The 115,343-nt window shown below is 53.2% G+C and carries 102 protein-coding genes, 1 tRNA gene, 1 other RNA gene, 2 pseudogenes and 1 other annotated feature (1 of these 107 cut by a window edge); of the genes and pseudogenes, 69 read left to right on the top strand and 37 right to left on the bottom strand.

What is annotated here, in order from left to right; all coding sequences use genetic code 11:
* The 5 genes in view from nikA to nikE are tightly spaced (each overlapping or abutting the next) and all read left to right on the top strand, a layout consistent with a single transcriptional unit that may run on beyond the window.
* On the top strand, window positions 1–302 hold the 3' end of the coding sequence (gene nikA / locus EDC54_RS09475; protein WP_132455534.1) for a nickel ABC transporter substrate-binding protein. 1,276 nt of this gene lie to the left of the window's left edge; the window shows 302 of its 1,578 coding nt (coding positions 1,277–1,578); its start codon lies off the left edge, out of view; it ends in the stop codon at window positions 300–302.
* On the top strand, window positions 302–1,246 hold the full coding sequence (nikB, locus tag EDC54_RS09470; RefSeq protein WP_132455532.1) for a nickel ABC transporter permease subunit NikB: 945 nt from the start codon (window positions 302–304) through the stop codon (window positions 1,244–1,246). The genes nikA and nikB overlap by 1 nt, the downstream gene beginning before the upstream one ends.
* The gene (gene nikC / locus EDC54_RS09465) at window positions 1,243–2,076 is read left to right on the top strand and encodes a nickel ABC transporter permease subunit NikC (RefSeq protein WP_132455530.1); all 834 of its coding nucleotides are present in this window, start codon (window positions 1,243–1,245) and stop codon (window positions 2,074–2,076) included. The genes nikB and nikC overlap by 4 nt, the downstream gene beginning before the upstream one ends.
* Complete coding sequence (nikD, locus tag EDC54_RS09460; protein ID WP_132455528.1) at window positions 2,076–2,840, top strand: nickel import ATP-binding protein NikD; 765 nt, start codon at window positions 2,076–2,078, stop codon at window positions 2,838–2,840. Before nikC ends, nikD begins: the two co-directional genes overlap by 1 nt.
* The gene (gene nikE, locus EDC54_RS09455) at window positions 2,837–3,637 is read left to right on the top strand and encodes a nickel import ATP-binding protein NikE (protein WP_132455526.1); all 801 of its coding nucleotides are present in this window, start codon (window positions 2,837–2,839) and stop codon (window positions 3,635–3,637) included. The genes nikD and nikE overlap by 4 nt, the downstream gene beginning before the upstream one ends.
* On the opposite strand, the gene hypF is transcribed toward nikE, so the two are convergent.
* The 3 genes from hypF to hydN are packed head-to-tail and all read right to left on the bottom strand — an operon-like array spanning window position 3,628 to window position 8,673.
* The gene (gene hypF, locus EDC54_RS09450; protein WP_132455524.1) at window positions 3,628–5,862 is read right to left on the bottom strand and encodes a carbamoyltransferase HypF; all 2,235 of its coding nucleotides are present in this window, start codon (window positions 5,860–5,862) and stop codon (window positions 3,628–3,630) included. The genes nikE and hypF overlap by 10 nt on opposite strands.
* Before the next feature lie 58 nt (window positions 5,863–5,920).
* Window positions 5,921–8,071: a formate dehydrogenase subunit alpha gene (gene fdhF / locus EDC54_RS09445; RefSeq protein ID WP_132455522.1), complete on the bottom strand. Its 2,151-nt coding sequence runs from the start codon at window positions 8,069–8,071 to the stop codon at window positions 5,921–5,923.
* Window positions 8,072–8,127: 56 nt separating this feature from the next.
* On the bottom strand, window positions 8,128–8,673 hold the full coding sequence (hydN, locus tag EDC54_RS09440; protein ID WP_132455520.1) for an electron transport protein HydN: 546 nt from the start codon (window positions 8,671–8,673) through the stop codon (window positions 8,128–8,130).
* 477 nt (window positions 8,674–9,150) lie between these two features.
* Here hydN and EDC54_RS09435 point away from each other — a divergent pair, with 477 nt between their 5' ends.
* The 11 genes from EDC54_RS09435 to hycI are packed head-to-tail and all read left to right on the top strand — an operon-like array spanning window position 9,151 to window position 20,456.
* Window positions 9,151–9,768: a 4Fe-4S dicluster domain-containing protein gene (locus tag EDC54_RS09435; protein ID WP_132455518.1), complete on the top strand. Its 618-nt coding sequence runs from the start codon at window positions 9,151–9,153 to the stop codon at window positions 9,766–9,768.
* A 2-nt stretch (window positions 9,769–9,770) separates the two neighbouring features.
* The gene (gene hyfB / locus EDC54_RS09430; RefSeq protein ID WP_132455516.1) at window positions 9,771–11,786 is read left to right on the top strand and encodes a hydrogenase 4 subunit B; all 2,016 of its coding nucleotides are present in this window, start codon (window positions 9,771–9,773) and stop codon (window positions 11,784–11,786) included.
* 11 nt (window positions 11,787–11,797) lie between these two features.
* Complete coding sequence (locus EDC54_RS09425) at window positions 11,798–12,748, top strand: respiratory chain complex I subunit 1 family protein (protein ID WP_132455514.1); 951 nt, start codon at window positions 11,798–11,800, stop codon at window positions 12,746–12,748.
* 35 nt (window positions 12,749–12,783) lie between these two features.
* On the top strand, window positions 12,784–14,223 hold the full coding sequence (locus tag EDC54_RS09420) for a hydrogenase 4 subunit D (protein WP_165904294.1): 1,440 nt from the start codon (window positions 12,784–12,786) through the stop codon (window positions 14,221–14,223).
* A 12-nt stretch (window positions 14,224–14,235) separates the two neighbouring features.
* Entirely contained in the window at window positions 14,236–14,886 is a 651-nt protein-coding gene (gene hyfE / locus EDC54_RS09415) for a hydrogenase 4 membrane subunit (protein WP_132455510.1), read from the top strand.
* Between the two features lie 4 nt (window positions 14,887–14,890).
* A complete protein-coding gene (locus EDC54_RS09410; protein ID WP_132455508.1) occupies window positions 14,891–16,501 on the top strand; it encodes a hydrogenase 4 subunit F in 1,611 nt (536 codons plus the stop codon).
* Window positions 16,488–18,221: a hydrogenase large subunit gene (locus EDC54_RS09405; protein ID WP_132455506.1), complete on the top strand. Its 1,734-nt coding sequence runs from the start codon at window positions 16,488–16,490 to the stop codon at window positions 18,219–18,221. The genes EDC54_RS09410 and EDC54_RS09405 overlap by 14 nt, the downstream gene beginning before the upstream one ends.
* Window positions 18,222–18,231: 10 nt before the next feature.
* Window positions 18,232–18,795, top strand: coding sequence for a hydrogenase 4 subunit H (gene hyfH / locus EDC54_RS09400; RefSeq protein WP_132455504.1), 564 nt, complete (start codon window positions 18,232–18,234; stop codon window positions 18,793–18,795).
* Complete coding sequence (locus EDC54_RS09395) at window positions 18,776–19,555, top strand: NADH-quinone oxidoreductase subunit B family protein (protein ID WP_132455502.1); 780 nt, start codon at window positions 18,776–18,778, stop codon at window positions 19,553–19,555. The genes hyfH and EDC54_RS09395 overlap by 20 nt, the downstream gene beginning before the upstream one ends.
* Window positions 19,548–19,964, top strand: a complete 417-nt coding sequence (locus EDC54_RS18050) for a formate hydrogenlyase maturation HycH family protein (protein ID WP_132455500.1) — start codon at window positions 19,548–19,550, stop codon at window positions 19,962–19,964. Before EDC54_RS09395 ends, EDC54_RS18050 begins: the two co-directional genes overlap by 8 nt.
* A gap of 3 nt (window positions 19,965–19,967) precedes the next feature.
* The gene (gene hycI, locus EDC54_RS18045) at window positions 19,968–20,456 is read left to right on the top strand and encodes a hydrogenase maturation peptidase HycI (RefSeq protein WP_132455498.1); all 489 of its coding nucleotides are present in this window, start codon (window positions 19,968–19,970) and stop codon (window positions 20,454–20,456) included.
* Between the two features lie 47 nt (window positions 20,457–20,503).
* Here hycI and EDC54_RS09380 read toward each other — a convergent pair whose 3' ends face one another.
* Window positions 20,504–22,474 carry a sigma 54-interacting transcriptional regulator gene (locus tag EDC54_RS09380; protein ID WP_132455496.1) on the bottom strand — a complete coding sequence of 657 codons (1,971 nt, stop codon included), beginning with the start codon at window positions 22,472–22,474 and terminating at the stop codon, window positions 20,504–20,506.
* 515 nt (window positions 22,475–22,989) lie between these two features.
* Here EDC54_RS09380 and hypA point away from each other — a divergent pair.
* The 7 genes from hypA to EDC54_RS09345 all read left to right on the top strand — a co-directional run bounded on the left by hypA (window position 22,990) and on the right by EDC54_RS09345 (window position 28,319).
* Entirely contained in the window at window positions 22,990–23,343 is a 354-nt protein-coding gene (gene hypA, locus EDC54_RS09375; protein ID WP_132455494.1) for a hydrogenase maturation nickel metallochaperone HypA, read from the top strand.
* 1 nt (window position 23,344) lies between these two features.
* Window positions 23,345–24,220 carry a hydrogenase nickel incorporation protein HypB gene (gene hypB, locus EDC54_RS09370; protein WP_132455492.1) on the top strand — a complete coding sequence of 292 codons (876 nt, stop codon included), beginning with the start codon at window positions 23,345–23,347 and terminating at the stop codon, window positions 24,218–24,220.
* Window positions 24,211–24,489 carry a HypC/HybG/HupF family hydrogenase formation chaperone gene (locus tag EDC54_RS09365; protein WP_132455490.1) on the top strand — a complete coding sequence of 93 codons (279 nt, stop codon included), beginning with the start codon at window positions 24,211–24,213 and terminating at the stop codon, window positions 24,487–24,489. The genes hypB and EDC54_RS09365 overlap by 10 nt, the downstream gene beginning before the upstream one ends.
* The gene (gene hypD / locus EDC54_RS09360; protein WP_132455488.1) at window positions 24,489–25,613 is read left to right on the top strand and encodes a hydrogenase formation protein HypD; all 1,125 of its coding nucleotides are present in this window, start codon (window positions 24,489–24,491) and stop codon (window positions 25,611–25,613) included. The genes EDC54_RS09365 and hypD overlap by 1 nt, the downstream gene beginning before the upstream one ends.
* Window positions 25,610–26,620 (top strand): hydrogenase expression/formation protein HypE, encoded by a 1,011-nt coding sequence (gene hypE, locus EDC54_RS09355; protein ID WP_132455486.1) that lies wholly within the window; start codon window positions 25,610–25,612, stop codon window positions 26,618–26,620. Before hypD ends, hypE begins: the two co-directional genes overlap by 4 nt.
* A 113-nt stretch (window positions 26,621–26,733) precedes the next feature.
* The gene (locus EDC54_RS09350) at window positions 26,734–27,021 is read left to right on the top strand and encodes a VF530 family protein (protein ID WP_132455484.1); all 288 of its coding nucleotides are present in this window, start codon (window positions 26,734–26,736) and stop codon (window positions 27,019–27,021) included.
* Window positions 27,022–27,026: 5 nt separating this feature from the next.
* The gene (locus EDC54_RS09345) at window positions 27,027–28,319 is read left to right on the top strand and encodes a glycoside hydrolase family 10 protein (RefSeq protein ID WP_132455482.1); all 1,293 of its coding nucleotides are present in this window, start codon (window positions 27,027–27,029) and stop codon (window positions 28,317–28,319) included.
* Window positions 28,320–28,406: 87 nt separating this feature from the next.
* Here EDC54_RS09345 and EDC54_RS09340 read toward each other — a convergent pair whose 3' ends face one another.
* Both EDC54_RS09340 and EDC54_RS09335 read right to left on the bottom strand, forming a co-directional pair.
* Entirely contained in the window at window positions 28,407–29,423 is a 1,017-nt protein-coding gene (locus EDC54_RS09340; RefSeq protein ID WP_132455480.1) for a Rossmann-fold NAD(P)-binding domain-containing protein, read from the bottom strand.
* A 21-nt stretch (window positions 29,424–29,444) separates the two neighbouring features.
* Window positions 29,445–30,020, bottom strand: a complete 576-nt coding sequence (locus EDC54_RS09335; RefSeq protein ID WP_165904291.1) for a TetR/AcrR family transcriptional regulator — start codon at window positions 30,018–30,020, stop codon at window positions 29,445–29,447.
* 347 nt (window positions 30,021–30,367) lie between these two features.
* On the opposite strand from EDC54_RS09335, the gene EDC54_RS09330 reads away from it, so the two are divergent.
* The 3 genes from EDC54_RS09330 to yddG all read left to right on the top strand — a co-directional run bounded on the left by EDC54_RS09330 (window position 30,368) and on the right by yddG (window position 34,360).
* The gene (locus tag EDC54_RS09330; protein WP_132455476.1) at window positions 30,368–31,753 is read left to right on the top strand and encodes a diaminobutyrate--2-oxoglutarate transaminase; all 1,386 of its coding nucleotides are present in this window, start codon (window positions 30,368–30,370) and stop codon (window positions 31,751–31,753) included.
* A 17-nt stretch (window positions 31,754–31,770) separates the two neighbouring features.
* Window positions 31,771–33,243, top strand: coding sequence for a pyridoxal phosphate-dependent decarboxylase family protein (locus EDC54_RS09325; protein ID WP_132455474.1), 1,473 nt, complete (start codon window positions 31,771–31,773; stop codon window positions 33,241–33,243).
* Window positions 33,244–33,448: 205 nt separating this feature from the next.
* Window positions 33,449–34,360, top strand: coding sequence for an aromatic amino acid DMT transporter YddG (gene yddG / locus EDC54_RS09320; RefSeq protein WP_132455472.1), 912 nt, complete (start codon window positions 33,449–33,451; stop codon window positions 34,358–34,360).
* A gap of 21 nt (window positions 34,361–34,381) precedes the next feature.
* On the opposite strand, the gene pptA is transcribed toward yddG, so the two are convergent.
* A complete protein-coding gene (pptA, locus tag EDC54_RS09315) occupies window positions 34,382–34,612 on the bottom strand; it encodes a tautomerase PptA (RefSeq protein WP_132455470.1) in 231 nt (76 codons plus the stop codon).
* Window positions 34,613–34,817: 205 nt separating this feature from the next.
* Between pptA and ydfG the strand changes: the two genes are divergently transcribed.
* From ydfG to EDC54_RS09295, 4 genes are all read left to right on the top strand, one after another.
* Window positions 34,818–35,567 (top strand): bifunctional NADP-dependent 3-hydroxy acid dehydrogenase/3-hydroxypropionate dehydrogenase YdfG, encoded by a 750-nt coding sequence (gene ydfG / locus EDC54_RS09310; RefSeq protein ID WP_132455468.1) that lies wholly within the window; start codon window positions 34,818–34,820, stop codon window positions 35,565–35,567.
* A 176-nt stretch (window positions 35,568–35,743) separates the two neighbouring features.
* Window positions 35,744–36,091 (top strand): DUF1283 family protein, encoded by a 348-nt coding sequence (locus EDC54_RS09305; protein ID WP_132455466.1) that lies wholly within the window; start codon window positions 35,744–35,746, stop codon window positions 36,089–36,091.
* A 150-nt stretch (window positions 36,092–36,241) separates the two neighbouring features.
* Window positions 36,242–36,859 (top strand): hypothetical protein, encoded by a 618-nt coding sequence (locus EDC54_RS09300; RefSeq protein WP_132455464.1) that lies wholly within the window; start codon window positions 36,242–36,244, stop codon window positions 36,857–36,859.
* A gap of 96 nt (window positions 36,860–36,955) precedes the next feature.
* On the top strand, window positions 36,956–37,252 hold the full coding sequence (locus tag EDC54_RS09295) for a DUF1161 domain-containing protein (protein WP_132455462.1): 297 nt from the start codon (window positions 36,956–36,958) through the stop codon (window positions 37,250–37,252).
* A 54-nt stretch (window positions 37,253–37,306) separates the two neighbouring features.
* On the opposite strand, the gene EDC54_RS09290 is transcribed toward EDC54_RS09295, so the two are convergent.
* The 4 genes from EDC54_RS09290 to EDC54_RS09275 all read right to left on the bottom strand — a co-directional run bounded on the left by EDC54_RS09290 (window position 37,307) and on the right by EDC54_RS09275 (window position 42,359).
* Window positions 37,307–38,797, bottom strand: coding sequence for an MDR family MFS transporter (locus tag EDC54_RS09290; RefSeq protein WP_132455460.1), 1,491 nt, complete (start codon window positions 38,795–38,797; stop codon window positions 37,307–37,309).
* 389 nt (window positions 38,798–39,186) lie between these two features.
* On the bottom strand, window positions 39,187–39,849 hold the full coding sequence (bioD, locus tag EDC54_RS09285; protein ID WP_132455458.1) for a dethiobiotin synthase: 663 nt from the start codon (window positions 39,847–39,849) through the stop codon (window positions 39,187–39,189).
* A gap of 128 nt (window positions 39,850–39,977) precedes the next feature.
* Window positions 39,978–41,195: a sugar metabolism global transcriptional regulator Mlc gene (gene mlc, locus EDC54_RS09280; RefSeq protein ID WP_132455456.1), complete on the bottom strand. Its 1,218-nt coding sequence runs from the start codon at window positions 41,193–41,195 to the stop codon at window positions 39,978–39,980.
* Window positions 41,196–41,462: 267 nt separating this feature from the next.
* Complete coding sequence (locus EDC54_RS09275) at window positions 41,463–42,359, bottom strand: LysR substrate-binding domain-containing protein (protein WP_132455454.1); 897 nt, start codon at window positions 42,357–42,359, stop codon at window positions 41,463–41,465.
* Window positions 42,360–42,541: 182 nt separating this feature from the next.
* On the opposite strand from EDC54_RS09275, the gene EDC54_RS09270 reads away from it, so the two are divergent.
* Together EDC54_RS09270 and tus are read left to right on the top strand one after the other, a co-directional pair.
* The gene (locus tag EDC54_RS09270; RefSeq protein WP_380895478.1) at window positions 42,542–43,741 is read left to right on the top strand and encodes an MFS transporter; all 1,200 of its coding nucleotides are present in this window, start codon (window positions 42,542–42,544) and stop codon (window positions 43,739–43,741) included.
* A 169-nt stretch (window positions 43,742–43,910) separates the two neighbouring features.
* Window positions 43,911–44,840: a DNA replication terminus site-binding protein gene (tus, locus tag EDC54_RS09265; RefSeq protein ID WP_132455450.1), complete on the top strand. Its 930-nt coding sequence runs from the start codon at window positions 43,911–43,913 to the stop codon at window positions 44,838–44,840.
* A 46-nt stretch (window positions 44,841–44,886) separates the two neighbouring features.
* On the opposite strand, the gene fumC is transcribed toward tus, so the two are convergent.
* Window positions 44,887–46,284 carry a class II fumarate hydratase gene (fumC, locus tag EDC54_RS09260; protein ID WP_132455448.1) on the bottom strand — a complete coding sequence of 466 codons (1,398 nt, stop codon included), beginning with the start codon at window positions 46,282–46,284 and terminating at the stop codon, window positions 44,887–44,889.
* 200 nt (window positions 46,285–46,484) lie between these two features.
* On the opposite strand from fumC, the gene manA reads away from it, so the two are divergent.
* From manA to add, 4 genes are all read left to right on the top strand, one after another.
* On the top strand, window positions 46,485–47,657 hold the full coding sequence (gene manA, locus EDC54_RS09255) for a mannose-6-phosphate isomerase (protein ID WP_132455446.1): 1,173 nt from the start codon (window positions 46,485–46,487) through the stop codon (window positions 47,655–47,657).
* 69 nt (window positions 47,658–47,726) lie between these two features.
* Entirely contained in the window at window positions 47,727–49,274 is a 1,548-nt protein-coding gene (locus EDC54_RS09250; protein WP_132455444.1) for a YdgA family protein, read from the top strand.
* Between the two features lie 138 nt (window positions 49,275–49,412).
* Window positions 49,413–50,372, top strand: coding sequence for an arsenic resistance protein (locus EDC54_RS09245; RefSeq protein ID WP_132455442.1), 960 nt, complete (start codon window positions 49,413–49,415; stop codon window positions 50,370–50,372).
* Between the two features lie 139 nt (window positions 50,373–50,511).
* On the top strand, window positions 50,512–51,528 hold the full coding sequence (gene add / locus EDC54_RS09240; protein WP_132455440.1) for an adenosine deaminase: 1,017 nt from the start codon (window positions 50,512–50,514) through the stop codon (window positions 51,526–51,528).
* A 66-nt stretch (window positions 51,529–51,594) separates the two neighbouring features.
* Here the strand turns inward: add and EDC54_RS09235 are convergent, their stop codons facing one another.
* From EDC54_RS09235 to EDC54_RS09210, 6 genes are all read right to left on the bottom strand, one after another.
* A complete protein-coding gene (locus EDC54_RS09235; RefSeq protein ID WP_132455438.1) occupies window positions 51,595–52,590 on the bottom strand; it encodes a bile acid:sodium symporter family protein in 996 nt (331 codons plus the stop codon).
* Between the two features lie 116 nt (window positions 52,591–52,706).
* The gene (locus EDC54_RS09230; protein WP_132455436.1) at window positions 52,707–53,753 is read right to left on the bottom strand and encodes an oxidoreductase; all 1,047 of its coding nucleotides are present in this window, start codon (window positions 53,751–53,753) and stop codon (window positions 52,707–52,709) included.
* An 89-nt stretch (window positions 53,754–53,842) separates the two neighbouring features.
* Window positions 53,843–54,775: an arabinose operon transcriptional regulator AraC gene (gene araC, locus EDC54_RS09225; RefSeq protein ID WP_132455434.1), complete on the bottom strand. Its 933-nt coding sequence runs from the start codon at window positions 54,773–54,775 to the stop codon at window positions 53,843–53,845.
* 63 nt (window positions 54,776–54,838) lie between these two features.
* Window positions 54,839–55,825: an L-arabinose ABC transporter permease AraH gene (gene araH, locus EDC54_RS09220; RefSeq protein ID WP_132455432.1), complete on the bottom strand. Its 987-nt coding sequence runs from the start codon at window positions 55,823–55,825 to the stop codon at window positions 54,839–54,841.
* A gap of 18 nt (window positions 55,826–55,843) precedes the next feature.
* Window positions 55,844–57,367, bottom strand: coding sequence for an L-arabinose ABC transporter ATP-binding protein AraG (gene araG / locus EDC54_RS09215; protein ID WP_132455430.1), 1,524 nt, complete (start codon window positions 57,365–57,367; stop codon window positions 55,844–55,846).
* A 93-nt stretch (window positions 57,368–57,460) separates the two neighbouring features.
* Complete coding sequence (locus tag EDC54_RS09210; RefSeq protein ID WP_132455428.1) at window positions 57,461–58,444, bottom strand: arabinose ABC transporter substrate-binding protein; 984 nt, start codon at window positions 58,442–58,444, stop codon at window positions 57,461–57,463.
* 372 nt (window positions 58,445–58,816) lie between these two features.
* Between EDC54_RS09210 and EDC54_RS09205 the strand changes: the two genes are divergently transcribed.
* From EDC54_RS09205 to dtpA, 10 genes are all read left to right on the top strand, one after another.
* Window positions 58,817–60,502 carry a ribulokinase gene (locus EDC54_RS09205; RefSeq protein WP_132455426.1) on the top strand — a complete coding sequence of 562 codons (1,686 nt, stop codon included), beginning with the start codon at window positions 58,817–58,819 and terminating at the stop codon, window positions 60,500–60,502.
* A 36-nt stretch (window positions 60,503–60,538) separates the two neighbouring features.
* Complete coding sequence (araA, locus tag EDC54_RS09200; protein ID WP_132455424.1) at window positions 60,539–62,044, top strand: L-arabinose isomerase; 1,506 nt, start codon at window positions 60,539–60,541, stop codon at window positions 62,042–62,044.
* A 340-nt stretch (window positions 62,045–62,384) separates the two neighbouring features.
* The gene (rsxA, locus tag EDC54_RS09195; protein ID WP_132455422.1) at window positions 62,385–62,966 is read left to right on the top strand and encodes an electron transport complex subunit RsxA; all 582 of its coding nucleotides are present in this window, start codon (window positions 62,385–62,387) and stop codon (window positions 62,964–62,966) included.
* Entirely contained in the window at window positions 62,966–63,544 is a 579-nt protein-coding gene (gene rsxB / locus EDC54_RS09190) for an electron transport complex subunit RsxB (RefSeq protein ID WP_132455420.1), read from the top strand. Before rsxA ends, rsxB begins: the two co-directional genes overlap by 1 nt.
* Window positions 63,537–65,945 (top strand): electron transport complex subunit RsxC, encoded by a 2,409-nt coding sequence (rsxC, locus tag EDC54_RS09185; protein WP_132455418.1) that lies wholly within the window; start codon window positions 63,537–63,539, stop codon window positions 65,943–65,945. Before rsxB ends, rsxC begins: the two co-directional genes overlap by 8 nt.
* Window positions 65,946–67,001 (top strand): electron transport complex subunit RsxD, encoded by a 1,056-nt coding sequence (gene rsxD, locus EDC54_RS09180; protein ID WP_132455416.1) that lies wholly within the window; start codon window positions 65,946–65,948, stop codon window positions 66,999–67,001. It abuts the gene before it with no gap.
* Window positions 67,002–67,011: 10 nt separating this feature from the next.
* The gene (gene rsxG, locus EDC54_RS09175; RefSeq protein WP_132455414.1) at window positions 67,012–67,641 is read left to right on the top strand and encodes an electron transport complex subunit RsxG; all 630 of its coding nucleotides are present in this window, start codon (window positions 67,012–67,014) and stop codon (window positions 67,639–67,641) included.
* Window positions 67,638–68,345, top strand: coding sequence for an electron transport complex subunit E (locus EDC54_RS09170; protein WP_132455412.1), 708 nt, complete (start codon window positions 67,638–67,640; stop codon window positions 68,343–68,345). The genes rsxG and EDC54_RS09170 overlap by 4 nt, the downstream gene beginning before the upstream one ends.
* Window positions 68,342–68,977, top strand: coding sequence for an endonuclease III (nth, locus tag EDC54_RS09165; protein WP_132455410.1), 636 nt, complete (start codon window positions 68,342–68,344; stop codon window positions 68,975–68,977). Before EDC54_RS09170 ends, nth begins: the two co-directional genes overlap by 4 nt.
* 725 nt (window positions 68,978–69,702) lie before the next feature.
* Window positions 69,703–71,220 carry a dipeptide/tripeptide permease DtpA gene (gene dtpA, locus EDC54_RS09160; RefSeq protein WP_132455408.1) on the top strand — a complete coding sequence of 506 codons (1,518 nt, stop codon included), beginning with the start codon at window positions 69,703–69,705 and terminating at the stop codon, window positions 71,218–71,220.
* Between the two features lie 109 nt (window positions 71,221–71,329).
* Here the strand turns inward: dtpA and cysB are convergent, their stop codons facing one another.
* Together cysB and topA are read right to left on the bottom strand one after the other, a co-directional pair.
* Window positions 71,330–72,304 (bottom strand): HTH-type transcriptional regulator CysB, encoded by a 975-nt coding sequence (cysB, locus tag EDC54_RS09155; protein ID WP_132455406.1) that lies wholly within the window; start codon window positions 72,302–72,304, stop codon window positions 71,330–71,332.
* A gap of 354 nt (window positions 72,305–72,658) precedes the next feature.
* Entirely contained in the window at window positions 72,659–75,262 is a 2,604-nt protein-coding gene (topA, locus tag EDC54_RS09150) for a type I DNA topoisomerase (protein ID WP_132455404.1), read from the bottom strand.
* Window positions 75,263–75,586: 324 nt separating this feature from the next.
* Here topA and EDC54_RS09145 point away from each other — a divergent pair, with 324 nt between their 5' ends.
* Window positions 75,587–75,856, top strand: coding sequence for a YciN family protein (locus EDC54_RS09145; protein WP_132455402.1), 270 nt, complete (start codon window positions 75,587–75,589; stop codon window positions 75,854–75,856).
* A 90-nt stretch (window positions 75,857–75,946) separates the two neighbouring features.
* Here EDC54_RS09145 and sohB read toward each other — a convergent pair whose 3' ends face one another.
* Window positions 75,947–76,993, bottom strand: a complete 1,047-nt coding sequence (gene sohB, locus EDC54_RS09140; RefSeq protein ID WP_132455400.1) for a protease SohB — start codon at window positions 76,991–76,993, stop codon at window positions 75,947–75,949.
* Between the two features lie 327 nt (window positions 76,994–77,320).
* Here sohB and EDC54_RS09135 point away from each other — a divergent pair, with 327 nt between their 5' ends.
* Together EDC54_RS09135 and cobO are read left to right on the top strand one after the other, a co-directional pair.
* Complete coding sequence (locus tag EDC54_RS09135) at window positions 77,321–78,082, top strand: YciK family oxidoreductase (protein ID WP_132455398.1); 762 nt, start codon at window positions 77,321–77,323, stop codon at window positions 78,080–78,082.
* Window positions 78,083–78,098: 16 nt separating this feature from the next.
* The gene (gene cobO, locus EDC54_RS09130) at window positions 78,099–78,689 is read left to right on the top strand and encodes a cob(I)yrinic acid a,c-diamide adenosyltransferase (RefSeq protein WP_132455396.1); all 591 of its coding nucleotides are present in this window, start codon (window positions 78,099–78,101) and stop codon (window positions 78,687–78,689) included.
* A 45-nt stretch (window positions 78,690–78,734) separates the two neighbouring features.
* Here the strand turns inward: cobO and rluB are convergent, their stop codons facing one another.
* The 3 genes from rluB to rnm form a co-directional block, all read right to left on the bottom strand.
* Entirely contained in the window at window positions 78,735–79,619 is an 885-nt protein-coding gene (gene rluB, locus EDC54_RS09125; protein ID WP_132455394.1) for a 23S rRNA pseudouridine(2605) synthase RluB, read from the bottom strand.
* 193 nt (window positions 79,620–79,812) lie between these two features.
* Window positions 79,813–80,433, bottom strand: a complete 621-nt coding sequence (locus EDC54_RS09120) for an L-threonylcarbamoyladenylate synthase (RefSeq protein ID WP_132455393.1) — start codon at window positions 80,431–80,433, stop codon at window positions 79,813–79,815.
* Window positions 80,434–80,538: 105 nt separating this feature from the next.
* The gene (gene rnm, locus EDC54_RS09115; RefSeq protein ID WP_196238450.1) at window positions 80,539–81,426 is read right to left on the bottom strand and encodes an RNase RNM; all 888 of its coding nucleotides are present in this window, start codon (window positions 81,424–81,426) and stop codon (window positions 80,539–80,541) included.
* 225 nt (window positions 81,427–81,651) lie between these two features.
* Window positions 81,652–81,753, top strand: a sequence feature (Trp leader region).
* A 30-nt stretch (window positions 81,754–81,783) separates the two neighbouring features.
* Here rnm and EDC54_RS09110 point away from each other — a divergent pair.
* The 6 genes and pseudogenes from EDC54_RS09110 (at window position 81,784) to trpA (ending at window position 88,376) form a co-directional block, all read left to right on the top strand.
* Window positions 81,784–83,346: an anthranilate synthase component 1 gene (locus tag EDC54_RS09110; protein ID WP_132455389.1), complete on the top strand. Its 1,563-nt coding sequence runs from the start codon at window positions 81,784–81,786 to the stop codon at window positions 83,344–83,346.
* Window positions 83,346–83,923, top strand: a pseudogene (locus EDC54_RS18245) (glutamine amidotransferase-related protein); the annotation flags it as partial. The gene EDC54_RS09110 and the pseudogene EDC54_RS18245, both read left to right, overlap by 1 nt.
* Before the next feature lie 65 nt (window positions 83,924–83,988).
* Window positions 83,989–84,990 (top strand): annotated as a pseudogene (gene trpD / locus EDC54_RS18240) (anthranilate phosphoribosyltransferase); the annotation flags it as partial.
* Between the two features lie 7 nt (window positions 84,991–84,997).
* The gene (gene trpCF / locus EDC54_RS09095; RefSeq protein ID WP_132455383.1) at window positions 84,998–86,362 is read left to right on the top strand and encodes a bifunctional indole-3-glycerol-phosphate synthase TrpC/phosphoribosylanthranilate isomerase TrpF; all 1,365 of its coding nucleotides are present in this window, start codon (window positions 84,998–85,000) and stop codon (window positions 86,360–86,362) included.
* 17 nt (window positions 86,363–86,379) lie between these two features.
* Window positions 86,380–87,570, top strand: coding sequence for a tryptophan synthase subunit beta (gene trpB, locus EDC54_RS09090; RefSeq protein WP_132455381.1), 1,191 nt, complete (start codon window positions 86,380–86,382; stop codon window positions 87,568–87,570).
* Window positions 87,570–88,376, top strand: coding sequence for a tryptophan synthase subunit alpha (trpA, locus tag EDC54_RS09085; protein WP_132455379.1), 807 nt, complete (start codon window positions 87,570–87,572; stop codon window positions 88,374–88,376). The genes trpB and trpA overlap by 1 nt, the downstream gene beginning before the upstream one ends.
* Window positions 88,377–88,491: 115 nt before the next feature.
* On the opposite strand, the gene ompW is transcribed toward trpA, so the two are convergent.
* Window positions 88,492–89,127, bottom strand: a complete 636-nt coding sequence (gene ompW, locus EDC54_RS09080) for an outer membrane protein OmpW (protein WP_132455377.1) — start codon at window positions 89,125–89,127, stop codon at window positions 88,492–88,494.
* A 283-nt stretch (window positions 89,128–89,410) separates the two neighbouring features.
* Between ompW and EDC54_RS09075 the strand changes: the two genes are divergently transcribed.
* The 4 genes from EDC54_RS09075 to yciA all read left to right on the top strand — a co-directional run bounded on the left by EDC54_RS09075 (window position 89,411) and on the right by yciA (window position 91,917).
* Complete coding sequence (locus EDC54_RS09075; RefSeq protein ID WP_132455622.1) at window positions 89,411–89,815, top strand: YkgJ family cysteine cluster protein; 405 nt, start codon at window positions 89,411–89,413, stop codon at window positions 89,813–89,815.
* Between the two features lie 58 nt (window positions 89,816–89,873).
* Window positions 89,874–90,626 carry a YciC family protein gene (locus EDC54_RS09070; RefSeq protein ID WP_132455375.1) on the top strand — a complete coding sequence of 251 codons (753 nt, stop codon included), beginning with the start codon at window positions 89,874–89,876 and terminating at the stop codon, window positions 90,624–90,626.
* Window positions 90,627–90,822: 196 nt separating this feature from the next.
* Window positions 90,823–91,386: a septation protein A gene (locus EDC54_RS09065; protein WP_132455373.1), complete on the top strand. Its 564-nt coding sequence runs from the start codon at window positions 90,823–90,825 to the stop codon at window positions 91,384–91,386.
* Window positions 91,387–91,494: 108 nt separating this feature from the next.
* Window positions 91,495–91,917 carry an acyl-CoA thioester hydrolase YciA gene (gene yciA / locus EDC54_RS09060; RefSeq protein WP_132455371.1) on the top strand — a complete coding sequence of 141 codons (423 nt, stop codon included), beginning with the start codon at window positions 91,495–91,497 and terminating at the stop codon, window positions 91,915–91,917.
* Window positions 91,918–92,018: 101 nt separating this feature from the next.
* On the opposite strand, the gene tonB is transcribed toward yciA, so the two are convergent.
* Complete coding sequence (gene tonB / locus EDC54_RS09055) at window positions 92,019–92,756, bottom strand: TonB system transport protein TonB (RefSeq protein WP_132455369.1); 738 nt, start codon at window positions 92,754–92,756, stop codon at window positions 92,019–92,021.
* Window positions 92,757–93,008: 252 nt separating this feature from the next.
* Between tonB and EDC54_RS09050 the strand changes: the two genes are divergently transcribed.
* Window positions 93,009–93,305, top strand: a complete 297-nt coding sequence (locus EDC54_RS09050; RefSeq protein ID WP_132455367.1) for a YciI family protein — start codon at window positions 93,009–93,011, stop codon at window positions 93,303–93,305.
* Between the two features lie 129 nt (window positions 93,306–93,434).
* Window positions 93,435–95,111, top strand: a complete 1,677-nt coding sequence (locus tag EDC54_RS09045) for a Tar ligand binding domain-containing protein (RefSeq protein WP_132455365.1) — start codon at window positions 93,435–93,437, stop codon at window positions 95,109–95,111.
* A 60-nt stretch (window positions 95,112–95,171) separates the two neighbouring features.
* On the opposite strand, the gene EDC54_RS09040 is transcribed toward EDC54_RS09045, so the two are convergent.
* Window positions 95,172–95,348, bottom strand: a complete 177-nt coding sequence (locus tag EDC54_RS09040; protein ID WP_132455363.1) for a YciY family protein — start codon at window positions 95,346–95,348, stop codon at window positions 95,172–95,174.
* A 194-nt stretch (window positions 95,349–95,542) separates the two neighbouring features.
* On the opposite strand from EDC54_RS09040, the gene cls reads away from it, so the two are divergent.
* Together cls and EDC54_RS09030 are read left to right on the top strand one after the other, a co-directional pair.
* A complete protein-coding gene (gene cls, locus EDC54_RS09035; RefSeq protein WP_132455361.1) occupies window positions 95,543–97,003 on the top strand; it encodes a cardiolipin synthase in 1,461 nt (486 codons plus the stop codon).
* A 55-nt stretch (window positions 97,004–97,058) separates the two neighbouring features.
* Window positions 97,059–97,382: an HI1450 family dsDNA-mimic protein gene (locus EDC54_RS09030; protein WP_132455359.1), complete on the top strand. Its 324-nt coding sequence runs from the start codon at window positions 97,059–97,061 to the stop codon at window positions 97,380–97,382.
* A 69-nt stretch (window positions 97,383–97,451) separates the two neighbouring features.
* Here EDC54_RS09030 and oppF read toward each other — a convergent pair whose 3' ends face one another.
* From oppF to oppA (EDC54_RS09000), 6 genes are all read right to left on the bottom strand, one after another.
* Window positions 97,452–98,486: a murein tripeptide/oligopeptide ABC transporter ATP binding protein OppF gene (gene oppF, locus EDC54_RS09025; RefSeq protein ID WP_132455357.1), complete on the bottom strand. Its 1,035-nt coding sequence runs from the start codon at window positions 98,484–98,486 to the stop codon at window positions 97,452–97,454.
* Window positions 98,483–99,478 carry an ABC transporter ATP-binding protein gene (gene oppD / locus EDC54_RS09020; protein ID WP_132455355.1) on the bottom strand — a complete coding sequence of 332 codons (996 nt, stop codon included), beginning with the start codon at window positions 99,476–99,478 and terminating at the stop codon, window positions 98,483–98,485. The genes oppF and oppD overlap by 4 nt, the downstream gene beginning before the upstream one ends.
* An 11-nt stretch (window positions 99,479–99,489) precedes the next feature.
* The gene (oppC, locus tag EDC54_RS09015; protein ID WP_132455353.1) at window positions 99,490–100,398 is read right to left on the bottom strand and encodes an oligopeptide ABC transporter permease OppC; all 909 of its coding nucleotides are present in this window, start codon (window positions 100,396–100,398) and stop codon (window positions 99,490–99,492) included.
* A gap of 11 nt (window positions 100,399–100,409) precedes the next feature.
* Window positions 100,410–101,330 carry an oligopeptide ABC transporter permease OppB gene (oppB, locus tag EDC54_RS09010; protein ID WP_132455351.1) on the bottom strand — a complete coding sequence of 307 codons (921 nt, stop codon included), beginning with the start codon at window positions 101,328–101,330 and terminating at the stop codon, window positions 100,410–100,412.
* Window positions 101,331–101,382: 52 nt separating this feature from the next.
* Complete coding sequence (oppA, locus tag EDC54_RS09005) at window positions 101,383–103,020, bottom strand: oligopeptide ABC transporter substrate-binding protein OppA (RefSeq protein ID WP_132455349.1); 1,638 nt, start codon at window positions 103,018–103,020, stop codon at window positions 101,383–101,385.
* Window positions 103,021–103,214: 194 nt separating this feature from the next.
* Window positions 103,215–104,852, bottom strand: a complete 1,638-nt coding sequence (oppA, locus tag EDC54_RS09000) for an oligopeptide ABC transporter substrate-binding protein OppA (RefSeq protein ID WP_132455347.1) — start codon at window positions 104,850–104,852, stop codon at window positions 103,215–103,217.
* A gap of 969 nt (window positions 104,853–105,821) precedes the next feature.
* On the opposite strand from oppA (EDC54_RS09000), the gene adhE reads away from it, so the two are divergent.
* Window positions 105,822–108,491 (top strand): bifunctional acetaldehyde-CoA/alcohol dehydrogenase, encoded by a 2,670-nt coding sequence (adhE, locus tag EDC54_RS08995; protein ID WP_132455345.1) that lies wholly within the window; start codon window positions 105,822–105,824, stop codon window positions 108,489–108,491.
* Window positions 108,492–108,623: 132 nt separating this feature from the next.
* Here adhE and EDC54_RS08990 read toward each other — a convergent pair whose 3' ends face one another.
* Entirely contained in the window at window positions 108,624–109,220 is a 597-nt protein-coding gene (locus tag EDC54_RS08990) for a thymidine kinase (protein WP_132455343.1), read from the bottom strand.
* Window positions 109,221–109,612: 392 nt separating this feature from the next.
* Between EDC54_RS08990 and hns the strand changes: the two genes are divergently transcribed.
* On the top strand, window positions 109,613–110,020 hold the full coding sequence (gene hns, locus EDC54_RS08985) for a histone-like nucleoid-structuring protein H-NS (protein WP_132455341.1): 408 nt from the start codon (window positions 109,613–109,615) through the stop codon (window positions 110,018–110,020).
* 139 nt (window positions 110,021–110,159) lie between these two features.
* Here hns and galU read toward each other — a convergent pair whose 3' ends face one another.
* The 3 genes from galU to rssA form a co-directional block, all read right to left on the bottom strand.
* On the bottom strand, window positions 110,160–111,071 hold the full coding sequence (gene galU, locus EDC54_RS08980) for a UTP--glucose-1-phosphate uridylyltransferase GalU (protein WP_132455339.1): 912 nt from the start codon (window positions 111,069–111,071) through the stop codon (window positions 110,160–110,162).
* Between the two features lie 203 nt (window positions 111,072–111,274).
* Window positions 111,275–112,291 (bottom strand): two-component system response regulator RssB, encoded by a 1,017-nt coding sequence (rssB, locus tag EDC54_RS08975; RefSeq protein WP_132455337.1) that lies wholly within the window; start codon window positions 112,289–112,291, stop codon window positions 111,275–111,277.
* Window positions 112,292–112,361: 70 nt separating this feature from the next.
* Window positions 112,362–113,270: a patatin-like phospholipase RssA gene (rssA, locus tag EDC54_RS08970; protein WP_132455335.1), complete on the bottom strand. Its 909-nt coding sequence runs from the start codon at window positions 113,268–113,270 to the stop codon at window positions 112,362–112,364.
* A gap of 130 nt (window positions 113,271–113,400) precedes the next feature.
* Here rssA and EDC54_RS08965 point away from each other — a divergent pair, with 130 nt between their 5' ends.
* From EDC54_RS08965 to EDC54_RS08950, 4 genes are all read left to right on the top strand, one after another.
* Window positions 113,401–113,868, top strand: a complete 468-nt coding sequence (locus EDC54_RS08965) for a YchJ family protein (RefSeq protein WP_132455333.1) — start codon at window positions 113,401–113,403, stop codon at window positions 113,866–113,868.
* A gap of 84 nt (window positions 113,869–113,952) precedes the next feature.
* Window positions 113,953–114,801, top strand: coding sequence for a formyltetrahydrofolate deformylase (gene purU / locus EDC54_RS08960; protein ID WP_132455331.1), 849 nt, complete (start codon window positions 113,953–113,955; stop codon window positions 114,799–114,801).
* A gap of 154 nt (window positions 114,802–114,955) precedes the next feature.
* Window positions 114,956–115,040: transfer RNA gene (locus EDC54_RS08955), tRNA-Tyr, on the top strand.
* Between the two features lie 42 nt (window positions 115,041–115,082).
* A non-coding RNA gene (locus tag EDC54_RS08950) (RtT sRNA) lies at window positions 115,083–115,212 on the top strand.
* Window positions 115,213–115,343 lie beyond the last annotated feature (131 nt).

Genomic DNA, 115,343 nt, shown 5'->3' with positions numbered 1-115,343 from the left:
ATCCACATGCTTTTATGAGCGCCATGCGCGTCCCCTCACATGCTGATTTTCAGGCGCAACAAGGATTAGCAGACAAACCTCTGATTGATAAAGCGATTAGTGACGTTCTGGAAACCACCGATGAAGTACAGCGTCAGGCATTGTACCGCGATATTCTGACGCGCCTGCACAATGATGCGGTCTACCTGCCTATCAGTTATATCTCAACGATGGTGGTCGCCAAACCTGCATTGGGTGTGATCCCATATGCACCCATTGCTTCGGACATTCCGTTTGAACAGATTAAGCCGGTGAAACCCTGATGTTGCGTTATGTACTGCGGCGTCTTTTACTGCTGGTTCCGATGATTTTTGCTGCTTCGCTGATTGTCTTCCTGATGTTGCATTTGGGCACAGGCGATCCGGCGCTTGACTACCTGCGCTTATCTAATCTGCCTCCCACGCCGGAGATGGTTGCTTCTACCCGCGAGATGCTGGGGCTGGATCGGCCCCTTATCGTGCAGTATGCCACCTGGTTGTGGAAGGCATTGCATCTCAATTTTGGTTTTTCATTTGCGACCCAACGTCCGGTCCTGGATGACGTGCTGAATTTTCTGCCTGCCACGATGCAACTGGCTGGAGCCGCGCTGGTATTAATCTTGCTAACCTCCGTGCCACTGGGCATCTGGGCTGCTCGACATCGTAATCGCTTGCCCGATTTCGCCGTGCGTTTTATTGCTTTCCTTGGCGTGTCGATGCCCAATTTCTGGCTTGCTTTTCTGCTGGTGATGTTCTTTTCTGTTTATCTGCGATGGTTACCCGCGCTGGGCTATGGCGGCTGGCCTCACCTCATTCTCCCTGCGGTGTCGATCGCCTTTATGTCGTTGTCGATCAACGCCCGCCTATTGCGTGCCAGCATGTTGGAGGTCGCCGGACAGCGTCATGTGACCTGGGCGCGATTGCGCGGACTCGACGCAAAGCAAACTGAGCGACGTCATATCCTGCGTAACGCTTCCTTACCGGTTGTCACGGCCATTGGCATGCATATTGGCGAACTTATCGGTGGCGCGATGATTATCGAAAATATTTTCGCCTGGCCGGGCATCGGACGCTATGCCGTTTCGGCGATCTTTAATCGTGATTATCCAGTGATTCAATGCGTGACGATGATGATGGTGATCGTTTTTGTGGTTTGCAACCTGATGGTTGACCTGTTAAACGCCGCGCTGGATCCCCGCATCCGCCGCCACGAAGGAACGCCGTTGTGAACTTTTTCCGATCTTCCCATTGGTCTGTCCGGCTGGCGCTGATTATCATCATTTTGCTGGTCATCATTGCGCTTACCAGTCAGTGGTGGCTTCCTTATGATCCACAGGCGATTGATTTACCTTCACGTTTGCTCCCGCCCGATGGCTCACACTGGCTGGGTACCGACCATCTTGGCCGCGATATCTTTTCGCGTCTGCTCGCGGCTACTCGCGTGTCGCTCGGTTCCGTCATGATCTGTTTGCTACTGGTTTTGACGTTGGGACTGGTCATTGGGGGTAGCGCAGGTTTGGTCGGTGGGCGTGTCGATCAGGCCGCCATGCGTCTCGCCGAGATCTTTATGACCTTCCCGACCTCCATTCTCTCGTTCTTTATGGTTGGGGTCTTGGGGACGGGGCTGACGAACGTCATTATTGCGATCACGTTGTCACATTGGGCGTGGTATGCCCGGATGGTACGCAGTCTGGTGATATCGCTGCGCCAGCGTGAATTTTTGTTGGCCGCCAGACTTTCCGGCGCAGGTCATATGAGTATCTTGATTGACCATCTCGCTGGCGCGGTGCTCCCTTCACTATTGGTGCTGGCCACGCTGGATATTGGGCACATGATGCTTCACCTTGCAGGAATGTCGTTCCTCGGTCTCGGCGTGACCGCGCCGACCGCTGAATGGGGCGTCATGATTAATGATGCGCGCCAGTATATCTGGACTCAGCCGCTGCAAATGTTTTGGCCCGGACTGGCCCTGTTTATCACCGTGATGGCCTTCAATATGGTGGGTGACGCGCTCCGCGATCACCTTGATCCTCATCTGAACATGGAGAGCGCACACTGATGCCACAGCGGATTGACCTGCAAAACGTTGCCTTACAGGCTGAGCGTCCACTGGTGCGCGGCGTCTCGCTGTCTCTCGAACGTGGTCGCGTGCTGGCGCTGGTTGGCGGGAGTGGGAGCGGTAAATCGTTAACCTGTGCGGCAGCGCTTGGCATCTTGCCGGTAGGCGTTCGACAAACGGCAGGGACGCTCCTTGTGGATGGCAAAACGATTTCGTCCTGTACCCTGCGCGGTCGCATCATCGCCACCATCATGCAGAATCCACGCAGCGCCTTTAACCCGTTGCGCGACATGGCGGATCATGCGCGAGAAACGTGCAAGGCATTAGGTAAACCCGCAGATGACGCCACTCTCATTGATGCGTTACACGCGGTGGGGATGGCGAAGGCTGAGCGTGTACTGACGCTTTATCCATTTGAGATGAGCGGCGGCATGCTGCAACGGATGATGATTGCCATGGTGGTTCTGTGCGATGCGCCCTTCATTATTGCCGATGAACCGACGACCGATCTTGATGTTGTCGCCCAGGCGCGTCTTCTCGAACTGCTGGACAGTATGATGCAACATCGGGCACCCGGCATGCTGCTGGTGACGCACGATATGGGTGTCGTCGCGCGACTGGCGGATGACGTAGCGGTGATGAACAACGGACAGATTGTGGAACAAGGCGATGTCGAATCGTTGTTCAATGCTCCGCAACACGTGGTAACCCGTAATCTGGTGGCGGCGCATCTCGCCTTGTATGGTAGGGAGTTAGCGTCTTGACCTTACTCACCGTCTCTGCTGTTTCACAGCATTATGTTCACACCCGCTTTGGCGATAAACCTCAATATCAACGGGTACTGGAAGGGATATCGTTCGAGCTGCGCGGCGGTGAGACGGTTGGTTTACTGGGGCGCAGCGGCTGTGGGAAAAGTACGCTGGCCCGTCTGCTTGTGGGTTTGGCCGCGCCCGCGCAGGGAAGCGTCTGCTGGCGCGGTGAGTCACTTTGTCAACTTAATCGTGCGCAGCGTAAAGCGTTTTATCGGGAGATTCAGATGGTCTTTCAGGATCCCATTAGCGCGGTGAATCCACGAAAAACCGTCGGCGAAATTTTACGTGAACCTATGCGACATCTGTTATCGCTGACGATGTCTCAACAGATCGCACGGGCCAGAGCAATGCTTGCGGCAGTGGAACTGGATGACGCCTGCTTTGATAAACGCCCTCCCCAGTTGAGCGGCGGACAACTCCAGCGCGTGTGTCTGGCCCGCGCGTTGGCGGTCGAACCCAAATTGCTGATTCTTGATGAAGCCGTGTCCAATCTCGATCTGGTGTTGCAGGCCAACATGATCCAACTCCTGCAAAAATTGCAACAGCAGTTTGACACGGCCTGTCTGTTTATCACTCACGATTTACGTCTGGTTAAACGCTTCTGTCATCGTGTCATGGTGATGGATGAAGGGAAAATTGTGGAGACACAAACCGTGAGTGAGGGATTAACATTTTCCTCTGACGCGGGACGTCTGTTGCAACATGCCGTACTTCCCGCATTTCCTGTACGCCGCCGCGGTCAATTGTAACCGCCCTGTATTTGAGCCGCCGCGATCACCGCCTGACCGAACGAGATCGCACCGTCTCCCGCCGGGAGATGCGTTGGCAATAACAGCGTCATATCGGACAGATAATACGCCAGACGTTGACGAAGGATCTGATTGTGTAATACCCCGCCGGCACAGGCGATGACGTTGATCCCCTGCTGTCCGGCATGGTAACGAGCCAGGGTTGCCAATCCGGCCGCGAGCGCGTCATGAAATGCCCAGGCACGTTCGCTATCAGGCGCACGCCAGTTTAACCATCCTTGCCAAAAGGCCGGCATATCGAACTGACCGTTATGACACGGCAGCCTTACCGGATGATCAACGGCGTCGCAATTCCTGGCCAGCGCTTCAAACCGACAAGCCGCTTCGCCTTCATAACTTTGTGTTTGCGTTATGCAGCCTAACGCGGCAGCGGCGGCATCGAACAAACGTCCCGTCGAGGATGCCAGAGGAGCATTGATTCCCCGAACGATAGCGCGCGCCAGCGGTTGCCACGGTTGACAGCGTATCGCGGCAGTTTCTGGCAACGCTTCCCAATCAGAAACAAACGCCATGCAGTGAGCCAGCAGATTACGCCAGGGTTGCCGGGCGGCCAAATCCCCACCCGGCAGTGCGACCGCAGGCAACCCGCTTAATTTTTCACAGTGGCGATAATCCACCCGCAGGCATTCGCTCCCCCAGAGCTGCCCCGCCTTGCCCATACCAATGCCATCCAGCGCCAGACCAATCACCGCGTCGCCGTCAAGTGGCCATTGGTGTTCCGCCAGGCAGGCGGCGATATGCGCATGATGGTGTAAAACCGTGTGTTGCGGTAACGCCATCCGCCGCCCCAATTGCGTCGAGTGATACTCAGGATGCGCATCCACTACCACCTGCTGCGGCTGAAAATCATACATCTGGCGCATGAGATCAAGAGCATGACGCCATTGTTCTTCGACACCTTCATCGCTTAAATCCCCCAGATGCTGGCTCAGCACCGCACTGTCGCCACGGACAAGGCAGAAGGTATTCTTCAGATCCGCACCCAGACAGAGCATCGCGGGAACCTGATGGAAACCGGGCGGCAGCGGCAGCGCGTCAGGCACAAACCCACGCGCCCGACGCAACATTTCGCCACTCGCTCGCACCAGCGAATCATCCATACGCTGTAAAATTTCGCGATTGTGCATTAACCAACCGTCGGCGATATCGGCCAGTTCAGTAAGCGCCTGTTGATTCGTCAATGCAGGAGGACGCCCACTCAGATTGCCTGATGTCATCACCAGCGGGATGCCCACGTCCTGCATCAGTAAATGCTGCAACGGATTTGCGGGTAACATCACGCCTGCGTCATGCAAACCCGGCGCAATACCTTCACTCAAGCCCTCGATAGAGGATTTATCCACGAGCACAATCGGTGCGGCGGGGCTCGTCAACAGTCGTTGTACCGATATCGGCAGCGCGTCGGCATGTGGAAGCATCACCGCGAAGGGTTTACCCGGCCGATGCTTACGCGTGCGCAGTCGTTTCACGGCAATCTCATTTTGTGCATCGCATGCCAGATGAAAGCCCCCTATTCCTTTAATGGCAACAATGCCTCCGGCCTTGAGCATCTCAACTGCCGCTTGCAGCGCGCGCGCTTTTTCAGCCTGTTGTTCTCCAGATTGCCAGCTTAACCACGGGCCACATGCCGGACAGGCAATGGGTTGAGCATGAAAGCGTCTATCATAGGGATCACGGTACTCGCTATCGCATTGAGGACAGAGAGGAAAGGATGCCATCACGGTATTGGGACGATCATAGGGCATGGCGCGAATGATCGTAAAACGCGGTCCGCAATGGGTACAATTAATAAAAGGATAACGGTAGCGACGCTGTGTCGGGTCATTCATTTCCGCCAAACAGGCTGGACACGTGGCCGCGTCAGGGACAATTTGCGTGTTCATCGTCCCACTGTCGCTATGGCGAATGGTGAAATCGGTTGGCAACACGCCCCAGCGCATAGGCTGCCTTTCCAGGGCATCAATACGCGCCAAAGGAGGACATTGCGCATACAACGCGTCAATAAAAGCCTGTGGTGCAGTCACCAGCCGCACGATCACGCCCGCGCCATCGTTACAGATGTCCCCCGTCAGAGACATCCGTTGTGCCAGTTGCCAGACATAGGGCCGAAAACCGACCCCTTGCACTTTGCCGCGGATCCGCAGAATAACGCCGTGATGATGCATAGGCTCCCCAATAAAAACGCAGAACATCCCTTGTTCCGCGTTTCAGGATACCCGTGTCCTAATGGACAACGGCAGTACGCAGGCGCGTTTTCATTTCGTTGTAGGCGGTAGAGGCAAAATTTTCAGCCCAGCGCTGGTCATCGATCGCATCTATCCTCACCGCACAATATTTAGTTTCGGGCGTTTTGGAAATAGGATCCAGATTATCCTGCGTCAGTTCGTTACAGGCACCAACCCACCACTGATAGGTCATATACACCGCGCCTTCATTAATCCGTTCACTGATATCGGCACGACTGATTACTTTGCCGCGTCGAGAACTGATCCACACCAGTTGACCATCAGAAATGCCCAACCGTTTGGCATCTGCGGGGTGCATTTGTACCCTGCCCGGTTCATCCGCCAGCGTTTGCAGCGCCGCGCAGTTCCCTGTCATCGAACGGCAGGAATAGTGCCCCACTTCACGCACGGTACAGAGAACCAGAGGATAATCATCGTCCGGAATTTCTGCTGGCGCACGCCACGGCGCGGCAAACAGTTTCCCTTTACCGCTGGGGGTATCGAAATGGTTGCCTTCATAGAGATAGGGCGTACCCGGATGATCCAGCGTTGGGCATGGCCACTGAATGTGCCCCATTTCGCCCATCTTTTCATAGGTTACACCATAGAACAGGGGGCACAGACTACGCATTTCGTCCCAGATTTGCTGATTGTTGTCGTAATGCATTGGATAGCCCATCTCGGTGGCAACCAGAGAAAGGATCTCCCAGTCACGTTTCACATTACCGGTCGCATCGATGGCTTTCTCAAAACGCTGGAATCCCCGATCCGCGCAGGTAAATACCCCGCCATGCTCACCCCAGGATGTTGCTGGCAGCAGCACATCGGCAATTTCGGCGGTTTTGGTCATAAAGATGTCCTGCACTACCACAAAATCTAACGCTTCAATGCCTTTACGCACGAGACTGAGGTCGGCTTCCGTCTGCAACGGATCTTCCCCCATGATGTAGTAAGCTTTGACTTTGCCTTCCAGCGCAAGGTGCGGCACTTCGGTAATACGGGTACCAACTTTGTCGTCCATTATCGCCGGATCGATCCCCCAGGCCGCCGCGAATTTAGCGCGTGCGTCGGCATCGGTCACACTCTGATAGCCGGGGAATTGGTTGGGTAATACCCCCATATCACAAGCGCCCTGTACGTTATTCTGGCCGCGCACCGGCCCAACGCCGACAGCTTCACGCCCCAGATTCCCGGTCAAAAGCGCCAGACCCGCCAGTCCACGGACAACGTCAACGGCTTGACCAAATTGTGTCACGCCCATTCCCCACATAATGGTGGCTGACGGCGCGGCGGCAAAAATCCGCATCGCCTGACGCACTTGTTGCGCAGGAACACCCGTAATATGTTCAACGGCTTCCGGCGCATAGTCCTTGACGATTTCGCGATACGCGTCAAGCCCTTCGGTATACCGTTCAACATAGTTCGCGTCGTAGAGTTTTTCGTCCAGAAGCACATAGCCAAAGGCATTGACCAGCGCCATATTGCTGCCGTTATTCAATTGCAAATACCAATCAGCAATGCGCGCGGTCTCAATACGCCGTGGGTCACAAACGATAATTTTGGCGCCGTTTTGACGGGCTTTAAGAACGCGACGCGCGACAATCGGATGAGATTCGGCGCTGTTATAGCCGAACACCAACAGACATTTCGAGTTTTCGATGTCGTTAATCGAATTACTCATTGCACCGTTGCCCAGTACCTCTTGTAACCCGGCGACGGATGGCCCGTGGCAAACGCGCGCGCAGCAGTCCACATTGTTGGTATTCAGTACCGCACGGGCAAACTTCTGCATCACGTAGTTAGTTTCATTCCCCGTCCCTCGTGAGGAGCCTGTCGTCATGATCGACCGCGGTCCATGCGCGGCTTTGATTTCGCTCAAGCGTTTAGCGGTGTAACGAATCGCCTCCTCCCAACTGACCGGCGTGAATTTGCCGCCTTTTTCATAACGGATCATCGGTTGCGTCAAACGAGGTGTCAGCAGTTGTGTATCGTTCAGGAAATCCCAACCGTAATAGCCTTTGAGACACAGTTCATTCTGGTTAGTGATTCCGTCCGCTGCTTCAGCACGAATGATTTTGTTGCCTTCAACAACCAGTTTAAGTTTGCAGCCCGCACCACAATACGGGCAAACGCTGGTGATCTTTTTCATCTATAGCAGACCTGTTAAAAGTGAAATCAGAAGAACCTAACCAAGGTTAGATCGGTTTAGAAATTAAGTGCTTCGACGGAGTCCAGCGCCGCGCGGCGGCGTTTTTCCGCACTCATTTTTTCCAGTGTTTCTCTGTCAATACAGACAATCGCTTTCGTTGGACAAACTTCTACGCAGGCGGGGCCCGCGTCACGTTGGTAGCAGAGATCACATTTATTCGCCTCGACCTTTCTGGAGTGCATCATCTCGCCGCCAAAGCCATTGGCTTTCACTGGACGCTCGACCACTTCCATTACGCCATAAGGACAGGCGACAACGCAGGTTTTACAGCCAATACAGCGCTCCTGTAGTACATGGATAAAATCTTTTTCATGTTCGATCGCGCCATTCGGACAGACATTGGCACACGGGGCGTCCTCACACTGGCGACACATCACGGCTGTAGAAACGTGCAGACTTTTGATCACATGAATCCGCGGCAAGAAATTTTCTGGATTCAGGGATGAGCAGTCCTGAGACTCCTGGTGCGATACGACGCAGGCTACTTCACACGTACGACAGCCTATACATTTGCTCGAATTAACAATGACGAAGCGGTTCATCCTATTCTCCGACGTGAATTATTTTAGTCGCGATAATAGACATACATAAAGTGTGCCATTATTTAATGGTATTGATTTATCTGTTTTTTTTGCTGGCTGTCACGGTGAGTTGCACGATATTGACATTTATGACGACGCCATGATGACGAGATAACGCTCCTCAGACGTCAGCGCACAAGGACGAGGTCTAGTGCGCCATCATGGTGACATGGCAACGACGATAACCCATTGATTTTCTGTTTTGGTCATCGCACTCGCCCCCACTTTCCCCCTCGCCTTTTCCCATCCCCGCCACCGTCTGTTTTTTAGGCCAGCAAAAGTGACGATATGGCAATGACAGCCATCGTCACATGATGTTTTTGGACAGAACAAAATCACTAACATACTGAAAATAAATAATAAAAAAATCTGGCCTGAATAATGCTTACTCCCGCAATGATGACTGACTTTCCTGTAGGCTGAACCTGAGGACTGAACATGAACCGCTTTGTTATTGCGGACCCCGAGCTTTGTATCGGATGCAATACCTGCGTCGCGGGTTGTACCGCCGTACATAAGAAGCAGGGATTGCAAGTGCAACCACGACTAACGGTGATGAAAGTCGGGAATAAAACCGCCCCGATGATGTGCCGCCAGTGTGAAGACGCGCCCTGTGCGCGCGTGTGTCCCGTGAATGCGATCGCACACGGAAAGGACGCTATCGAGCTCAATGAAAGTCTGTGTATAGGCTGTAAATTGTGTGGGCTGGTGTGCCCCTTTGGTTCAATTACACCGTCTGGTAGTAAACCGATTAACACCCCCCCCTTACTGCAACACCCTATTCCAGAAGAACAGCTACGCGATGTGCCAGGAAGCGATCCCGGTACACATCCTTATCTCGCGTGGAATGCGGGACTGCGTACCGTCGCCGTGAAATGCGATCTCTGCGCGTTTCAGTCAGAAGGGCCGGAATGCGTTCGGGTTTGTCCAACCAGTGCCATCCAACTGGTGGATAACGACTTGCTGAGTCAATACAACCGGGAAAAGCGTCTGGAAACGCTGTTGTCCTCCTCACAGGTGCCGGATTTCGTTGTCTATCAGGAAGGAGAAGAATAGCGATGGATTCACTTCAATGGCTTTACGGGTCAATAACGCTCTACCTCGCTGGCGCATTGTTATCGATTCTGATGGCCCGTCAGGAACGCCTGTCAATCAATATTGCAGCGATAACCGCGATAGCGGGCGGTGTGCTCGGATTATGTAGTGCGGTCCCGGTGTTACTCAATGGACAGATTCAGATCTACACCGACACGGGATGGTTTCCTTTCGCGGCGTTCAGCGTGCGTCTCGATCGGCTCGCCGCCTTTATGGTGATGGTTATCTCACTGTTAGTCACGATCTGCTCAATCTACTCCATCGCCTATGTCCGTGAGTATGAAGGCCGTGGCGCAGGCAGCATGGGATTCTTCATGAATCTGTTTATTGCCTCAATGGTCGGCCTTGTGGTGATGGATAATGCGTTCTACTTCATGATTCTCTTTGAAGCGATGTCATTGGCCTCATGGTTTCTGGTGATCTCGGAACAAGATGAGGAATCGGTAAGCGCCGGGCTGCTTTATTTCTTTATTGCCCACGCGGGTTCGGTGCTCATCATGATCGCCTTTTTCCTGATGTGGCGCGAAAGTGGCAGTCTGGACTTTGCCTCGTTCCGTCAACTCAGGCTTTCTCCCGCCATGGCGTCCGTGGTTTTTTTGCTGGCGTTCTTCGGCTTTGGCGCCAAAGCCGGGATGCTGCCGCTACATAGCTGGTTGCCACGCGCTCACCCTGCCGCCCCCTCACACGCCTCTGCCCTGATGTCTGGCGTGATGGTCAAAATCGGTATCTTTGGGATTATCAAAGTCGGTATTGACCTGTTAGGCGCGCCGCACTTGTGGTGGGGGATCGTTGTACTGGGGTTCGGTGCCGTTTCATCGGTACTCGGCGTCCTCTACGCGCTGGCTGAACACGATATCAAACGGCTATTGGCCTGGCACACCGTTGAAAACGTCGGCATCATTCTGATGGGCGTGGGTGTCGGTATGGTTGGGATCGCGACTCAGCATCCGGTATTGGCGACGCTGGGTTTGCTTGGCGCGTTGTATCACTTACTCAATCATGCGGTATTTAAAGGGTTGCTGTTCCTGGGGGCCGGGGCGGTGATTTATCGTCTGCATACCCGCGATATGGAAAAGATGGGCGGTCTGGGCAAATTAATGCCGTTAACCGCTTTCGCTTTCCTGATTGGCTGTATGTCGATTTCCGCCCTACCACCGCTCAATGGTTTTATCAGTGAGTGGTACACCTATCAGTCTTTATTCACCATGAGTCATGAAGGTAACGTCTTGATGCGCCTGAGTGGGCCAATCGCCATCGTCATGCTGGCGATCACGGGCGCACTGGCGGCGATGTGTTTTGTCAAAGTCTATGGCGTCAGCTTTTGCGGCGGTCCACGCAGCGAAAAAGCCGGACAGGCGCGAGAAGTGCCCTGGCCGATGACCCTCGCGATGTTGCTGTTGGCACTCTGTTGTCTGGCGTTGGGCCTCGGCGCTGGCGCGATCGCACCGATGCTATCTCAGGTGGCGATGTCGCTGACAGATACACACGGGGTTACCGTGGCTCAGGGCGACTTGCTAATACCCGCTCAGGCCTCGCAAGCCATGCTATCGCCCGCCCTGATCTTCATCCTGCTTGTCGCTCTGCCGATCGTACCGCTACTGATCTGGTTGGGCATGAAAGGCAATCAGCCAGCGTTCCGTCGTCGGGGTACGCCCTGGGCCTGCGGTTATGACTGGGAACCCCTGATGGCCGTTTCCGCCGGCGGCTTTACTCAGCCGCTACGCGCGATGTTTTGTTCACTCTATCAGATGCGTAAACAACTCGATCCTACCCCGCGACTGACGCGGGCCTTGCAGAGCATGATCCACGGTGCCTCTATTGTCGAGCCATTCTGGGATGAAAAAATCATTTATCCGTTGGTGCGCGCCGTCCGACGCCTCGGCGCGCAAGTGCAGCGATTGCAGGGGGGGGATTTTCGTCTCTATTGCCTGTATGTCGTGGCCGCGCTAATTGCGCTGCTATTGGCTATCGCAGTGTGAGGAGAAAGAGCATGACTATACAAGAAACGCCGTCGCTAATGATGGGACTCTTCGCCCTGGTTCAGGCAATAATCCTGTTATGTCTGACGCCTCTGTTTACCGGTATTTCACGTCAGATCCGCGCCCGAATGCATTCACGGCGTGGGCCGGGGATCTGGCAAGACTATCGCGACCTTTTCAAATTACTGAAACGACAGGAAGTCGCTCCCGCGCAATCCGGCACAATTTTTCGCGCTATGCCGTGGGTACTGTTAGGCAGCATGTTGCTGGTCGCAATGGCCCTGCCTGTTTTCACCCAGACCTCGCCGTTTGGCGGCGCTGGCGACATGATCACCCTGCTTTATCTGTTCGCGCTGTTCCGTTTCTTTTTTGCATTATCGGGGCTGGACAGCGGCAGCACCTTCGCCGGCATTGGCGCCAGCCGCGAATTGACGCTGGGGGTTCTGGTGGAACCGACCTTAATCCTTAGCCTGTTGGTGGTTGCCCTCATCGCAGGATCCACCAACATCGGTACGATGAGTGCCGCGCTGACCGCCGGTTGGACATCGCCAACCGCCACGATGCTGGCGCTGTTGGCCTGCGGTTTTGCCTGCTTTATTGAAATGGGCAAGATCCCCTTCGACGTCGCGGAAGCGGAACAAGAGTTACAAGAAGGTCCATTAACCGAATACTCAGGCTCGGGACTCGCCTTGGTGAAATGGGGCATTGGCCTGAAACAGGTCGTCGTCGCTGAACTGTTCCTCGCGGTGTTTATCCCCTTTGGCAAGGCCACGGCGTTGACCGTCGGCACGCTGGCTCTCGCGGCCGTTCTCATGCTGCTCAAATTGCTGGTCGTGTTTGTTTTGGCATCCTTGTTTGAAAATACCCTGGCGCGTGGCCGTTTTCTGCTGGCCTACCAGGTTACCTGGGTGGGCTTCGGCGTTGCCGCGCTGTCCTTTGTGCTGTATTTGACCGGCCTGTAAGGAGTCTGGAAAACATTATGGAAAGTTCATCCTTAATGACCCATACGGCACTCGCGACATTGTTGCTGCCGTTTATTGGTGCGTTATTGACCGCTTGTTCGCCAAAGTCAATCGCGAAATGGGTCTGTGTCCTGTTCGCCCTGCTGGCGACGTTGGGCACTGTCGCCCTTGGTTGGGAATTCATCGACAACAGCAAAGCCGATATGGTCATTCCTCTGCTGAGCTATGGCGATACGGCATTGTTCGGTTTCATTCTTGACCGTATTAGTACGCTGATTGTCTTCGCCGTGGTGTTCCTCGGCCTGCTGGTGAGTGTCTACTCCGTGGGTTATCTGAATAGGGGGAACCGTGAACATCCGCACGATGGCGAGAATCGTTACTATGCCTTCCTGCTGATTTTTATCGGTGCCATGGTGGGGCTGGTATTATCTTCCACCCTGCTTGGTCAACTGGTGTTTTTTGAAATCACGGGCGGTTGTTCCTGGGCGCTGATTGGCTACTACCAGACGGCGAAATCCCAACGTTCGGCCATGAAAGCCTTGCTGATCACTCATGTGGCTTCGCTGGGTCTCTTTATTGCGGCGGCGACGCTATTTATTAATACCGGCACCTTTGACCTGAGCGCGCTCTCGCAATTGGACGGCCTTCCCGCCCTGCTGACATTCGGTGGGATCCTGTTTGCTGCCTGGGGCAAGTCCGCTCAGTTGCCGCTACAAGCCTGGCTGCCCGATGCGATGGAAGCGCCGACCCCTGTCAGCGCATACCTGCACGCCGCGTCAATGGTAAAAGTGGGTGTCTACATTTTTGCCCGTTCGATTATCGAATCAGGCCATATACCGCACATCATCGGTTGGGTGGGTATCGTCATGGCGACCCTGACCATCATCTACGGTTTCCTGATGTACCTGCCGCAGAAAGACATGAAGCGTTTGCTCGCCTGGTCCACCATTACCCAACTGGGTTACATCTTTCTGGCGCTGTCAATTGCCGTCTTCGGTTCTCAGAACGCGCTCAACGCCGGTATTGCCTATATCTTCAACCATGCTTTTGCCAAGAGCCTGTTCTTTCTGGTGGCGGGTTCCCTCAGTTACTGTTGCGGCACTCGCATGTTGCCACAGCTGCGCGGGGTACTCAGTAAAATGCCGATCGTCGGGGTGGGTTTTTGTATCGCCACGCTGGCGATTGCCGGTGTGCCGCCACTCAATGGTTTCTTCAGTAAATTTCCGCTCTTCGCCGCAGGATTTGCCCTGTCTCGTGAGTTCTGGGTGATGACGCCAATCATGGTGCTGGTGTTGGTTGAGTCCGTTGCCAGCTTCGCCTGGCTGCTCTACTGGTTTGGTCGGGTCATTCCCGGTCAACCCAGCGAAGACGTATTGCAGGCCTCACCGCTGCCGACCTCGATGCGTCTGGTGCTGTTGATACTGATTGTGATGTCGTTCGCCTCCAGTGTCATCGCCGTTGCCTGGCTTGGATAAGGAAGATTGATTATGACCGGTTCGCTTATTGTTAATAACCTGGCGGGGCTGATGATATTCACCTCGCTGATGGTGATCGGCGTGAAACGACCCAGCGCGTCCTGCTGGCTGTACGCTTTGCAATCGTTACTTCTGGTGCTGATTTTTGTCACGCTGGCTTTTACCCTTAACGCGCATGAACTCAGTATGTGGGCGCTTAGCGCCTTCATCACCAAAGTGGTATTAGTGCCCATCATCATGGGGTACGCCTTCCGTACCATGCGCGATCCTGAACACGACGGCAGTGTCGTGAGCTTACCCGTTCTGATGCTGATTACGGCCATCATTGTGGTGCTGTGTTGGTTCGTGGTCGAACCGGTGAAGGTGCCGCTGCTGGTAGAACTAAAACCCGCACTGGCCGTATCGCTGGGTCATTTCCTTGTCGGGCTGCTGTGCATCGTGACGCAACGCAACATTCTTAAACAGGTGTTTGGCTACTGCCTGATGGAAAACGGCTCGCACCTGACGCTGGCCCTGCTGGCGCATAAAGCCCCGGAACTGGTTGAAATCGGCATCGCCACCGACGCGATCTTTGCTGTCATCATCATGACGGTACTCGCCCGTAAAATCTGGCGCACGCTCAATACGTTAAGCGTCGACCAGTTGACAGCGCTGAAGGGGTAATGGAATGAGCAATACATCTGCGCTTTTATATTTGCTGCTGACGCCACTGTGTATTGCGGTGCTGAGTTTCGCCTGCCGTCTGACGGGGGCCGCCGCGCGCAAGCTGACCACGATAGTGCATGCCGTGGGAATTGCCGCACTGTTAGCAGAGTGCGTTGGGGTCGTCATGCTGATTTATCAGCAAGGTGACATTCTCGCCGCCAACAAATGGCTACACCTTGACAGCCTGAGCGCGCTGTTTCTGGCGATCCTTGGTATCGTGAGCTTTATCACCGGTCTCTATTCCATGGGCTACATGCGCCATGAGGTCGATGACGGCGAAGTGAGCGTTGCCGGATTATGTCACTATTATGGTTTCTTCCATCTGTTTATCTTCACCATGTTGCTGGTCATTACCAGCAACAACCTGATTATGATGTGGGCGGCGATTGAAGCCACCACGCTTAGCTCCGCCTTTCTGGTGGGAACTTACAACCAACGTTCATCGCTGGAAGCCGCGTGGAAATACATCATTATCTGCTCCGTCGGCGTGGCCTTTGGCCTGTTCGGGACAATCCTGGTCTACGCCAATGCCTCCAATATTCTACCGAATCCAGACGACGCCATTTTCTGGACCGACGTGCTGAAATACGCGCCGCAATTGGATGCCACACTCATGTCGTTGGCTTTCGTTTTTGTGTTGATTGGCTTTGGCACCAAAACCGGTCTGTTCCCGATGCATGCCTGGCTGCCCGATGCGCATAGCGAGGCGCCAAGCCCGGTCAGCGCCCTGCTGTCGGCGGTTCTCCTAAACTGCGCGTTGCTGATCATCCTTCGCTATCACATCATCATTAGCCATACGATTGGTCATGCTTTCACGGGGACCTTGTTACTGATTTTCGGCCTGCTTTCCGTGGGCATCGCGGCCTGCTTTATTCTGGTGCAAAACGATATCAAACGTCTGCTCGCCTACTCTTCCGTGGAAAATATGGGGCTGATTGCCGTCGCGCTGGGTATCGGCGGCCCTCTGGGGATCCTGGCGGCGCTGCTGCACACGCTTAATCACAGTCTGGGTAAGACCCTGCTGTTCTGCGGCTCCGGCAACGTGCTGCTGAAATATGGCACCCGTGATATCACGGTAGCCAGAGGCATGCTGAAAGTGGTGCCGTTTTCCGCCGTGCTGCTGGCCGGCGGTGCGCTGGGTCTGGGGGGGATGCCGCCATTCAACGTGTTCCTCAGCGAATTTATGATCGTCATTGCGGGTCTGGCGGCCGACCATCTCTGGCTGACGATTATCTTGTTGATGCTGTTGACCCTTGTCCTTGGTGGTTTAGTGCGCGCGATCGCGGCCATATTGTTTGGTAACCCGCCGGAGCAGGTCAGTAAAGGCGAGTTAGGCCTACTCACCACGTTACCGATGGCGATCCTCCTGATCATGATGCTGATGATGGGGACCCATATTCCACAACCCATTGTGCGCCTTTTAGAAAATGCCGCCACCGTGGTGCTACAAGGCGATGTCTCAGCCGTGCCGCCTCATTATCACTGGCCGTGGGCCGCCCGTTACGTGAATTCCCAGACGCCCCGTCACCATGCCGTTACTACCCCGTCAGGAGAGAAAAGTGAGCTACGATAACCACATCACTGCCATTAGCGGCGAGAAACGCGGCGCAGACTACCTCGCTCAGGTGCGTCAGCAATTCCCAGCAGCCGTATTAGATGAAGAATGGCAAACCCGTGACCAGTTGACGATCACGGTGAAAACGGAATCACTGCCCGATGTCGTCGAATATCTGTACTATCAACTCGGCGGTTGGTTACCCGTACTCTTCGGGAATGATGAACGCACATTAACCGGCGATTATGCGGTCTATTATGCGCTGTCGATGGAACAAGGTGAAAAATGTTGGGTGATTGTCAAAGCTCACGTGGATCCCATCACCCGTGAGTTCCCGTCGGTAACACCACGCGTGCCCGCGGCGGTATGGGGCGAACGTGAAATCCGGGATATGTATGGATTAATTCCGGTGGGGCTCCCGGATGAACGCCGGCTGGTACTCCCGGACGACTGGCCGGACGATCTCTATCCGTTGCGCAAAGATACCATGGATTACCGCCAGCGCCCGACGCCGTCCGCAGAAGCGGAAACCTATCAGTTTATCAACGAAGGCGGTAGCGAAGCGCGCATTGTGCCGATCGGTCCCATGCATATCACCTCTGATGAACCGGGTCACTTCCGCCTGTTTGTGGACGGCGAACACATTGTCGATGCGGATTATCGTCTGTTCTACGTCCACCGCGGCATGGAAAAACTGGCGGAAACCCGTATGGGATATAACGAAGTGACTTTCCTGTCCGATCGGGTCTGTGGCATTTGCGGTTTTGCTCACAGTGTGGCCTATGCCACCTCCGTTGAAAACGCACTGGGCATTTATGTGCCGCCGCGGGCTCACGCCATTCGCAGCGTGCTGCTGGAAGTTGAGCGTCTGCATAGCCACTTGTTGAATATTGGACTCTCCAGCCATTTCGTTGGTTTCGATACCGGTTTTATGCAGTTCTTCCGCGTCCGGGAGAAATCGATGACGCTGGCTGAACTGTTGACCGCTTCACGCAAGACGTACGGTCTCAATCTTATTGGCGGTATCCGGCGCGATATTCTGAAAGAACAGCGGGTCAAAGGCATCAATGTGATCCGCGAAATGCGCGCTGAGGTCACTCAACTGGTGGAAATGTTGCTGCACACGCCGAACATTGAGCAACGAACTCAAGGCGTCGGCCTGTTGGATCGTCATGTCGCCCGTGACTTCAGCCCGGTTGGTCCTTTGATTCGCGGCAGCGGTTTTTCCCGCGATATGCGCTTTGATCATGACTTCGCCAACTATGGCCAATTACCCAAGACGCTGTTTACCATGGAGGGATGCGATGTGTTCTCCCGCGTTATGGTTCGGGTCAAGGAGGTGCTTGATTCGATGGCGATGATCGAGTTCGGTCTCGATAATCTGCCGGAAGGCCCGCTCCTCACGGAAGGTTTCACATATGTACCCTATAAGTTTGCGCTTGGCTGGACAGAAGCACCTCGCGGCGAGGATGTTCACTGGAGCATGCTGGGCGATAACCAAAAACTGTTTCGCTGGCGCTGTCGCGCCGCAACCTACGCGAACTGGCCTGTGCTGCGCTATATGCTGCGTGGAAATACCGTCTCTGATGCTCCGCTGATTATCGGGAGTCTGGATCCCTGCTACTCCTGTACTGACCGCGTGACGCTTGTGGACGTCAACAAATGCAAGTCGACCACCGTTCCGTATAAAGAGATCGAGCGTTACGGCATTGAGCGCAAAAACTCACCGCTGAAATGAGGGATGAATCATGCTGAAATTATTTAAAACCATCCAGCGGGCGGGCGATGTCACGGTTAAATATCCCTTCAAGCCTATGGAGGTTTCTCCGGGATTCAGAGGCAGGCCGGAATATCATGCGCAGCAATGTATTGCCTGCGGCGCTTGTACTGTCGCCTGCCCGGCCAATGCGCTGACCATGGAAACCGATGTTGCCGCAGGCTCCCGCAGCTGGCAGTTGTTTCTGGGGCGCTGCATTTTTTGCGGCCGCTGCGAAGAGGTTTGCCCCACTCGCGCGATTCATCTGTCGGAAGATTTTGAAATGGCGGTTACGCAAAAGGCGGATCTGTTCAATCGGGCCACGTTCACTCTGCTGTCCTGCCGATTATGTCACCAGCCGTTTACCACAGATAAATCCGTGGAATACGCCATGGCGCTGCTGACGCAGTCCGGGATGGACCCCGCGAGTGTCGAAGAAATGCGGCCACAGTTTGAAACCTGCCCGGCATGTAAACGACGCCAAAGTCTTGATAATCATGGCAGCACCAATCTGAACTATCACGTTGGAGAAAAAAATGCGCTTGCCGGAAATTAAAGTGAATCATCACGTCAGTCAGCCCATCACCCTTGATGAGCAGGCCATCGCATTGAAAGGCAAACTGCTGAAAGACATTCAGCGCTCCGCCTATGTTTACCGCGTGGACTGTGGCGGCTGCAACGGCTGTGAAATTGAAATTTTCGCGGCTATCACACCCTTGTTTGATGCCGAGCGTTTTGGCATCAAGGTAGTGGCATCGCCGCGTCATGCCGATATTTTGCTCTTTACAGGCGCCGTTACCCGCGCGATGCGACTCCCTGCTCTCCGCGCTTATGAGTCCGCGCCGGATCCGAAAATTTGTATTTCCTACGGTGCCTGTGGCTGCGGCGGCGGCATTTTCCACGATCTGTACTGCGTTTGGGGCGGAAGCGAAAGCATTGTCCCCATCGACGTCTGGATCCCCGGTTGTCCACCGACACCCGCCGCCACGCTTCATGGTTTTGCCGTCGCACTGGGTCTGCTGGAGCAAAAACTGAAGGGAAAAACGCACGTGCAGCAACCCGGCGAGAAAGCCGACGTATTACTGCCCGCCATCCCGCTGGCTCTCAGAGTGCAAGTTGAGCGCGAAGCGCGCCGTTTAGCCGGCTATCGTCAGGGGCGCGAAATCAGCGACCAGTTCCTGAAACTACTGGCCGATTCCACGCACAATGACGCCGCGCAAAAATTGGATAATTGGCTTAACCAACAAAACGACCCGCGTCAGCGTGAGATTGTGCAGCGTCTGATGCATTTACTCCAAGAGGAACGACATGTCTGAACATGCGCATGGCAAGGTCGTATTCTGGTCGTTACGACAGAAATTTCTCGACAAAGAAGACGTCCCGGAACAATCCCGTCAGGTCGTGTACTACTCTCTGGCAATTGGTCACCACGTCGGCATCATTGATTGCCTGAACACGGAATTAACCTGCGATCTGGCCCATTATTCGCAGTGGATTGAAAGGCTGGAGGATCAGGAAGCGCAGCGTAAAATGCGCGGTCTGCTGACCTTTGGAGAAATTAATATCGATGCCAGCCATGTGAATTTGCTGGCCCCTGCATTGGCGCCGTTAGCCGAAGAAGATCGGCCGGAACCCTTTCGCACCTGGAGCCGCGTCTTAATGCGTTTATTAGCGGAAATTCAGCACGAACCGGCTATTTACTTAATTGTTAAAAAAGGGGAATAGCCCATGACAACGCCCGTACCCGATGTGGTATTGACCGTCGGCAACGCCATGATGGGCGATGACGGCGCAGGCCCCTTGCTGGCAGAAATGATGACCGCCACCCCCGTTGCCGGTTGGATCGCGATTGATGGCGGCGCCATGCCGGAAAATGTCGCGCATCAGGTTAGCGCGCACCAACCGCGTCGGGTGTTAATTGTCGATGCGGCAGACATGGGGCTGGATCCCGGTGAAATTCGCCTTATCGATCCGCGAGACATTGCCGACATGTTCATTATGAGCACACACAATATGCCACTCAACTTCCTGATTGAGCGACTGAGCGAAGAGATCGATGAGGTTCTTTTTCTCGGTATCCAGCCAGATATCGTCGGATTCTGTTACCCGATGACCGATAAAGTTAAGCACGCGGTGGAATGCGTCTATCAGCGACTCGACGGTTGGCGCGGCGACGGCGGTTTCGCATTGCTGGGCGCGGCGGAAGAAGCAGAATAGAAAGCTGTGGGCCGGAGCGCTTCCGGCCTTTGAGTGTCACGCTCACACTACAGATCGTGTACTGAGATCCCCAACCGCTGCATGCGCGAAAGCAATGTGGTGCGTTTCAGGCCCAGGCGTATCGCCGCACCGCGCGGTCCGGCCACAATACCATTGGTTTCACGTAATACCTCAACGATCCGTTTCCGTTCTTCCTCATCGGTTTCCGGCGGGGGCGTCAATGTGACGGGCTTCTCTTTCACTTCCGGCAACGGTGCCGCATGCTGCAATTCATGCAATTGAATATTCAAGGTTCTGCCACGGGTCAGGATCACCGCCCTTTCGATAACATTTTCCAGTTCACGTACATTACCCGGCCACGGATAACGGCTGAGTTGGCGTAACGCATCCGCTGGAATACTGTCGATATGGCGTTTCATACGTCTGGCAATTTTCTGAGTGAAAAATTTCGCCAATAGCGGAATATCTTCTGGTCGTTCACGGAGCGGAGGAATGGAGATGGGGAAAACATTCAGGCGGTAATACAGGTCGCTCCGAAACTCCCGATCCAATGACATCTGTTTCAGATCGCGGTTAGTCGCAGCGATGAGCCGGACATTCACGGGAATCACTTTATTACTGCCTATCCGTTCAATTTCCCGCTCCTGCAATACCCGCAATAGTTTAGGTTGAAGCTCCAGCGGCATATCGCCAATTTCATCGAGAAAGAGGGTTCCACCATCGGCTACCTCAAAACGACCGATATGGACGGTTGTCGCGCCGGTGAAAGCCCCTTTTTCATGACCAAAAAGATCGCTTTCCAACAGTCCCGATGGCACCGCGGCGCAGTTCATTTTGATCATGGCTTCTTTATTGCGCAGGCTCATCTTATGGATCGCTCGGGCGATAAGTTCCTTACCCGTGCCGGTTTCGCCAAGAATGAGCACCGTACTATCACTCGACGCCACCATCTCGACTTGTTCCAGTACCGAACGCATCACCTTGCTTTGGTAAATAATATCGCTTTCGCTATCGGTATTCTGGATCCGGGCATTAAGCCAGATATTCTCACTTTGTAAGGTATCTTTTAACTGGGAAATCTGGCCGTAGGCCGCGGCATTATCCACGGCGATACCAATTCGGGCGGCGATCTGCCCTAACAGCTCAACATTGCCATCATGAAAAAAATCCGCTTGCGGATGCGCCAACACCAATACGCCCAACGGCTGATGGGTAAAGGAAAGCGGCAACAGGCAGATTTTCGTTATGTGATTCGCGCGTAACGCATCAAAAAAAGCATCGCTTGCTTCACAGCATGGCGCATCATTGAGATCGATCATTTGCACCTGACGGCTGTGCAAGATTTTTTCAACTAATGAACCGCTACGGTGAGACTGACGCTGTTCGCGTTCTACCGGATGACCGGGATCGTAATAACTTGAATAAATGGAGAAATTGCCATTCTTTTCTGCATCATTCAATATCATGGCAATATAATTGATGCCAAAAAAGTGGTTAATTTCATGCGACACTTCCGCGACCAACGCATCCATTTCCAAATGAGATAAAACAGAATTGGTGATATCGACAAGAATGCGAAAATGATCGCGCTGATCGCGTAATTGATGGCATTCGGTAAGCAACGAAATATGAAGAAGTACGCCGCCTGCCAGACAGGAAACCTGCCGAAGAAATAACAACTCGTCGCGGGTAAAATTATTACCTTGTTTGCGAATAAAACCCAATTCCCCAGGAAACTGACACAAATCGTTGAGCGGCATCACACAATAACCGCCCGCGCCAGTCTGGAGGCGTCCCTGGGTATCATCAGAGATGAAAACCTGCTGACTGAGTTTACCGGCGTCTGGCAACGTGAGTTCCACACTGTGAAATACCACCCAGCGCGGGGATAGTGAGGCTAATACAGCAAGAACATCCGTCTCATTCTGCTGATGTAATAACTCATCTGCAATATCCGCCAGGGCTTTCTGCCGGTTATCGTGGCTATCGGTATGACAGGGAGCGCTAAGTGAGATCATCGGGAACCTGGTCGTCACATTCAGAAAGACACATTTATTGTAAGGGTAATGCGAAGTAATAGAATCGTAATCAGACGATATATTGATCTGACACCTGATTTTCTTTTTTGAAATTGATTCTCATTTATGGTGTTACTTGCCGTTTTCCCCTATTACAAGACTTTCGGCTCTAATGATTATTTTATTGTCACTGAGGAGAAATATTAGCGGTCGTTCACGAATAAGAGGGATTCAGGGGATGGAGAATGAAAGATCGCAAATTACCCATTTAACGGTCTGAAAATATGTCGACAAATTTGTCTCGTCATTATTGTCGAAAAATAAAATGCTGTCTCAGCAACCCTGCTCTTTTTCACAAAAAAAGCAGATAAGCCGAACCGATAAAATCGTCGTATAACCCCGCCCATATAAAAAAAATACACGCTATAACACGCCAGTATCGCTGTGGGTAAGAAACAAAAATGCCGTTGGCACGCTACTTGCTGGATACCTATCACTAACGCGTTGGAGGCGCTATGCACGAGCTCACTCTTTGTCAGCGTGCAGTTGAAATCATTTCACAGCAGGCCTTGCAACATGGGGCTAAAAAAGTCACCGCCGTCTGGCTTTCCGTCGGCGTGTTTTCTTGCGTAGAAGCCAGCGCTCTGGACTTCTGCTTCGAACTGGTCTGCCGCGGCACACTGGCTGAAGGATGCCAGCTTCACCTCCAGCAACAAGAGGCGGAGTGCTGGTGTAATGATTGCCAGCAGGCTGTCACACTGGTGACGATTCAGGTCCGTCGCTGCCCGCACTGTAACAGCGACAACCTGCGAATTGTGGCGGATGACGGCCTCCAGATCCAACGTCTGGAAATTGAACAGGAGATTTAATATGTGCACGACCTGTGGTTGTGGCGAGGGCAACCGTCATATCGAAGGAGACGAACATCATCCCCATTCCGTGTTCCGCCACGCGCCTTTCGCCCCTGCCGTCCGGCCGGCGAGTGTCATCACTGGCTTGCACCTTCCGGCATTTGAGCCGCGGGAAACTCAACACGGCGATCTTCATTATGGTCACGGCGAGGCCGGCACGCATGCGCCGGGGATGACCCAACGGCGCATGCTGGAAATAGAGATCGACGTTCTGGCCAAAAACAATCACATCGCCGCGGACAACCGTCATGTTTTTACCGCTAAAAATCAGTTGGTTCTGAATCTGCTTTCCAGCCCCGGTTCGGGAAAAACCACGCTGCTGACGGAAACACTCAAGCGCCTGCGTAACCGCTGCGAATGCGCCGTGATTGAAGGCGATCAGCAAACCGCCAATGATGCCTCGCGCATTCGTGAAACCGGCACGCCGGCCATTCAGGTCAATACCGGGAAAGGCTGTCATTTGGATGCGCAGATGATCCATGACGCGATACAGCGTCTCCCGCTGGCAAATCGCGGGATACTGTTTATTGAAAATGTCGGCAATCTGGTGTGTCCTGCAAGTTTTGACCTCGGCGAACGCCATAAAGTTGTCGTGCTGTCTGTCACCGAAGGTGAGGATAAACCGCTCAAATACCCGCATATGTTTGCCGCAGCGTCGTTACTGCTGCTCAACAAAGTCGATTTACTGCCGTATCTGGATTTCGATGTGGAAAAATGCATGGCCTATGCGCGCGAGGTCAACCCTGAGATTGAAATTTTGCAGATTTCCGCCACGAAAGGCGACGGCATGAATCAGTGGCTCGCCTGGCTGGAGAATCAACAACCATGTGCATAGGCGTTCCCGGGCAAATCATACACATCATCGATAGCCGTTACGCCAAAGTTGATGTCTGCGGCATACAGCGCGATGTCAATATGACGCTGGTCGGCACCCACGACGAAAACGGACATCCGCGTATCGGCCAATGGGTCCTGATCCACGTTGGCTTTGCGATGAGCGTCATTGATGAACATGACGCTCGAGATACCCTCGACGCCTTACAAAATATGTATGCCGTGGAACCGGATGTCGGCGCACTGTTGTATGGTGAGGAGCGTCAGTAATGCGTTTTGTCGATGAATATCGCGATCCGGCGAAAGTGATGGCGTTGATTGAGCGTCTCCACGATCGCGCGTCGCAACTGACGGACTATAATGCGCAACGTCCCTTACGCATTATGGAAGTGTGTGGCGGTCATACCCATGCGATCTTTAAGTTTGGTCTCGACCAATTACTGCCGGAAAACATTGAATTTATCCACGGGCCCGGTTGTCCCGTCTGTGTCTTACCCATGGGACGCATTGATACCTGCCTGGACATTGCCCGTCACCCGGAGGTGATATTCTGTACCTTTGGTGATGCGATTCGCGTGCCGGGGAAAACCGGCTCGCTGATGGATGCGAGCGCACGCGGCGCCGATGTTCGTGTCGTCTATTCCCCCATGGACGCGTTACAACTGGCGCGCGCTAATCCCCAACGACAGGTCGTGTTTTTCGGGCTGGGTTTTGAAACCACGATGCCTGCCACCGCGGTTACGCTACAACAGGCTAAAGCCGATAAGGTGGATAATTTTTACTTTTTTTGCCAACACATTACGTTAATTCCAACCTTACGCCGCCTGCTGGAACAACCGGATAATGACATTGATGCGTTTCTGGCTCCGGGTCACGTCAGTATGGTGATTGGCATTGAGCGTTATCAGTTTATTGCGACCCACTATCAGCGTCCGTTGGTCGTGGCGGGCTTCGAACCCGTCGATTTGCTGCAAGGCGTACTGATGCTGGTCGAGCAAAAACTCGACGGGCAGCCCAAAGTGGAAAATCAATACCGCCGCATCGTCTCTGATACCGGAAACACGCGGGCGCAAGAGGCAATGGCTCAGGTCTTTATGCTGGAAGGGAATGCCGAATGGCGTGGTCTGGGGATGATTGAACAATCCGGCGTCAAATTAACCCCGGAATATCAGTGTTTTGATGCGGAACAGCATTTTCATCCACATTCGCAACAAGCCTGTGACGACCCTCGCGCCCGTTGCGGCGATGTCCTGACCGGACGCTGCAAGCCCCATCAGTGTCCACTTTTTGGAACAACCTGTAACCCGCAAAATGCCTTTGGCGCCCTGATGGTGTCTTCGGAAGGGGCATGCGCGGCCTGGTATCAATACCGCAGTCAGGAGTGTGAAGCATGAAAACCATTACCCTCGCCCACGGTAGCGGTGGTCAGGCCATGCAGCAACTAATCGCCAACCTGTTTATGGACGCCTTCACTAACCCGTGGCTTGCGGAACAAGAAGATGCCGCGCGTCTGCCCTTATCGGCACTGACGGCCAACGGCGATCGATTGGCCTTCTCGACGGACAGTTATGTCATCGACCCGCTTTTTTTCCCCGGAGGCGACATCGGTAAGCTTGCAATCTGCGGGACAGCCAATGATATCGCGGTCAGTGGTGCGCAACCGCGCTGGCTTTCCTGCGGCTTTATACTCGAAGAGGGGTTGCCGCTGGATACACTGGAACGTATTGTGCGCCAGATGGCACAGACCGCGCAGGACGCCGGCATCGCGATCGTGACGGGTGATACCAAAGTCGTGCCGCGCGGCGCGGCGGATAAAATTTTTATTAATACGGCCGGTATCGGCGCCATTTCACCCTCGCTCCACTGGGGAACCAACCAAATCGAAAAAGACGACGTCATTATTGTCAGCGGGACATTGGGGGATCACGGTGCGACTATCCTCAATTTGCGCGAACAACTCGGTCTGGAAGGTGAATTAACCAGCGATTGTGCGGTACTGGCTCCGATGATCCAGACGCTGTGGTCAATTCCGGGAATCAAAGCGCTGCGCGATGCGACCCGCGGCGGCGTCAACGCCGTATTGCATGAGTTTGCCGCAATGAGCGGTTACGGGATGGAGATCAGCGAAGCAACATTACCCATTAATGCGGCGGTGCGCGGCGTCTGCGAACTTCTTGGGCTGGATCCACTCAACTTCGCCAATGAAGGCAAACTGGTGATTATCGCCAGTCGTCAGGCCGCGCCAACGGTGCTCGAAACGCTGCATCAACATCCACTGGGACATAACGCCGCCGCGATCGGTGACGTCACCGTACAGCATGGCGTTCGCACTATTGGCCTTTACGGCGTGAAACGCTCACTCAATTTGCCGCATGCGGAACCCTTGCCACGAATCTGTTGAGCCCTATCGAAAAATCTTGGATTAACGGCATAAGATTGCTGGCCGCCCCGCTTTCTTGTAATCTTCCTCGTTACTGTTTATTACGAACAAACGCTGAGACTACCGGACGTTATATGACGGTTCCTACTGCTAAAGATCCTTTGCATGGCGTAACGCTTGAGATGCAAGTTAATGCGCTGGTTGCCCGTTTTGGGTGGGTTCAACTGAGTAAGTTGATCGCTATCAATTGTTTTAAAAACGATCCGAGCGTCAAATCCAGTTTAAAATTTCTGCGTCGCACCCCTTGGGCTCGTGACAAAGTTGAAGCGCTGTATCTTGACTCTCTGCATGGCGCCGCTCACCTCCCCCCCAATGATGATGCCGTTGACCCTTGGGCAAATAGCCGTAGAAATAAGCGCTGATCAACGTGAAAAAGCCCGTCGTATTTATTGCCGCTGCCTTCTTACTTGCCAGTTGCGCGTCTAAACCGCCGAGCTCACTTGTTACCCCACTTCCTTCTGTTAACTCGTCGCATCCAGAAAAAACGCCTCCGCGTCAGCGCCCAATGCGGGGAGTCTGGTTGGCGACCGTCTCTCGTCTCGACTGGCCGCCGATAGCATCAGTCGCTGCGACCGATCCGGCGATGCGTATTACTCAGCAGCAGAGCGCACTGAAGAATAAACTGGATAACTTGGAAAATCTTGGAATCAACACCGTATTTTTTCAGGTTAAACCTGATGGCACAGCGCTCTGGCCCTCTCAACTCTTGCCCTGGTCAGATATGCTGACGGGTAAGATTGGCGAGGATCCCGGCTATGACCCGTTAGCATTCCTATTGGATGAGGCACACAAACGCGGCATCAAAGTCCATGCCTGGTTTAATCCTTATCGCGTTTCCGTTAACACCAAGCCTGCAACCGTCGCAGAGCTGAATCGCACTCTGTCCCGGCATCCGGCCAGCGTATTTGTATTGCATCGAGACTGGATCCGCACCGCCGCCGACCGCTTTGTTCTCGACCCGGGGATCCCCGCGGTTCGGGATTGGATCACCAGTATCGTGGCCGAAGTGGTTACGCGCTACCCGATTGACGGTGTGCAGTTCGATGATTATTTCTATGCCGAGTCTGCCGCTTCCCCTCTGAATGATAATGATACCTTTAAACAATATGGTCAGGGATTTAGCTCAAAAGCCGACTGGCGGCGACACAATACCCAACAGCTGATTCAGCAGGTTTCACAAACCATCAAGCAGTTGAATCCCAACGTTGAATTCGGTGTCAGTCCCGCTGGCGTGTGGCGTAACCGTTCCAGCGATCCGGCAGGTTCGGAGACCCGTGGCGCGGCCACCTACGATGAGGCCTACGCTGATACCCGTCTCTGGGTTCAACAGGGATTGCTGGATTACATCGCCCCACAGCTATACTGGCCTTTTGCCCGTACCGCAGCGCGTTATGATGTCTTGGCGAAATGGTGGGCGGATGTCGTGAAGCCCACAAATACGCGTCTTTATATTGGCATTGCGCTGTACAAAGTGGGTGAACCGGCAAAGAATGAGCCTGACTGGACGATCAACGGTGGTGTGACGGAGTTAAAAAAGCAGCTCGATTTGAACGAATCTCTCCCACAAATAAACGGCACCATCCTGTTCAGAGAGAACTACCTTAATCAGCCACAAACTCAGGAAGCCGTTCGCTACCTCAAAAGCCGTTGGGGGCGCTAAAACCGTCTGGTTGTAAGGGCCAGTGAAATGAGAATGTCGGGACTGAAACGAGAACAGCCATCCGGCAAAGGATGGCTGAAGAAAACGTTAGTCTGCTTTTACCGGAAGATCAGACACATCGGTTAACGGCCTTACCGTTCCCCCCGACTGCGTCAGGCGTTCCATCATTAGCTCAGCCGGGATCACCTGCGAGGACAGATACAGCCCCGGCGCGTTCACCTTCTGCAGAAGTGACTCAATACCCACCGCGACGCCCAACGCAGTCAGAAAGGACTGTCCCTCCGGGTGGGTGAGCTGGAAATTCAGGGTGCCCGATTTTCCGTTATGCAGCGTGCCATCCATTTCATATACGATTTCAACCGAAGGTTTATTCGCTTGGCGACTGCCGGGTGTCTGCCCGACGGTTAAATCAACCCTGACCGAATCAGCTTGCGTCACGTGAGCCAGTTCTGCGGCATCAAATCCCGGAAAACTTGTCGCCGTAAATGTGGCGCCATCCTCTAGCGTGTATAAATATCCCGCCTCTCCACCACGAGGAACCTTCCACTGAGTACGATCTAATACCAGCCCCGCCTCTTTTTGCGCGAAGTCATCAAAATCCGCCATACTGGCCGGCCCGCCAAGGTCATTTTCATCCATCAACACGCCGACACGTATCTGCTCAACCTGACGAAAATACCCGGCGCACTGGATCCCCGCAGAAATCAGAACGCCTGCGAAGCTCGTATCCTGAATGAGTACCCGGCAATCGGATAGGTTGTTCAGATACAGCGTCAGTTTAGGCGCGATGTGGTTTAGCTGGGTCGCAATACTGGTATAAGGGATGCCATGCTTAACGGCATACTGCGCGGGCTTTGTTGATAAGTCATTGGTTAGCAGCGCAATGCCACTGAACTTTTGTTCAGGATCGATGCCCAGATCGCTTCGCTGCGTATCTACCGCTATGCCTGTCGTATTATGAAATCGCGTTGCAGCTTCACGGGCTTTTTTTTCATTTCGCCCCGCAATAACAATCGGCAGTTCTGGCTGAAACTGGTTCAGCAGCGTAACAAGATGGGAACCAACAGTCCCGTAACCACCAATAATGAGAAAAGGATTCGGCATGAGTTACTCCGGGTTGATTGATTAAACGTTAAGTTGTCTTGGGTTGTTTACTGACGCGTCAGAGGCAAGCTGACGCAGCGCGGAAATGTTGACGTCCAGATTATCGGGAACTATCTGCATGCTCATCCCCAGACATAATCCGTCAGCAGCAAATCGCACGATAGATAAATTTGGCTTATCCTCAAGCTCCCCGCGCTTCGCAAGCATGCCAAGATACCATTCCCGCCATAGGCTACAGATGTTTTCATCCGCCATGGCAGACTTCCACAACGTCATTAGGCCGCGATTCTTCATGGTTGAGATCCCCAGCTCAAGATATGCCCGGGTGAACGCCCCGGTATCAGAAGGATCCTCGGCCATCAGTTTTTCGATTTCATCTGAAAAATCGACGATCATCTGTTCAAAGACACAGTTAAGCAGCGCCTCTTTATTCTGAAAATGATGAAAAAAAGCGCCTTTGGTCACCCCCGCCATATCACAGATGGCCAGCACGCTGATGGCAGAAAGACCGCGCGTTTCCGCCAGCGCTTTTGCACACGTAATCAGAGAAGCCCTGACAAGCTCGGGTTGTTTTTTACGATGATGATTAGTTGTCATGCCCTTAAACATACCACTCGGTATGTTTAAGGGCAACAACGGAAATGATGTTCCCCCCTTAAGTGCCATTCATGTGACCGCAGCCCTCTTTGCATCGCGTTAAGCGTGCTGGCGCAGGATTTTTTCGCTCATTTAATAAACAGGTAAAACAATCGTGGTAACATCCCCCGATAAAATAAATTAACCTATTGATTTTTATCTATAAAAATAAATATTTAGAAATGAAATAAATCATTGAGTCGGTGACTGAAAAACCCTATATTGGCCGCGCTTTTCTTATAGTGGTTATGTGTTTAATTTATTTATTCAACGGTGGTGTACCCATCCCCCACGGTTGTAGGAGAGATATGATGACGGATAAAGTCCGTATTGACAGCTTAGGTGCAAATTCATTTACCGGAAACAACGAGACCTATTTGGCAAGACAGTCCGAATTTGAATCAAACGTGAGGAGTTATCCCCGTAAATTGCCTTTGGCAATTGCGAAAGCGGAAGGTGTCTGGATCACGGATGTTGATAATAAACAATATCTTGATTGCCTGGCTGGTGCGGGTACGTTGGCGCTTGGACATAACCACCCTGACGTATTGCAAAGCATCCAAAGTGTCATTACCAGCGGCTTGCCGTTACATACGCTCGATCTCACTACGCCGTTGAAAGATCGGTTCTCTGAGTATCTGCTGTCGTTATTACCCGGACAGGGTAAAGCGTACTGCCTTCAGTTTACGGGCCCTTCCGGCGCCGATGCGGTGGAAGCTGCGCTGAAGCTGGCTAAAAAATACACCGGACGTTCCGGCGTGATCAGTTTCTCCGGGGGCTACCACGGTATGACTCACGGCGCGCTGTCGGTAACAGGCAATCTGTCCCCCAAAGAAGCCGTTGACGGGATGATGCCAGAAGTTCAGTTCATGCCCTATCCCCACCAGTACCGCTGCCCATTGGGTATTGGCGGCGAGGCTGGCGTAAAAGCATTAACTTACTACTTCGAAAACCTGATTAACGATGTCGAAAGCGGCGTGCGTAAACCGGCGGCAGTCATTCTGGAAGCGGTTCAGGGTGAAGGCGGCGTGAACCCCGCACCGGTAGAGTGGTTACAGCGTATCCGTCAGGTCACGCAGGAACACGGCATCTTGCTGATTGTCGATGAAGTTCAGGCCGGTTTCGCGCGTACCGGTAAGTTCTTTGCCTTTGAACACGCGGGCATTGAACCCGACATCATCGTGATGTCAAAAGCCGTCGGCGGCGGTTTGCCATTAGCTGTCCTGGGTATCAAAAAGCAGTTTGATGCTTGGGCGCCCGGCCACCATACCGGCACGTTCCGCGGTAACCAACTGGCAATGGCAACCGGTCTGACAACCCTGAAACACCTCATCGAGAATAAGATAGCAGAGAAAGTCGCTGAGCAAGGTGAATGGTTGAAAGGCAGGCTGGCCGCGTTGCAACAGCGCTATCCGGTGATAGGTCATGTTCGCGGTCTGGGGCTCATGATCGGGATTGAGATCGTCAAACCTGATGAAGCACAGGATCATTTGGGATGTTATCCGGCCGATGGCGAACTGTCTGCGCTGTTGCAGAAAAAATGCTTTGAAGCGGGCCTGATTCTGGAGCGCGGCGGTCGTAATGGCTGCGTACTGCGTCTGCTCCCTTCTCTGCTCATCAGCAACGCTGAATTGGAGATCTTCCTCGATAAATTTGAAAACGCCCTGTTATCTGCTGGCGTGAAGCCGGTTTGAGTGGAGTGAATGCCGTGATGTCTAAGTTAAATCCGATTCTGGCATCCTCTGCGCAGAGTATCGAAGCCTATCAGGAAGCCATGACGCAGAGCACTCAGGCCGTTATTGCATGGTTACAACAACCTGAGATGTATCAAGGCAAAAGCGTCGCCGAGCTGCGTGAGCGTATTTCGCTGGATTTTAATGCTGAGGGATTGGGGAATCAGGCCGCCATTGCGCGGGCGATTGAGTACTTCTTGCAAGACAGCCTGTCCGTGCATCACCCCCAGTGTGTCGCGCACCTGCACTGCCCGAGTCTGGTGGTCAGTCAGGCGGCGGAAGTGTTAATTAATGCCACGAATCAGAGTATGGATTCCTGGGATCAAAGCCCATCGGCCACGCTCATTGAGATGAAACTGATTGAATGGCTACGTACTCAGGTTGGCTATCCGTCAGGCGATGCCGGGGTGTTTACCAGCGGCGGCACACAGAGCAATCTGATGGGGCTGATGCTGGCACGCGATGCTTTCTTTGCCCGTCAGGGGCATTCGGTCCAGTTGCACGGACTGACTGGCAACCTGAAGAAAATTAAAGTCTTCTGTTCTGAAAACGCCCATTTTTCGGTGCAAAAGAACATGGCTTTACTCGGGTTGGGTTATCAATCCGTCACGCAGGTGAAAACCGATCGCTACGCGCGGATGGATTTGAACGATTTAGCCGATAAAGTCGCGCAGGCCAAGGCTAACGGTGAACAGATCCTGGCGATTGTGGCCACCGCGGGCACCACCGACGCCGGCGCGATTGATCCGCTGCGCGCCATCGCGACACTGGCCGCAGAACATCAGATCTGGGTGCATGTCGATGCCGCCTGGGGCGGCGCGCTGCTGCTGTCTGAGAAGTATCGTGACTATCTGGACGGGATTGAGTTGGTGGATTCCATTACGCTGGACTTCCATAAACAGTTCTTCCAAACCATCAGTTGCGGCGCCTTCCTGCTGAAAGACGCCCGCCATTACGAGCTGATGCGTTATCAGGCGGCTTACCTGAACTCCGAATTCGACGAAGCACAGGGCGTGCCTAATCTGGTGTCAAAATCGTTGCAGACAACGCGTCGTTTTGATGCCTTGAAACTGTGGATGGGGCTGGAAGCGTTGGGCCAGCGGCAGTACGCCGCGATCATCGATCATGGCGTGACGCTGGCGCAGCAGGTGGCGCAGTTTATTACTGAGCAACCTGAGCTGGAGTTGGTCATGGAGCCACAGCTGGCAAGCGTCTTGTTTCGCGCCCGCCCGCCGCAGTTGGCAACAGCAGATGATGCCGCCATCGCCCTGCTCAACCAACGGGTTGGCGATGCGCTGCTGGAATCAGGTCGTGCTAACGTTGGTGTGACCGAATTTAATGGTGTGACCTGTCTGAAACTGACGTTATTAAACCCAACGGTCAGTCTGGATGATGTCAAAACCCTGCTGGCGCTGGTTGAAAATACCGCTCAGGAAGTGCTGACAGCGTAAGCCTCCCGCACTTACCGTAAATAGCCGACAACCGTCACCGGTTGTCGGCTATATTCCTCCCTGCCCGCATCGCGGCACCGCAATTGTAATGGTTGAACCTGCCGCTCGTCTGCTTCATCATATCGAGTTTTCTGACCGTATGATCCCGCTCACCTTCGCGCCGTCGTACAGTTGAATAGACAGAAATTCTAGGGTATTTGAAGAAATGACATCACAAAAAGCGACGTTAATCGGGTTAACGGCGATTATGCTTTGGAGTGCCATGCTTGGACTTATTCGAAGCGTGAGCGAAGGGTTTGGGCCGGTTGGCGGCGCGGCAATGATCTATACGCTGGGCTCCCTGATGCTATTAATAACGGTAGGTTTTCCTAAACTTAAAACGTTTCCCCCCTCTTATCTCATCATCGGCAGCATCCTGTTCGTCAGCTATGAACTGTGTCTCTCGTTATCGCTTGGCTATGCCAATAGTGGTACGCAGGCCATCGAAATCGGTATGGTTAACTATCTATGGCCGAGCCTGACCATCCTTCTGTCTGTGCTGATTAATCGACAAAGAGCCCGTCTTACGCTCCTACCCGGCGTACTGCTCGCCATTCTGGGCGTGAGCGGCATCGTGGGGGGTGAAGATGGCCTATCTCTGCACAGTATCGTGAATAATCTCTATACCAATCCCTTAAGCTATGGGCTCGCCTTTAGCGGCGCGATTATCTGGGCGGTTTACTGCGTCGTGACAACGAAAATCGCGAATGGCGCGAATGGCGTGACGCTCTTCTTTATGCTGACGGCGCTCACGCTATGGGTTAAATATCTGTTGGCGCCTCAGCCCGCGTTTGTCATCCAGACGTCCGCGGTCATTCATTTATTTCTTGCCGCGGGCGCGCTGGGATTTGGATATGCTGCGTGGAATATCGGCATTCTTCATGGCAACGTCACCCTTCTGGCGACGGCGTCTTATTTTATTCCTGTCATTTCTGCGGCTCTGGCGGCCTTTATCCTTGATTCGACGTTAACCGTTTCTTTCTGGCAGGGCGCGGCGATGGTGAGCCTCGGATCGCTGCTCTGTTGGTGGTCGACCCGCCCCGCGAAAGAAGAAAAAGTACCGGAGCAGGCAAATTAACTGTGCAGAATGGGGCGTGGATTAATAGGTATAGCCCGGTTTTTTTACCAGCGTCGCCAACTGCGGCTTGATAAGCGGATCGTAGACCTCTTCTTTCCAGCGCTCGGGCTGAATTTCATTCATCGCCACAGAAAGTGAGTCATCGGAAGAGCCAAAATGTGTTTTCAGCACCGCGGTCAGCTCATCTGCAATTGTTTTTTTCTCGTCTTCAGACAGGTTTCGCGGGAAGTATTTGACATCAATATGCGGCATGGGGTCGTCCTTTCAGTTGAGAAGCCTACGCAGGTTAAGATAGCGATAGCGCAGGAGAACGGCAATAGCATCGTGTCCCGGTGGAAATGGCTGGCTGCTGGTGTAATGCTTGACCCACAATGAATTGCGCGGCTAAATGCTGTTATGCCTTTTATGAGTTGCTATCAGGCACACGCATAATCTGAAAACGGTCAGGGAGAAAAGCATGATTATTTTTGTTACCGGTGCAACGGCGGGTTTTGGCGAATCAATTACCCATAAGTTTATTGGCGCGGGCCATAAGGTCATTGCCACTGGCCGCCGTCAGGCGCGTCTGGATGCGCTAAAAGCCGAACTGGGCGATGCGCTGTATCCGTTAAAACTGGACGTGCGCGATCGTCAGGGGATTGAGCAGGCCGTCGCCTCGCTGCCTGCGGAATGGCGCACCATTGATGTGCTGGTGAACAATGCCGGGCTGGCGCTGGGACTGGAACCTGCATATAAGGCTTCGGCAGACGATTGGGAAAATATGATTGAGACCAACAACAAAGGGTTGGTCTTCATGACGCGCGCCCTGCTGCCTGCGATGGTGGAGCGCAACATCGGGCATATCATCAATATTGGCTCCACCGCAGGGAACTGGCCGTATGCCGGCGGCAACGTCTATGGCGCCACCAAAGCGTTTGTACAGCAGTTTAGTCTGGGATTGCGCGCAGATCTGTTTGGTACGCATATCCGCGTAACCAATATCGAACCGGGACTGGTTGGTGGAACCGAATTTTCGTCGGTACGCTTTAAAGGCAATGACGATAAAGTCAGCAAAACTTATGACAACACGACGCCGCTGACGGCGGAGGATGTGTCCGAAGCGGTATTTTGGGTCGCTACCCTGCCGGCACACGTCAATATCAATACGCTGGAGATGATGCCGGTCAGCCAGTCTTTTGCCGGCTTAAACGTACACCGCGAAGGTTGATCGCGGCCATAGCGGTGACGTCGGGGCGTGAACGCTGTTTTCCGCGCCCTTTCCTCAGCGATGGCTATCCTTAGTCCTGTGCAGCACCGTTATAGTGCCGTTGAAGCGAAGGCGGTATACTTTTCGCCATAGGTAACCCTTCGTTTGTTCAATCATTCATTCTGTCAAGGTGACACATGAACCACTACACTTTTTCTTCTGTGATTCGAGCATTAATCCCGCTTTCTCTGGTTATCGTTTCTGCGGCCTGGCAGCCTGCACAGGCTGATACCCGTCATGTCATCGTTGAATCGGGAGACAGCGCGCTGTCAAAAGAAGCGGCGCGCCAGAGTAAAGAACAGTGGGACTCAACCCATTCGCTGCGAAACAAAGTCAATAGCCGCGTTGAGAAAGAATTCGACAAAGCCGAAAAAGCGATTGACGGGCGTGAAAAGTGCAACGCCAGCTACAACGTCAATGCTTACTGGGAAAACACAACTGAACGCTGTCTCGACCGTCGTACCGGCCGCCCGGTGAACCCCTGATGCATCGCCCACGTCTTACGGCGTGGGTTTCTTCTTTTCTCATCCTGTTGCAGCGAAGTCGCCATATTCCAGCCGTCGTTTAACGGCCAGCCTCGCCCGCGACGATACCGAAATAACACAGACCTTACCCAGAATACGGAGTGAATCAGAATGAATAAGGATTTTGCGCAGGGATTTTTGCGTTATTTTCACTTGAAAGGGTGCGGCGTACTCATCATGTGCTTATTCGTCAGTGCGTGTGCCAGAACCTATCCGGCCACGGACGCGATCACACACGTCGTCAATGACAACGGCGTAATTATTGCGCAGTCCGACACTTATCTCTATCAGTTCCCTGAAGCTAGCGCCCAAAAGGAGTATCAGGACTATTACGCGTTTTATCATGACTATAAAGACGCGATCATCGGCGTGAAAGTGAACTTTTCAATGCGACAAGGTCAGGTTTATGCCAGCTATAAAAATCTAATCAATACGCGTTCATTGACGAAAGAACAGGAAACCGACTTACGCGAGCGATTCTCGGCAGCGATCCCAACCGCAAATGGGCAAGGCGAGGTGACATTTTCCGCACAAGGTCATTTCAGCAAGAAAGATGGTTCATTAGTCAGTCCGACAGAGAAAGGCCGATTAGCACAGCCGATCCCCGTGATTATCAACAACAGCGATAACGACGGCAAAGAGGTGCTGCTGGCGCCGCTCATGGTTCCGGCTATTATTCTCGCGCCATTGTTCATGATGTATGGCTGCGCCACAGGCCCCTGCGTTTAATTAATTGGCACTCAGGTTGTTAATGCTGCTTTTTAGCGTTATCGCCACCCTTTGATATACTCAAAGAGAAATATCTTCAGAAAAAGGATGGACAACATGAAAAAAACCGTCATTTTGGGTGCCGCGTTATTCCTGGTTGCTCCGCTGGCTGCACAGGCGTCTTGCGAAAGCGTGAAGGCGGATATCACCCAGAAAATTCTTGCCAACGGCGTGCCAGAATCCGGTTTTACACTGGATATCGTACCAAACGATCAGGTCGATCAGGCTGCGGGTCAGGTGGTGGGGCACTGTGAAAATGATTCGCACAAGATTGTTTATACCCGACATGCTGACGGCGAGATAAATACCGAAAGTGCGCCAATACCAGACGGAAACGCACAGACAACGCCGTAACGGTCTTGTCCGTGACTCCCGCTCTACGGACTTGGTCAGCAACCTCAAAGGCGCTCAGGCGCCTTTACTTTTTTGATTGTCAGACGGGCGTTGTCTTGCCGGGATCATTCTGGCGGAAAACAGCGTAATGACGGCGATAAGTGCGGAAACCATAAATACGCCATGAAGGGATGAAGCAACCTGAGATGCCAGCGTATCGAGCTGATTGGCGCCCAGTAACGTTCGTTTAGTTGGATCCATCAGTGTCTGGAGCGGATCGTTGACGTCAGACGCATGCCAGGACAGGCCGATGTTGAGCGCGGCACCAAGAATCGCCGTTCCCAGCGCGGACCCCAGCATACGCGTAAACATCGCGGAAGCCGTGGCGATACCGCGTATGGAATAGTCTACCGAATTTTGTATTGAGACCAGAAACGTCGTACTGCTCAGCCCCATCCCTGCCCCGATCAAAAATGCAGCCAACCTCGCCCACAGCAGGTTGCTGTCTGGCTGAATGGTTAAAAGCGTCAGGCTACCGATAATCAGCAGGATACCGCCGCACATCGCCGTAAAGCGGTAAGATGTCCAGTGCATTAATCGCCCGCTCAGCGTACTGGCCAGCGGCCAGCCAATCGACATCATTGCCAGTATGCTGCCGGCTTCCAGCGGGGTTTTCCCCATGACGCCCTGAATAAAGGTCGGCAAAAAGGCACTCACGCCCATCATGGACGCCCCGACGACCAACCCACCCAAATTGCCTGCGATAATGACCCGGTTACGCCATAGCGCGAGCGGAAACAGCGGCGCCGAGGTCTGTTTCTCCTGCCTGACCAGCAGGATTCCCCCGGCGAGGGATACGGCAAGCATCGGAATAACCCAGTAGCCGAAAACGTCCGCCTGTAGCAACGCCATCAGCAGACTGGCGATGCAGATCATCAGATAAAATGCGCCCAGCCAGTCTAACTGAGGTTGACGATCCGTTTTGATGGCCGGCAGGTAGCGAGCCAGCAGGAATATCGCGAACAAGCCGATTGGCACATTCACCCAGAAAACCAGCGCCCAGTTGAAGTGCTGCACGATAAATGCGCCCAGAAGCGGACCGATAATGGCGGAAACGCCCCACACGCTGGACAGATAACCCTGTATCTTCGGGCGCTCGACGGGGCTGTACACATCGGCGACAATGGTAAACGCAATCGGTGTGATCGCCCCGGCGCCCAGCCCTTGCAAGGTACGAAAGACAATCAGCCATCCCATGTGCGTTGAAAAACCACACAGAATTGACCCCAGCAAAAACACCATCATGCCGGTAAAGAAAACGCTTTTACGCCCATAAAGATCGGCAAGCCGACCATAAATGGGAATGCTCATTGACTGCGTCAGCAAATAGCCCGCAAACACCCAGCCTAGCAGGGAAAAGCCCCCTAAATCCGCAATGATCGTCGGCAATGCGGTCGCAACAATCGTCACCTCAATCGCCGCCGTAAACATGGCTAACATACAGGCAATCAAAATCCAATGGCGATGTGGGACGGGATTCTGCATCTGGTTATTCTTTGTTTTCATTATATTTTCAGGGATAGAGGTTTGGCGCTAAGGGGAACGAAAATTCACGTTCGGTAATAACCCATTGATTTTTTTACTTGTCCAGTTTGAAGCAAATAACGGCTAATGTATAGAGTCTGCCCCCTCACCTGCGATCCGAGTTGCGTGAAGGAAAATGCGGATAATAAAGGCACCAGCTCGCCAGCATCACGCCCAATTCAGTAAAAAGGTTTACATGCGTCCGAAGGGAATCGAAATAGTATGTCGCAAAAATGTATTACCGAAAGCGATAGACACATTCTTATGAAAGACTCGGCCTGCGTTCAGTCCGATACTGAAATAGTGGCTCAGCGCGTCAATTGATGAAATATTCCCGCAGAATGCGGGAACAAAAAGAAAATCAGAGGCAACTAACTGAGGGCAGAGAGATCGATATAAGATGAGAGATCCCGTTGCTCCGCACGCGGTAAATAAGGCAGTTCGCCTAACTGCGGCGCGGGGATCTTTTTACGCAGAACGTTGATGACGTCGGCATAGTTCGCTAGTCCCGGATTAATACGATTCGCCACCCAGCCGGCCAGCGGTAGTCCGTCGTTAATAATAGCCTGAGCCGTCAGCAGCGCATGGCTGATGCAACCTAATTTAATGCCGACAACCAGTACAACAGGCAATTGCTCCTGCACCACCCATTCGGAATAAGGACGCAGATCGTTCATGACGGTACGCCATCCACCGGTCCCTTCAACGACGACCACATCGGCGATTTCGCCCATGTGGCCCAATCCCTGAGTCATCGCACAGTAATCGATCGTCTCCTCGCTGGTACTGATTTCATCTTCCCGTAACGCGATAGGATTCACCATGTTATAAGGCTGCTCCAGCGTGGAAGCCGCCTGTAGCAGCAATGCGTCTTTGTTACGCAAGCCCTCTTTCGTTTCTTTACAGCCTTTTGCTATCGGTTTGTAACCGGCAACCGATTTGCCTGTCAGCGCCAGTTTTTGCAAAAGCGCTTTGGATACCACGGTCTTACCAACGGCGGTATCGGTACCAGTGACAAAAATACGTTTCAACATGGAATAACTCCAAACCACCCGAATATAACCAGCGCAGCCCAAATATTTTCAACCGTGAAAGTTTAGGCTATGCATCATTCTGGCAGTTTGCGTTAGCGCAATGTTTTGTTACGCAGCGACGCGGGAGATTATCCCTGCAACAGTTTAACCAACAGCGATCCATTGTAGAGCGCATCTTTTACCAGCGCGGCGCCAGGCATGGTGCCCTGATTGTAGAAGTGCGTCGCTTCAACCTGAATATTGTGGCTGTAGGCGGGGAACGACTGTTGGTGGATACAGCCTGAAATGGCCGGGTACAAAATGCTGGATGCCTTGTTCAGCGGGGAACCAACAAGAATTTTATCGGGATTAAAGAGATTCACCATGATAGCCACAATACGACCCACATTATGGCCGACGCCGGTAATGATATCTTTCGCTAACTGATCGCCTTGTAATGCCGCCTCACACAGGCTCTCTACCGTCAGCGGCAAGCCATGCAGCAGTGAACTCATGGACGCCTGCATCCGTTGTTGAGCCAGTTCCAGCATATTTTCCGTGCTGGCGACGGTTTCCAGACAACCGTGATTACCGCAGTAACAGCGTTTGCCATAAGGGTCGACCTGCGTATGCCCGATCTCAACCAGATTGCGACTGCCCGCATGGAGAATGCGTCCACCGGTAATCACACCTGCGCCAACATGGTGATCGATGACGACCTGAATCACGTTTTTGCAATCGCGCGCCGCGCCGTATAGCGCCTCGGCCATCGTCCAGGCACAGATATCGTGCTGTAAATACACCGGCAGACCGGTACGCCGCTCAAGCGCTGGGCCTATCGCCATTTCTTCAACATCATAAAAAGGCATCCGGTGGATAATACCGGTACTGGCATCAATCATGCCCGGTGCGGTAATGGCGATGGCCGTTAACCGTTCCAGCCGTTTCTGGTGACGAATAAAAAACTGATCGATTTCATTCAGAATACGGTCAAGCAGCGGCTGAGGGGCATCGGCAGGAAGCGGGACATCTTCTTCCACAACCTGTTTGCTGCTGAGATCGCGCAGTGCCAACGACATGCTGTTGTGGCTGATGCGTGCGGAAAGATAGTGCCAGGCTTGCGTATCCAGTGTCAGGCCAATCGCAGGCCGCCCGCGGCTGCCGACGTCCTGATACTCCGTTTCCTGTACCAGATGCGCTTCCAGCAATTCCCGGACAATCTTGGTAATACTGGCTGGTGCCAACTGAGCGCGTTTAGACAGTTCGATACGGGATATCGGTCCGTACTTATCGATCAGTCGGTATACGGCACCGGCATTCATTTGTTTGATTTGATCGATATGTCCCGGTTGACCGTCGGCAATCACAAACCTGGCTCCTACACGTTATGTGCCTGTCATACTTCAAGATGCCTGTACGCTGTTCAAAACGTATACGCGTTGTCCTGCAACTTGAACCAGAAAGGGTGTACTGAACTGCGGCTGAAGAATTAACATCTCATGTCGCATGACGACGTCTCATGCCACAGTATTTTTCACGCTGCAAAATAAAAAAACTGCGGGTATGGTGGAGCTTTTCATTAAAGTCGTCAAATATTTGATTCGTTATGTGATTCGACGCACATATTGAAAATTTTATCGCCCCAGCATCATCGATATCATCGTTTGCGCCGCTGCGTTCTGCACATGGTGCCCCGCCGTCACCAACCAAACTTCCGTTGTCGCGTCCTCTTCTTCCAGCAGGAGATATTTCACGCCGTCGACCCGAATACGCAGAAATGAAGCCGGTAGAATGGAAACGCCCAACCCTGCCGACACCAGCCCGACGATTGTCATCGCCTCCCCCACTTCCTGCGTTATATAAGGGCTGATACCGTAGCGTTTAAGTAACGTGAGCGTGTCGTCGTACAGCGCTGTTCCAACCGCGCGAGAGAAGAAAACGAACGGTTCATTCGCCAACTGAGTGATACTGATGGCATTCCCCCCCGCCTGCTGCGCCAGCGGATGGGATTCCTGAACCACGGCAATCAGCGGTTCTCGCAGTAGCAACTGATGATCCAGCGCCTCAGGCAGCGGATTATTGCGCATGATTCCGATATCAAGTTTAGCATTCAGCAACGGTTCAATTTGCTGTTTAGTATTAAGCTCTATCATCTGAATATGCACTTCCGGGTACGCCTGACGAAAATGCAGCAGGCTGCTGGATATCTTTTTAATAAAGGGTGCGGATGACGTGAAGCCGATCGTGAGCTCACCGATTTCTCCCCGCTGAATGCGGGAAGCCCGCTCCGCAGCCTGTTCAACCTGACTGATAATCGCCCAGGCTTCTTTCAGGAACATCGCGCCCGCGGGGGTAAGCTGAACATTGCGGTTGTTGCGCGCCAGAAGTTTTGCCCCTATCTGTTCCTCCAGAATTTGAATCTGTTGGCTAAGCGGAGGCTGTGAAATGCGCAGCCTTTCCGCGGCGCGACCAAAATGCAGTTCCTCGGCCACGGCAATAAAATAGCGGAGATGACGTAGTTCGATATTCATATTTTAGACATATCAATCATGATTATTAATATATTATACAAAACAATACCACTCTTCTATCATCGCCTTATTGTTGATTCACCTCTGATTTAGTTTTTTGGTAAGGACGTCTTTTGAGCCATCTGTCCGGTTCCACAACGAGCGACAGGCCTGTTTCTCCGGTTGTCGATGCAAACGGGAATATCCCCATCGTTTCAGGTAAAACGCCCTATATTAAACGCGGTACGCCGCAGTTTATGCGCGTCACGCTGGCGCTGTTTTCTGCCGGATTAGCCACCTTTGCCCTACTGTATTGCGTGCAGCCGTTGCTGCCCGTGCTCTCAGCGCATTTCGATATTTCTCCTGCCACCAGCAGCCTGTCGCTTTCCGTCTCGACCGGGATGCTGGCTATAGGGCTATTGTTTACCGGCCCGCTTTCCGACACCATCGGCCGTAAAAATGTCATGGTCGTGTCGCTGATGTCAGCGGCGATCTGTACCGTGATTTGCGCTTTCATGACCAGTTGGAGCGGCGTGCTGATTGTTCGGGCGCTGGTCGGCCTATCGTTAAGCGGCGTGGCGGCCGTTGCCATGAGTTACCTGAGTGAAGAAATGCATCCGAGCGTGCTGGCATTTTCAATGGGGCTCTATATCAGCGGCAACTCGATTGGCGGCATGAGTGGTCGTCTGGTCAGCGGCGTTTTAACGGATTATTTTCCGTGGCGGGTCGCCATCGGCACCATCGGTGTGCTGGCGCTCGCGGCGGCGATAACCTTCTGGCGCATTCTTCCCCCATCCCGCCATTTTCGCCGGGGATCGCTGCGCCCCAAAACACTGTGGCTCAATAGTCAACTGCACTGGCGCGATGCAGGGTTGCCACTGCTGTTTTTGCAGGGTTTTTTACTGATGGGCGCATTCGTCACCCTGTTTAACTATATTGGATATCGCCTGCTGGCACCGCCGTATCTGCTCAGTCAGGCGATCGTTGGTTTGCTGTCCGTGGTGTATCTGACCGGGAGTTACAGTTCACCAACCGCCGGTGTGCTGACGTCACGCTACGGACGCGGCCCCGTGCTGAGTTGCGCTATTATTCTGATGCTTACGGGGCTGGGGATCACCGCGCTTACCCCGCTATTCATCATTTTTATCGGCATGATGCTGTTTACCGCCGGTTTCTTCGCCGCCCACTCCGTCGCCAGCAGTTGGATTGGTCAACGGGCGCGCCGGGCAAAAGGTCAGGCCTCATCAATGTATCTGTTTTCTTACTATCTGGGCTCCAGTCTGGCCGGAACGCTGGGCGGTTTTTTCTGGCACGCCTACGGCTGGTTTGGCATAACCCTGTTTCTCGGCGCGCTCTTACTTATCGCGCTGTGGGTAAGCCTGATATTAAAACGGCGCCTTTAAACCCTTTTCTTACGGGAGTTTACTCAACCCGGGTAGACTCCTCGTATTACCGCACTTCCGCCTTCGATACCGCCCTTTATCCTGTAGAAAAGAATCATGATTGCCTTTGCTGATATGAGTATTTATGGTAATCATACTTAAATATGTTGTAACTAAAATGAGGTTAACGATGAGCCGATATACGTTAGTAGAGCGAATGAATCGCTGTTTCTACACGCTGGAGACCAAGCTGGCCTTGATGCAGCAACAATTTTCGGCCTATCCATTACTCGCTGCCCGCGTCTATTCCCTTCCCCCGGTGGAAAAAGGAACGGAACACGACCCTATCGACAAAATAACGGTTCACCAACACGTTGGTCAGGAAGCCTGTGATAAAGGATTGGCGCACTTTCAGCGGCTGTTCATTCATCACTACCCAGAAACGCTAAGCAGCAAAAGTGCGATTCGTTTACCGGGCGCCCTGTGTTTTACCGTAGACGCCATACAACACCAGCAGGCACACGCGCTGATTGCAGAGATTAATGCGCTGAAAAACACGCTGGAACAGATCATTACCGTGGAGTCAGGGTTAGCGCCGGAACAGCGCTTTGAATTCGTTCACACACATCTGAAAGGGTTAATCACGCTCAGCGCTTACCGTTCGTTAACGCTACTGACTAACCCGGCATCGGTCCGTTTTGGCTGGGCGAATAAGCACATCATCAAAAACATGACGCGAGCGCAACTTCTGGAACAACTGACGAAAAGCCTGAAAGCGGCCAGGCACAGCGCGCCTTACACAAAAGCGCAGTGGATCGCGCACGTGGAGCAAGAGATAGAAACCGTATTGCGCATACCGGAAAACGCCGCGTTGAAAATCAAGCGGCCGGTAAAAGTGCAGCCTATCGCACGCGTTTGGTACCCCGACCAGCAAAAACAGGTTCAACATCCCTGCCCGTCTCCCTTACTCGTTCTTTGCCTGCAAGGTTCCGGCATACCGGTTGTTGGCGAACTCCCTTCTTATGACGCCAGTAATATTAAGCACAAACACAAGCCAAAGGCCGCGGAACTGCGTCTGCTCATTCCCCGCCTGCACCTGTATACCGACGCGCCGGAGTGAAAAAAACCTGCCGATCGGCAGGTTTTATGTGACAACGCATATGCCGCTATTTTTTCAGGCTACCCACCATCTCTTCCGGTCTGACCCATTCATCAAACTGCGCTTCGGTCAGGTAGTTCAGTTTGATCGCCGATTCTTTCAACGTTAAGCCTTCTTTATGCGCCTTTTTAGCGATGTCCGCCGCTTTGTCATAGCCGATATGCGTATTCAGCGCGGTGACCAGCATTAGCGATTCGTTCAATAGCTGATTGATACGCGCGTGATTCGGTTCGATGCCTACGGCACAGTGCGCATTGAAGCTGTTCATGCCATCAGCCAACAGGCGAATCGATTGCAGGACGTTGTGAATCACCATCGGCCGATACACATTCAGCTCAAAATTACCGGATGCCCCGCCCATGTTGACAGCAACGTCATTGCCCATGACCTGACAGCACAGCATCGTCAGCGCCTCACACTGCGTCGGGTTGACCTTGCCAGGCATGATGGAACTGCCCGGTTCGTTTTCCGGAATACGCAATTCACCAATCCCACAGCGCGGTCCGGACGCCAGCCAGCGAACATCGTTGGCAATCTTCATTAATGACGCCGCTAGCCCCTTCAGCGCCCCATGACCATGAACCAACGCATCACAGGTTGCCAGCGCCTCGAATTTGTTCGGCGAGGTCACAAAGGGTTGCCCGGTCAGCGTTGCCAGTTCCGCCGCTACGCGTACCGCATATTCAGGATGCGTGTTCAGCCCGGTTCCCACGGCCGTACCGCCCAATGCCAGCTCACAAATGTGCGGCACGCTATTCTCGATATGTTGCAGATTATGCTGCAACATCGCGGCCCAGCCGGAGATTTCCTGCCCCAGCGTCAGCGGCGTCGCATCCTGCAAATGCGTGCGGCCGATTTTGACAATGTCTTTGAATTGTTCGGCTTTTGCCGCCAGCGTAGCGTGCAGCGCTTTTAGCGCCGGAAGCAGGTGTTCATTGATCGCAACAACAGCCGCCACGTGCATCGCTGTAGGAAACACATCATTAGAACTCTGACTTTTATTGACATCATCATTGGGATGAACCAGACGGTGGTTGCCTCGCTCTCCGCCCAGCAGCTCACTGGCGCGGTTGGCTAAGACTTCATTCATGTTCATATTACTTTGCGTACCCGATCCCGTCTGCCAAATCGCTAACGGGAATTCCCCGGCATGTTTGCCGGCCAGCACTTCGTCCGCCGCCTGAATGATCGCATTGCCGCGATCGGCAGGCAGAAGTTTGAGCGCGATATTGACGCTGGCCGCCGCGCGCTTGGTCTGCGCCAGCGCGTATATCAGCGCCTGCGGCATTCTCTCTTCAGAAATGCGGAAATGCTCCAGCGAACGCTGCGTCTGCGCCCCCCATAAACGTTCAGCAGGAACATCGATTGATCCCATTGAATCTTTTTCACTACGCGTCGTGCTCATGACTTTCCTCCTTAAAACACACCGTCGAATGTACAAAACCTCGAATAACACCGTAGAACCCGCCTGAAACACTGTCTGGCATCGTGCTACATAAAACATTACCATGAAGAGAAGAAGATGCAGTGTATGCATAATCACTCAGGCAATTAACAACTGACATCACAAAAATTAACAATTTAATATAACCGCAGGGAGTCGACATGCAAAAAATGCTCAATTGCGTCCAGCACTATGCCTGGGGCAGCAAGCATGCGTTAACTGAGCTATATCGCATTGATAACCCTAATAATTTACCCATGGCTGAGCTTTGGATGGGCGCCCATGATCAAAATAGCTCCGCGATTATTGATGAGCATGGTCACTCCCGCAGCCTGCGTGAGGTGATTGCGGAAGACCCCCTCGCCCATCTCGGCGCAACCATTGCGCAGCGTTTCGGCGAACTGCCCTTCCTGTTTAAAGTTTTATGTGCCGAACAGCCGCTCTCTATTCAGGTACACCCCAGCAAATCCGCCGCAGAACAGGGATTTGCCAAAGAAAATGCCGCAGGAATAGCGCTGGATGCCGCTGAAAGAAACTACAAAGACGCCAATCACAAGCCGGAACTGGTCTACGCGTTAACCCCCTTCCAGGCGATGAACGGATTTAGAGAATTATCCGAAATTGAGCGGCTTCTGACGCCGCTTGCCAGTGCGCATCCGTCGATTACCGCTTTTTTGCAGCAGCCGGATGCAAAGAACCTCGCCATGCTGTTCACCAACCTTCTGAGCATGAGCGGAGAACAAAAATCACGCGCGATCGGCGTACTGAAGGCCGCGTTAAACAACCAGAATGACGAGCCCTGGGCGACGGTCCGCACCCTTACGCAGTATTATCCTGATGACTGCGGGTTATTCGCGCCCCTGCTGCTGAACCTGATTACGCTTCAGCCGGGCGAGGCGATGTTCCTGTTTGCGCAAACGCCCCATGCCTACCTGAAAGGCGTTGCGCTGGAAGTCATGGCCAATTCTGATAATGTACTGCGGGCCGGGTTAACGCCGAAACACATTGATATTCCCGAACTGTTGGCAAACGTTGCGTTTGAAGCGAAACCCGCAAACCAATTACTCACCGTACCGCAGCGGCAAGACCGGGAACTCCGTTTCCCGATCCCTGTTGATGATTTTGCTTTTTCGCTGCATGAACTGAGCCGCGAGCCTCAAACGCTCAGTCAACACAGTGCGGCGATTGTCTTTTGTGTTGACGGCCATGCCGTCCTGCAAAAAAATGAGCAACAAATTTCGCTGCGTTCCGGAGAGTCCTGCTTTATTTCCGCCTGTGAATCACCGGTAACGGTTGAAGGTCAGGGACGTCTCGCTCGGGTGTTTAACCGATAATGTGGTTCATACTTTTTTGTCAGCATTCAGGCTGAAAACGCGCATTTTTTTACTAAAGGATGAATAAAAATGAAGAAGTCGTTAGTCGCCGCAGGCGTCATTATTGCTCTGGGCGCCGTCTGGACCGGCGCATCCTGGTACACCGGTAAACAGTTGGCAGAACAGATTGATGGTTTTACCGACACGCTGAATGAGCAACTGAAGAAAAATTACCCGGATTCCGGGCTGAAAGTCGTCTATCGCGATTATCAGGGTGGGATCTTCAGCAGCAAGCTCGCTTACGTTTTACAGACGGATGGTACGGCAAAAGGCGTGCAGTTCCTCGCGACCGGCGAAGAAATTGTGTTCAACGAAACGGTTTCTCACGGCCCTTTCCCACTGGCGCAGCTTAAGAAGTTCAACCTGTTACCCGCCATGGCGTCTGTCCATACCGAACCGGCCAAGACGCCAGCGGTGAAAGCCTGGTTTGAACTGACCAAAGATAAACCGTTTTTTACGGCGGATACCCGCGTCACCTACAGCGGCGATACGCAGTCTGACATTAAGCTAGAACCGATCGACTACCAAACGCCGGAGCAAAAATTCACGTTCAGCGGCGCCGACGTCTTGCTCGATGTCGGACGCGACCTGCGCAGCAGCAAGCTCGATACCACCATTGCCAGCCTGAAGATGGAAAGGCAAAACCAATGGGGAATGAACGAACATCTCGACGTGGCGGATCTCACTCTCAAGGCAACGAATCAGAAGGGAAAATTCGATCTTGATTTAGGCGATAGCTCCCTGTCGCTGAAAGCGCTCACCTTTTCCGTCGAGCACAGCGATCCGCTGACGCTGAATAACTTCTCATTACACAGCCATGCCACGGAAGATGACAAAAATCTGGCCGGAAAACTGGCCGTATCGCTGGAATCGTTAACCTTCGATAATCGTAATCTGGGTTCCGGCAATATGAATATGTCCATATCACAGCTTGATGGCATCGGCGCCAAACAGTTCCTCACCGCCTATCAGGAAAAATCTCAGCAGTTACTGCAAAATGCCGCCACTCTGGATCCTGATGTTTATCAACATGAAATCACCATGACGTTTCTGAACGCGCTGCCGCAGTTATTAAAAGGCAACCCAAGCGTCGAAATTTCTCCGCTCAGTTGGAAAAACAGTAAAGGTGAAGCAACGTTCACACTGGCGCTGGATCTCACCGATCCCCTGAAAAATGCGGATAAAGCGGCTGGCCCGGCCTCCTCGGATGAAGAAAAAATTATTCGTCAGTCACTCAAGAAGCTGGATGCCAAACTTAACGTACCGATGGAGATGCTGGCGGAGCTCATCTTTCAGGGCGGCCCCAAAACCTCGAACGAGGAAAAAAGAAAGCAGTTGGCGGCGAGCGCGCAACAGCAGGTGAACATGATCGCACAAAGCGGAGAAGCATTTCAGCTCAGCGTTACCAAGGATAATGCGATTACCAGTTCATTACACTATGCCGATGGGCAGGTTGACTTCAACGGCAACAAGATGCCGCTGAGCGATCTCATCGGCCCGTATTTCGCCATACCAGACGAAGGCGATGCCGCCCAGCCCGGTGAACAGGAAAATCCCGTCACGCCACCGGCACAGTAATCTGCCGTGCGGTGAAATCACGACCTGAATACGCGGTGGCCGTCCGGCCACCGTTTTTGTGCCATGTGTCACCCGAGTCCCGCAGCAAGTGCGCAGGCGGCTCGACGTATCGGCTACGTCACGTTTTGAGATAACGCTATGACCACATTGAAACCCGTCATGGAGGCGCATCAGGCCGCGATTTACTTTTTTACCGTGCTGATGGCGGTCGCAACGACAATGCTGGTTTCGAATACAGAGCGGCTGGATGTCGTGATTAACCCGGCTCTGGCGCTCATGCTGTTTGTGACATTCCTACAGGTTCCGCTGACCGAGTTCGGAAAAAGCTTTACACAGGTCAGGTTTCTCGGCGCGCTGCTGGTTGCCAACTTCATCATGATCCCCTTGCTGATCGCGCTCTTACTGCCCTTTTTCCCGGCGGAACCCAACCTGAAACTGGGCATATTGCTGGTGCTGCTGGCGCCGTGCATCGACTACGTTGTGACATTCGCCCATTTGGGGCGCGCCAATGCGGCGCGTTTGCTGGCGGCGACGCCATTATTGCTCATGGTGCAAATGGTGATGTTACCGTTTTATCTGGCATTGTTTATCGGCGACGCCGCCGCCGGACTCATCGTTTATGCGCCGTTTATCGATGCATTTATCTGGCTGATTATCGTGCCCTTAGGACTGGCCGCCCTGCTGCAAGGGCTGGCGGCGCGATGGCGTCCCATGGCGACCATTGCAAACGCATTCGGCTATCTCCCGGTTCCGGCGACCGCGCTGGTGCTCTTCATCGTCGTGGCGGCGGTCGTTCCGCCATTGCGCGCCACCTGGAACACGGTGTTACTCGCAGTGCCGTTTTATCTGTGTTTCGCACTGGCAGCGCCGGTGCTTGGCTGGCTCGCCGGTCGCGCATTTCGATTGGATTCCGGTAGCGGCCGCGCCGTAGCTTTTAGCGCCGGCACGCGTAACTCGCTGGTCATCCTGCCGCTGGCATTGGCAATGCCCGGCGCATTGCCGCTGCTTCCCGCCGTGATCGTCTGCCAAACCCTCGTGGAATTATTAAGCGAATTAATCTATATCCGGGTGATACCGAAACTGCATTCGACACGTTAACAGGCACGAAAAACGATAATGGTTTGTTTTTCCAGCTAATCCATTAAAGATACTGAATTTCATCGGTAACCATTGGCTATTTACCTCCGTTTCTTTTTATACTTTAACGTATGAAAAACACTAATCAGACAACAACACGATGATCGATTCACTCATCCCTTTGACGGACATTCACCGTCATCTTGACGGCAATATTCGCTCTCAAAGCATTCTGGATTTGGGGCGACAGTTCAATGTCGCACTCCCCGCCAACGATATTGAAACGCTGCTTCCCTACGTTCAAATCACGGAGAACGAGCCGGATTTGATCCGCTTTTTACAAAAGCTAGACTGGGGCGTGGCCGTTCTCGGCTCACTGGACGCCTGTCGTCGCGTGGCGTATGAAAACGTTGAGGATGCAATGAAGGCCGGGTTGGATTACGCCGAGCTGCGTTTCTCACCTTACTACATGGCGATGAACCACAAACTTCCGGTTGCTGGCGTCGTCGAAGCCGTGATCGACGGCATTCGCGCAGGCTGCCATGATTTCGATATCGACATCCGTCTGATTGGCATTATGAGCCGGACATTCGGTACCGATGCGTGCCAGCAGGAGCTGGATGCCCTGCTGTCTCAACGCGATCACATTGTGGCGCTGGATTTGGCCGGGGATGAGCTGGGATATCCCGGCGCGCTGTTTACGTCCCATTTCCGACAAGCCCGTGATGCGGGCTGGCACATCACGGTGCATGCCGGGGAAGCGGCGGGGCCGGAAAGTATCTGGCAGGCGATCAATCACCTCGGCGCAGAGCGTATCGGACACGGCGTCACGGCGATCATCGATCCGCGGCTGATGACGCACATGGCGGAACAAGGTATCGGCATTGAATCCTGTCTGACCTCCAATATTCAAACCAGCACGGTCGAATCTCTGGACAAACATCCGCTGATCCATTTCCTGCGTTATGGCATTCCCGCTACGATTAATACGGACGATTCCGCGGTTCAGGGCATTGAGATCCGTCACGAATATGAGGTTGCCGCCCCTCTCGCCGGTCTGACGGCGCAGGAAACCCGTAAAGCACAGGAAAACGGCCTGAATATCGCTTTTATCAGCGAGCAGGAAAAACAGCAACTGCGTGACAAGGTGTTACGCAAACGCGCCGCGGCCAATTAGTGTCGGCAAAGGTTGCCTGAACAGATGACCACGCCCTCGCCTGCGCAGGCCGAGGGCGTGGTTGTTTTACGCGCCGGGTGACGGCTCTTGCTCTTTACTCAGGCGTTTGGCATAGCGCTGCGCCAGCATTGCGCAGACCATCAGTTGGATTTGATGGAAAATCATCAGCGGCAATACCATGCCACCGACGACGGCAGCCGGGAAAAGGACATTCGCCATCGGGATACCATTCGCCAGACTCTTTTTCGAACCACAAAAAACAATGGTGATTTCATCCGCCGTGTTAAAGCCCAGTTTGCGCGCCGCCAGCGTGTTGATCAGCAGCACTATGGCCAACAACAGAATCGAGCAAGCCACGACCGCCAGCAGCGACCAGCCGTTGATCTGCCCCCAAATACCCTGCACCACGGCCTCACTAAACGCGACATACACCACCAGAAGAATGGATGACTGGTCAGTGATACTAATCAGCTTGCGGTGACGATCGACCCAGTTGGCAATCAACGGACGTGACAGATGACCAATAACAAAGGGCACCATCAGTTGCATGATAATGGCGCCAATGGCGTGCAGGGTATCCGTTTCCCCGCCTTGCGTCTGCATCAGCACCCCCACCAGAATCGGCGAAAGGAACACGCCCAAAATGCTGGACGCCGAGGCGCTACAGATTGCCGCCGCGACGTTACCGCCGGCGATGGAGGTGAAGGCGATCGCCGATTGCACCGTCGCAGGCAGCGCGCACAGATAGAGGAAACCAAGATACAATGTCGGCGTCAGGACGACCGGCGTCAGCAGGGTCATGCCGATGCCCAGCAGCGGGAACAGAATAAACGTGCTGCTAAACACCACCAGATGCAAACGCCAGTGCCCCATGCCAGCCTTTATTGCCTCACGCGATAGCTTGGCGCCATGCATAAAAAACAGCAGCGCAATCGCTGCCGTTGTCAGATGTTCAAAGAAAATCTTCGCGCGGCCTTCAGCAGGAAGAATCGATGTCGCCACCACCACTAGGATCAGAACCAGTAAAAACCTATCAATGCGTAACCGCTGTAACCACCCCATGCGTGACACCTATCTCCTCTTCGGTTTATCAACCCACTTATTATTCTTACTCACAGGCGATCTTACGCTCGCCGGTTAAACAGACGGTTAACTATTCGGGATAAAACGTAATAACACTAGCTGTTTTTCAGCGTGATGGCTTTTTTCTGCTCATGGGACAGCAGTCCCAGCTCGATCAATTCCATCACCTGAATCGCCTGATGAACGCTAACCGGATTGTCACCTTTACCCAGCAGCGCATCGCGAACGGCGGCATAATAAGCAGGATAGTTGCCGGGGAGGGTTGTGACAGTTTGCTCTACCGTTATGCCATCGCGAAACAGTGTCAACACGCCGTCCTGCTTATCCTGTCCCCAATCGACCAACGGCGGACGCTCGCCGGCTTTCAGCCGCGCTTCCTGCGGGTCGAGCCCATACTTGACGAAGCTGCCGTGCATGCCATGCACGGTATAACGAGGAACCGCCGCGGCCACCAGCATACTGGCGTGCAATACCACGCGCCGCTGCGGGTAAATCAGCGTAGCGTGGAAATAATCCGTCGCCTGACTCCCCGGTCGCAATTGCGCCATATCAACCTGAATCGCCACCGGTAAACCAAACAGCTGTAATGCCTGGTCCAACAGGTGTGGCCCAAGATCGTACCAGATACCGCTTCCCTCACCGCCGTCTTCACGCCAGCGCTGGCGAACCTCGGGCCGGAAGCGATCGAAGTGAGATTCCATATACACCACGTCCCCCAGCGTCCCTGTCGCAATAAGCTGTTTCAACGTCAGAAAATCGCTATCCCAGCGGCGGTTATGGAAAACAGAAAGCACTTTACCTACCCGATCGGCGAGCGCCGCCAGCTCGCGGGCCTGTGACAACGTCACGGTAAACGGTTTATCGACAACGACATGTTTCCCCGCATCCAGCGCCTGTTTCGCCAGCGGGAAGTGGGTGTCATTGGGGGTGGGAATGACAATGAGGTCAATATCGGGGTCATTGAACAATGCCTGAGGATCTTGCTCTGTCCGCAGGTTTGCCCAATCCGCATGGACTTTTTCAGGGCTGCTGCTGGACACCGCCGCCAGCGCCATCCCCGGCGTCCCGGCGATTAACGGGGCATGAAATGTCTTACTGGCGTAACCATAGCCCAGCAGTCCCACACGAACAGTCTTACTCATGATGATTCCCCTTTCGCTTATTTATTTTTTGGTGTCTTTCTCAGTATATACCCGTCGCCTGCCGGGGGAATCTGGCGCGGTCTGCTCAGTCAGCGACTAAGCGCGCGGGACGCTTTCCCTCCCCATGCCGCAAGCGATGTTTTCGCCGCCGGAAAGTTGATTTCGCTGCGGCGGCGGCGAAAATCGCTGGGGCTGACGCCGACACGCTTACGGAACACGCGTGAGAAATAGAGCTGATCGTCATACCCCACCACGCGACCAATATTGGCGATAGACTCCTGCGTCGTTTGTAAGAGCAGCTTGGCGCGGATCACGCGCTGATCCTCACGCCAGCGCAAAATATTAATGCCGACCTGCTCGCGAAACAGGTGGGCCAGACGCGACGGCGACAGACAAACGTGTCGGGCCACCTCATCAATACGCAGTTCCCCGGCCAGATTGCTGGTAATAAACTGGCAGGCTTCGATCACCCGCGGATCCATAATTTTCTGCGGGCTTTGCGGATCCTCCTCCATCGCTCTGAGCAGCAGGCGCTCCAGCAAATTCATGCCCAGCTCTTCCGAAAAGCGACGCCCGGAACGCTGCATCTGTTCAATACTGGCAAACAGCCGGTCAAATTCCAACAGCAATGTGTTGTTCGGCAGACTCATGCGGCCAATACCGCTACTTTGGGTATGCCATTCGAGCCAGTCCGCCCAGTAAGCGCGCGGACGAAAATAAACCCAGCGATGATACCAGCAATCGCTATCCGGTGAGCGCCCATAAAAATGCTTTGATTTGGGCGGGAACAGCAGTAAGTCACCCGGTTTGCAGAAAAATGTTTCATCACCATCAAAAACCTGTCCTTGCCCCTTGATGGTGAGATTAATGATGTAGCCTTTCATTCCGTCAGGGCGATCGATAAAAAAGTCGAGCGGCCCTTCAGCCTGAATAGGCGTCAGACCGGCGACGAGGTAAGCGTTAAACGAGTATCCCGGCAGTAGCGGGTTGGGCTGCGAGTCTTGCGCCATACGGTGATACATCAAACCTCCGGTATACGCGATAAGGGTAAAATGCGGCAGAAGGCCATCGTCTGCCGCACGGGCTTATACCGTCTTCTTCGCCAGCTGTTTGTAACGGTCGAAAATGACCGCCGCCAGCAAAATCAGACCACGCACCACATACTGAGCAAACGGAGAGATATTCAGCAGATTCATGGCATTCTCTACCGTGCCGAGAATCAACACCCCAGCCACCACGTAAGAAATTTTGCCAATTCCACCTTTCATCGATACGCCGCCCAGCACACAGGCTGAAATGACAATCAGTTCATACCCGATGGAGGTCATCGGCTGACCGCTGGTCATACGCGAAGCCAGAATGATGCCCGCGGCGGCCGACACCAGACCGGACAAGGCAAAAATGATGATCTTGGTTCGCGCGACCGGCACCCCGGCCAGACGGGCGGCCTCTTCATTCCCCCCAATCGCCAGCGTGTTGCGTCCAAATGTCGTTTTGTTCAACAACAGACCAAACAGAATCATACAGCCGATAGTGATCCAGATCGGCGCGGGCAGCCCCAGCCAGTTAGCATATCCCAGCTCGAAGAAGCGCTCATCTTCAATCCCAACCGCTTTGCCATCAGAAATAATGTACGCCAGGCCGCGCACAATTTGCATGGTTGCCAGCGTCGTAATCAGCGCGTTGATTTTCAGGCGGGCAATGACAAAACCATTAAGCACCCCGAATGCCACGCCCAGCAACAGGCCCGCACCGACGCCAATCCACAGGCTTTCACTGATGTTGATCACGACAGCCGTCGTGACGCCGGCGCAGGCGATGATGGAGGCCACCGACAGGTCAAAATCCCCGGAAGCCAGACAAAACAGCATCCCACAGGCCACCATGCCGGACATCGAGATCGCCAGCCCCAGCCCTTTCATATTGATAAACGAAGCGAAATTCGGGACGAAAATCGCGCAGCCGATAAACAACACGGCAAACACCACCAGCATGCCGTAGTTGTCCCAAATGCGGGATAGTTCTATACCGCCTTTCTTCTTTTCTGAGGTTGCAGACGTAACCGTTGACATTATTTGGCTCCTTCGCGGTCAGGCAACCGCAGATTCGATATCAGGGGTTCGTAACATCGCCAGACTGAGCACATTCTGCTCCGTGGCGTCGTTATGCATCACTTCGCCGGAAACGGCGCCTTCGCGCATGACGATAATCCGGTCAGCCAGACCCAGCACTTCCGGTAAATCGCTGGAGGCAAACAGCACCGCGACCCCCTGATTCGCCAGCTCATAGATGACGTGATAGATTTCGTGCTTCGCCCCGACATCAATGCCGCGCGTTGGCTCATCAAGTAAAATGACTTTCATTTCTTCGGACAGCCAGCGCCCAAGAATGGCTTTCTGCTGGTTCCCGCCGGAAAGATTCATCACCAGTTGTTCATCGGAGGGCGTTTTGATATTGAGCGCCGCAATGCGCTTCGCTGCGTTCTCCACCTCCCACTGGTGGTTAATGATAAAACCGGCGGTCAGGCTCTTGCGTCTCGCACTGATATTGATGTTGTCGCGGACCGAATGCACCGGGATGATGCCGTCCGCTTTGCGATCCTCCGGGCACAGCATCACGCCCTGACGAATCGCATCAAGGGGAGAATTCACCACCAGCGGCTTGCCATCCAGCAGCACCTGACCGTCGGTGATTTTCGTTGCGCCAAACAGCCCCTTCATCAGTTCGCTGCGGCCCGCCCCCACCAGCCCAAACAGCCCGACAATTTCCCCCTGTTTTACCGCCAGAGAGACGGGAGATTTCACCCCCGGCGCTTTCACATCTTTCAGCATCAGTCGCGTTTCACCGTGCGGGCGCGGCGTGTAGCCATAAATATCACCCAGTTCTCGCCCTACCATCGCCTGTACCAGCGATTCGTGGTTCACCTGCCGCATATCGTCAAACGTGCGGACATAGCGGCCATCCTTAAACACGGTAATGGCATCGCTCAGCGCGAAGATTTCCTCCATCCGGTGCGAAACATACAAAATAACCCGCCCTTCGCTGCGCAGTTCCTTAATCACCCGGAAAAGCTGCTCGATTTCACGCGCGGACAGCGAACTGGTCGGTTCATCAAAAGCGATAATTTTAGCGTTGCGGGCCAACGCCTTGGCGATTTCCACCATTTGCCACTGGCCGATAGACAGGTACTTAAGCGGCGTATCCGGGTCGATGTCCAATTCCAGATGTTCAAGTTGAAGTCTGGCTTCATAGCGCAGCAGTGAATAGTCCACCATGCCGTATTTATGCGGCAACTGGCCAAGGTAGATGTTCTCAGCCACCGTCATTTCCGGCACCAGATGCAGTTCCTGATAAATGATGGCAACGCCGGCATTCAACGCATCCATCGTATTGTTAAACTGCACGGGCCGGCCCTGAATGTGAATTTCACCTTCCGACGGGGAATAATTGCCGCTAAGAATTTTTAACAGCGTCGATTTACCCGCCCCGTTTTCCCCCATCAATGCGTGGATCTGGCCGGCCTGGCAGGAAAAACTGATGTCTGAAAGCGCCTTGACGCCGGGAAACGTTTTACCAATCCCATGAAACGACAAATAGGGAGACTGTGCTGTCATGTCGGTTTCCTCATCACAATGGTCGAAAAACGGATAACCTCGGCCCGCTGATGCAGACCGGCGTTATCCGCGTCTTTACGAAATCGGGCGTGATTACATCAGCCCTTTTTTCTCCAGTTCGACCTTAAAGTTGTCACGGGTGATCAGCACGACATCCGTCACTTCGGTAAATGCCGCCGGCTCCACGCCTTTGGTTACCCAGTCATTCAGCATCTGAATACTCTTATAGCCGTGAATATCCGGACTCGGCAGCAGCGACCCGAAGAACCCCGTCGCCTGCGCTTTGGATAACTCGCTGACGGCATCCACGCCGTTGATACCGATACCAATCACATTTTCCGCTTTAAACCCCTGACCTTCCGTCGCGCGCACGCCGCCCAACACGGTGTTGTCGTTCATGCCGACGATCAGCCAGTTTTTCACTTTCGGGTGCTGAACCAGCATGGAGTTAGCGGCATCAAACGCACCGGGGATATCATTCGATTTGGTCGGCACCTGATAGATCTGTTTTTCCGGGAAGCCGGCGGCCTTGAGCGCAGACATTGAGCCTGAAGTACGGCGGCGCGCGGTATCCAGCTCATTGGCGGTAATCGCCATCACCGCCGTGTCCTCCACTTTCCAGCCGCGTTGGTTCATCTCTTTCCAGAGTTCCTGCCCTTGCCGCTCGCCGATCTTGGTCGCGGCCATCATCACCAGCGGCACGGTATCCATCGGCTTGCCTTTCGCGTTTACAAACTGATCGTCAACCGCGATGACTTTCAAATCGTAGCTGCGCGCTTTCGCCACAATCGCCGGTCCCAGCTTCGGGTCCGGCGTACAAATGACGAAACCTTTTGCGCCGCTTGCGGCCAGGCTATCGATGGCATTCAGGGTTTTCTCCCCATCAGGAATGGCGATTTTTATGACGTCAAAACCGAGATCTTTTCCTGCTTTATCAGCGAATTTCCATTCAGTCTGGAACCAGGGTTCTTCCGGTTGCTTAACCAGAAACCCCAGTTTGATGTTTTCTGCGATAGCTGATTGTGACATAACGGCAGCCAGACCAATGGCAGCCAGTACCTTAGTGAATTTATGCATGACGTTCTCCGGTATAATTCTCTTTCGATCCACCAGCAACGCCGCGATAAGTTCGGGCTACCGGTGAGGGATTTCCGGTCTGGATAAAGGAAAAACACAGACTTAGCGTCATTTCTTACCCAGCAGCATTCAGACGCCTATTGTTTTAGCCGTTATTACCCGCAAGAATGTAGAGCGCTATCACATACCGGGAGAATGACAGGTTTGTGCATATATTTAGCAAATTTAACCAATTATTAACCTTTGACCTGCTTCACAAAATGGCTGCGTGTGACAGAAAAATACATATTTCCAGCTAACCACGCCTAACCGCCCGACCTTATCCCTGCCTATCGTAACTCCCAACGATGCGGGACGAATAAGGAGCAGAACATGAGTGCGGGCGCGATAACGATTGGCCTCGACTTCGGCAGCGATTCGGTTCGCGCCTTAGCTGTCGACTGTCAAAGCGGACAAGAGCTGGAAACAGAGGTGGTCTACTACCCTCGCTGGCTTGAAGGCAAATACTGCCGGCCCGCCAACAACCAATTCCGACACCATCCGCTGGACTATATTGAATCGCTGGAGCAGGCCATCAGAGTGGTGGTTTCCCGCCTGTCGCGTGAACAGCGGCAAAGCATCATCGGTATTGGCGTGGATTCGACCGGTTCGACGCCTGCGCCGATTGATGAACAAGGCCAGATTCTGGCCCTGCGTCCCGAGTTCGCCGACAACCCGAATGCCATGTTCGTGCTGTGGAAAGATCACACCGCAATAGAAGAAGCAGAAGCGATCAATGCGCTGTGCCGCAGCGGTCGGTTCCCGGACTACACGCGTTACATCGGCGGCGTTTACTCATCGGAATGGTTCTGGGCCAAAATCCTGCATGTGTCGCGCGAGGATGCGGCTGTACGTCAGGCCGCCGTCTCCTGGGTCGAGTTATGCGACTGGGTGCCAGCCCTGCTTTCCGGTACGCAAGCCCCCGGCGATATACGCCGAGGCCGCTGTAGTGCGGGACACAAATCACTTTGGCACCCCAGTTGGGGCGGATTGCCGCCGGAAGATTTTTTTCATGCGCTCGATCCCTGTCTGACGGAGACATTACGCCATCCGCTGTTTACCGAAACCTGGACGGCAGAACAGTCGGTGGGCACAATCGCCCCTGAATGGGCGCAGCGGCTTGGCGTCCCTGAACATGTCACCCTCGCCGGCGGTGCATTTGACTGCCATGTCGGCACGGTGGGCGCCGGTGCCACCCCTTACACGCTGGTTAAAGTGATCGGCACATCCACCTGCGATATCCTCATCGCCGATGAAGAACGCATCGCCGATCGCACCATTGCCGGTATCTGTGGGCAAGTCGACGGCAGCGTCATCCCCGGTTATATCGGTCTGGAAGCCGGACAGTCCGCTTTCGGCGATATGTACGCCTGGTTTGGGCGGTTGCTGGGCTGGCCATTGCAGGAAGCCGCAAAGGACAACCCCGAATACGCCACCGCCTTGCAGGCCGTTGAAGGCAAACTGCTGGAACGCCTCACCCGCCAGTGGGCGGATAACCCCACGCTGGATCACCTGCCCGTGGTGCTGGACTGGTTCAACGGTCGCAGAACGCCGTTCGCCAATCAGCGGCTAAAAGGCGTCATCACCGACCTCAATTTGGGCACCGATGCGCCCACGCTGTTCGGCGGTTTCATTGCCGCGACGGCCTTCGGCGCACGCGCGATTATGGCGTGTTTTGAAGATCAGGGCGTCCCCGTCGAGAATGTGCTGGCGCTGGGCGGCATCGCGCGTAAATCCCCCATCATCATGCAGGTGTGCGCCGACGTCATGAATCGTCCCTTGCAAATCGTCGCCTCTGACCAGTGCTGCGCGCTTGGCGCGGCCATCTTCGCCGCCGTGGCCGCGGGCGCGCACCGCGATATTCCCACGGCCCAACGGCAGATGGCCAGCGGAATAGCCCGCACGCTAAAGCCGGACAGCCAGCGCGTTGCCCGTTACCAGCAGCTCTATGAACGCTATCAGCAATGGTGCCGCCTCGCGGAACCGGCCTATCGCCCCGCCTCTACGGCAAAGCACTAATTTTCTCCCTGCGGGGAACACGTTACAGGAGCCATCATGGATCATTTTAAGCAGCTTGAAGTCTGGTTCGTTATCGGTAGCCAGCATCTTTACGGACAGGAAACGTTACGTCAGGTCAACAATCATGCAGAACAAGTGGTCGCCAGCTTGAACCAGCAGGCCAACCTGCCGGTGAAACTGGTCCTGAAACCGCTGGTGAAAACGCCGGATGAAATTCTGGCGCTCTGTCGCGACGCGAACTATCAGGATAACTGTATCGGCCTGCTGACCTGGCTGCACACCTTCTCTCCCGCCAAGATGTGGATCGGCGGCCTGCGCATCCTCACCAAGCCGCTGCTGCAATTCCATACCCAATTCAATGCCGAAATACCGTGGGACACGATGGATATGGATTTCATGAACCTGAACCAGACCGCGCACGGCGGGCGTGAATTTGGTTTTATCGGCGCACGGATGCGGCAGACTCATCAGGTGGTGGTTGGCCACTGGCAGGATACGCGCGCGCACGATCGCATCGGTAAGTGGATGCGGGTTGCTGCCGCCATTCAGGAAAGCAAGCAGTTGAAGGTCGCACGCTTTGGCGACAACATGCGTGAAGTGGCCGTTACCGAAGGCGATAAAGTGGGCGCGCAGATCCAGTTCGGTTACGCCGTCAGCGCCTGGGGGCTGGGCGATTTGGCCGCCGAAGTTGACGCGGTAGCCAAAGGCGATATCACCGCGTTGGTCGAGGAGTATGAGGCCAGCTACCAGTTAACGGACGCGGTAAAACTCAACGGCGCCAACCGGCAGAATCTGCTGGATGCCGCGCAAATTGAACTCGGTCTGAAGCATTTTCTGGAGCAAGGCGGCTATAAAGCGTTCACGACCGATTTCGAAAATCTGTATGGCTTAAAGCAGTTGCCGGGGCTGGCGGTACAGCGCCTGATGCAGCAAGGCTATGGATTTGGCGGCGAAGGGGACTGGAAAACGGCGGCGCTGCTGCGCATTATGAAGGTGATGGCCGATGGCCTGCCCGGCGGCACCTCGTTCATGGAGGATTATACCTATCATTTCCAGACCGGTAACGATCTGGTGGTCGGCTCTCACATGCTGGAAGTTTGCCCCAGCATCGCCAGAGAGCAAAAACCGATTCTGGATGCCCAACATCTGGGGATTGGCGGCAAAGCCGATCCTGCTCGCCTGATTTTTTCGACCCCTGCCGGGTTATCACTCAATGCCAGCGTCATCGATATGGGGGATCGTTTCAGAATGCTGGTCAATCTGGTCGATACGATTGAGCAACCACGTCCGCTGCCGAAATTGCCCGTAGCCCGCGCCATCTGGAAAGCGCAACCCTCACTGGAGGTGGCCGCCGAAGCCTGGATTCTGGCGGGGGGCGCCCATCACACCGTCTTTAGTCAGGCCCTGGATCTGGAACATATGCGTCTCTATGCAGAAATGCAAAATATCGAGTTGCTGGTGATTGATAACGAAACCCGGCTTCACGAATTCAAAGACGCGCTGCGCTGGAACGAAGTGTATTACACGCTCTGTCGTCGCTAACACGTTCGGGCAGCGGGAGCAATGTCACCCCTGCCCGGTTTTATCGCAAACGTACGGCGTTGAAGCGCGGATCCTGATGACGCGGCGACAACGGCCCGCGGTTCACCACACATCCATCTCGCTCCCCATTCTGTTACTCACGGTCAAATATTTTTCCGCAGCCCTTGCGCGATAGCGATCAATCCTCGAATAAGCGACCCGATAACCGGAGTCGTCCCCCCTTCTTTAGCGCACTTTACGCCTTACCCTATTAGGAAATGGCGATAACCCTACTTTGGGTATGTTGTCGAAAGCCCGACAATGCCTGATAATAGCCCGGTTTTGTTTTGCAGGCACCGTAATGACTGAATATGCATTGCTCTTTGTTAGCATCCTTCTGGTAAATAATTTCGTCCTGGTCAAGTTTCTTGGACTTTGCCCTTTCATGGGGGTATCCAAAAAACTGGAGACGGCGATCGGCATGGGTCTGGCAACCACCTTTGTGATGACGCTGGGCTCGATATTCTCGTGGCTCGTCAACGAGTTTATTCTCGTGCCGCTTGATATTCTCTATTTACGCACGATGGCGTTTATTCTGGTGCTCGCCGTTGTGGTGCAGTTTTCCGAGATGTTCGTGCGCAAAGCCAGTCCCGAACTGTATCGCCTGTTGGGGATCTTTCTGCCGCTCATCACCACGAATTGCGCGGTGCTCGGCGTCGTGCTGCTCAACGTCAACCTGTCGCACGGTTTCCTGCAATCAACCATTTATGGTTTTGGCGGCGCCGCGGGCTTTTCATTAGTGATGGTCTTCTTTGCCGCCATTCGGGAGCGCCTCGCCGTGTCGGATATTCCGGCGCCGTTTCGCGGGTCCTCTATTGCGTTGATTACCGCCGGGCTGATGTCACTGGCGTTTATGGGCTTTAGCGGATTGGTGAAATTCTGATGACCGCTATCTGGATCGCCATTGCCGCATTAAGCGCGCTCGCGCTGGTATTTGGTCTGGTGCTGGGCTACGCCTCCCGACGTTTTGAAGTCAAAAACGATCCGATCGTGGAGGAAGTCGAAGCGATGCTGCCGCAAAGCCAGTGCGGTCAGTGTGGTTACCCCGGCTGCCGCCCCTACGCCGAAGCCGTCGCGCTGAACGGCGAAAACATCAATAAATGTGGCCCCGGCGGCGAAGCGATGATGCTGAAACTGGCTGAGAAACTGAACGTGGATCCGCAGCCGCTGGAAGGCGATGCCGCCGTTCAGGCGCCTGTGCGTCAGGTCGCGCTGATCGATGAAAACAACTGCATCGGCTGCACCAAGTGCATTCAGGCGTGTCCGGTGGATGCCATCATCGGCAGCACGAAAGCGGTCCATACCGTCGTGAGCGATTTATGCACCGGCTGTAACCTCTGCCTCTCCCCTTGCCCAACGGACTGTATCGAATTACGTCCCGTCGCTTCGACACCGGCCAACTGGAAATGGGATCTCGAAACGATTCCAGTACGCATTATTCAAGTAGAACAACATGCTTAAGCTGTTTTCCGCCTTTAAAAAAGACCGGATCTGGGACTTCGACGGAGGAATTCATCCACCGGAAATGAAGACGCAGTCCAGCCGGGTGCCGCTGCGCCAGATCCCTTTGCCAGAACAGTTCATTATTCCACTCAAACAGCATCTTGGGCCGGAAGGCGAGATCTGCGTCAGCGTCGGCGATAAAGTGCTGCGAGGCCAGCCGCTCACACGGGGACAAGGCCGCACCTTGCCCGTTCACGCCCCGACGTCGGGAACGGTACACGCCATCCGTCAGCATACGACGGCTCATCCGTCAGGTCTGTCGGAACTCAGTGTCATCATCGTGCCGGATGGCGACGATCTTTGGTGCGAGCGGCAAACCTTGACAGACTATCGCGCACAGCGCCCCGACACCCTGCTTGCCCATCTGCATCAGTCGGGTATCGCCGGATTGGGCGGTGCGGGGTTCCCTACCGCGGCCAAGTTGCAAGGCGGAATGCGCGGGATCGAAACCCTGATTATCAACGGCGCGGAATGCGAACCCTATATCACCGCTGACGACCGACTCATGCAGGAGTGTGCGCAGGAAATTATTCAGGGCATTGAGATCCTGTCATTTCTGTTGCAACCGCAGCGCATCCTGATTGGAATCGAAGATAACAAACCGGAAGCCATCAGCGCCCTGCGTCTGGCATTGGGCAACCGCAGCGACATGCAGTTGCGCGTTATCCCGACCAAATATCCGTCAGGCGGCGCGAAGCAGCTCACCAAAATTCTGACCGGCAAGGAAGTGCCTTTCGGTAAGCACTCCGCCGCGATCGGCGTGCTCATGCAGAACGTCGGTACGGCTTACGCCATCAAACGTGCCGTGATCGACGGCGAGCCGCTCACCGAGCGCGTCGTGACGCTGACCGGTGAAGCCCTGCGCCAACCCGGTAATGTGTGGGCGCGCCTGGGAACGCCGGTACGTCACCTGCTCAAACACGGCGGCTTTCATGTCAACAAACAGCCGATGGTGATTATGGGGGGCCCGCTGATGGGCTTTACTCTGCCGTCGCTGGACGTGCCCATCGTCAAAATCAGCAACTGTCTGCTCGCCCCTTCGCATGCAGAAATAGCGCCCACGGCACCAGAACAGTCCTGCATTCGCTGTAGCAAATGCGCCGATGCCTGCCCCGCAGGCCTCCTGCCTCAGCAGCTTTACTGGTTCAGTCGCGGGCAGGAGCACGAAAAAGCGCGTCAGCACCATCTGTTCGATTGTATAGAATGCGGCGCCTGCGCTTACGTTTGTCCCAGCAACATCCCGCTGGTGCAATATTATCGTCAGGAAAAAGCGGAAATTCGGGCCATCGACGACGATGCGCAGCGGGCCGCGCAGGCCAAAGCGCGTTTTGATGCCAAACAGGCCCGCCTTGAACGGGAAAAAGCCGCGCGCGAACTGCGCCATAAGCAAGCCGCGGCGAATGTCTCCACCAGTGATAAAGATGCGGTTCAGGCAGCGCTGGCGCGTATTCGCCGTAAACAAGCCGCCGATGCGACGGTGGGATCGCCCATAACGGTGATACCAGAGCAACAGCCCGACAATCAGGCGGCGATCGCCGCGCGCGCAGCCCGTAAGCAGCAACGACGTGAAAAGCTGGCACAACAAGAAACGCCGGTGGCGGATGTCTCCACCGACCTTGTTCCACATCAAACCACCGCGCCTGAAACGCCGGCGACCACCGATCCGCGCAAAGCCGCCGTCGCTGACGCCATCGCCCGCGTCAAAGCCCGCAGGGCCGCACAACAAGCGGCGACCGATCCGCAAGCGTCGTTGGCGTCCGTCGATGCCGAGTCGCTGGCAGAGCCTGCCGCCGCGCCTGCAACGCCGGCGACCACCGATCCGCGTAAAGCCGCCGTCGCTGACGCCATCGCCCGCGTCAAAGCCCGCAGGGCCGCGCAACAAGCGGCGACCGATCCGCAAGCGTCGTTGGCGTCCGTCGATGCCGAGTCGCCGCCAGAGCCTGCCGCCGCGCCTGAAATGCCGGCGACCACCGATCCGCGCAAAGCCGCCGTTGCCGCCGCCATCGCCCGTGTCAAAGCCCGCAGGGCCGCGCAACAAGCGGCGACCGATCCGCAAGCGTCATTGGCGTCCGTCGATGCCGAGTCGCCGGCAGAGCCTGCCGCCGCGCCTGAAACGCTGGCGACCACCGATCCGCGTAAAGCCGCCATCGCCCGCGTCAAAGCCCGCAAGGCCGCACAACAAGCGGCGACCGATCCGCAAGCGTCGTTGGCGTCCGTCGATGCCGAGTCGCCGGCAGAGCCTGCCGCCGCGCCTGCAACGCCGGCGACCACCGATCCGCGCAAAGCCGCCGTTGCCGCCGCCATCGCCCGTGTCAAAGCCCGCAGGGCCGCGCAAGCATCGTCATACAAAGAGGAATAAATGGCCTTTAGAATTGCGAGTTCACCGTTCACACATAACCAGCAGCGCACCCAGCGCATCATGCTGTTGGTTATTCTCGCCTGTATACCGGGCATGCTGGCCCAGTGCTATTTTTTTGGTTACGGTAACCTGATTCAGGTTGCGCTGGCATCCGTCACCGCGTTGATTGCAGAAGGCGTGACACTGTCACTCAGAAAGTTCGCCGTTCGTACCACGCTGTCCGATCAGTCTGCGCTGCTGACCGCTGTGCTGCTCGGTATCAGCCTGCCCCCGCTCGCCCCCTGGTGGATGGTGGTGATCGCCACCGCCTTCGCGATCATTATCGCTAAGCAACTGTATGGCGGACTGGGGCAAAACCCCTTTAACCCGGCCATGATCGGCTACGTCGTGCTGCTGATTTCGTTCCCAGTCCAAATGACAAGCTGGTTGCCGCCTGCGCCGCTGCAAACCGCGCCGGTCGGTTTTCATGATGCCTTGATGACCATTTTCACCGGGCAGACGCATGCCGGGCAGACAATGCAACAGTTGATGCAGAACATGGATGGCGTAAGTCAGGCTACCCCGCTGGATACCTTTAAAACCGGTTTGCGCTCCGGTCAAACGTCACAGGCTATTCTGCAACAGCCGCTATTTGCTCAATTGCTTTCCGGCATTGGCTGGCAGTGGGTTAACCTCGGTTTCCTCGTCGGCGGGCTGTTTTTATTAATACGCGGCACTATTCGCTGGCATATTCCGGTCAGTTTACTGCTCTCGCTGATGTTCTGCGCCCTTCTCAGTTGGACGCTCGCGCCCGAAAAATTTGCACCGCCCCTGCTGCACCTGTTGTCGGGCGCGACGATGCTGGGCGCCTTTTTCATTGCAACCGACCCCGTTACCGCATCAACCACTAATCGCGGACGGCTGATTTTCGGCGCGCTAATCGGGCTACTGGTATGGCTGATCCGCACCTACGGTGGTTACCCGGACGGCGTGGCGTTTGCCGTTCTGCTGGCGAACATCACGGTGCCGCTGATCGATTATTACACCAAGCCACGCGCTTACGGCCACCATCGCTAAGGAGCAGACCATGTTGAGTACGATGCGCCGCCACGCGATGACGCTGGCGCTGTTTGCCGCCTTGACGACGGCATTAACCGCCGTCGTCAACGAGCTAACAGAGCCGACAATCTCGCATCAGGCACAATTACAACAAAAAATGCTGTTGGATCAGGTCGTGCCGGCCGAGTTATACGATAATGACTTGCAAAAAGAATGTTACATTGTCACCGACCCCGCATTAGGTTCGTCAGCGCCACACCGTGTGTTTATCGCACGTCATCATGGCGAACCGATAGCCGCCGCACTGGAAAGTACCGCGCCAGATGGCTATTCCGGCGCGATTCATTTGCTGATTGGCGCCGATTTTAATGGCAAAGTTTTCGGCGTCCGCGTCACCGAACATCATGAAACACCGGGGTTGGGTGATAAAATTGAAGAGCGCATCTCCGACTGGATAACCCGATTCAGTGGACAAACGGTAAAGGGCGAGCATGATGCCCGCTGGGCAGTCAGGAAAGAAGGCGGTATGTTCGATCAGTTTACCGGCGCGACCATTACGCCACGCGCCGTTATCAATGGCGTAAAGCGTAGTACACTCTATCTGCAAACACTGCCGCCGCACATCAACACGCTGTCCGCCTGTGGAGGAAACCCATGAGTCAAATCAAAGCCCTTTTTATTGAAGGACTATGGAAAAACAACTCGGCACTGGTGCAACTACTTGGGCTTTGTCCTCTGCTGGCCGTCTCCTCAACGGCGACTAACGCGCTGGGGTTAGGGCTGGCGACGACGCTGGTGCTCGTTTGTACCAATATGTCGGTTTCCGCGCTGCGGCGCTGGGTGCCCGTGGAAATCCGCATTCCTATTTACGTCATGATCATTGCCTCGGTGGTCAGTGTCGTACAGATGTTAATCAACGCGTATGCCTACGGTTTATATCAATCACTGGGGATTTTTATTCCCCTGATTGTCACGAACTGCATCGTCATTGGGCGCGCGGAAGCCTTTGCCTCAAAAAACGCCGTCCTTCCTTCAGCCATTGATGGTCTGGCGATGGGATTAGGCGCCACCAGCGCGCTGGTGGTGCTTGGCTCGGGGCGTGAGATTCTGGGGAATGGTACGTTATTCGACGGCGCGGACTTGCTGCTGGGCGATTGGGCTAAGGCGCTTCGTATCGAGGTTATTCACCTCGACTCACCCTTCCTGCTGGCTATGCTGCCGCCGGGCGCATTTATCGGGCTGGGCCTGTTACTGGCGGTAAAATACCTGATCGACGAAAGAATGAAGCGGCGTCGGGCGCGTGTCGTATCCCGCAAGGAAAACACGACGCCGGTGACGAATGCCGTGGGAGAACCGCTGTGAATAAAACCAAACGGATTGAGATTTTAAGCCGCCTACGCGCCGCGAATCCCCACCCCACAACCGAACTGAATTTCAGTACGCCGTTTGAGCTGCTGATCGCCGTTTTACTTTCTGCACAAGCCACCGATGTCAGCGTCAACAAGGCGACCGCCCGACTCTACCCGGTGGCCAACACGCCGGAAACCCTGCTCGCACTTGGCGTCGATGGCGTTAAAAGCTACATCAAGACGATTGGGCTGTTTAACAGCAAGGCGGAAAATATCATCAAAACCTGTCGTATTCTGCTGGAAAAGCATCAGGGACAGGTTCCTGAAGATCGCGCGGCATTAGAAGCGTTACCCGGCGTCGGACGAAAAACGGCAAATATCGTTCTGAATACGGCTTTTGGCTGGCCGACGATTGCCGTTGATACGCACATTTTTCGCGTCAGTAACCGTACCGGATTTGCACCGGGTAAAAATGTGGAACAGGTAGAAGAAAAGTTGCTGAAGGTCGTTCCGGCAGAATTCAAAGTGGACTGCCACCACTGGCTAATCCTGCACGGTCGTTATACCTGTGTCGCGCGCAAACCACGCTGCGGTTCCTGCCTGATTGAAGATCTGTGCGAATTTGGCGAGAAGGTGGACGTTTAATCCGGGGGAATAGCAGACCTCAGGGAAACCGCTCAAACAGACAGTCAGGTCATAGCGGGCCTTCGCATCAGGCAGTAACGAGTCGCGTCACAGAGAAATCAGCGTCACCGGCGATTCCGGTTGTCTCTGCCAAACATCATCCCCTCCTCCGGTCCATTCGCCGGGAGCGCCCCTGCGGGCCCGGTCTACCCGTTTTAATCTTTCAGCGCTGAAGCACGATCCTGTATAAAAACGCAGATAACCACTATTTGAGGCAAATAAGTTATTTTTAATAGAAAATTTAGTGATTGAAAGTCACGCCAAGTGATTATTTCATTATGCACCCTGCGACCTGCCACTGATGATTTTTTACTCTCACTGGATAGCGCGTGATATGCAAAATATTTAACCATATATCCATTCATACATAATGATATGCTCTCGCTTTCAATAAAAAGCCAGGTTATATGCCTTTGATAAAAAATAAGCACGGTGTGGCGAGATAATCATTTACAGCAAAAGGAAGCAATAATATTAAACTCTGCATAATATTTAATTTATGGCTTTATCCCGCAACTCAACCCACTTGTAACAAAACATGTCAAACGACTTGCCTGTTCCTAAAATAACGTCAAGATAGCGCCGTTTCTCCTCCTTATAACAATGAAAAGAGGATGCAGTTTCACTGTATTACTCTCGTTATTTTCTTGTTTAAAAAAACGAGACAGGTAAAATCAGAGGTCTTTGTGTCAATAGCAAACAAAAACAGCGAATCTAATGAAAGCATTAGCATGAATGCTTTCAAGCAACCAAAAGCGTTTTATCTCATCTTTAGCATCGAACTGTGGGAGCGTTTCGGTTACTACGGTCTACAAGGCATTATGGCGGTGTATCTGGTCAAAATGCTGGGGATGTCAGAGGCCGACTCCATCACGCTCTTCTCTTCATTCAGCGCGCTGGTGTATGGTTTTGTCGCCATCGGCGGCTGGTTGGGTGATAAAGTTCTCGGAACGAAACGCGTGATCGTGCTGGGCGCGATAGTTTTAGCCGTAGGCTACGCCATGATAGCTTACTCAGACCATAGTGTCTTTTGGGTCTATGTCGGTATGGCGACAATCGCCGTCGGTAATGGCCTGTTTAAAGCCAATCCGTCTTCATTACTGTCGACCTGCTACGCCAAAGACGACCCGCGTCTGGATGGCGCTTTCACCATGTACTACATGGCGATAAATATCGGCTCCTTCTTCTCTATGCTGGCTACGCCATGGCTTGCGGTACGTTACGGCTGGAGCGTGGCCTTTTCTTTGAGCGTGATCGGCATGATTTTGACGCTGGTTAATTTCATGTTCTGCCGCAAATGGGTCAGCACGCAAGGTTCCAAACCCGACTTTCTGCCGCTAAATCTGACGAAATTATCCGGTTCGCTGGCAGGCATTGTCGTGCTGATTACCGTCTCCACCTGGCTGTTGCATAACCAGTCTGTTGCCCGTTGGATCCTGGCGCTTATCGCGCTGGCTGTCGTCGTCATTTTTATCAAAGAGATGTTTTCCGTTCAAGGAACTAAACGTCGGAAAATGATCGTCGCTCTACTGCTGATGCTGGAAGCCATTGTCTTCTTTGTGTTGTATAACCAAATGCCGACATCACTGAACTTCTTTGCGATCCGCAATGTCGAGCACTCAATTTTAGGCTTCGCCTTTGAACCTGAGCAGTATCAGGCGCTAAACCCATTCTGGATCATGGTTGCCAGTCCGATTCTGGCCGCGCTTTATAACAAACTGGGTGACCAGTTGCCGATGGCATACAAATTCGCCATTGGCATGGTGCTCTGTTCCGGCGCCTTTCTGGTTTTACCGTGGGGGGCTAGCATGGCGAATGAACGGGGGATCGTGTCCATCAACTGGCTCATCCTGTGCTACGGATTGCAAAGCATTGGCGAGCTCATGATCTCCGGTCTGGGTCTGGCGATGGTGGCTCAGCTTGTGCCTCAGCGTCTGATGGGCTTTATCATGGGGGCATGGTTCCTGACCAGTGCGGGCGCCGCCATCATCGCGGGCTATGTCGCCAATATGATGGCCGTTCCTGATAACGTCGTAGACCCGCTTGTCTCTCTTGAGATTTACAGTGATGTCTTTATGCAGATAGGCATTGTTACGGGTGTCATCGCGCTGCTGATGCTGCTGACTGCGCCGAAGCTGACGCGCATGACTCAGGATGCGCCGGAAACGCCGGCAGTGAAGGTGAACTCGTCGGTATCCGCCTGACGCTTGCCTAGTCGCATTTTTCAGCCAAAGGCTGGGGACTGCGCCAGCCGAACAAAAAAAGCCAGATTACGTCTGGCTTTTTTATTTCAAAATCAGCGATGAAAAAAGCTTATTTCACTGGCAGCGTGATGTCTTTAAACATCACCTCAATTTCATCATTTGAGCGCAACGCAACGGCCGTGTCGACAACATCGCGCGTTAAGTGCGGCGCAAAGCGCTGGATGAAATCGTACATATAGCTACGCAGGAACGTGCTGCGGCGGAAACCAATTTTCGTCGTGCTATAGCTAAAGATACTGTTTGCGTTGATGGTTACCAGATCGGTTTCCGTTTGTGGATCGACCGCCATATTGGCAATCACCCCGACACCCAGCCCCAGACGCACATAGGTCTTAATCACATCGGCGTCTGTGGCGGTAAACACAATACGCGGCGTCAGACCTGCCCGGTTAAACGCCGTATCCAGCTCGGAACGTCCCGTAAAGCCAAAGGTATACGTCACGATAGGATAAGCGGCCAGCTCTTCAATGGAAATATCTGTCCTGGATGCCAACGGGTGATCGGGTTTGACCACCACTGCGCGATTCCAGTGATAGCACGGTAGCATAATCAGATCGTCGTACAGATGCAGCGCCTCAGTCGCAATAGCAAAATCCGCCGTTCCTTTGGCCACCGCTTCCGCAATCTGCGTCGGCGAGCCCTGATGCATATGTAACGACACCTGTGGATAACGGTCAATAAAGCCTTTGATGACACCCGGCAGCGCGTAACGAGCCTGCGTATGCGTCGTCGCCACGTACAGCGATCCTTTATCGGGATAGGTATGCTCCCCGGCTACCGCCTTAATCGCCTCGACTTTTGACAACACCTCACGTGCAATGCGAATGACTTCCTGACCGGCTGGCGTCACCTGCGTCAGATGTTTTCCGCTTCGGGCAAAAATCTGAATGCCGAGTTCATCTTCCAGCATGCGGACCTGTTTACTGATCCCCGGCTGAGAGGTATACAACCCTTCTGCGGTGGAAGACACATTCAGGTTGTGATTAACAACTTCAACAATATAACGAAGCTGTTGCAGTTTCATAATTTATCCCATTCCCCATTGATGTATGCGCGACATCTCACAGCGCTCCATTTCTTAACTGACCTGATCTTGACTACGCCTTAACCGCCCGGCGCATATTTTCATCAATTAATGTCATTAAATCATAAAAATTATTTTTATATAACCATTTTCACATGACGCAGCCATAAAGCGCATAGCAGGCGTGATTATCACCGAGGCAAAATGCCTGATTCTCTATCAGGGATCAATAATCCTCACGTAACCACAGGGCTCGCGCGATACGAAGGCGTTATCAGACGCCACGCGATCAAAAAAACCAGTCTAACGACTGGTTTTTTGTGGCAGTTGGGCACGGATAGCGACAAAACGCGCTTACTTCTTCCCTTCGACCCATTTACCGTCAACGTAAAACGCCGACCAGCCCGTTGTCTTGCCGTCTTTCTCGGATGTGACATACTGCTGTTTGGTTTTACGACTAAAACGGACCAGCGTCTTATTACCGTCTTTATCGACCACGGGCGCTTCAGCCAGATAGCGCAACTTCTCCGGCAAACGATCTTTGAACCGTACCAGCTCTTCTACCCATGGCGCGCGTGTTTCGCGAGATTTCGGAAATGTGTTAGCAGCCAGAAAGACCCCAGCCGCGCCATCACGTAACACAAAATAGGCGTCAGACTTCTCACAGGGCAATTCAGGCAACGGCACCGGATCTTCTTTCGGCGGCGCAACTTCACCATTGCGCAGAATCTTACGCGTGTTACCACAGGTGTCGCTGGTGCACGCCATATACTTACCGAATCGCCCCATTTTGAGATGCATTTCGGCGCCGCATTTTTCGCACTCGACGATCGGGCCGTCGTACCCCTTAATACGAAACTCGCCGGTCTCGATTTCATAACCATCGCAGGCCGGGTTATTGCCGCAAACGTGCAGCTTGCGCTGATTATCGATCAGGTAGCTGTCCATCGCCGTACCGCATTTTTCACAGCGGCGGCGGGCGCGAAGCGCGTTGGTTTCCGCATCATCCCCTTCCAATACGTTCAACACTTCGGTTTCCGGTATCAGATTGATCGTGGTTTTGCAGCGCTCTTTCGGCGGCAGCGCATAACCGGAACAGCCCAGGAAGACGCCGGTACTGGCGGTGCGGATCCCCATCTTTCTGCCACAGGTGGGGCAGTCAATGCTGGTCAGCACCATGGTATTAGGCCGCATGCCCCCTTCTTCGGGATCCTGCTCGGCTTTTTCCAGTTGCTGAGTGAACTCGTTGAAGAATTCATCCAACACGGCTTTCCATTCCGCCTGATTATTCGCGACCTGATCGAGGCTGCTTTCCATCCGGGCGGTGAAATCGTAATTCATCAGCTCGCGAAAGTTCTCTTCGAGCCGATCGGTAACAATTTCGCCCATCTTCTCGGCATAGAAACGCCGGTTTTCTACCCGGACATAACCGCGATCCTGAATGGTCGAAATAATGGACGCATAGGTGGATGGACGACCGATGCCGCGTTTTTCCAGTTCTTTAACCAAAGAAGCATCGCTATAACGCGCCGGCGGCTTGGTGAAATGCTGCCCCGGAAGAAGCGTCTGCAACGCCAGCGTCTCACCGACCGCCGCGGCTGGTAGCGTGCGGTCTTCGTCATTTTTGCGTAGCGCCGGCATGACTTTCGTCCAACCATCGAAACGCAGAGTACGGCCTTTGGCACGCAGTTGATAATCCGCAGCATTGACGATCAGCGTCGTGGAATCGTACTTTGCCGGGGTCATCTGGCAGGCAACAAACTGACGCCAGATCAGCTGATACAATTTCTGAGCGTCAGCTTCCATGTCTTTCAGGCTGTCGGCCAACACGCCCACATCGGAAGGTCGAATGGCTTCGTGCGCTTCCTGCGAATTTTCTTTACTACTGTAAGTATTTACCGCTTCGGGCAGGTAGCGTTTGCCGAATTCATCGGCAATATAGGCCCGCACCATCGTCAGCGCGTCCTGACTCAGGTTAGTCGAGTCGGTTCGCATATAGGTGATGTAGCCCGCTTCATACAGCCGCTGCGCCATCATCATGGTTTTCTTCACGCCAAAACCGAGACGCGTACTGGCCGCCTGTTGCAGCGTTGACGTGATGAAAGGCGCGCCCGGCTTACTGCTGGTCGGCTTATCTTCACGCTCTGCAACGACATAGCGAGCTTTCTCAAGCAGGCCGATCGCCGCCTGCGTTTGTTCTTTATTGACGGGTTTAAACGGCTTGCCGTTATGGTGCGTTACCTGCATTTGCAGCTGAATATCGCCGCCTGCCAGCAAATCGGCGTGCAGTTCCCAGTATTCTTCCGGTACGAACGCTTTGATCTCGCGTTCGCGATCAACGACCAAGCGCACCGCAACCGACTGGACGCGCCCGGCAGACAATCCCCGGGCAATTTTTTTCCATAACAGCGGGGAGACCATGTAACCCACCACGCGATCCATAAACCGGCGCGCCTGCTGGGCATTAACACGGTTAATATTCAGCGTATCCGGTTTTTCAAACGCCTGCTTTATGGCGTTTTTGGTGATTTCGTTAAACACCACGCGGCTGAAACGCTGTTCGTCCCCCCCGATGATTTCCCGCAGGTGCCAGGCAATGGCTTCCCCTTCGCGGTCAAGGTCGGTTGCGAGATAGATGTGTTCGGCATTTTCCGCCAGCGTTTTTAATTCGGAGACAACCTTTTCCTTACCAGGAAGGATTTCATAATTGGCTTTCCAGCCATGATAAGGATCGACGCCCATGCGGCTAACCAGCGCGGATTTCTCATCCTTTTTGACTTTCTTTTTTGTTTTGTCTTTGGTTGAGTCTGAGTCCGCGCTCTTTTTACTGGCTGAGCCACTCGTCGGCAGATCGCGCACATGACCAACGCTGGATTTCACCACGTAGTCCTTGCCTAAATACTTATTGATCGTTTTGGCTTTTGCCGGGGACTCGACGATAACGAGAGCTTTACCCATATGTACTATTACCTGCTGAATTCTTCTGAAAATCAGATATTTTTCGGGGCATTCAGAGCGTACTCTACTGCCTGCGGAAAATCCCACACTCTACCTGATAAATGTCACCGCGCAACCTAATTAGCGTGGAAATCCTGTTTTATTCTTTTCTTGCCAAACGGAGTATCGGCAGATAAACCCCTAAGATGTAGCCAGTTTGCATCACAATCTACCCTTTACGCTACAACCGTATCGCAGTACCCTTTTGCCAGATGGAATTGGCCATACGGTTATTGAATAGTGCAAATATCACCGTTTTCAAGGGTGAACACAGGAGTAGCAATCATGTCAGTTGAGCATCAGGTTAACGAAGAAAAACGTCCTATTGACCGTCAGACGCTATTGGCTGAAGCCAATGACATCATTCAACATCACGATGATTATCTGCACGGCATGGTCGCCAATAGCGTAGAACAAAAAAACGGTGTGTTGGTTTTTCGCGGCGAATTTTTTCTTGATGGGAGCGGCATGCCAACCTTAAAAAGCACCGCTGCGTTTAATATGTTCAAGCACCTTGCTCATGTTTTATCTGAAAAATATTATCTGATCGATTGATGACAGCGCCCGCTTTCGCGGGCGTTATCGTTGTTTGACGCCATGCAGTCTGAACGCAGACGCCGTTACTCAGCGTCCATGTGTCGCCCCTTAGGGCAGCGGTTTCGCACCACGTTGCCACCAGCGCAGCATCAAACGTTCCGCCGCTTCTCCCGCACTCCCCGTTAAACGATCCAACAGGCGTTTGCGGCGCGTATAACGCACGCTCAATACTTCATGGCTGGCCATTTCGGCAATCAGCAGATCATCACTGGTGCCGATGGCGTCAACTAACCCCAATTCCTTCGCCTGTGAACCGAACCAGTGTTCACCCGTCGCAACCGCATCAATATCCAACGACGGGCGCATCTGCTGCACAAACGCCTTAAACAGCTGGTGCGTCACATTCAGATCTTCACGGAATTTATCACGGCCCTGCTCGGTATTTTCCCCAAATAACGTCAGCGTGCGTTTAAATTCCCCTGCGGTATGCAGCTCAACGTCAATATCTTTATTTTTCAGCAGACGGTGAAAATTGGGGATCTGCGCCACCACGCCAATAGAGCCCACGATTGCAAATGGCGCCGCCACAATGCGATCGGCTACGCAGGCCATCATATATCCGCCACTGGCGGCCACTTTATCCACAGCAACCGTCAGTCGCACTCCGCCCTGACGCAAGCGTTGTAATTGCGATGCCGCCAGCCCATAACCGTGCACCACGCCGCCTGGACTTTCCAAACGCAGCAACACTTCATCCTGCGGTTTCGCCACGGCGAGGACGGCGGAAATCTCTTCACGCAGCGAGCTGACTTCTCCCGCATCCATACTGCCGTTAAAATCGAGAACATACAGGCACGGCTTGGCACTTTTCTCTTCGCCGCGTCTGGCGCGCTGTTTATCCTGCTTCGCGGTTTCTTTCTCTTTCTTCTTCTCTTGTTTCGCTAACAGTTTCCGCTCAATATCGCTCATACAGGCCGTCTGCATCTCCCGCTGCATTTCCTGATATTGCTCGCCCAGATTCGTCACCTGCAATTCACCTTTATGTTGACGCTTACGCTGCGTCATCCCGAATGCCAGCACGACCAGCGCGCCAATCGCGATAACAATGGTGAGAGCCTTAGCCAGAAATAACCCGTACAGAGAAAGTAATTCCACAAATACCACCCTCAATTGACTGAGTATTGATTAATGTTGGTTGCCTGCCTATGGCCGATGTCGCGAACCATCCCCTTTCTATAACCTAACTGATAGCCGGCAGTATGGCGATGTTATTCCTGCCGTTTTCCTGTTTGTTGCTGTTTTTTACAGCGGCATGAGGATAAATAGAGGCAGTCTCATTGAAAACGCCTGACATTTGAGGCATAACAGCCCCATTCGCCCAGCCGGATGCATCGTCCGTCCAAAACGCGCGGCCCGACCAATCGCACCGCGCCTGTCTGTCTGATACGTGGCCGTAGCATGCCGCGGTAAGAGGAATTCATTGTGCACTACCAGCCGAAAAACGATTTATTGCAAAACCGCATTATACTGGTCACCGGCGCCGGCGACGGAATTGGCCGGGAGGCCGCATTGACCTATGCGCGCTATGGCGCTCAGCTTATCTTGCTTGGGCGCACGGAAAGCAAGCTTCAGGCGGTCAAGCAACAAATCGCCCAGGAGCAAGAGACGCCGGTACACATCATGGTGTGCGATATGCTGACCTTATCATCGACACAGTGTTTTCAGCTCGCTGACGAGCTGGCGCAGGTTGTCCCCCATCTGGATGGCGTCCTCCACAATGCCGGTCTACTGGGGGAGATCGCCCCTATCGCGGAGCAATCTCCTGAGATCTGGCATGAGGTTATGCAGGTGAACGTGAATGCCACCTTCATGCTGACGCAGGCGCTGCTCCCTTTATTGCTGAAATCGTCTTGCGCCTCACTCATTTTCACCAGTTCCAGCGTTGGCCGCTCAGGTCGTGCAGGCTGGGGAGCCTATTCAGTCTCTAAATTTGCCACTGAGGGGCTGATGCAGGTGCTGGCCGAAGAGTATCGCGCGAAAAATCTACGCGTGAACTGTATTAACCCGGGCGGTACCCGCACCGCCATGCGCGCGGCGGCGTTCCCGCAGGAAGATCCTGACAGGCTCAAAACGCCCGCAGAGATCATGCCGCTTTATCTGTATCTGATGGGTGACGACAGTCGTCGCAAGACTGGCATGAGTTTTGATGCCCAACCGGGCAGAAAGCCCGGCCCGAGCGAATAACGAAGGTATATTCAGAATGAACGACGATCGCCACCAACAGCGACAACAGCGTCTGAAAGAAAAAGTCGATGCCCGTATTGCCGCCGCCAATGAAACGCGCGGTATCCTGATTGTTTTTACCGGAAACGGAAAAGGGAAAACCACCGCCGCGTTTGGCACCGTCACGCGTGCAATAGGCCATGGGCGGCGGGCCGGCGTGATCCAGTTTATCAAAGGAGAATGGCCGAACGGCGAGAAAAACCTGCTGCAACCCCTCGGCGTCGAGTTTCAGGTTATGGCGACAGGTTTTACCTGGGACACGCAAAATCGCCAGACGGATACGGAGGCGGCGCAGCGCGTCTGGCAGCACGGCAAACGGATGCTGGCCGACCCTCAGCTCGATCTCGTCGTGTTGGACGAACTCACCTACATGGTCAGCTATGGGTATTTAGCTTTAAGTGACGTTGTCACCGCATTAAATCAGCGACCTGCCGCACAAACGGTCATTATTACCGGTCGAGGCTGCCACCGCGACCTGCTGGACATGGCGGATACCGTGACGGAAATGCGTGCGGTGAAGCATGCATTTGATGCCGGCGTGCAGGCACAGCAAGGTATTGACTGGTAAATATCGGGCAGCGGACGCTGCCCGTGGCGCGTATCAATAAACGTGTCAGCCGATGCGCTTCGGCTTCGGTGAGGTACGACGTGACGGAGCGGCGTTAATCTGGCTGTGACGTTTTACCGCGCGGCGGATCTGGTTCGCCTTCACGCGACGGCGCTCACGCTCAACCGGTAGCTTGGACACCGTTTCCGGTTCAAGCTGAACCAACTCGCGCAAATAGTTCAGTTGTTCCAGCGGCATTTCCGCCCAGCCGCCACGCGGCAGGCCTTTCGGCAGCGGGATGTCGCCATAGCGCACACGGATCAGGCGGCTAACCTGTACGCCGACCGCTTCCCACAGACGCCGAACCTCGCGGTTACGTCCTTCCGTCAACGTTACGTTATACCACTGGTTCAGGCCTTCGCCCCCCTGATAGCGGATCGTGCGGAACGAGGCCGGGCCATCCTCCAGTTGTACGCCTTTACTCAGCTGTTTGATCTTTTCGTCATCAATTTCGCCGAAGACGCGAACGGCATATTCGCGTTCAACCTCGCGGCTGGGGTGCATCAGACGATTGGCCAACTCGCCGTCCGTCGTAAACAGCAAAAGACCGGAAGTGTTCACATCCAGACGGCCGACCGCAACCCAGCGTGAACCCTGAATTTTCGGCAAACGGTCAAATACTGTCGGACGGCCTTCGGGATCGTTGCGGGTGCACAGTTCGCCTTCGGGTTTGTAATAAATCAACACGCGACAGACGGTTTCTTCGGTTTCCTTGACGGTCACAACATGGCCATCAATACGGATTCGGGTGGCTTTCGTCACTTCAACGCGATCGCCCAGTGTGGCGATCTTACCGTCAACGCTGACGCGTCCAGCCTGAATAATACCTTCAATTTCGCGGCGCGAGCCATGACCGGCGCGTGCCAGAACTTTTTGTAGCTTTTCGCTCATTGAGCAACCTCTAGTGTCGCCTTCCCAGGCGTCGGGGGGAGTCATAACGGCTGATAGAATTCAGCAAGTTACGTAAAAATTATCGGTGATACGGCCTACTGGCGCGATTATACCGATCTTCGCGCCATTTGTATTCCCATTGTTACGGCGTGCCGCAACACGCTGTCTCGGTATTAAACGCGATGCCCCGGCATTATAAGAACGGCGCGATATCACCGGTTCCTTCACGAACGATTTGCGGCGTAGACTCGGTTAAGTCGATAACGGTCGTCGGCTGCTGGCCCAGAAAACCGCCGTGAATAATCAAATCCACCAATTTACCTAATCGTTCCTGAATTTCTTCCGGATCGGATTCGGCGAAATCATTTCCCGGCAGCATCAGCGTTGTCGACATCAGCGGTTCGTTCAGCGCGGCCAGCAGTTCCAACGCAATCGGGTTGGATGGCACACGCAGGCCTATCGTTTTCCGCTTTTCACTCATCAGGCGGCGAGGCACCTCTTTCGTCGCTTTTAAAATAAACGTGTAATTACCCGGCGTATTATTTTTAATCAGCCGGAAGGCGGCGTTATCGACGTAGGCATACGCCGACAGTTCGGACAGATCGCGACACATCAGCGTGAAATTATGGTTGCTGTCCAGATCGCGAATGCGGCAAATGCGCTCCATGGCATTTTTTTCGCCCAACATGCAGCCCAACGCATAGCCGGAATCCGTTGGATAAACAATCACCCCGCCTTTATGCAAAAACTCTATCGACTGACCAATCAGTCGCGGCTGCGGATTCTGCGGATGAATATAGAAAAACTGACTCATGACCTTACCTCATACGTCGGACATTGCGCGGCGTAACGCATCACAGGCCGCGCAACCATGCAATATCGTTATTGTAGAACGAGTTAGCAGTAAAAGATTGTTATTTCATGCATCGCGGACCATCAACGCGCGCGTATCAGGCTGGACAGCCAGCAGCGGATGATGCCAAACCGGCTCGACATCCGCAGGTAGCCACAGTTTGCGCCCCAGTTCGATCCAGGCACACGGCATATGGAAGTCCGATCCCTGCGACGCCATCAGATTGAAATCACGCGCATAACGGCCTAACTGCGTTCGTTCATCCGGCGCCTGCTGACACTGAGCGACCTCCATCGCGACCCCGCCATTATCAGCAAATGTGGTTAACAGCCGTTTCAACCACTTCGCCGTCAGGTCGTAGCGTCCGGGGTGTGCCAGCACCGACACGCCGCCAGCGCGATGAATGGCCTCAATCGCCTGCGGTATGGAACACCACTGTGGCGGCACGTAGCCGGTTTTCCCCTTCGCCAGATATTTTTTAAACACCTGATTCATGTTCGTCGCCATGCCCTGCGCAATCAGATAGCGGGCAAAATGCGCCCGCGTAATCTGTCCGCCGGTCGCCAGCTGCTGTGCGCCTGACAGTGCATCGGGAATACGGGCTTTTTCCAACCGGAGAGCGATCTGCTCGGCCCGCTGTTGGCGAAAAAGCGCCTGCTGTTGCAACAGCGAACTTAACGCCGGATGCGCAATCTCCATCCCCAACCCGACAATATGGATCTCATGGTTTTCCCACAGCGTAGACACCTCCACGCCGGGAATGAGCCTTAACGGCAGCGCCTGTTGCTCAATCGCGCGCTGGGCATCTTCAAGCCCGGCGATCGTGTCATGGTCGGTGATCGCCAGCACGTTCACCTGCCTTTCTACCGCCCGGTTGACCAACGCCGCCGGCGTTAACATGCCGTCAGACGCCGTCGTGTGGCTATGTAAGTCATAAAGCGGAAACGATGGCATTGGTTGAAACGCTGCTGGCACGGGGCTATCCATTCATCATGATCACGTAAGGCTGGCATGATGCCATCAATACGCAACAAATGGTAATGCCGCAGTTACATTTCGCGCCGCTATAAAATAATCCTATTGCGGGTGTTGACTTTTTATTTTCGAACCAGTTAACTAGTACGAAAGTTCGGTGCGTAAACAGTGAGATTGATGATGGCGATGCAAAAAATGATGAAACATGGTTATTGGCGCATTTCCCTGTGGCGGGGGGAGTAATCGTGCGTCTTTGTCATCGATGCAGACATTCCCAGGCCCGCTTAAATAAGCGGGTTTTTTATTTGATGGGCATAAATTAAACAGGTAGCAACAATGCAAACAACACAACCAAATCTGGAACTGCTGCGCGCCGAAGCCGTTTATCGTAACGACCCAAACGCCATATTCCATCAACTCTGTGGCGCCAGACCGGCAACCTTACTGCTGGAATCGGCTGAAATCGACAGTAAGGAAAACCTGAAAAGTCTGCTCGTTATTGACAGCGCGCTGCGCATCACCGCGCTGGGCCAGCAGGTTGCTATTCAGGCATTGACGACAAACGGGGCAAACCTTCTGCCACTGCTGGATGCGGCGCTGCCTGCCGAGGTCATTAATCATGCGCGTCCGAATGGCCGTGAGTTGACGTTCCCACTGGTGGATACCGTGCAGGATGAAGATGCCCGCTTACGTTCTCTGTCCGTTTTTGACGCCTTGCGCCAGATTCTGTCGCTGGTCGCTTGTCCGGCAAATGAACGGGAGGCCATGTTTCTCGGCGGCCTATTTGCTTACGATCTGGTCGCCGGCTTTGAGGCGCTTCCTGCGCTGAGTCAATCGCAACGCTGCCCGGACTTCTGTTTCTATCTGGCGGAAACGCTGCTGATCCTCGATCACCAAAAGCGCATCACTTCCCTGCAAGCCAGCCTGTTTACGCCAGACAACGGCGAGAAGCGGCGTTTAACGCAGCGCCTGGAGACGTTACAAGTGCAGTTAACCCAGCCTGCGCCGACTCTGCCGCGCCAGTCCATTGAAAATATGGCGCTCAGTTGCAACCAGAGCGACGAAGACTTCGGTGCTGTGGTCAGCCAGATGCAGGAAGCCATCCGTATGGGCGAAATTTTTCAGGTGGTGCCGTCACGTCGTTTCTCCCTGCCGTGCCCTTCACCGCTGGCGGCATACCAGACGCTGAAAGACAACAATCCCAGCCCTTACATGTTTTATATGCAGGATCAGGACTTCACGCTATTCGGCGCATCGCCGGAAAGCTCGCTGAAATACGACGCCGACAGCCGTCAAATCGAAATTTACCCGATTGCCGGGACTCGGCCGCGCGGTCGCCGTGCCGATGGCTCACTGGATCGCGATCTCGATAGCCGTATTGAATTGGAAATGCGCACCGACCATAAAGAGCTGGCGGAACATTTGATGCTGGTGGATTTGGCCCGCAACGATCTGGCGCGCATCTGTCAACCCGGTAGCCGCTACGTCGCTGATTTGACCAAAGTTGATCGCTATTCCTTTGTGATGCATCTGGTCTCCCGCGTGGTCGGCACGCTGCGCGAGGATTTGGATGTACTGCACGCTTATCGTGCCTGTATGAATATGGGCACGCTGAGCGGTGCCCCTAAAGTACGGGCAATGCAACTCATTGCCGCCAGTGAGAAAACCCGGCGCGGCAGCTACGGCGGCGCCGTCGGTTACTTCACCGCCCACGGCGATCTCGACACCTGTATCGTGATTCGTTCCGCCTACGTCGAAGACGGTATCGCCACGGTTCAGGCCGGTGCGGGCGTGGTGTTAGATTCTAACCCTCAGGCCGAAGCCGATGAAACGCGTAACAAAGCCCGGGCCGTGCTGCGAGCCATCGCCAGTGCGCACCATGCAAAGGAGATGTTCTGATGGCCGATATCCTGCTACTCGATAATATCGATTCATTCACTTACAACCTGGTGGATCAGTTGCGCGCCAGCGGTCATCAGGTGGTCATTTACCGTAATCAGTTGCCTGCCGACGTGATCATTGCGCGGTTGCAGCACATGGAAAACCCGATACTGATGCTCTCTCCTGGCCCCGGCACCCCCGCCGAAGCCGGTTGTATGCCCGAACTGCTGCAACGTTTGCGCGGTGAGTTGCCGATTATCGGTATTTGTCTCGGCCATCAGGCCATTGTTGAGGCTTACGGTGGTTATGTCGGTCAGGCTGGCGAAATTTTGCATGGAAAAGCCTCCGCGATCGTTCACGACGACAGCGCCATGTTTTCCGGCTTACCGCAACCGCTGCCGGTTGCCCGCTACCACTCGCTGGTTGGTAGCCGCATACCCGCCTCGCTGACCGTCAACGCGCGCTTTAACGATATGGTCATGGCGGTACGCAATGACGCGGATCGCGTCTGTGGCTTTCAATTTCATCCCGAGTCGATCCTCACCACCCATGGCGCCCGACTGCTGGAAAAAACGCTGGATTGGGCGCTGGCTTAGCGAGGATGAGGCGATGTCATCGCCTCCTGCGACTCAGAAACCGTCTACTGCTCAGGATGTATTTACTATGCAAAACATATTGGAAAAACTGTACCGCGCACAAAACATCAGCCGTCAGGAAAGTCAGTCGCTGTTTAGCGCCATTATCCGCGGTGAACTGGAAGCCAGCCAACTGGCGGCGGCGTTGATCAGCATGAAAGTACGCGGCGAGCATCCCGACGAGATCGCCGGCGCCGCTGCGGCATTGCTGGCTGACGCACAGCATTTTCCCCGCCCGGACTATTTGTTTGCCGATATTGTCGGCACCGGCGGCGACGGGACGAACAGCATCAACATTTCCACCGCCAGCGCCTTCGTCGCCGCCAGTTGCGGCCTGAAAATCGCTAAACACGGCAACCGCAGCGTATCCAGCCGTTCCGGCTCTTCTGATTTACTTTCGGCCTTTGGCATCAAGCTGGATATGAGCGCACAGGATTCACGTCAGGCATTGGACGATCTGGGCGTGTGTTTCCTGTTCGCGCCGCAATACCATCTGGGCTTTCGTCATGCCATGCCGGTGCGTCAACAGTTGAAAACACGCACCGTCTTCAATGTGTTAGGCCCGCTGGTTAACCCGGCGCGTCCGCCGCTGGCGCTCATCGGCGTCTATAGCCCCGAATTGGTTCGCCCTATTGCTGAAACCCTAAAAGTGCTGGGTTATCAGCGCGCGGCGGTCGTCCACGGCGGCGGGATGGACGAGGTCGCGATTCACGCACCGACGCAGGTCGCCGAGTTAAACCATGGCGAGATAGAAACCTACACGCTCACGCACCGTGATTTCGGTCTGGACGCCTATCCGCTGTCGGCGCTACAGGGCGGCACACCGGAAGAAAACCGTGACATTCTGGCGGCACTGCTACAAGGTAAAGGAGAGCGCGCACATGCGGCGGCTGTCGCCGCCAACGTTGCGTTGCTCCTGAGATTATTCGGGCAGGAAAATCTGCGTCAGAATGCGCAACAGGCACTTGAAGTCATTCATAGCGGGCAGGCTTATCAGCGCGTTACCGCCCTGTCTGCCAGAGGATAATGGAATCATGCAGGAAACCGTATTAAATAAAATTGTGCGCGATAAAGCGCTCTGGGTGGCTGAACGACAAAAAACACAGCCGCTGGACACGTTTCAACATGAAATCGTCCCCAGCCAGCGTGATTTTTATCAGGCATTGAAACAGGATAAACCGGCCTTTATCCTCGAATGTAAAAAGGCGTCGCCCTCTAAGGGGCTGATCCGAGACGATTTTGATCCGTCTGCCATTGCTCGTGTCTATCAAAATTATGCGTCCGCCATTTCCGTACTGACCGATGAAAAGTACTTTCAGGGCGACTTCGCCTTTTTACCGCAGGTCAGTGCCGCGGTTCATCAGCCGGTGCTGTGCAAAGATTTTATGATTTCGCCCTACCAGATCTATCTGGCGCGTTACTATCAGGCGGATGCCATTCTTCTGATGCTATCCGTACTGGATGACGAGCAGTACAGACAACTGGCCGAGGTGGCGCACAGCCTGAAGCTGGGCGTGTTGACGGAAGTCAGTAATGAAGAAGAACTGAAACGCGCCATCCAGCTTGAGGCGCGCGTGGTGGGGATCAACAACCGCGACCTGCGCGATCTCTCCATTGACCTCAACCGCACCCGCACGCTTGCACCTCGCCTGCCCGCAGGCGTGACGGTCATCAGTGAATCCGGCATCAATCAGCATGCGCAGATTCGTGAACTCAGCGCCTTTGTTCAGGGGTTCCTGATCGGCAGTTCGCTGATGTCTGAACCGGATCTGAACGGCGCAGTGCGTCGCGTCATTTTGGGTGAAAACAAGGTTTGCGGTCTGACGCGAGCGGCGGATGCGCTGGCGGCCTATCAAGCCGGCGCGTACTACGGCGGATTAATCTTCGTCGCGTCATCTCCGCGCTATGTTGATATCCATCAAGCCGCCGATGTCATGGCTGGCGCGCCGTTACGTTATGTCGGCGTCTTCCGCAACGCGCCCGTCGAGGATATCGTTGACGCCGCGACGCGGCTGACGCTCGCTGCGGTTCAACTGCACGGCGACGAAGATCAGCAAACCATCGACCAGCTGCGCCGGAAATTGCCAGCGACCTGCCAGATCTGGAAAGCGCTGCCCGTCGCCGACACCTTGCCGAAACGCACGTTCAGCCACGTCGATCGCTACCTGTTTGATAACGGTCAGGGCGGAAGCGGTAAAACGTTCGACTGGTCACTGCTGGCCGGCGAATCCCTGGATAACGTCCTGTTAGCCGGTGGTCTGAATGCCGATAACTGCGCGCAGGCAGCTCAGCAGGGCTGTGTCGGACTGGATTTCAACTCCGGGGTGGAAAGCGAGCCGGGGAAAAAAAACCCACATCAAATTGCTACGGTATTTGCGACGTTACGTCAGCAACACTAAACACAGACGGGAAAATTATGACATTACTTAACCCTTACTTCGGTGAATTCGGCGGGCAATATGTTCCGCAGATCCTCATCCCCGCACTACGCCAATTGGAAGAGGCTTTCGTCAGCGCGCAAAAAGACCCTGAGTTTCAGGCCGAATTTACCCATCTGCTGAAAAACTACGCGGGCCGCCCGACGGCGTTAACCCTGTGCCAGAACCTGACGGCAGGCACGAAAACCAAGCTGTATCTGAAGCGAGAAGACTTATTGCACGGCGGTGCGCACAAAACCAATCAGGTGCTCGGACAGGCGCTGCTGGCCAAACGCATGGGGAAAAGCGAAATCATCGCCGAAACCGGCGCGGGCCAACACGGTGTGGCGACGGCGCTGGCCTGCGCCCTGCTCGGCCTGAAATGCCGCATTTATATGGGGGCAAAGGACGTTGAACGGCAATCGCCGAACGTCTTCCGTATGCGGCTGATGGGAGCGGAAGTGATCCCTGTTCACAGCGGCTCCGCCACGTTGAAAGACGCCTGTAACGAAGCGCTGCGCGACTGGTCCGGCAGCTATGAAAATGCGCACTACCTGCTGGGAACGGCGGCAGGCCCGCATCCTTATCCCACCATCGTGCGCGAATTCCAACGTATGATTGGCGAAGAAACCAAAGCGCAGATTCTGGAAAAAGAAGGCCGCTTGCCGGATGCGGTGCTGGCCTGTGTTGGCGGCGGTTCTAACGCCATTGGCATGTTCGCGGACTTCATTGATGATCCTGACGTTCGTCTGATCGGCATTGAGCCTGCGGGGCTGGGCATTGAAACCGGACAACATGGCGCGCCGTTAAAACACGGTCGCGTCGGCATCTATTTCGGAATGAAATCCCCGATGATGCAAACGTCTGACGGGCAGATTGAAGAGTCCTATTCTATTTCCGCCGGTCTGGATTTCCCGTCAGTCGGCCCGCAGCACGCTTATCTGAACAGCATCGGGCGCGCTGACTACGTCTCGATTACCGATGATGAAGCGCTGAGCGCGTTCAAAGCGCTCAGCCGCGGCGAAGGGATTATTCCCGCGCTGGAATCTTCCCATGCGCTGGCGTATGCGCTGAAGATGATTGAGGCAGCGCCGGAGAAAGAACAACTGCTGGTCGTCAATGTGTCTGGCCGTGGCGATAAAGACATTTTTACCGTGCACGATATTTTGAAAGAGCGGGGAGAAATTTAATGGAGCGCTATCAATCGCTGTTTAACCGTCTGTCAGAGAAAAAAGAAGGTGCGTTCGTCCCCTTTGTTACGCTGGGCGATCCTTCCCCGGAACACTCGCTGAAGATTATTGAAACACTGATTGCCGCAGGCGCAGATGCGCTGGAGCTCGGCATCCCCTTCTCTGATCCGCTGGCGGACGGACCGACCATCCAGGGCGCTAATCTGCGCGCCTTTAGCGCAGGCGTCACACCCGGTCAATGTTTTGAGATGCTGACGACAATTCGCCAAAAATATCCGGAAATACCTATTGGCCTGCTAATGTATGCCAATCTGGTCTTCAGCAACGGTATTGATGAATTTTATCAGCGCTGCGCCCAGGCTGGCGTCGATTCGGTGCTGGTGGCGGACGTTCCCGTGGCGGAGTCAGCGCCTTTTCGCACTGCGGCATACCGCCACGGCATTGCGCCGATCTTTATCTGTCCGCCCAACGCCGATGATGATTTACTGCGGGAGATCGCCTCTTACGGCCGCGGCTATACCTATTTAGTCTCGCGTGCGGGGGTCACCGGCGCGGAAAACCGGGGTCAGTTGCCGCTGAAGCATCTGGTGGCCAAATTGCAGGATTACCGTGCGGCTCCCGCGCTGCAAGGTTTTGGTATTTCCAAACCGGAGCAGGTGCGGGAAACGTTGGCATCCGGCGCGGCAGGCGCGATTTCCGGCTCTGCCGTCGTGAAAATCATTGAGGAAAATCTTCATCAGCCAGACGTTATGCTGACTCAGCTACACGCTTTTGTGAGTGAAATGAAAGCCGCAACGCGCGCATAATCTCCCGATAAGCGCCATCAATGTAACGTCACGTTTAATGATGGGAATTTACAGCTTGTGAAAACGGTGGAGCCGACTCCACCGTTTTCATTCTTCCTGCCTGAGACGGTTTGAATCAGAAACGGTAACCGACGCCAACCATAAAGGCCCACGGGTCAAGACTCGTGTGCACCGTTTGCCGCTCGTTACCGGCGTTAAATTTCACATCGGTATCAATATCCATCCACCATACTGACATGTTGAGCAGCCAGTTTTCATCCAGGTTGTAATCCAGCCCAGCCTGTGCGGCAATACCCCAGGAATTTTTCAGGCTCAGATCGCTCAGCCCGGCATTTTTCCCCGTGTTATTAAACTTCTCATCAAAGAACATGGTGTAGTTCACCCCGACGCCCAGGTATGGACGCAACTTATCTTCCCTGTCGCCAAAATAATACTGAGCGACCAGAGAAGGCGGGAGATGCTTAATTTCTGCAATCGTTCCGGTACTTTGCAAACCTACCTTGTGGTTAAACGGCGTCGCCCCCAACAATTCAACGCCAATATTATCCGTCACCATGTAGCTGAAAGTCAGACCTAATTGAGTATTGTTATTAACCTTAAATTCACCCAAGGCACCCAGCACATTGTCCGAACTTTCAACAGGACGAACCGTTATCGCCCCCCCACGAACAATAAAATCGCCGGCTTGATGAGCCTGAGCAAACGTTGATATAAGCGCTGCCGCCAATACAACGAGAGATGCTTTTTTCATTACCCACTCCATTTGTATGGTTTAAATCTCGGTCGAAATATAACTCCAAGTAGGTATTCTTGTTTTAAGCCAGATCACATCTTTTAAAGATTTTACACCCGAATTGCATTACATCACTTTCCAGCAAGTAATTAATTTTTATGAAATTGATCTAAATCAATATACAACCCAAAGTACACAACGTGCGCTGACGGGAAATTGTATTACCACTCAGACGCATTCAACGGTAAATTTTTATCTTCATTAACCTGATTCACGCTGGTTGGGGGCAGTGAATAATCAAATGAGCGATAACGCCTGTATGCACTGTGGCGCATGCTGCGCTTTTTTCAGGGTGTCTTTTTACTGGGCCGAAGCGGACGACGGCGGCGGACCCGTTCCTTCTCAGATCACCGAGCCCGTTTCGCCTTTTTTACGCTGTATGGCGGGAACTAACAGCAAGACCCCGCGCTGTCAGGCGCTGGTCGGTACCATCGGGGACGCCGTCAGTTGTTCTATTTATGTGAATCGCCCTTCACCGTGCCGTGAATTTATGCCGTCCGGCATGGAAGGCCAAACCAACGACGCCTGTAATCGAGCGCGAGAAAATTATGGCCTACCGCCTTTGCCCACCCTTTCACTCTCTTCCCCGCCAGATGAAGGGAAAAGCAGCATTGCATCGCCGATGGGGTGCCACAGTTCGGGTTAACAGGTTACAATCGTGAGTTAAGTCATACCTGTCGATTTTTCTTTTTCAAGGAGCCTGCATGCCTATTACGGCTAACACGTTGTATCGTGACACAATGAATTTTACCCGCAATCAGTTCATCAGTATTTTGATGATGGCGCTGTTGACGGCATTCATTACTGTCATCCTGAATCATGCGCTATCGCCTTCCGGAGAGGAGTTACGGATTCTGAGCAGTTCCGGTAGCGATCTGCCTTCTTCCGTCGAATCTGGCTTAATGGACTTGATTCAGCAGATGACACCGGAACAACAAGCCGTATTACTGAAACTGTCGGCAGCGGGTACGTTCTCCGCGTTAGTGGGAAATGTGCTTCTGACGGGCGGGATTCTGATGTTGATCCAGTTGGTGTCTAACGGGCAACACACCAGCGCTCTGCGCGCTATTGGCGCATCAGTGCCTTTTTTACTCAGGCTGCTTATCCTGATTCTGCTGTGCACCTTGCTTATCCAGTTTGGTATGATGCTTCTGATCATTCCCGGCATCTTGTTGGCGATTGCGCTGAGCTTGTCGCCGGTGATTGTCGTCACCGAAAAAAGCGGGGTTTTCAGCGCCATTAAATCCAGCGCCAAACTGGCCTATAGCAACCTGCGCGCGACGGCGCCGGCTGTGTTGATATGGTTACTGGCTAAAATCGCGATTCTTTTGGTCGTGTCAAAGTTACCGATTTCATCGCCAACGGTGCTTGCCGTGGTGTTGAACGGGTTAAGCAATCTGCTTTCCGCCATCCTGCTCGTCTACCTGTATCGCCTTTATATGCTGCTGCGCGCTTGATTAACGTCTTTTGTGCTATGCCGTCAACGAGCGGCATAGCGCTCGCAAAACTCCCCCGCTCGCGTACGATCGTAATTTTCTGCAAATTATTACAATATCTCGGGAATGGCGCGCCACAATAAAGGATAATGGTTCAAGTTATCGGATAATCCGGCAGGGTTATTATTACGGCACAGATAAGTGATGGATTGATATAATGAAGCAACTTCTTGATTTTCTACCGCTCGTCGTCTTTTTCGCTTTTTATAAACTTTATGACATCTATGTCGCTTCAGGGGCGTTAATCGCGGCAACGGCGCTGGCGCTCGTCATCACCTGGGTGATGTATCGCAAAATAGAAAAAATGACGCTGGTGACCTTTGCCATGGTCGTCGTTTTCGGTTCTCTGACGCTGGTGTTCCATAACGATCTGTTCATTAAGTGGAAAGTCACCATCATCTACGCGCTGTTTGCAATCGCGCTGCTTGTTAGCCAATTTGTCATGAAACAGACGTTGATTCAGAAAATGTTAGGTAAAGAACTCACCTTACCGCCATCCGTGTGGGGAAAATTGAATTTCGCCTGGGCCATGTTCTTTGTGGTGTGCGGGCTGGTTAACCTCTATATTGCCTTCTGGCTGCCGCAAAGCGTCTGGGTCAATTTCAAAGTATTTGGTCTGACCGGCGTGACGCTGGTCTTTACGCTGATTTGTGGCGTCTATATTTATCGCCACCTGCCTGGCGAGCAGGAAAAAGCGGAAGAAGAAAAAAGCAGGCAATAGCGATCGTGCATGTGATAAAAAGTGTTTAATAAACACACGGCATCCGGCAGCGATACAGCCTTACCGCTGCGCGTATGCTCAACTTTAACCAACTTGACTGATTGCACAATGAGCACACAAAACGTGTTACCACAGGGCGAACTGGTTCTGCGCACGCTGGCCATGCCAGCCGACACTAACGCAAACGGCGATATTTTTGGCGGCTGGCTGATGTCGCAAATGGACATCGGCGGCGCGATTTTAGCGAAAGAAATCGCCGAAGGTCGCGTCGTTACCGTTCGGGTTGATGGTATGTCATTTTTAAAACCTGTCGCTGTCGGCGACGTGGTTTGCTGCTATGCCCGCTGTTTACGCACCGGGCGCAGTTCCATCAACATCAAAGTTGAAGTCTGGGTCAAGAAAGTGTCGTCTGAACCTATTGGTCAGCGTTATCGGGCAACAGAAGCCTTATTCACTTACGTTGCGGTGGATGAAGAGGGACACCCTCGCGAATTACCGCCCGGTAAAAGTCGCTTCACCCCCAGCGAGTAAGGCGCGCTACCGTTAACAGCCGCACGAGTTTAAAAGCATCAACGAAAACGGGGCCCGCCAGCCAAAGCGCGCCCCGTTTTTTATATCTGTGCCGGGCTGTGTTACTCGACCGCCGCCCCGCCGTCAATTTTAAAGACGATGGTCACGACCAGATCTTTGCCCGGTTTGTTGGGTTCATAGCGCCATTTACGCATCGCCTGTTTGATATCACGCTCAAACATATTGCGCGGCTCGGCAGAAAGCACCCGAACATTGTCCACACGCCCGGACGCATCCACATCAAACTGCATCTTCACTCTGCCCTCAACGCGCAGCGAGAATGCGCGCGCCGGATAGGTCGGCTGCACACGGCTCAATGGACGCGGCCCGGTTGATTGGGTATTGGCCGCAGGTGCCGGAGCCTGTTTTACCGGCGCATTCTCCACATTACGCGTCGGTTCTTCACTGGTGAAGGGCGAAGGCGGCCGTTTCTCAGCAACCGGTTCACGTTTCACAGGCTTGGGCCGTTCGACCTTTTTCTCGGGCTTCGGTTTAGGTTTCGGCTTCGGTTTGGGTTCCGGCAGCGGCACGGGTTTGGGGAGCGGTTCGGGCTCGGGTATCGGCTCCGGTTCAGGTTCCGGCTGTTTCACCGGCTCCGGGGCGGATTTGGCCGCAGGCGCCGCTTCATCGGCCGCAGGGTTCACCATCACCACGCTAATGGGTTTGGATTCTTGCGGTAATTCGATGGAATTATTAAACGATGCGTACAACAAACCTGCAATCAGCGAGCCGTGGAACCCCACTGAAAGTATGAATGGCCATGAGTAACGTCGAGTCAGAAAAAACTTTTTTTGCGGCATAGTCTGTCTTTATCCTCTTATGCCGCCAAGTTTAAATGCAAATAGCAATCATATTCAATAACAACCCACGGAATTGTAAAAAAATAATGTTGAGGGGGGATTACGCTGGCAAATCAACCTATTGTCCTCGAACTATTTTTCTTGTACAGCGTCACGTATGATAATGTGTCGCTCTTTTCTTACCCGATCGCGTTTGGCTACGGGATTCGCTCGCTAAACGGGAAAAGGTGCCTTCCTATCTGTGAGGTCGCTATGCTCTACATCATTTATGCTGAAGATAATGTTGACTCATTAGCAAAACGTCTGTCGGTCAGACCGGACCATCTCGCCCGTTTACAGGCATTACGCGATCAAGGCCGCTTGCTGACCGCCGGGCCGTTACCCGCAATAGACAGTGAGGAACCGGGTCAGGCGGGCTTTACCGGCTCGGTGATCATTGCCGAATTCTCATCGCTGGATGACGCAACGGCCTGGGCTAACGCCGATCCTTATATCGCTGCGGGGGTTTATCAGCACGTCAGCGTGAAGCCGTTTAAAAAAGCATTTTAGTCGTCTGCCAATGAAGGGCATCGCTGACACGACAAGCCATGTCCCTTCTTTCCCCTTTAAAAGCTGAAATATTTTAGTCATTTAACAATGATAGTTTGACCGCTATCCATCTAAAGCGAGTCAATCACCATGTTAATGCCCGCGATTTTGCGCAACAGAATTGCTGCTATCCGCCGCCGTTACCGTCTCAGTATCCTTTCCGGGCTATTATTAATCATCGGATTATTTTCTCTGCTGCAATTGGTTTCCGTCGGGGTCATTTCGCAAACGATGACCCAGGTCAGGCAGGATATTGCCGCCAATGAACACCTTCGTCAGCAGCAAGCCTTAATGGACAACGCGCGCATGGAGGTCATGAATGCCAGCGATAAGCTAAATCGCGCGGGCATTTATTTGTTGGTAGACAAAGAAACGGGGTCGGAAGGCAGTTGGCATAGCCTGATGAATGAGGCGGAAGCCTCCCTGAAACAGGCGCAAGAACATTATAAGTTACTGGAGTCCACCCCGGCGAGCGAAGCGGATACCGCGGCCTTTGCCGACCTGAAAAACAGTTATAAGCAGCTCTACGCCGGACTGATCGAGCTGGCTTCGGGAATCAAAGCCAGTCATCAGATTGATATTTTCTTCGCCGTCCCCGTTCAGGCTTATCAAAGCGACTTTGCCCAAAAATATTCTCACTATTTGCAAGATATTGATACATTGCAAAATCAGCATGGCCAGCAATTTTTATCCTCGCTCGATCGGGCGAAAACCATTTTTATCACCGTTCTGGGGCTTTTACTGACGATCGCCGTCGTAGTCTGGGTCGGCGTTAACCGGGTGATTATCCGCCCGCTGATAAGCATCATCGCGCATTTAAAACGGATCGCCGCGGGCGACCTTTCCCTGGCGATAAATTCAACCACACGCAGTACGCGGGAAATCGAACAGCTGAACAACAGCGTGATTCAAATGCAGGATGGACTGGTGACATTAGTCCATCAGGTTCGTCAGGGCGTTGACCAAATGGTCGCGCAGGTCGACCGGGTCGCGGCTGACAACCACCGGCTTTCCGAACAGGCTAACCGTCAATCCCGTGAGCTTAAAGCCACCACCGAACACATCATGCAATTGAATCAACAGTTGGAACAGAATGCCCAGCACACCCAACAGGCGAATTTGCACGCGGAAGACACCAGCAAGATCGCCGTGCGGGGCGAAACCATGATGAATGACGTCAAAGCGGCGATGTCGGATATTGCGGGTAGAACAAAAGAAATGACGGAAGCGATCGGGATGATTGAGAACGTCGCGTTTCAGACTCACATTCTGTCATTAAATGCGGCAATCGAAGCGGCACGAGCCGGGAATCAGGGACGCGGGTTCGCCGTCGTCGCACGGGAAGTGGGCACGCTGGCATCACAAAGCAGCCACTCCGCGCAAAATATCAACGTGCTGATCCGTGATTCCGACAACAGCGTCGCCGCTGGGGCGAGGCTGGTCAACCAACTGAATGACAGCCTGCATGAAATCATTCAGACGGCGAAAGGCACCGGCGCCTTTCTGAGCGAAATATCAGAAATCTCACACCAGCAGAACGAAAGCATTCATGAAGTCACTGCCCGTCTCAGCACGCTCAATGACACCGTCAAAGAAAACGCGGAACAGGTTGAAGCCTCTGCCCACACCTTCTCTTCACTGCTGGCGCAAACGGGGCGCTTAAACGCGTCTGTGTCGCTATTTATTCTGCCGGAGGCGGAAAAAACGACCGAGCCAGGGAGCGAAAAGCAAGAGATGACGCTGCGCATTGCCGTGATGAATGAATAAATGCGGCTGTATGATAAAAAAATAGCGGCCTCTCCTCTGGTCGCTATTTTTCTCACTCATTTACCATTCACAGGCTACCGCATAGAGCAACGCCCTGCGTTGATGCTGCTGGCGCAAATAACGAGCACAGTGAATACGACAGTAAGTTCGCGACTGCGCTTCCAGCCAGCGACTTCGACGGCGTTGCACTTGCCGCAACATCCTCCAGCGGCTGACTTCATTCCGGCTGCGTTTCATGAAACGACCCATTGATCAAAATATTCGCGCCAGACATTATATACCCCAAATGCATGACGACAATCTGCGATTCGCCCCTCGCCATTCTCTTCTTATCCGGTTGCGCTATGCTATTCAGAGGAAAGGCATTTCCCCTTTTATAAATCTATGCGTACACTCTGTTCATTCTTTTCGCAGGGAACCGTGCTGTCTTTATGTCGACATTTTATACCGTAATAAGTTGGTTACTGGTTTTTAGCTACTGGCTGCTGATCGCGGGCGTGACTTTGCGTATTCTGATGAAGCGCCGAGCGGTGCCTTCGGCGATGGCCTGGCTGCTGGTGATTTATATTCTGCCACTTGTCGGTATTGTCGCTTATCTGTCGTTTGGCGAACTCCATCTCGGTAAGCGACGCGCTGAGCATGCCAGTAAAATGTGGCCATCAACGGCCAAATGGCTGCGCGAACTGAAGGAATATCGCCGCATTTTCGCCACGGAAAACAGCGAAGTCGCCAGCGCGCTATTCCAGCTTTGTGAACGGCGGCAAGGTATCGGCGGCGTCAAAGGCAACCAGTTACAATTAATGACCACGTTTGACGACACCATCAAGGCGCTGTTACGCGACATCGGACTCGCGCGCAGCAACATCGAAATGGTGTTCTACATCTGGCAGACCGGCGGGCTGGTCGAGCAGGTCACCTCGTCCCTGATTGCTGCGGCGCGACGCGGCGTCCATTGCCGCATTCTGCTGGATTCCGCCGGCAGCGTACAATTTTTCCGTCAACACTACCCGGAGTTAATGCGCACCGCCGGGATTGAGGTGGTCGAAGCGCTGAAAGTAAACCTGTTCCGAGCCTTCCTGCGCCGGATGGATCTGCGGCAACATCGTAAAATTATTCTGATCGACAGCCGTATTGCCTATACCGGCAGTATGAATATGGTCGATCCACGTCTTTTCAAGCAAGATGCCGGCGTCGGGCAATGGGTTGACCTGATGGCGCGGATAGAAGGTCCGGCTGCCACCACATTAGGGATTATTTACTGTTGCGACTGGGAGATGGAAACCGGTAAGCGACTGCTTCCGCCCCCGCCGGATGTTAACGTTATGCCGTTCGAACAGGAAAGTGGCCACACCATTCAGGTTATCGCTTCCGGCCCAGGCTATCCCGAAGAGATGATTCATCAGGCGCTGCTGACTGCCGTGTACTCGGCACGTAAACAGTTGATCATGACGACCCCCTACTTCGTGCCCAGCGACGACCTGTTGCATGCCATCTGTACCGCCGCGCAGCGTGGCGTTGATGTCAGTATCATCGTGCCGCACAAAAACGACTCCGTACTGGTGGGTTGGGCCAGTCGCGCGTTCTTCACCGAGCTGCTCGCCGCTGGCGTAAAAATTTATCAATTCACAGACGGGCTGCTGCATACCAAAAGCGTACTGGTCGACGGGCAGCTTAGCCTGATCGGCACCGTAAATTTGGATATGCGTAGTCTGTGGCTGAATTTTGAAATTACGCTGGTGATCGATGATGCCGGGTTCGGCAGCGATTTAGCCTGCGTGCAGGAAGACTACATCGCCCGCTCGCGTTTGTTAAACGCGACGCAGTGGCAAAACCGGCCTTACTGGCAACGCATCGTTGAGCGGCTGTTCTACTTTTTCAGTCCCCTGCTATAAATACACATGTTCCCATGTTCTAATAAGGCTATTGGGAATGAACAGGAATCGTTTTATGGATTTGAATCATCGCCTGACAGAAGACGAAACGTTGGAACAGGCTTACGACATCTTTTTGGAGCTTGCCGCCGATAATCTCGATCCGGCGGATATTTTGCTCTTTAACCTGCAATTTGAAGAGCGCGGCGGCGCCGAGCTCTACGATCCGGCGGAAGACTGGGCGGAACACGTCGATTTCGACCTGAATCCTGATTTCTTCGCGGAAGTCGTGATTGGGCTGGCCGAACATGAAGGTGAAGAAATTACCGATATCTTTGCCCGCGTACTGATTTGCCGGGAAAAAGACCACAAAATTTGCCACATTCTGTGGAAAGAATAACGGCTTTCGCCTGAACGCAAGGCGTCCCCCGCAGGGGACGCCTTTTACATCCGTCGCCGATAACGCGTATTACTGGGCTTCGGCTTCCACCGCCGGCAACAGCGCCAGTGGATCGACCTTCAGACACGACACCGCATGCGTAAAGCTCCCTTCCAGCAAGGGGCGGACTTTTGAGCACTCCGGACCGGCAATCGGGCAACGCGTGCAGAATACGCAGCCTGACGGCGGATTGATCGGAGAGGGCAAATCCCCTTCCAGCAGTTGTATCTGCTTGTCGCGTTCCAGATCGGGATCGGGAATCGGCACGGCCGACATCAGCGCGCGGGTATAGGGGTGCAGAGGGTTTTGATAGACCTGATCGTACGTGCCAAGTTCGACCGCATGGCCCAGATACATCACCAGCACGCGATCGGAGATATGCTTCACCACCGACAGATCGTGGGCGATGAAAATCAATGACAGCTGCATTTCACGCTGTAACTGGCGCAATAAATTGACCACCTGCGCCTGAATCGACACATCCAGCGCCGAAACCGGCTCATCACAGATAATCAGTTTCGGCTCCAGAATCAGTGCGCGGGCAATACCGATGCGCTGGCATTGCCCCCCCGAAAACTCGTGGGGATAACGGTTAATCAGGTTCGGCAACAGCCCAACCTTCATCATCATCGCTTTCACGCGGTCTTTCACCGTTTGGCGGTCGAGTTCAGGATGATAGACCTTTAACGGTTCGGCAATAATGTCGCCAATGGTCATCCGTGGATTCAGTGATGCCAGCGGATCCTGAAATATCATCTGAATATCACTGCGCGCGGCGCGCCATTGATCCTCGCTCATGCCCAGCAGGTCTTTCCCCAGCCAGGTCACCCGTCCAGCCGTCGCTTTTACCAGCCCGATAATAGCCCGCGCCAGTGTTGACTTACCGCAGCCGGACTCCCCCACCACGCCCAGTGTTTCGCCTTCATATAAGCGCAGCGTGACACCATCGACCGCTTTCAGTTTTTTCGGCGGCTGCCAGAACCACTGCTTATCTTCTCTGATGTCAAAATGGACTTTGAGATCGTCCACCTCTAACAACACCTTTTTTTCGTCCGCGTTATTCATACCACCTCCTCAATCGTTCTAAAGCAGGCGCGCAAGCGGCCATCACCAAAAGGCGCCAGCGCGGGGGTGCTATGGCAGATATCCATTGAAAACGGACAGCGCGGTTGGAACGGACATCCTTTCGGCAAATGCAATAAATTAGGCGGATTGCCGGGGATTGTCGCCAGAACCTCATTTTCCACATCCAGACGCGGCACGGCATGAAGCAGGCCGACGGAATACGGGTGGCTCGGATGATAAAAAACATCGCGCGCGGCGCCGTATTCCATGGTGCGTCCGGCGTACATCACCAGCACCTTGTCACAAATGCCGGCGACCACGCCCAAATCGTGCGTAATCATAATAATGGCGGTGTTGAATTCCCGTTTCAGGTCATTGAGCAACGTCATAATCTGCGCCTGAACCGTAACATCGAGCGCCGTGGTAGGTTCATCGGCAATCAGCAGCTTTGGCCGACACAGCAACGCCATCGCGATCATGACGCGTTGACGCATCCCGCCGGAAAATTCATGCGGAAACATCTTCATGCGTTTGCGCGCTTCCGGCATTTTTACCGCGTCCAGCATCCTGACCGATTCTTCAAACGCCTCGCTTTTACTCATGTGTTTGTGCAACATCAGCACTTCCATCAGTTGCTCGCCGACGCGCATGTAGGGGTTCAGCGAGGTCATCGGATCCTGAAATATCATGCTGATCTCTTCCGCGCGCAGTTTATTCAACTGGCTTTCGGGCAGGTTAAGAATTTCTTTGCCACGAAAACGGGCGGAGCCGCCGATACGGCCATTGGCGGCCAGCAGCCCCATCAGCGCGAACGCAGTTTGTGATTTACCGGAACCTGACTCGCCGACAATCCCCAGCGTTTCACCCGCATCAAGCGTGAAGTTCAGGTCGTTAACCGCCGTCACGTCGCCATCCTGCGTTTTGAACGTCACCCGCAGATCCTGAACATGCAGCAGCGCGTCATGCGCGCCTGCTAGATCAATCGTGCTCATGTTAATGCTCCTCAGCGGTCTTTCGGGTCGAGGGCATCACGCAGGCCGTCGCCGATAAAATTAAAACAAAACAGCGTAACGACCAGAAACGCCGCAGGAAAGAACAGTAGCCACGGCGAGACTTCCATTGAGTTTGCCCCATCGTTCAATAATGCGCCCCAACTGCTCAGTGGCTCCTGCGTTCCCAGCCCCAGAAAGCTCAGGAAGGATTCAAACAGGATCATACTCGGCACCAGCAGCGAGGCATACACCACCACCACACCCAGCACGTTAGGAACAACATGGCGCAGCACAATTCCGCGCGTGGAAACACCGGAAACCAGCGCCGCTTCAATGAACTCTTTACGTTTCAGGCTCAGCGTTTGTCCGCGCACGATACGCGCCATATCCAGCCAGGACACCATGCCGATAGCCACGAAGATCAGCAACATGTTCTGCCCGAAGAACGTCACCAGCAAAATGACGAAGAACATGAACGGGAATGAGTTGAGGATCTCCAGCAGACGCATCATCACCGAATCCACTTTCCCGCCCAGATAGCCAGACATCGCCCCGTACAACGTGCCGACGATCACGGCCACCAGCGCGGCGGCAACCCCCACCATCAGCGAGACTCGCCCGCCGATAGCAACGCGAACCAGCAGATCGCGCCCTGAGGAATCCGTCCCGAAATAGTGTCCCGACGCCACGTCCGGCGCGGCAGACATCATGCCCCAATCCGTATCGGCGTAGTCGAATTCAGACAACATCGGCGCGAAAATGACAAATACGGTAATCAATGCCAGCACAAACAGGCTGGCCAGCGCCGCGCGGTTATGAATAAAGCGCAGACGCGCATCCTGCCACAGGCTGCGTCCCTCAACCTCAGCCTGCCCGGTGAAATTCTCTAACGCCTCAGCGTTTTTTCGATGCCAAAACATAGCGCCTCCACTCAATAGCGAATTTTCGGATCGATAACTGCGTAGAGCACGTCAATGATCGCATTGAATAAAATGGTTAAGCCGCCAACCAGGATGGTCAGGCTCAATACCAGCGAATAATCACGGTTGAGCGCGCCATTCACAAACAGCTGCCCGATACCGGGTAAACCGAAAATCGTTTCGATCACCATTGAACCCGTAATAATCCCGACAAATGCCGGTCCCATATAAGAAAGCACGGGCAGCAGCGCGGGCTTTAACGCATGGCGCAGAACAATACGGCGCATCGGCAGACCTTTGGCTCGCGCGGTACGAATAAAGTTAGCGTGCAGAACCTCAATCATGGATCCCCGGGTAATACGCGCAATACTGGCGATATAAGACAAAGACAACGCCACCATGGGTAAAATCATGTACTTCGGCGCCCCGCCATTCCAGCCACCGGCGGGCAGCCAACGCAACATGATGGCGAAAATCAGCACCAACAGCGGCGCCACCACAAAGCTGGGGATCACCACCCCCGTCATGGCAAACCCCATCACGGTATAATCCCATTTCGTATTCTGATTCAGCGCCGCGATCACACCGGCGCTCACGCCAAAAACAATCGCCAGAATGAATGCCGCGGCCCCCAGCTTTGCCGAAACGGGGAAAGAAGTCGCAACTAAATCGTTCACGGAATAGTCTTTGTATTTAAATGAAGGACCGAAATCGCCCTGCACCAATTGCAGTAAATAATTACCGTACTGTTTCAGAATGGGATCGTTCAGATGATACTTGGCCTCAATGTTCGCCATCACTTCCGGCGGCAGATTACGCTCGCCGGTAAAAGGGCTGCCGGGTGCCAGTCGCATCATAAAAAACGAGAGGGTGATCAGGATAAACAGCGTCGGTATCGCCTCTAAGCAGCGGCGAAGAATAAATTTTAACATTGCCCGTACCTATAAAAGACGGGCAGCACACACGTGCTGCCAGCCAATATGATTAATGCTTAATGATATAAAGATCTTTTACGTAGACATTATCCTGCGGATCTTTGCCCGTTAATCCCCCCACATAAGGTTTCACCAACCGGGTATTCGCATAGTAGTAAACCGGGGCGATGACCGCGTCTTTGTCCAGCAAGGCTTCGGCCTGCTGATAAATTTCCGCGCGTTCTTGGTCGGTTTTCACCTGTAAGGACTTCGCGACCAGCGCATCAAACGTTTTGCTCTTATAGTGTGAGGTGTTACTGCTGCTGTTTGACAGCATGCTGTTCAGGAAGGTTGAAGGTTCGTTATAGTCCGCGCACCATGAAGCGCGCGCAATATCATAACTCCCCTGATGGCGGGAACTGAGGAAGGTTTTCCACTCCTGGTTTTCCAGTTTCACGTCCACGCCGATATTCTGTTTCCAGATTGACGAGGCGGCGATTGCGATTTTCTTATGCAGATCGGAGGTGTTATACAGCAGGCTCAGCGTCAACGGTTTTTCCGCGGTATAGCCCGCCTCTGCCAGCAGCTTCTTCGCCTCTTCATTACGTTTAGCCTGTGGCCAGGTGAACCACTCCGGCGTCTGCGCCTTGAAACCATCAATATAGGGTGGGACAAACCCATAGGCAGGAACATCGCCCTGATTTTTCACCTTATTCGTCAGGATATCCTGACTCAACCCCAGACGCAGCGCGGTACGCACCCGCACATCATTAAACGGCGGCTTCTGATTATTGATTTCGTAATAGTAGGTGCACAGGTACGGATTGACTTTCACTTCATCCGGGATTTCTTTCTTCAGCTTTTGGAACAGTTCGATTGGCAGGTTGTTGTACGTCATATCAATTTCACCGCTGCGATAGCGGTTAACGTCCGTCACCTCAGAGGCTATCGGCAAATACGTTACCTGATTAATCACCGTATGGGCGTTGTCCCAATACTGCGGGTTACGCGCCAGTACGATTTTTTCATTCACGATCCATTCTTTGGGTTTATATGCGCCATTGCCAACCCAGTTTTGCGGCAGCGTCCACTTCTCACCGAATTTTTCGATAGTGGCTTTATTCACCGGGGACAACGCGGCGTAAACCGGCAGTTTGTAGAAATAAGGCACCGCTTCAGAGAGCGTCACCTCCAGGGTATGCTCGTCCAGCGCTTTGACACCCAGCGTGTCCGGGGATTTTTTACCCGCGATGATGTCATCAATGTTCAGCAGATGGCCATATTGCAGATAGCTGGCGTACGGCGACGCGGTTTTCGGATCGGCCAGACGCTGCCAGCTATACACGAAATCCTGTGCGGTCACCGGCTCGCCATTGGACCATTTGGCGTCTTTACGCAGGTGGAATGTCCACACTTTAAAATCTTTGTTATCCCAGCTTTCCGCTACGCCGGGCACGGTTTTACCATTGGCGTCGGAAATGACCAGCCCTTCCAACAGATCGCGTAATACGTTGGATTCCGGCACCCCTTCAACTTTATGCGGATCGAGGGAGGACACTTCTGCGCCGTTGTTGCGCACCAGCTCCTGTTTTTCTGCTAACTGAACGCCCGCAGGCACGTTTGCGGCAAAGGCAGAAACGGCAATGCTGCTACTCAGCGCCGCGACAATCGCGACCGCGACTCTTTTTTTCGTTGTGATGTGTGTCATTATTTTCCCTCGTGATGTTGTGGTTCTCATTTTTCCCGAACGATGACTGATTTATTGTTTGGTGAGAAGGCGATAAGTAGGATCGACTCACGACCCATTCACCAGTGTGGGAATGAGTCAGAGAGGTTAAACGCCACATTCATCGCTATTTGCTCACGCTATTTTCATTAAACCGTCAATGTCAGCGCCGTAGTTTACTGCTTAATAATATAGAGATCTTTTACCCGTAAATTATCCAACGGGTCTTTACCGGTGATGCCGCCGACATAAGGTTTAACCAGCCGGACATTCACGTAATAGTAGACCGGAACGATAGCTGCATCCTTATCCAGCCGTGATTCCGCCTGTTGATAAATCTGTGCACGCTCTTCGTCCGTTTTCGCCTGAACGGCCTGCGCCATCAGCTTGTCGAAGTCGGCACTCTTATAATGCGCCGTATTGTTGCTGCTGTCTGACAGCATACTGTTCAGGAACGCCGTCGGTTCGTTATAGTCTGCGCACCATCCGGCACGCGCGACATCATAATTCCCCTCATGGCGGGTACTAAGATAGGTTTTCCATTCCTGATTTTCCAGATTCACGTTGACACCCAGATTCTGCTTCCAGATCGATGCCGCGGCGATCGCCAGCTTTTTATGCAGATCGGATGAGTTGTAGAGTAAATTAAACGCCAGCGGTTTCTGAGCGGTATACCCCGCTTCCGCCAGCAGTTTTTTCGCCTCTTCATTGCGTTTCGCCTGTGACCAGGTGAACCACTCCGGCGTCTGTGTTTTCAGACCATCCGTAAAAGGAGGCACGTAACCATAGGCGGGAATATCGCCCTGATTCTTGACTTTATTGGTCAATATTTCCTGATCGAGCCCCATACGCAATGCGGTGCGTACCCGCACATCGTTAAACGGCGGTTTCTGATTATTCATTTCATAATAATAGGTACAGAGATAGGGATTAACGTTAACTTCTTGCGGAATTTCCTTCTTTAATTTCTGAAAAAGCTCAATAGGCAATTTATTATTCGTCACGTCAATCTCACCGGCACGATAACGGTTCACGTCGGTGACTTCTGAAGAAATGGGCAGATAGGTAACCTGATTAATCACGGTCTTGGCGTTATCCCAGTATTCGGGATTGCGCTCCAGCACGATTCTCTCATTCACGACCCAGGATTTAAGGCGGTAAGCGCCATTCCCTACCCAGTTTTCCGGCCGCGTCCATTTGTCGCCAAACTGCTCCACCGTCGCTTTATTTACCGGGGACATCGACGAATGAATCAGTAACTTATAAAAGTAAGGGATCGGTTCGCTTAACGTGACTTGCAACGTATGGTCGTCGAGCGCCTTCACGCCCAGTGTATCCGGCGATTTCTTACCCGCGATAATGTCATCGATGTTGGTCAGATGAGCATACTGCAAATAGCTGGCATAAGGCGAAACGGTTTTCGGATCGGCCAAACGCCGCCAACTGAAAACGAAATCCTGCGCCGTAACCGGGGCGCCATTTGACCAGCGGGCATCTTTACGCAGATGGAACGTCCAAACCTTAAAATCATCGCTTTCCCAACGTTCCGCCACGCCGGGAACGGGATGTCCAGCGGGATCGGAAATCACCAATCCTTCATACAGATCGCGGGCAATATTCGATTCCGGCACGCCTTCAATTTTATGAGGATCCAGAGATGACACCTCTGCCCCGTTGTTTCTCACCAGTATCTGCTCTTTTGCCAGTTCAACACCGGCGGGCACATTTGCCGCCTGGGCACTCACGCATGACGCCACCACGATAGTGGCGATCATACTGGTGGCAACGCCCCTGCCTGTTTTACGAGTTTTCATTTATTCACGCCCCGTCTTGAGATCACGCCGTACCGCACACTATGGGTGGGAACGCCACCACATCGCGCAGCAAGACTCCCCTTTAGTCATGAAAATCATAAGATTAATTTATAAATGAATAACAAACGCCGGGGAGAAATTCGAAATTATCAAAAGTGGACGTATCCGCCAATATTTTTACATTGATGTTGCTTAAATTTCTTTCAGACTGCGAGACTCGTCCCCATTGCACCAAAAACAAGAAACGAATAACGCGATGAAAAATGGGTATAAAGGCATTTTTCTTATAACGATTTTTTAAATTTTAAAAACTTGTCGATATAAAACAAAAAACACCGCATTCTTTATCACATTTTATAGAAAAAATGATGACTTAACCGCACCATCATTGAATTAAAATGTTATTAATTTAACAAATAAATCGCTAATCCCCGTGCGATAGCCACGGGCTACTTTTTGATGAGAGATAGCGCATTAAATAATTACCATGCTAAAAATATAAGAATAATTTATACAATCAGGCGCATTCGTCGTTGGCGTTGGCCCCAATCCCTCCACAACACACATTCAAAGACCACGCTTCACGACAACATTGGCATACGAAGAATTGATATTGATTATCATTAACACGTTGCTGAATGGTGTCAGCATGACAAAACCACGACATTGATCACAAAAAAAATCCCCATAAATAGGTATTCTTCATCTAAATCTTGATAAAAATAAATTCTCTTATTTTTGGTGGTTCATCAAAACAATATTTCATGAATTTATGTTATAGATGGTTACAGTATTTTAAAAAGTCGAAATTCATCGTAAGGACGACAAAACAAGCTCTTTGAGTCAATTAACTTAAAAGTGACAGTCTGAAATGGATAGTAAGTGGCAACGTCCCCCACATTCCATTCATAACCGGCTGATAAAAAAAGAAATTGACTGAAAGAGTTTAACATTTATCAGGAGAGCATTATGGCCGTAACCAATGTCGCTGAACTTAACGCACTGGTCGAAAGGGTAAAAAAGGCACAGCAGGAATTTGCCACCTACTCTCAGGAACAGGTGGACAAGATCTTCCGTGCAGCTGCGCTTGCCGCATCGGATGCACGCATTCCGCTGGCGAAAATGGCGGTTGCCGAGTCCGGCATGGGGATCGTCGAAGATAAGGTCATCAAAAACCACTTCGCATCCGAATACATTTATAACGCTTATCAGGATGAAAAAACCTGTGGTGTTCTGTCTGTTGATGATACTTTCGGCACCATCACCATTGCCGAGCCTGTTGGCCTGATTTGCGGTATCGTCCCCACCACCAACCCCACCTCTACCGCCATTTTTAAAGCGCTGATCAGCTTAAAAACTCGCAACGGGATCATTTTCTCGCCGCACCCACGTGCGAAAAATGCGACCAACAAAGCCGCAGACATTGTTCTGCAAGCGGCGATCGCAGCAGGCGCGCCAAAAGATATCATCGGCTGGATCGACCAACCTTCCGTCGAGCTGTCCAACCAATTGATGCACCATCCGGATATCAACCTGATTCTGGCGACCGGTGGGCCGGGAATGGTGAAAGCCGCTTACAGTTCCGGTAAACCGGCCATCGGCGTAGGCGCGGGCAACACGCCGGTGGTGATTGATGAAACGGCGGATATTAAACGGGCCGTTGCCTCTATTCTGATGTCGAAAACCTTTGATAATGGCGTTATTTGTGCGTCAGAGCAGTCGGTCATCGTCGTCGACAGCGTTTATGACGCCGTGCGTGAGCGTTTCTCCACCCACGGCGGCTACATGCTGAAAGGTAAAGATCTCCACGCCGTACAGAACATTCTGTTGAAAAATGGCGCGTTGAATGCGGATATCGTCGGACAACCGGCGCCAAAAATCGCAGAAATGGCGGGCATTACCGTCCCTGCGAATACTAAAGTTCTGATTGGCGAAGTGACGGTTGTGGATGATACCGAACCCTTTGCCCACGAAAAACTGTCGCCGACGCTGGCGATGTACCGCGCGAAAGATTTCAACGATGCCGTCACCAAAGCAGAAAAACTGGTGGCGATGGGGGGAATTGGCCATACATCCTGCCTGTATACCGATCAGGATAACCAACAAGAACGCGTGAACCATTTTGGTCATATGATGAAAACAGCGCGGATCCTGATTAATACCCCAGCGTCTCAGGGTGGTATCGGCGATCTCTATAATTTCAAACTCGCTCCATCTCTGACGCTGGGCTGCGGTTCCTGGGGAGGCAACTCCATCTCCGAGAACGTCGGTCCGAAGCACCTGATCAACAAGAAAACGGTAGCCAAGCGAGCAGAAAATATGTTGTGGCATAAACTTCCCAAATCCATTTATTTCCGTCGCGGTTCACTGCCGCTTGCGCTTGAAGAAGTTGCCAGCGATGGCGCAAAACGTGCATTTATCGTCACCGACCGGTTCTTATTCAACAATGGCTACGTCGACCAGGTCAGTACCGTCCTGAAACAGCACGGATTGGAAACCGAAGTCTTCTTTGAAGTTGAAGCCGACCCGACGCTGAGCATCGTGCGTAAGGGCGCGGAGCAAATGAACTCCTTCAAACCGGACGTGATTATTGCTCTGGGCGGCGGTTCTCCAATGGATGCGGCGAAAATCATGTGGGTAATGTATGAACACCCCGACACACACTTCGAAGAACTGGCGCTGCGCTTTATGGATATCCGTAAACGTATCTACAAGTTCCCGAAAATGGGGGTTAAGGCCAAAATGGTGGCGATCACCACCACATCCGGCACAGGTTCTGAAGTGACGCCGTTCGCCGTGGTGACTGACGATGCGACCGGGCAGAAATATCCATTAGCGGATTATGCGCTCACGCCGGACATGGCGGTTGTTGATGCCAATCTGGTCATGAACATGCCGAAATCCCTGTGTGCATTCGGCGGTCTGGATGCCGTGACACACGCGCTGGAGGCCTATGTTTCGGTTCTGGCGAATGAATACTCCGATGGTCAGGCGTTACAGGCGCTGAAACTCCTGAAAGAGAATCTGCCAGACAGTTATCGTGACGGGGCGAAAAATCCGGTGGCCCGTGAGCGTGTACATAACGCGGCGACTATCGCCGGTATCGCGTTTGCCAACGCCTTCCTCGGCGTTTGCCACTCTATGGCTCACAAACTGGGGTCGGAATTCCATATTCCGCATGGTCTGGCAAATGCGATGCTAATCGCCAATGTCATTCGCTACAACGCAAACGACAACCCGACGAAGCAAACAACGTTCAGCCAGTATGACCGTCCTCAGGCACGTCGCCGCTATGCGGAAGTCGCCGATCACCTGCGTCTAAGCGCGCCAGGCGATCGTACCGCACAGAAAATCGAGAAGTTGTTAAACTGGCTGGAAGAAATAAAAACAGAGCTGGGTATCCCGACGTCTATTCGCGAAGCAGGCGTACAGGAAGCCGACTTCCTGGCTAAGGTGGACAAACTCTCTGAAGACGCGTTTGATGACCAGTGTACCGGCGCTAACCCGCGCTATCCGCTGATTTCCGAGTTGAAGCAAATTCTCATGGATACGTACTATGGACGTAAATTCTCCGAAGCAGAGGAAGCGGTTGAACCCGTGACAAAAGCGGCCAAAACCAGTAAGAAAGCCGCACATTAATCACACCCCTGAAACCGCCGCAAAACCGGGGCGGTTTCTTGCATGACAATGCCCAGCCCGTTAATGGCTGGGCATTTTTATTGTCGCATTCCGCCGGATTCACAGCGCCATTGCGCGTTAAAGGCCGGTGCCTTATTCGCTTTCCTTTCGGGTTAATCCCAGCGCAATCTTATAATGCTTACGACATACGGAAACATAGCTCTCATTGCCGCCAATAACGACCTGCTTGCCTTCATGAACGGGATTTCCCTGCGCATCTAAACGCAATACGCAGTTGGCCTTACGACCACAATGACAGACGGTTTTTAACTCAATGAGCTTATCTGCCCACGCCAGTAAATAGTGACTACCGGAAAATAATTCGCCGCGGAAATCGGTGCGTAGCCCATAACAGAGCACCGGGATATCTAATTGGTCGACAACATCGGAAAGCTCACTGACCTGCTCGCGAGTTAAAAATTGGCATTCGTCAATTAATACACAGTCTACGGGTTGCGCACGGTGTTCTTTCTCCAGCAGCCCAAATAAAGATGTCTGGGGATTAAACAATAATGCCGGGGAAGAAAGGCCAATCCGTGAACTGACGATGCCCACGCCATGCCGATTATCTATTTCTGCGGTGAACACCAACGTGCGCATTCCGCGTTCCTGATAGTTATATGACGACTGCAATAGCGCCGTTGATTTTCCTGCGTTCATTGCAGAATAATAAAAATAAAGTTGGGCCACCTGACTACTCCAAAAAGCTCGCTATATGATCTTCATGCCGTTAAAACTTATTGTAACAATGCGTCTTCGGACTTCGCAATGGCCTATTATCCGACCACCTCTTGCTTAAGAAGCCTTAACGGATGGCCCATCGGATAAAAAATATAAACATTTCTTAAACGGCGATATCGTATCAATAAGCCAACAAGCACGGCATGTTGATGCAGAAAAACAGCCAGAAAATGTATTTTTTCATAAGCGGAAAGTATTTATATTTATGTAACATACGACGTGATATCTGTTTTAAAAATGATGTTTTTTAACAAACTTACAAATTTGACTATTGCAGAAAAGAAAATAGCACTCTATTATCACACTACACGCCACCAATAATATTAATTTGAGATTATCATATGAGCGAAGCACTAAAAATTCTTAACAACATCCGTACTCTTCGTGCCCAAGCGAGAGAATGCAGCCTGGATACATTGGAAGAAATGCTGGAGAAACTGGAAGTCGTGGTTAATGAACGCCGCGAAGAAGAAAGCCAGGCTCAGGCAGAAGTTGAAGAACGTGCGCGTAAATTGCAACAATACCGCGATATGCTAATTGCTGATGGTATCGATCCTAACGAATTATTACAGTCTTCTGGTTCATTGAAAGTCGCAGGTAAAAGCAAACGCGCTGCCCGCCCTGCTAAATATCAATATACTGATGAAAACGGTGAAGTCAAAACCTGGACTGGTCAGGGCCGTACACCTGCTGTAATCAAAAAAGCGATCGAAGAGCAAGGTAAGTCTTTAGACGATTTCCTGCTGTAATTATTTATACGCGCGACATGTAAAAAGCCCCGATAGTCATCGGGGCTTTTTCTTTGCAAAACGTTTACCGGAAGAGAAATTCTATATCCCCTCTCTTCTTCCCTCCATTTCTCGAAACAGAGGGAAGCGCTGGCATCAGTTATTTCTCATCGTCTTCAATCACGTCTTGCAACCATTTCGCAAAATCCTGGCCTAAACCATCATGACGCAGGCCATACTCTACAAACGCCTGCATGTATCCTAATTTGTTACCACAGTCATGACTCACCCCTTTCAGGTGATAAGCTTCTACCGTTTCTTTTTCCATCAGCATAGCGATAGCGTCGGTTAGCTGAATTTCATTACCTGCGCCTGGCGGCGTTTTTTCCAACAGAGACCAAATATCAGCCGAGAGGACATAGCGGCCGACGACCGCCAAATTAGATGGCGCCTCAGAAGCCTTGGGTTTTTCAACCACGCCGACCATCGGTGCGCTATCCCCCGCTTTTAATTCCACACCTTTGCAATCCACCACGCCGTAACTACTTACATTTTCAACGGGCTCGACCATAATCTGGCTATGACCCGTAGTGGAAAAGCGCTGTAACATTTCACTCAGGTTATCTTTCGCCAGATCGGACTGATATTCATCAATGATCACGTCGGGCAAAATAACGGCAACGGGCTCATCACCCACTAATGGATGAGCACACAATACGGCATGGCCCAGCCCTTTTGCCAACCCCTGTCGAACCTGCATAATAGTCACGTGTTTCGGGCAAATAGATTGCACTTCTTCCAACAACTGGCGCTTAACGCGTTTTTCCAGCATCGCTTCCAGTTCAAAACTGGTGTCGAAATGGTTTTCGATAGAATTCTTGGAGGAGTGTGTCACCAGAATAATTTCATTAATCCCTGCCGCAATACACTCATTAACGACATATTGGATAAGCGGCTTATCTACCAACGGCAGCATTTCTTTAGGAATAGCCTTAGTGGCAGGCAGCATACGCGTTCCTAACCCTGCAACCGGAATAACCGCTTTTTTTACTTTTTTATTCACAATAGACATAAACAGCCTCTTATATAACGTTCAAATAATGAACTTTATTTATCTAATCTGGATAACCGAAGGAGTATAACTACTTTAACAAGTACACGCTTGTCCCAACGTTAGCGCTCAATAAAAATAAGAAAATTCCCTACATCGCAGGGAATGAAAATAATAACGAGAGATGAGTATTTGCCAAAACCGGCCACCACAGTGGTGCCAGCTTATTCTGTCGCCAACATAAGTCGCAAACGCCCCCCCACGCCCCATATCTGGCATTGCCATGCATCGCACTGGTAATTTAACTGGTTGAGATAAGCACCTTCTAACGTTCCCAAAGGGACTCCGCTATTCAGCGCGATCTGTTGTTCATTAACGTTAAGCGTCGCATTTAGCCCGGCGGAAATCAGAATAAGCTGTCTCAATGGCCGATGGTAATACCCTACCAGCAGCGGGAAACGGCCCTCCAAACTTGCCTGTCGCAGCAGTTGATTTACCTGAGTTAATAACGTCGGCAAATACGGTAAACGATGTTGCTGGTTAGCCAGATGCTCCTGAAGCAACCCATTGAACAACGTGCGAAGCAGTAACGCTGCCAGCGTTCCGTTGTTATTGCCGGCCTGAGTGACGTCAAGACAGTAGAATGCCAATTCTTTATCCGATAGCGCGGCGGTATCCAATACCAGTCCTGGGACATCCGCAGCGGTGAGCTGACGATAATGAACGCGGCAGTGTGCCAGTGTCTGCTGTACTGGCGGCTGTAGCTGGGCTAACAGTTTGTTGACCGCTTCAGAAGACTGATTAAGGGAATCCATATCCTGCATCAATTGCTCCACCTCATTAAGCTGTGAGGTGAACATATCGGGATACAGACAGGACATGACGGCTTCGCGTAAGCGCGTGTAGTCGCGAATCGGTTTAAGCAAGACGTCCTGCACGCCGAGCCGCAACGCTTTGGCGATGTCCGCCATCTGACTGGTCGCCGAAATCACAAGAATCGGCGTATCACTGTCTTTCTGGCGCAGACGTTCAAGGAATTCCATTCCGTCCATCGTCGGCATCTTCAGGTCGCAAATGATTAAGTCGGGCTGATAACCTTCAAGGATAGTCAACGCCTCCAATCCATTCGCCGCTTCCTGAATCAACGCGCCAAGAGAGGCCAGATAACCAGCGAGCACGGACCGGAAAACGGCCTCATCATCAATGACCAGAATATGCTTACCCGCTAATGGTTGTTCCATCCCTACCTCTTACTTCAAACACCGAATCATCGCCTCTTCGTTGCGCCAAACTGCCGGAAAACCGGCACATTCACCGCGCTTCTTCCACCAACATCAATAATTCATCACGCATTTTTTCGACGGCTTGATAGCCCGCCTCAATCGCTTCCTGCGCCCGATGAAAATCTAACGTGGCAATTTGAGGGCAGCGTGGTTGCAGCAACACGTCGGGCGGATCGCCCGCCATTCGGGTCATTTTTAATCGATTCTCCAGAATCTGGATCGATGTACTCATGATTTCCATCGCCCTTGGCAAGCTTTCGGTCGGCTGACGCCGCCCTCTCAGCAAGCGCGCCCGAATTTTGCTGTGCCAGTCTTGCGGCGCATTTTTCACATCCATTGTTGCCGCTGTGGGTTTGACGGATAAAAACCCCTGATGATTAAGGCTGGCGTCATGCTGCAAATCGACAGCGATCACCCTGTCTGCACCCAGCGCCCGCGCCAGAGAAACAGGAACCGGATTAACCACCGCGCCATCCACCAGCCAGTAACCATTGAACCTCACGGGAGACAATAAACCGGGCATGCTGCAAGACGCGCGCATGGCCTGATGCAGATCGCCTTCCGTTAACCAGAGTTCACGGCCTGTACTGAGGTTTGTCGCCACCACGCCGTATTTGATAGCACAGTCTTCAATTTTCGTTGTACGTAACAAATGCTTTATGCTATTAAATACGCGATCGCCGCGTAGCAAACTGCCGCGCCGCCAGGAGAGATCCATCAATCGGATGACATCCCAATAGCCAAATCCCCGAACCCAGCGCTCCATGATTGATAAATTGTTTGTGGCATACGCCGCGCCAACCAGCGAACCGATAGAACAGCCGGCCACCACATCAATGTTTATGCCCAAATCTTTCAATGCATTGAGTACACCAATGTGCGCCCATCCTTTCGCAGCGCCGGACCCCAACGCTACGCCAATTTTTTTCCGTTGCATGCTAGACCACCCGCATTCATTTTAGCGCACATTGCTACACGCTGAGTTTCTTAGGTAACATATCGGCATACTGAAGAGGGATCTGATTCTTATCTATCAGTTTTTATCTTAATTATCTTCAGGAGACATTGTGTCAGAATCTTGCCCCTGCGGCAGCGGATTGCAGTATAACGCATGCTGTCAGTCATACCTCACTCACGCATCAACCGCGGCCGAACCCGTTCTCTTGATGCGTTCACGTTACACGGCCTATGTCAAACACGATATCAATTACCTTATCGACACCTGGCACCCAAATCTTCAACCGGAAAAGTGGCGAAGCGAGATTGCCGAAAGTTGTCAGCGCTCACATTGGCTTGGTCTGACTATACTGGCCACCTCCCCCGGGAAAACGCCCGATGAAGGTTATGTGGAATTCGCCGCGCGTTACCTTGCGGAAGACGGCTGTCAGCGAACAGAACTCATGCGGGAACGCTCTCGCTTCCTTCGCGAGGATAATCGCTGGTACTATATGGATGGCGTTCATGTGCAGACGGGCAGAAATGAACCTTGCCCGTGCGGTTCCGGCAAAAAATACAAAAAGTGTTGCGGCCAATAGAACACAGGCAGTCGCCCACAGCGGCTTTACCGCTGCGTTACCCTAAGATCGTTATTTCAGTTTTTGGACAGGATCCACGCGCTCATGCAATCCCAGAATATACAAAGAAAAGTGTTACGCACCATCTGCCCTGATGCGAAAGGGCTCATCGCGAAAATTACCAATATTTGTTATAAGCACGAACTGAACATTGTGCAAAACAATGAGTTCGTCGATCACCGCACCGGACGTTTTTTCATGCGGACCGAGTTGGAAGGCATTTTCAACGACACCACGCTGCTGGCCGATCTGGATAGCGCGCTGCCCGAAGGTTCTTCGCGAGAACTCACGACCGCGGGTCGACGCCGTATCGTTATTCTGGTTACCAAAGAGGCCCACTGTCTGGGCGATCTATTAATGAAAAGCGCCTATGGCGGACTGGATGTCGAGATCGCCGCCGTTATTGGCAACCATGACACACTGCAAACGCTGGTTGAACGGTTTGATATTCCATTCCATTTGGTCAGCCACGAAGGGCTGACTCGTGAAGAGCACGATCAGCAGATGATCGCGCAGATCGATCAATACAAACCGGATTACGTCGTGCTGGCGAAATATATGCGCGTGCTGACGCCCGCGTTTGTACAGCACTATCCGAATCAGGTTATCAACATCCACCACTCGTTCCTTCCGGCCTTTATCGGCGCTCGCCCGTACCATCAGGCTTACGAACGCGGCGTCAAGATCATTGGCGCGACAGCCCACTACGTCAACGATAATCTGGACGAAGGTCCCATCATCATGCAGGACGTGATTCACGTCGACCATACCTACTCGGCGGATGACATGATGCGTGCCGGTCGCGACGTCGAGAAAAATGTGTTGAGCCGTGCGCTGTACCGCGTGCTGGCGCAGCGTGTTTTTGTTTATGGTAACCGTACCATTATTCTGTAATTCTGTTGAACGGTCATCTTTTGTATAAGGATGCACCGAACGGAATAAAAAAACGGCAAACGCTTTCATTTTTAGTCTATCCGGCTTTACAGGAGCGCGTCATTTGATATGATGCGCTCCGCTTGAGGCGTAAGCCTCTTGCAGCAAGGCCAGTGGTGGGGTTCCCGAGCGGCCAAAGGGAGCAGACTGTAAATCTGCCGTCACAGACTTCGAAGGTTCGAATCCTTCCCCCACCACCATTTCACGACCTACTCTCGCACAAAACTCCAACGCCATCGCATCAGATTCCCATCAGGGGAAGGTGAGAACCTTCGACCAAGGTTCGACAAAACCGGAACGGTTTTGAGCAACGCATCGCGTTGACCCGCAGGGTGAGGTGCGCAGCACCGAATTATCCTTCCCCCACCACCATTTCACGACCTACTCTCGCACAAAACTCCAACGCTATCGCATCAGATTCCCATCAGGGGAAGGTGAGAACCTTCGACCAAGGTTCGACAAAACCGGAACGGTTTTGAGCAACGCATCGCGTTGACCCGCAG

It is taken from the genome of Samsonia erythrinae (assembly GCF_004342665.1).
Classification (GTDB): domain Bacteria; phylum Pseudomonadota; class Gammaproteobacteria; order Enterobacterales; family Enterobacteriaceae; genus Samsonia; species Samsonia erythrinae.
Note: the sequence above shows the minus strand (reverse complement) of the source record. Positions and strands in the feature narration are given on the sequence as shown.

Bases quoted from the DNA above. Each gene is read 5' to 3' on its own strand.
- EDC54_RS09410 (WP_132455508.1), top strand. From the start codon at position 14,891: ATGAGCAATACATCTGCGCTTTTATATTTGCTGCTGACGCCACTGTGT.
- rsxB (WP_132455420.1), top strand. From the start codon at position 62,966: ATGACCGCTATCTGGATCGCCATTGCCGCATTAAGCGCGCTCGCGCTG.
- nikB (WP_132455532.1), top strand. From the start codon at position 302: ATGTTGCGTTATGTACTGCGGCGTCTTTTACTGCTGGTTCCGATGATT.
- purU (WP_132455331.1), top strand. From the start codon at position 113,953: ATGCAATCCCAGAATATACAAAGAAAAGTGTTACGCACCATCTGCCCT.
- EDC54_RS09210 (WP_132455428.1), bottom strand. From the start codon at position 58,444: ATGCATAAATTCACTAAGGTACTGGCTGCCATTGGTCTGGCTGCCGTT.
- EDC54_RS09295 (WP_132455462.1), top strand. From the start codon at position 36,956: ATGAAAAAAACCGTCATTTTGGGTGCCGCGTTATTCCTGGTTGCTCCG.
- tonB (WP_132455369.1), bottom strand. From the start codon at position 92,756: ATGCCGCAAAAAAAGTTTTTTCTGACTCGACGTTACTCATGGCCATTC.
- hycI (WP_132455498.1), top strand. From the start codon at position 19,968: ATGACAACGCCCGTACCCGATGTGGTATTGACCGTCGGCAACGCCATG.
- hypE (WP_132455486.1), top strand. From the start codon at position 25,610: ATGAAAACCATTACCCTCGCCCACGGTAGCGGTGGTCAGGCCATGCAG.
- EDC54_RS09065 (WP_132455373.1), top strand. From the start codon at position 90,823: ATGAAGCAACTTCTTGATTTTCTACCGCTCGTCGTCTTTTTCGCTTTT.
- add (WP_132455440.1), top strand. From the start codon at position 50,512: ATGATCGATTCACTCATCCCTTTGACGGACATTCACCGTCATCTTGAC.
- trpCF (WP_132455383.1), top strand. From the start codon at position 84,998: ATGCAGGAAACCGTATTAAATAAAATTGTGCGCGATAAAGCGCTCTGG.
- araG (WP_132455430.1), bottom strand. From the start codon at position 57,367: ATGACAGCACAGTCTCCCTATTTGTCGTTTCATGGGATTGGTAAAACG.
- EDC54_RS09030 (WP_132455359.1), top strand. From the start codon at position 97,059: ATGGATTTGAATCATCGCCTGACAGAAGACGAAACGTTGGAACAGGCT.
- galU (WP_132455339.1), bottom strand. From the start codon at position 111,071: ATGTCTATTGTGAATAAAAAAGTAAAAAAAGCGGTTATTCCGGTTGCA.
- EDC54_RS09300 (WP_132455464.1), top strand. From the start codon at position 36,242: ATGAATAAGGATTTTGCGCAGGGATTTTTGCGTTATTTTCACTTGAAA.
- rsxG (WP_132455414.1), top strand. From the start codon at position 67,012: ATGTTGAGTACGATGCGCCGCCACGCGATGACGCTGGCGCTGTTTGCC.
- hypF (WP_132455524.1), bottom strand. From the start codon at position 5,862: ATGCATCATCACGGCGTTATTCTGCGGATCCGCGGCAAAGTGCAAGGG.
- EDC54_RS09170 (WP_132455412.1), top strand. From the start codon at position 67,638: ATGAGTCAAATCAAAGCCCTTTTTATTGAAGGACTATGGAAAAACAAC.
- oppA (WP_132455349.1), bottom strand. From the start codon at position 103,020: ATGACACACATCACAACGAAAAAAAGAGTCGCGGTCGCGATTGTCGCG.
- EDC54_RS09110 (WP_132455389.1), top strand. From the start codon at position 81,784: ATGCAAACAACACAACCAAATCTGGAACTGCTGCGCGCCGAAGCCGTT.
- hypA (WP_132455494.1), top strand. From the start codon at position 22,990: ATGCACGAGCTCACTCTTTGTCAGCGTGCAGTTGAAATCATTTCACAG.
- EDC54_RS09070 (WP_132455375.1), top strand. From the start codon at position 89,874: ATGCCTATTACGGCTAACACGTTGTATCGTGACACAATGAATTTTACC.
- EDC54_RS09435 (WP_132455518.1), top strand. From the start codon at position 9,151: ATGAACCGCTTTGTTATTGCGGACCCCGAGCTTTGTATCGGATGCAAT.
- ompW (WP_132455377.1), bottom strand. From the start codon at position 89,127: ATGAAAAAAGCATCTCTCGTTGTATTGGCGGCAGCGCTTATATCAACG.
- oppC (WP_132455353.1), bottom strand. From the start codon at position 100,398: ATGTTTTGGCATCGAAAAAACGCTGAGGCGTTAGAGAATTTCACCGGG.
- hyfB (WP_132455516.1), top strand. From the start codon at position 9,771: ATGGATTCACTTCAATGGCTTTACGGGTCAATAACGCTCTACCTCGCT.
- pptA (WP_132455470.1), bottom strand. From the start codon at position 34,612: ATGCCGCATATTGATGTCAAATACTTCCCGCGAAACCTGTCTGAAGAC.
- araA (WP_132455424.1), top strand. From the start codon at position 60,539: ATGGATCATTTTAAGCAGCTTGAAGTCTGGTTCGTTATCGGTAGCCAG.
- EDC54_RS09120 (WP_132455393.1), bottom strand. From the start codon at position 80,433: ATGAGTCAGTTTTTCTATATTCATCCGCAGAATCCGCAGCCGCGACTG.
- trpB (WP_132455381.1), top strand. From the start codon at position 86,380: ATGACATTACTTAACCCTTACTTCGGTGAATTCGGCGGGCAATATGTT.
- rssA (WP_132455335.1), bottom strand. From the start codon at position 113,270: ATGCAACGGAAAAAAATTGGCGTAGCGTTGGGGTCCGGCGCTGCGAAA.
- yciA (WP_132455371.1), top strand. From the start codon at position 91,495: ATGAGCACACAAAACGTGTTACCACAGGGCGAACTGGTTCTGCGCACG.
- EDC54_RS09040 (WP_132455363.1), bottom strand. From the start codon at position 95,348: ATGAAACGCAGCCGGAATGAAGTCAGCCGCTGGAGGATGTTGCGGCAA.
- rluB (WP_132455394.1), bottom strand. From the start codon at position 79,619: ATGAGCGAAAAGCTACAAAAAGTTCTGGCACGCGCCGGTCATGGCTCG.
- EDC54_RS09380 (WP_132455496.1), bottom strand. From the start codon at position 22,474: ATGATCTCACTTAGCGCTCCCTGTCATACCGATAGCCACGATAACCGG.
- EDC54_RS09305 (WP_132455466.1), top strand. From the start codon at position 35,744: ATGAACCACTACACTTTTTCTTCTGTGATTCGAGCATTAATCCCGCTT.
- EDC54_RS09350 (WP_132455484.1), top strand. From the start codon at position 26,734: ATGACGGTTCCTACTGCTAAAGATCCTTTGCATGGCGTAACGCTTGAG.
- oppD (WP_132455355.1), bottom strand. From the start codon at position 99,478: ATGAGCACGATTGATCTAGCAGGCGCGCATGACGCGCTGCTGCATGTT.
- rsxA (WP_132455422.1), top strand. From the start codon at position 62,385: ATGACTGAATATGCATTGCTCTTTGTTAGCATCCTTCTGGTAAATAAT.
- fdhF (WP_132455522.1), bottom strand. From the start codon at position 8,071: ATGAAAAAGATCACCAGCGTTTGCCCGTATTGTGGTGCGGGCTGCAAA.
- cysB (WP_132455406.1), bottom strand. From the start codon at position 72,304: ATGAAACTGCAACAGCTTCGTTATATTGTTGAAGTTGTTAATCACAAC.
- hyfH (WP_132455504.1), top strand. From the start codon at position 18,232: ATGCTGAAATTATTTAAAACCATCCAGCGGGCGGGCGATGTCACGGTT.
- EDC54_RS09235 (WP_132455438.1), bottom strand. From the start codon at position 52,590: ATGGGGTGGTTACAGCGGTTACGCATTGATAGGTTTTTACTGGTTCTG.
- EDC54_RS09290 (WP_132455460.1), bottom strand. From the start codon at position 38,797: ATGAAAACAAAGAATAACCAGATGCAGAATCCCGTCCCACATCGCCAT.
- oppA (WP_132455347.1), bottom strand. From the start codon at position 104,852: ATGAAAACTCGTAAAACAGGCAGGGGCGTTGCCACCAGTATGATCGCC.
- araC (WP_132455434.1), bottom strand. From the start codon at position 54,775: ATGTATCACCGTATGGCGCAAGACTCGCAGCCCAACCCGCTACTGCCG.
- EDC54_RS09365 (WP_132455490.1), top strand. From the start codon at position 24,211: ATGTGCATAGGCGTTCCCGGGCAAATCATACACATCATCGATAGCCGT.
- rsxD (WP_132455416.1), top strand. From the start codon at position 65,946: ATGGCCTTTAGAATTGCGAGTTCACCGTTCACACATAACCAGCAGCGC.
- EDC54_RS09420 (WP_165904294.1), top strand. From the start codon at position 12,784: ATGACCCATACGGCACTCGCGACATTGTTGCTGCCGTTTATTGGTGCG.
- manA (WP_132455446.1), top strand. From the start codon at position 46,485: ATGCAAAAAATGCTCAATTGCGTCCAGCACTATGCCTGGGGCAGCAAG.
- yddG (WP_132455472.1), top strand. From the start codon at position 33,449: ATGACATCACAAAAAGCGACGTTAATCGGGTTAACGGCGATTATGCTT.
- EDC54_RS09145 (WP_132455402.1), top strand. From the start codon at position 75,587: ATGTCAGTTGAGCATCAGGTTAACGAAGAAAAACGTCCTATTGACCGT.
- trpA (WP_132455379.1), top strand. From the start codon at position 87,570: ATGGAGCGCTATCAATCGCTGTTTAACCGTCTGTCAGAGAAAAAAGAA.
- EDC54_RS09325 (WP_132455474.1), top strand. From the start codon at position 31,771: ATGTCTAAGTTAAATCCGATTCTGGCATCCTCTGCGCAGAGTATCGAA.
- cobO (WP_132455396.1), top strand. From the start codon at position 78,099: ATGAACGACGATCGCCACCAACAGCGACAACAGCGTCTGAAAGAAAAA.
- ydfG (WP_132455468.1), top strand. From the start codon at position 34,818: ATGATTATTTTTGTTACCGGTGCAACGGCGGGTTTTGGCGAATCAATT.
- EDC54_RS09340 (WP_132455480.1), bottom strand. From the start codon at position 29,423: ATGCCGAATCCTTTTCTCATTATTGGTGGTTACGGGACTGTTGGTTCC.
- EDC54_RS09050 (WP_132455367.1), top strand. From the start codon at position 93,009: ATGCTCTACATCATTTATGCTGAAGATAATGTTGACTCATTAGCAAAA.
- EDC54_RS09425 (WP_132455514.1), top strand. From the start codon at position 11,798: ATGACTATACAAGAAACGCCGTCGCTAATGATGGGACTCTTCGCCCTG.
- rsxC (WP_132455418.1), top strand. From the start codon at position 63,537: ATGCTTAAGCTGTTTTCCGCCTTTAAAAAAGACCGGATCTGGGACTTC.
- EDC54_RS09230 (WP_132455436.1), bottom strand. From the start codon at position 53,753: ATGAGTAAGACTGTTCGTGTGGGACTGCTGGGCTATGGTTACGCCAGT.
- EDC54_RS09330 (WP_132455476.1), top strand. From the start codon at position 30,368: ATGATGACGGATAAAGTCCGTATTGACAGCTTAGGTGCAAATTCATTT.
- nikD (WP_132455528.1), top strand. From the start codon at position 2,076: ATGCCACAGCGGATTGACCTGCAAAACGTTGCCTTACAGGCTGAGCGT.
- oppB (WP_132455351.1), bottom strand. From the start codon at position 101,330: ATGTTAAAATTTATTCTTCGCCGCTGCTTAGAGGCGATACCGACGCTG.
- EDC54_RS18050 (WP_132455500.1), top strand. From the start codon at position 19,548: ATGTCTGAACATGCGCATGGCAAGGTCGTATTCTGGTCGTTACGACAG.
- EDC54_RS09075 (WP_132455622.1), top strand. From the start codon at position 89,411: ATGAGCGATAACGCCTGTATGCACTGTGGCGCATGCTGCGCTTTTTTC.
- araH (WP_132455432.1), bottom strand. From the start codon at position 55,825: ATGTCAACGGTTACGTCTGCAACCTCAGAAAAGAAGAAAGGCGGTATA.
- EDC54_RS09275 (WP_132455454.1), bottom strand. From the start codon at position 42,359: ATGAATATCGAACTACGTCATCTCCGCTATTTTATTGCCGTGGCCGAG.
- EDC54_RS09335 (WP_165904291.1), bottom strand. From the start codon at position 30,020: ATGACAACTAATCATCATCGTAAAAAACAACCCGAGCTTGTCAGGGCT.
- EDC54_RS09250 (WP_132455444.1), top strand. From the start codon at position 47,727: ATGAAGAAGTCGTTAGTCGCCGCAGGCGTCATTATTGCTCTGGGCGCC.
- topA (WP_132455404.1), bottom strand. From the start codon at position 75,262: ATGGGTAAAGCTCTCGTTATCGTCGAGTCCCCGGCAAAAGCCAAAACG.
- EDC54_RS09205 (WP_132455426.1), top strand. From the start codon at position 58,817: ATGAGTGCGGGCGCGATAACGATTGGCCTCGACTTCGGCAGCGATTCG.
- EDC54_RS09245 (WP_132455442.1), top strand. From the start codon at position 49,413: ATGACCACATTGAAACCCGTCATGGAGGCGCATCAGGCCGCGATTTAC.
- adhE (WP_132455345.1), top strand. From the start codon at position 105,822: ATGGCCGTAACCAATGTCGCTGAACTTAACGCACTGGTCGAAAGGGTA.
- cls (WP_132455361.1), top strand. From the start codon at position 95,543: ATGTCGACATTTTATACCGTAATAAGTTGGTTACTGGTTTTTAGCTAC.
- hyfE (WP_132455510.1), top strand. From the start codon at position 14,236: ATGACCGGTTCGCTTATTGTTAATAACCTGGCGGGGCTGATGATATTC.
- hns (WP_132455341.1), top strand. From the start codon at position 109,613: ATGAGCGAAGCACTAAAAATTCTTAACAACATCCGTACTCTTCGTGCC.
- hypD (WP_132455488.1), top strand. From the start codon at position 24,489: ATGCGTTTTGTCGATGAATATCGCGATCCGGCGAAAGTGATGGCGTTG.
- EDC54_RS09395 (WP_132455502.1), top strand. From the start codon at position 18,776: ATGCGCTTGCCGGAAATTAAAGTGAATCATCACGTCAGTCAGCCCATC.
- hypB (WP_132455492.1), top strand. From the start codon at position 23,345: ATGTGCACGACCTGTGGTTGTGGCGAGGGCAACCGTCATATCGAAGGA.
- bioD (WP_132455458.1), bottom strand. From the start codon at position 39,849: ATGTTGAAACGTATTTTTGTCACTGGTACCGATACCGCCGTTGGTAAG.
- oppF (WP_132455357.1), bottom strand. From the start codon at position 98,486: ATGAATAACGCGGACGAAAAAAAGGTGTTGTTAGAGGTGGACGATCTC.
- EDC54_RS09045 (WP_132455365.1), top strand. From the start codon at position 93,435: ATGTTAATGCCCGCGATTTTGCGCAACAGAATTGCTGCTATCCGCCGC.
- tus (WP_132455450.1), top strand. From the start codon at position 43,911: ATGAGCCGATATACGTTAGTAGAGCGAATGAATCGCTGTTTCTACACG.
- rssB (WP_132455337.1), bottom strand. From the start codon at position 112,291: ATGGAACAACCATTAGCGGGTAAGCATATTCTGGTCATTGATGATGAG.
- rnm (WP_196238450.1), bottom strand. From the start codon at position 81,426: ATGCCATCGTTTCCGCTTTATGACTTACATAGCCACACGACGGCGTCT.
- fumC (WP_132455448.1), bottom strand. From the start codon at position 46,284: ATGAGCACGACGCGTAGTGAAAAAGATTCAATGGGATCAATCGATGTT.
- hydN (WP_132455520.1), bottom strand. From the start codon at position 8,673: ATGAACCGCTTCGTCATTGTTAATTCGAGCAAATGTATAGGCTGTCGT.